Below are 115,343 nucleotides of genomic sequence, written 5' to 3'. Positions count from 1 at the left end.
GTGAGCCGCGTCTCGGCGGGGCGCCGAAAGTCCGGAACAAAATTTCGGTGACGACGTTCGATGTCGCGGACAGCCAATGGCGATGGCTGCCGATCTTCGACATCGACATACGTTTCGAACGCGCATGGATGACTACAGCGATCTGGTGCTCGGCATGTTGGCCGTGGCGGTCGCTGCCCTCCGGGCGAGCTCTACCTCGTGACGCGGCCGGAGCCGCCGCAAACTCAGCCGCCAGCCCCACCGGTCGTTACATCCTCGGCCGAAACCATTTTTTGTCATGTCGATTTTGGAGCGTAAGCAGACAAACGCGAAGAGGTGGCAATGGGAAGCACTGCAACTGTTCCGATGCTGTCGCCTGAGGGCGGATTGACACATTACCTGGCGGAAATTCGCAAGTTTCCGATGCTGCGGCCCGACCAGGAAATGACCTATGCGAAGCGATGGCGCGAGCACGGCGACCGTGAGGCGGCCTATCATCTCGTCACAAGCCATCTGCGGCTCGTTGCCAGGATTGCGATGGGATATCGCGGCTACGGCCTGCCGGTTGCGGACATCATTTCCGAAGGAAACGTCGGCCTGATGCACGCCGTCAAGCGCTTCGAGCCGGAGCGGGGCTTTCGGCTTGCGACCTACGCCATGTGGTGGATCAAGGCGTCGATCCAGGAATACATCCTGCGGTCCTGGTCGCTGGTCAAGATTGCCAACAGCGGGGCGCAGAAGAAGCTGTTCTTCAAGCTTCGCCGGACCAAGGCGGAAATCTCCGCCCTTGAGGATGGTGATCTCCGCCCCGAGCACGCCAGCCAGATCGCGCGGCGGCTCGGCGTGCAGGAGAACGACGTGATCGAGATGAACCGGCGCCTCGGCGGCGACCTGTCGCTCAATGCTTTCGTGCGCGACGCCGACGGCGGCGAAGTCCAGGACTGGCTCGTCGACTCCTCGCCCAGCCCTGAAGCCGCGTATGCCGAGGAGGAAGAAGCCAAGCTGAGGCGTGAAGCCCTCGCCGGTGCGCTGGACGTCCTCAAGCCGCGCGAGCGCGACATTCTCGAGGCGCGCTGGCTCTCCGAGCCGCCGCTGAGACTCGAGCAGCTCGCGGCACGATATGGCGTTTCACGCGAGCGGGTGCGGCAGATCGAAATGCGCGCGTTCGAAAAGGTTCGGGCCGCCATCGGGGGGCGCTTGGCAACCGGCTCTTGAAACCAAATCGCCGCCTCCTAATTCTTTTGGCAACCGCATGCGAGTGCGGTGCCGGACGCCAAAGCAGGGTCCGGCGAGGCCATCGGGGCTCGCCCCGGTGATGCTCTTAATCCATGTTGCTCACAGGAGGATGTGGTTATGAGAAACGACGATATGTCTCCCCTCTGGCGTTCGATCATTGGTTTCGACCGCCGTTCCGCCGCGTCGCATCGCGAACGATGCTGCCGGCAACGCCGACCCGAAATTGTGCACAAGCAGGCGGCCTGACGAGCTGATCGTCCGGGCTGTGCAGCGCGTGCGTGGCCATCGCCGCGCGCTGAGCTGCGCCAATCGACCATCAAGACAGGAGATAAGGAGAAACGACAATGGCACTACGCGATCTGATTCCGTGGAACAACGGCTCACGCAACATGGCCGTTCAGCGCGGCGAACCCGGCAACCCGCTGCTTGCGCTTCATCGCGAGATGAACCGGCTGTTCGACGACGCCTTCCGCAGCTTCGATCTCGGCCCGTTCGGCTCCTCGACCGCGATGGGCTGGCCGAACGTCGAACTCGACGAGAGCGACAAGGAGGTCAAGGTTGTCGCCGAGCTTCCCGGTCTCGAGCAGAAAGACGTCGACGTCGAGCTTGCAAATGGCGTGCTGACGATCAGCGGCGAGAAGAAGAGCGAAACGGAAGACAAGGAACGTCTCTTCAGCGAGCGTTACTATGGCCGTTTCGAGCGGCGCATTCCGGTCGATGACGTCGACCAGGACAAGGTCGCCGCTTCCTTCAACAACGGCGTTCTCACCGTCACCCTGCCGAAGTCACCGGCGGCACAACAGAAGGTGAAGCGCATCGCGATCAACGGCAAGTAGGCGTGGAGTGTAAGCATGAAGCGGGCGGGAGCCACCGCTCTCGCCCGCTGCCGTTTCGTGGAGGCATTCGCGTCCGTCGGCTCGCTGCAAAATTTTCCGGAACGCTCGGAAACTTCAATTCCGGTCTGGCGTTTTGCGGTCGGTTTCCAAGTTCTGGGAGTCGCACATGAAGAAACTTGCTTTGGTCCTCACGTTGATCTCGGCCCTGTTCGTGGCGGCGGCCTCGCCGGCGGAAGCCCATGGCTGGCGCGGCCATTGGGGAGGCCCCGGTATCGGCTTCGGTCTTGTTGCCGGTGCGCTTACGGCTGGTCTGGCGGCCAACGCCTTTTATGGCCCGCGCTACTATGGTCCGCCCTACGGCTACTATGGGCCGCGCTTCGTGCGGCGGGCCTATTATGTACCTTACGCCTACGCTCCACCGCCCTATTGGGATCCCTGGTGGTGACGAGACAAGGCCCGGACCATCGTCCGGGCCATTTGCGTGAGCGCAATCGGTCAATCGTTCGCGGCGCGCCTATTTGCGGTTCGCTCCCGTGGAGCCGGAACCTGGCATGGCCTGCTGGCCGCCCTGGGTTTGCCTTGTATCGTTGTCGCCTGGCCGCGTCGTCGACGACTTCGCCGGTGCGTTCGCGCCGCCGCCATTGTTGTCCGATGAGGTGTTGAGGCTGGAGGCGCCCGCTCCCGTCGCGCCGCCGGTGCTGGAGGAGTCGATGCTCGACCCGGTCCTGGACGCACCCGCGCCGCCTTGCCCGAATGCGGAAGGGGAGAATGCGAGAGCCGCAACGAGCCCTGCGAGAACCAGCTTTTTCATGTCCGCTCTTTTGCTTGACGTCGTCACATGCCGTGCCGAGGCAAAGATTTGGGGACGCACCTGTTCCTGAGCAGGAGCGGAAATGCCGCACCACCGACGATTAAGTCATCCCGAGCTCATCGCGCGCGGGGCGATCCGTTGCTGCGCTTGCGGCGACAGCTCGTAGCGATCGCCGGCCTTCACCAGCCAGCCCGCCTCGATCATGCGTCGCGTCATGCCCGCGCTGCACAGCGGGTGGCTGCCGCCGGGATGAAACAGCGCGCCCTCGCGTTCGATCAGGTAGCCGTAGAGCCGCGCCTGTCGAAGCGGGTTTTGCATCCCTGGTGTGGGCGCCTCCATGGTCTCTCGCGCAGTCCTCCAAGACGGCCCTGAAATGCCGGGCTGAGATGCCGGGCCGATCTCCGTTAGGCGGCCCCGGCCTGTGACCCGGGGGCGGGGCTTCGAGCCGGGGCCGCCATTGCCGGAATCGCAAGGACCCGGCGCGGCCCAATACGCAACGGCCTCAGGTCGTTCCTACAAAGCCGTTGCTCTCTGCGGGTTGCTGCCGGCAAGGCAAAGTGCCTAGGCCGACCAACGATCCTGCTCTTCCTGGTGGGCATGCTCGTTCAGCCGTTCGGCGATCTGATCCGCGATCTTCTCCGACTCGGCCGAGGCGACCGGCTCGCCCTTGTGTGTTTTGAGCTTGTCCTTGTCGGCTTCGATGGGAAAGTCGTCGGGCTTCAGTCCGGGATCCCTGGTCATGGCGCGCCTCATTGTGTCTCGCATCCGGAAAACACGGATGCGGGCCGTTCGTTGCTGGAACAATGAAGCCGCGGTGGAGAGTCACAGCCCGGCTCAAGCGCCGCGCCATGCGCTCTGCTCAGGACCCGCCGACAGCCCGGATCACGGTCCCGCTGCCGCCGCACGTGGCGCAGGGAGCGCCGTCGATCCGCCCCTTGCCATGGCAATCGGGGCACACATCTTCGCCCGTGCCCGTCGTTCCCGGAGGGGCTTCATCCCCGGGGTTGAGCGCCGCCGAACCCGTCGGCGGATGTCCCGGTCTTTGCGCCCTGCGTGTCGGTCTTGGTCATCTGCACCTCCCTCGAAAAGACCGCAACGCGCCTTGCCGCAGGAAGTGCCAATCGAGGATGTCAGGTGCGGTGCTCTCGAGAAGCACTTTGCCGGCGGCGTCCGCGCGAATTAGCGCGGCGGGAAGGTCATCACCTCATCATCACCGCACGCCCGTGCCCTTGCAGCGCTGGCACTTCACCACCTTGTCGCCCTTCTTGAGCAGGCCTTTGCCTTCGCAGTTCTTGCATTTCTGCTTCTTCTTGATGTTCGGGCCTTTTTCACTGGTCATGGATGGCTCCTGCCGCGGGAGAGCGGTCTTGTGCGGTCGTTCAGCGATCAGCTGAGTGGTGCCAATAATCCCTACACTGATGCCGGCTTCGGCACCACCAGCACCGGCACGCTGCCGTCCACCAGGACCTCGGATGTCTGGCTGCCCAAAAACAGCTTCCTGAGGCCGCGTCGTCCATGAGAGGCCATCACGATCAGGTCGTATCCCCCAAGCTTGGCTGTTTCAATGATCGCAGTCGCCGGGTGCGCATTCGGAACGTGCAAGAATTCTGCAGGCGCGCCGATCTGCTCCGACATCGCGCGCGCTTGATCGAGCACCTTGCCCGCGCGGACCTTGCAGGCCGCGTCATAGCTATCGATCTCGTCCCGCGTCGGAATCCATCCCGAGTCGTGTCCGCCCCCATAGTCGATCGGCAGTGCTTCCGTCACGGTGATGATCGTCAGCCTGGCGTTCAAGGCCTTCGCCAGGGCAATGCCATGCTCAACGCCCTTCGTCGCGACGTCCGATCCGTCCGTGCTCAAGAGAATGTTGGCGTACATGCGGTGGCTCCCTTGCTCGTCGAACAAAGTGATGCCTGGGTAATATGGGCCGGTATGCGGCATGGGTCTATGTGCGTTTTCGACGATGGTCTCGCCGTCACAGCTTCGAAAAGGCAGCCGCGCAGTGTGAACACGTCTCGTCGTGCCGAGTATTTTTATTCACGTTTCTAATAAGGGATTACGGTCACAGTGCACTTAATTCAAAGTCTTCGTACCCCAAAAAGGGACGGGCTCACTGAGTGCACAATCACCATTTCGATGCCGTAGGCATAGCAGGCGGCGAAATTGGTATGCCATCCGGCTCGGCCGCCGAAGCTGCATGTGTGGGCCGAGAGCAAATGTCGCTGCAATGGACAACAGGCCGAGATTTCGTGAGAGCGGCACGGTCGCCCTCCAGCTCTCATTTCGCGCCCGTGAAAGCATCCGCTGCGTAGACGACCTTGCCGCCCACGACCGTCAGCAGAGACGCCGTGGCGCCAATTTGCTCGACGGGGACGGACATGAAATCCCGATCGAGAACCGCGAAGTCGGCGAGCTTGCCGGTCTCTAACGTGCCGCGCCGCGTCTCGTCGAAGCAGAACCACGCGCTTCCCACGGTGTAGAGGCGCAAGGCATCTTCGCGGCTGGGTGTTTCGTCCGGGCCGCGCGTCGAGTGTCCGCCGACGGTCCTGCCGTCGAGCATCCACTGCAGCGCTACGAACGGATTGTAGGATGCGACCCGATGCGCATCCGTGCCGGCGCCGACATGGACCCCGGTGCGCAACGCCGTGACGATGGGCGGCATGCTGCGCGCGGCTTCGCCGACCTGCGCCACGATACGGTCGCCTCCGAGATACATCGCGTCCTGCATGGTCCAGCCGATACCGAGGGCTTTCATGCGCAGAAGCGTCTCTGGCGAGGTGTTGTCGAGATGGGCGATGGACCAGCGCAACGGCGCGAGCGGCGTCTCCTTGTTGACCTCGTCATAGAGGTCCAGGAGGTGATGCACGGATTTGTCTTCCTGCCAGTGGATGGTGACTGTCAGCCCTTGTTTGGCCGCCCAGCGAATGATTTCGCGGAACTTGTCCTTGGCGGCCGCGTCGGGCGCATTGTTGTTGTACATGGCGCCGGTGATCCGCTCGCCTAGTCCGTTGAACCGCAGCATGTCGTCGCCGAATCCCATCGGCAGGAACGGCGTGAGAGTCTTGTACTCCTCGAATTCCGCGCCGACATTCTGGGCGAACAGGCTGAAGGCAACCCGAACCGACAATGATTTGTCACGCCAGAGCTTTTGCAGGGCGGCGTAATGGCTGGGATAAATGCTGAAGCCGCCGGGATCCACGATCCCGGTCACGCCAAGACGATTGAGCTCGGTGAAGAACTGCCGGGTGCCGGCGACATTCTCTTCGAAATTCGGCCTCGGCAGCCGATCGAACAGCGCGGAGATACTGACAATGGAGCCGTTGAGCCAGCCCGTGGCGTCGCCCGATGCGGCTGTGATACCGGCCGGCAACTGATCCGCGGAAATCCCGAGCGCTTGCTGCGCTTTTGGCGTCATCAGCACCGCCGAATAGAACAGCTGGATGTAAGCCGGATTGTCGGGAACGGCCGACATCACCTCGGCGAGGGTTGGCCGCCGCCTCTCCGCAAATTGCAATTCGCTCCAGCCACCGGCCACGATGATCCAGGACGCCGGCCGCGCTTTTGCCGCCTGGCGCAAGCGTTCCATGGCCTCGGGAATCGTCTTTGCGCCGATCCAGTTGACCTCGGTTGCGTAGGTGAGACCGGCGCGCACGGCGTGAATATGGGAATCGATCAATCCCGGAATGATGGTGCGTCCACCTGCGTCGATACGGCGCGTCGCGGGCCCGATCAGGCCTTCCATGGCATCGTTGCCGCCAACTGCGACGATCTTGCCGTCGCGGACTGCGAGAGCCTGCGCGATCGTCGATGCGGGATCCAGCGTCACGAGCTTTGCGTTCGTGACAATGAGGTCGGCCTTTTGTGCGCAAGCCAAACTGGCCCAGCACGAGATCACCAAGATCGCCAGAAGCTTTCGCATCATCAGTCCCGAAATGAGAGAGGCCGAAGCGCGCCACACATCCGCCGCCGGATGCGCTCGCGGACATTGCGTGTCGCAACGGGGAGTGTCGCGATCCTGACCATGTCTGGCACCATCAAAATCAGCCGATCCACCGGAAAATTTGGTGAAGGCGCAAGTATTACGGTGCACTAAATTCGTGAGCCATCGAATCCGCGAAAGCGGTGGGACTCATGAGTGCACTGTCACCGTAATCCTGCGAAATGTGCTGGATCAGGAACTCGAACGCCTCCTCTAATTGGATCTCCAACTCCTTCTGCTCCTCGCGTCGACGCGCGAACGACCGTATCAGGATGCGCAAAGCTGAAGCCCTTAGGGCGGGCGCCCGCTCTCTTGGCCTATCAATTGGTCTCACATGAAGAGGCGATACGGATACACATTTCTCGGCAAGTCTGCGACGTTCGCAATCGTCCTTGCCAGCTTTTGGGAGTAGCGGATGCTCACTGGTACGGGGTCGTAGAGCGCATCGTTGTTCCAATCCATCTTGGTCAACGCCAACGCCTCATGAGCGCTTAGCTCAAGAGGGCCACTGCCGGCATGACGGATGAGCTGCAGCGGGCGCGGAATGCTCTTCTTTCCCTGATAATAGTCGCCCTTGGTCGAGACCTCGGGAGCATTTCCCGCCACCCATATGAGCGCGGAGTTGCCCGATCTCACTACCATCGTTCCGCGCGGCACGGGATAGCCGGACGGCCTTGTGGGAGGGGTCTGCTGGCCAGATTTGATCAACCAAACTCCACGCCAGCAGGATGCCGAACTGATCTCGATGCACTCGATCTCCGGTACGCCGGATAAGGCATCGAACGCCCCTTCGATTTCGCCGTCCTTAAAGGCGGTAGTCTTGTGGATGACCATCCGCTTAGGAAGGTTGCCGCCATTGCGGCCTTGATAAAGCTCGAGACTGCGGGCGAGTACCGCTCGCATGTCGTCACGGCTCAGAAACGGATTTCTACGAGCCTCGGCAACGTCGGCGACCGGATCGCGCGCCTCGAAGGCGACAAACTGCATGCCGCCGCCGTCCATGTCGAAAACTTGTGAGCAGCACGTCACATAGTGTGCGTCTCGCTGATCGCCGCGGAGCGCATAAGCGAGCCCGATATAGGCGGTATCTGTTGGTACACCTTTTAGCGGTGCCAGTTTCCAGGGTGTGCCCGCGGCCTTCACATACAAGGCAGTCGCCAGGCGCCACGCAAGGGAGGCCTTATGGGCGAAGGTGAACGCTCGATCGTTGAGCACCTGAGTGGGGATATTGTATTTCGCGCCAAGAGCCTTGAGCGCATCATGCGCATCGAAGAACTTGCCGCGCGTAGCAGGATTCCAGCTGTCGGGAAAATGGACGAGCACGACGTCAAACGCGCTTCGCACCGTATCAAGCCGTCGGAGCGCGGCCTCCATTGCAAGAAAAAGCCGTGCTTGCGGGTCGCCCTCGCCTGGCAGCAGGTGCAGAAGATCGGGCCATTTGATGTGCGCGTCGCGCGGCGCGGCCTCAAGTGCGACCTGGAAAAGCGTCTCGAAGCCTGGATACTCCGGAACATATTCAGAACGATCTGAAGGGTGGTGGGTTTCACGAAGCGACAGCATGAGCTCGCCTCGACGCTTGAAAGCACTCTCCGGACCTACCGTCGCGATTCGTACGCGCGACGTGTATCCTCCGAACGATCCTTTCGAATAAGGACCGAAATTTACTAGGCCTCTGAGCGGGTGGACATCGACCTGCGCGGGGTCGGAGGGCGAGAATGCCAGAAGAGGTTCGTCCAGAAGCGTGAACGGCGGGAGCTTCGTCACAAAGGCAGGATTGCTCATTCACTTCGTCCTATCGAAATAGACGTGGTGATGGCCCGGCCGGCTCCAGCCGGTGATCGGTGCGACTTCGAACACCGCGTCGATCCCTGTGCCGTCCGCGAGCCCGAAGGCACGCTTCTTCTTGTCGCTGGCATTGGTAAGAAGCTGCGCCCAGGCATCTATGATGCCCGCCCAGTTTCTGTTGTAGCACTGTGCCCACCGTTCTCGGCGCCAGTCGCCTACCGGATCGCCTCTGCGATCCGGCGGAGCGCCGATTGGATCTGGGTCGAGCGCGCTCGGATCGCCCGGATCGTCGCTTAGGCGAAGATTTTGCTTCGGAATCTGCACGAAAGTGAAAGGTTCGAAACCGCACCACCAGCGCCCGTCGACTTGGTCTAACTTCAGGAAGACGCCTTCCTGGTAGGGAAATCCGAGCTTCGGTACGGTCCCGGTCAATGCACTTCCGTAGGCGTTTCGCAGCCTCTTGAGCACCAGCCCGTTTTGGCGTGCGCTCTCTGGATCCTCACCATCGCGAGGCGCCGCAACAACTATTGAATGACCAGAGCGCCTGTATCTGGGAATAAGCGGCCGCCGTCGCGCCAGGCCTTTTACGAGCGCGTCGTAGAGGAGCCCCAGTGCCCAGCTATCGTCGACAGGGTCCAGTGCCACCTCTCCCCCTAACTTCGCGCCGAGCGATGCCAGAGCTTCCAAGACATCCTGATCTCTACCGAAGACAGCTAGCTCGCGGCCGTTCGCTGCTATAGTCGCCTTGCAGCTTTTTTCCTTGAGCAACTCCCTAACCGCGCCAGACGTGGTGGGTGTCCCGAGCGTCATTCGCCTGGCACTGCGCGGCATTGCTTCGATCAGAAGAGCAGAATACCTTAGGACAGGGAAAGAACGTGCTTCTGCAGTCGGTAGCTTCACGGGCACTAGCCGCGGCGCAGCACGGCCGAGCATCACCCGATCGAGCAATATCGTCGGAAGGGCGACCGTTTTAACTACTTCTGCGGACAACTCGTCAAAGGTGGCACACTCGACGATCGCAACGTCGACGCCTGCAAGCTTCGCCTTTTCAAGGAATTCCGTCGCTCCCGACAACAGCCGCGACGCTGAGGAGGTGACCCAATACAAACCGTTCGGAAACGGCGATTGATCGGTGAGTATGGAGTTCAGCGCCTCCATGATCGAGGCATCTCGTCCGCTATACCCGACAAATATCATACCAAAGCGCTTGCCGGCTTCTACCAGCACGCGCTGCATTCGGATGTCCTGCTGCTCGAGTTCTGATCCCGTATTCTTGATGGAGACCGACTGGTAATCCCCGTGAAGCTTTGCGACCAGTGGCCAGTCGGATTCGTTCAGACAACGCATCGCCCGGTCGGAAGAATCTATCGCAGCAACGGTTGGACGAACTTGGTCGGTGACTGCCAAAGTAACATTTGCAGACAGAGCGGACTCTTCAATCAGCGGGTCGAAATTTGTGGTGAAAACGCAATTGACATTCCCGTTCGCTATAAGGCTTCCGAGAACCTTGTGCCCGAAGCAGGGCTTGCCCTTAGAAATCGCGTCATCAATATACTGCCGGCGATGTCGAGGTTGCGGGTAAACCGCTTCGAAGGCGGCTGCATATTCGGTCGGATCGCCATTTGGCGGTAGGATCGATGTCCGCTGGAAGAATGCGTCGATTCTTTCGATCCACACCGGATCGGCAATGTCGATTTCTCGTTTCGAGATGCCGTTCTGGCGACAAAAGATCTGCGCCTTGAAATCGCGGATCATCGCGTAGCCGGTCGGTATTCCTGATGCGGCCGATGCGCCGGCGCCGAGAAACCACGCCACAAGGTTTGGCCTGAGAGCGAAGGCGGTCGCGAACTGCGCGGCGGACATAATCGGAATAGAGCTGATGGTGTTGTTCCTTTGACAGACACTGAGAAGGCAATATTTGGGCGCGGTCTCGTCCCGTAAAGTCGGGGACCGTAGCCAGAGCATTCCGGCTCATTCTATTGGTTTAGAGAGAAAAAAGAGGCGTCACCAGCCGTCGACCTTACGTTGCATTGCACAATAACGACTCTCAATCAGAGCAATATAGCAGAAAATGACGGTGAAGAACTCGTCGGGTTGTCAGGGGGCCTGTATGGCGATGTTCTCGCTAAGCCGCGTGTTTGCTATTTTCAGTGCAGGCGTCAATCAGGGGTCTGGTGTTGAGCGCTTGCAGCGGCGCTTCCTTCCGTGACGTTCAAATGGAGACTCGTTAGAGTACCTCCCCTATGCAGTACGACTTTCAGCAACTATCGCCTCACGACCTTGAAATCTTAGTTCGGGATCTCCTCCAGGCGGACTGGGGCGTTGTTCTTGAGAGTTTCAAGACCGGCCGCGATGGCGGTATTGACCTGCGATATGCCCGTGGGGGGCATAATCTTGTGGTTCAGGTGAAGCACTATGTCCGGACGGGACTGGCCGGCCTCCTACGCGATCTCAAGGTCGAGGCAGGCAAGATCCCAGCGCTAAAGCCGACTCGCTATGTACTCGTAACCTCTGTGCCCCTCTCGCCTGCCAACAAGCAAGCAATCGCCGCGGTCCTTGGCGGCGGACTGGCCAGTAGCGACGTACTCGGTCGGGACGAGTTGAACAACTTGCTCGGGAGGCATCGCGAGGTTGAGCAGAGGCACTACAAGCTTTGGCTCGCTAGCCGTGCGGTCCTCGACCGTGTGCTGCACAGCGATATCCTTACTCAGACTGAGTTTCAGGTCGAAAAGGTTCACGCCACCATCCGGCGCAACGTGCAGAGTGACGCGTATCCGAACGCTCTCGATATCCTCGACCGGAGCAGAGTGGTTATCATCTCTGGGGCGCCGGGCGTTGGAAAGACGACTCTGGCTAACATGCTGCTTTACAAGCACCTTGAACGTGGTTGGGAGCCGGTGGTGATCCGCCGCGATCTTGCCGAAGGACAGAAACTCTTTCAGCGCGGTAAGTCACAAATCTTCTATTTTGACGATTTTATGGGCGCAACCTTCCTCGGCGATCGCGCATCCGGTTTGCTTCGCAACGAAGACCGCGCCATTTCCGACTTCATCGAAATGGTTAGGGCCTCACCGAACGCCCGCCTGGTGCTAACCACTCGCGAGCACATCTTTGGGCAAGCCGTCGCCGCGTCGGAACGACTCCGTCAAGTCGGCCTCAACGGCCACAAGATCGTCCTGCGGATTGGAGACTACAGCTTCGCCCAGAAGGCTCAAATCCTGTACAATCACCTCTATTTCAGCGACCTGCCTGGCGCTTACAAGGATGCTCTATTACGATCCGACTTTTATCTCGAAGTCGTCCGGCACCCAAAGTTTAATCCGCGTTTGATCGAATGGCTGTCGAGCTTCAGCCGAGTTCAGGCTATTTCGCCGAGCGAGTACCGAGATTTTGTTCGCAATTTGCTCAAGGACCCCTCTGAGGTCTGGTTGCATGCCTACGACCATCAACTTAGCGACGCTGGTCGCTCCCTGTTGCTGACACTTTACAGCCTCGGCGGCAAGGCGGAGGGCGTAGTCCTCCAGCCGACCTTCAAAAAGCTCCACGACGCACGTGCAAAGCGGTGGGGCTTCCAACGAAAGCCGGAAGACTGGGCTACCGCGATGGCCGAACTCGCTAACGCGTTCCTCCGGCCGACGGGTGGTAACGCCTTCGAAGTTCTTGATCCCTCGGTCATCGACTTGGTCAACGCAGTCGTTCGCAGGGCGCCGGAAAACGCAGTCGACCTAGTCGTTGGCGCCGTAGATTTCAGCCAAATCGAACGAGTCTGGAATATAAGCAAAAGTGGCGTCAAAGGGGTTAGAGCAGCCCTCGTCCAAGGCGGCGAATCCATTGCCGCTGCTATACGAAGCGCCACATCGAGATCGCATCGGCTGGTCGAATTGCAGAATGGGACCTTCCTGATAGAGTGGACCGAAGAAACGCGCTTCGCCGCAATCGTCCCTCTCGCAGATGCGATGAAGACTAAGGATATGCTAGATCTCGCCAAGTCGCTTGGGGGTGATATGTCCTCAAGTTGGCGCGACCGTGAAATTTCGATCATCGATGGTGTCGAAGCTCTCCGCGCACTTGAGCGCGTCTCGTGGGAACCACTACAATCTCCAACGTTGGAGCACGAGCTAATTGAACAGCTCTTAAAGCAGGCGCAGGTTTCCTGCAGGTCTGTTGAGCTCAGTGAAATTGTCAGCGTGCTCGACCTCGAAGAACCTAGAAACGCGGCGAACCTAGCTGCGCTACGGGCAGCGTTCGAGAACTCAAGATACGAGATCGCCTCTGATATCGACGAATGCCGCAAAGAGGACGACTTCAACGGCCTTCGAGGTGCCTATGAGCTATTCGCGTCGACCCTTGGCGTGGACGTTAGTCCGGAATTGGAGAGGCTGGAAGAGGTATACGCTGAGTACACGGATTACGAAGAGCAGCGAGCTGACCAGATGATGGACGAGTATCGTGATCGCCAGAGAGAGTCCGGCCATTCCGAGGACAGCGTCCGCGACATGTTTGGTTCGCTCCGAAGCGACAGCGCAGACTAGATTCTCACCACGCGTGGTCGGAAGCCACATCCGGCTCACATGAATAATGTTTCGTCGACGGATGCGTGAAATCGAGCTGCAACGCCGCTGTTATGGGCGGCTAGTTCTAACCATAAACGCACGAGTGGAGGCAGGGTATTTGCTCCACCAGTCCAGACATACATGGCGCGGAGTCCAGCCTGGGTGGCGCAAGTCCAAACTTCCATGGCGTCCAACATTTGCTGGTGGGCCCGGCAGGACTCGAACCTGCAACCAGACCGTTATGAGCGGCCGGCTCTAACCATTGAGCTACAGGCCCCGCCGCGAGACGGCCCGCGGGACGCGCGGCCGGCAACGGTGCGCGGTTCGTTTACAGGGACGGAGGCGGGGGTGCAATGCTGGCACCGGCGGATGGAAACGCCGGTGCGGCAAGGTCTGGTATTTTTGAATAACCGAAATTCGCGATAATGCCCTTATAGTCCTGTTTTGCCCGACGGCGCAAGCCCACCTCGCCGAGCCTTCGCCCCGCCGCGGGCAATCGCGCCAGGGAGCTCGTTTTTTCGATTCTGTAACCCCTTGTAGTTGCGCGTTATTTCTACTATGCATGGGGTTGTTTTCGCACATTTTGTTGGGAGGGGGTCTTCCGATCCCCTCCGATGTCGCGTTGGCGCGCTGCAGGCGCGCGGCAGTTCCGCGACGTTAGTCCACCGACACGCCGGCGAACTCCACCACCTTGCGCCACTTCTCGGTCTCGCCGGTGACCAGCTTGCCGAACTCGGCCGGCGTCATCGGCTTGGGGATGCCGCCGGTCTCGGTGAGGCGCGCGACCAGCTTCGGGTCCTTCAGCGCCTCGTTGACGGCCTTGTTGAGGGTCTCGATCACGTCCTGCGGCGTGCCCTTCGGCGCGGAGATGCCGTAGAAGCCGACCGATTCGAATCCGGGCAACGTCTCGGCGATCGCGGGCACGTCGGGCACGCTCGGCCAGCGCTGCGGCGAGGTGACGCCGAGCGCGCGGACATTGCCGCCCTTGGCCTGCTCCATCGCGGAGGGGAGGTTGTCGAAGATCAGCTGCACCTTGTTGGAGATGATGTCGGGGAACGCGATCGCAGATCCCCGATAGGGCACGTGCACCATGTCGCACTTGGACATCACCTTGAACAGCTCCGCCGACATGTGCACCGAGGTGCCGTTGCCGGAGGAGGCAAAGGAGATCTTGCCGGGATTGGCCTTGCAGTAGTCGATGAACTCCTGAACCGTCTTGGCGGGAAACGCGTTGGAGACGACCAGCATGTTGGTGAGCTGCATGATGCTCGCGACCGGCACGGTGTCGCGCAAAAAGTCGAACGGCAGCTTCTTGTAGAGCGAGGTCGAGATCGCGTTGTTGGGCGCGACGAACAGCAGCGTGTAGCCGTCCGGCGGTGAGGCGATCGCGGCAGCGGCCGCGATGTTGCCGCCCGAGCCGGTGCGGTTCTCGACGATGAATTGCTGGCCGAGGCGGTCGGTCAGCCACTGCGCCATGATCCGCGCCACGATGTCGACCGGGCCGCCGGCGGAAAAGCCGATCAGCCAGTGCACGGGACGGTCGGGATAAGCGGCGGAGGCGGGAGGTGCGGCGCCCAACAGCGTTGAAAGGAAAACCAGCCCGAAAACACTGTTACGCAAAATTCGCAACATGACGCCTCCCATTGTTCTATTGTCGTTGGGCTGCATGCTTTCACAAAATCGGGGCGCTGCCTACATCGTCGCAAGTCGATGTTGACGCGCCCCCTCCGGGACCGACCATGAGATTCGCGATCACCCTTGTTCTCGGCGCGGCGCTGCTTTCAAGCCCCGCCGCCGCTCAAACCGGAGGCAACGCCATTCCGACCACGACACCCAGCCTGACGATCAGCTTGGGCACCGCGACGCCCGGCGGCGGCTTTCCGCTCTATGGCAACGCCTTTGCGCAGGCGATGAACGCGGCCGATCCGCAAGTGATCATCGCCCCGCGCAACACCAAGGGCAGCAACGAGAACATTCCGCTCTTGGAGAAGGGCGAGCTCGATCTCGCGTTGGTGGCGGGCGAGCCGGCCTATGAAGCCTTCGCCGGCATCGGCCGCGCGCCGGTGCGGCTGAAAATTCTCACGGCGATCTATTCCAATCCCGGCATGTTCGTGGTGCGCGCGGACAGTCCCTACAAGACCATCCGCGATCTGGTCGGTCAGCCGGTCGCGTTCGGCGCCAAGGGCTCCGGCCTGCCGATCCTGGCGCGCTATGTGCTGGATGGTCTGGGTTTGAAGCAGGACGAGGACTTCAAGGCCGTCTATCTCGACCGCGCCGGCGACGGCCCCGCGATGGTCGAGGATGGCCGCGTCGCAGCACTCTGAGGCGCCGGCATCGGCTGGCCCGGCTTCGCCGCGGTCGCCTCGAGCGCGTCAGGCGCGCGCTTCATCGCGCCTGACACCGAGGAGATCGCGCGCATCCGCGCCAAGCACGCGTTCCTGAAGCCGCTCACCGTGCCCGCCGGCAGCTACCCGAACCAATCCGAGCCGATCGCCTCGCTCGGCTCCTGGAGCTTTGTGCTGACGCGCGAAGATCTGCCCGACGATGTCGCCTATCGGCTGGCGAAGACGCTCCACAGTGTCGAGCCGACATTCTGCAAGCAGCTCGCCCAGGCCTGCGAGACCACGGCCGCGAACACCGTCGCCGCCGCGCCGAAGCCGGAGTTGATCCATCCCGGCGCCGCAAAATACTTCCGCGAAATCGGAGTGCTGAAGTAGCGAGCGGCTGTACCCACAATCGTCATGCCCGGGCTTGTCCCGGGCATCCACGTTCTTGGCCGCACGGAGATCGTGGATGGCCGGGACAAGCCCGGCCATGACGACTTCTCTCGCGCGTCGCTACGCGGTCATTTCTTCACCATCGCGCATGCCGGGTCCGGCGGACCGAACGCCTTGTCGCCCGAGATCGTCGTGAGGATCTTGTAATAGTCCCACGGATATTTGCTTTCCTCCGGCGTCTTCACCTGCACCAGCCAGAGGTCGTGCACCATCAGATTGTCATCGCGTAAGCGGCCGTTGCGGGCGAAGAAATCCTCGATCGGCTTTTCCCGCATCTTGGCGGCGACCTTGAGCGGATCGTCGGTGCCGGTGTCCTTGATGGCGTTGAGATAGTGCATCACGCTCGAATAGACGCCGGCCTGCCACATCGACGGCATCTTGTTCATCTTGGCGAAGTAGCGCTTCGACCATTCGCGGGTCTTGTCGTCCAGGTCCCAATAGAACGAGGTCGTCAGCAACAGCCCTTGGGCGGCCTGCAGGCCGAGGCCATGAATGTCGGTGATCAGCGCCAGCAGTGCCGCCATCTGCTGGCCGCCCTTGAACACGCCGAATTCGGAGCCGGTCTTGATCTCGTTCATGTTGTTGGGCGGACCCGCCGCGATGCCGATGATCTTGGCCTTCGAGGCCTGCGCCTGCAGCACGAACGAGGAGAGGTCGGGGGTTGCCAGCGGCGGCTTCACCGAGCCCAGCACCTTGCCGCCATTGGCGGTCACCACCGCCGAGGCGTCGCGCTCCAGCGAATGGCCGAAGGCATAGTCGTCGGTGATGAAGAACCAGCTGTCGCCGCCGCGCTTGACCACCGCGTCCGCGGTGCCGACCGCGAGCGCGCGGGTGTCGAACACCCACTGGATCGCGTAAGGCGAACAGAACTTGCCGTGGAAGTCCGCGGTGCCGGTGGAGTGGGTGATGAACAGCCGCTTCTTCTCGTTGGCCATGTTCTGCACCGCGAGTCCGACCGCGGAGACAGGCACGTCGACGATCAGATCGACCTGGTCGACGTCGTACCAGCGCCGTGCAATCGCGCCGCCGATATCGGCCTTGAGCTGGTGGTCGCCGACGACGATGCTGATCGGCTTGCCGAGCACGGTGCCGCCGAAATCGTCGATCGCCATCTGCGCCGCCGTCACCGAGCCCTGGCCGGTCGGCGCCGAGGCCGGACCGTTCATGTCGGTGAGCACGCCGATCTTGACGACGTCGTCGGACACCTGCGCCAATGCGGCGCCCGGCAGCAGTGTTGCTGCCACGAACGTCGCTGCAAAGCCGGCAGCGACCGGCAGTCCAAATCTCGTTGGCTTCACGTTTGTCCTCCCCTGATCCGGCGCGTTGGCCGGTGTGCCCCGGGTATGCCCGGCTGAATTGGTTTCTTTTGCAACTATTTGGGGGCGGGCGTCAACGTCAGCCGGCGAAGCGGATCTGTCCGGCCGGCGAGGGATCGTAGCCGGTCAGCTCCTCGGCGCGCTGGAGCAACCGCTTTTCGCTGAGGAACCGGATCAGGCCCTGCATGGCGGGGCGGAAGTAGCTGCGCTGCCGCATCGCGAGGTCGAAGTTCTCCCAGACCAGCGGCACGAAATCGAGGCCGGCCGAGCGCGCCGACGCACGCGTCGCGATTCCGCAATCGGCTTGTCCCGCGCGGACGATCTCCGCGAGATCCGGCCCGGTCAGGGCCGGCGTCTCGATCCGGCGCAAATCGCGCGTCGAAGCGCCGGCGCGCTTCAGCAGCACATCCAGTAGCATTTGCGCGCCCGTGCCCTGTTGCCGCATCGCCATCCTGGCCCCGAGCGCGAGTACGTCGGACAGGCCGCGCAGCCGCTTGGGATTGCCCGGCGGCAGCACGAGACCCTGCTCGCGGCGCACGAACGCGACCAGCAATGCATCATGCAGGTCCGGAGCATCTCGCAGGACCGTCGCATTGGCGTCGGCGGCGAGATTGCCGCCGGCATCGAGGCTGTGGAAGTGCATTGCCACGGCCATCACCTCGTCCCGCTGCAGTCGCTTGAGCCCGCGCGCGCTGCCCTCGCTCATCGATCCCAGCCCCGAGCCGGATTCGCGCAGACCCCAATCCAGAAGCTCGTCCTGGCTGCCGCCGACGACCGGCGGCGGCTCGGCGATCAGCATGCCGGCCGGACGCGCCAGTCCGGACAGCACCCAGAGGTCGAGCTCGTGCCGCGGGAAGAGCCACTTTCCGGTCACCTTGGTGCAGGGGATCGCACCGGTGGTGACGAGTTCGTATAGCTTGCGTTCGCCGAGCCGAAGATAGTCGGCGGCTTCGCTGGTCGTCAGGAATTCCATCCTGCATTCCTATGCAAATTCTTGCTTCTTTTTGACGTTCGACGCAGGTGGAATTCTGCATTTCAAGTTTTGTCCGCCACGACCATGCCCGATCATCTCGCTGCTTTGCAACACATCCTCACGCGCGATCCCTGCTTTGGTGAACGATCCTGAATCGCTCGCGTGGTGCGGATTGTGCGGCTGTCGCGTGCGCAACTGCAATCGGCATGCCGCTCCGCCGTTGCCGAGATTTCCCGAATTGTCGGCGCGCGGTGCGCAGGGTAAGTCTGTCGCCGGTAGTGGTTTGATCCGCGCTCTATCTTTTGTTGTTCGTATCCGGCGCTGCAACGAGCAACCGCGTCACGAGTGCGGCGCAATCGATCATCATCATGATCGCGTCATAGCCAGTGGGAACCCGATCATGGCCGTCCGCCGCCTCTCTGTTGCATTCGCGCTTGTCTGCGGCCTCGCCGCAGGCGTTGCGGCGTCATCCGCGGAGGACCGCGCGATCGTGCTCGCCACGACCTCAGCGACGCAGGAGTCCGGCCTGCTCGACTATCTGCTGCCGATATTCCGTGACAAGACCGGCATCGAGGTGACGGTGATCGCGCGGCGCGCCGACGAGGTGCTCGAGGGGGCACGAAGGGGCGAAGTCGACGTCGTGCTGATGCATGCGCGGCCGCAGGAGGAGAAATTCGTTGCCGACGGTTTTGCGGTGAAGCGCTTTGACGTGATGTACAACGACTATGTACTGATCGGTCCGAAGAGCGACCCCGCCGGCGTCAAGGGCAAGGACATCGCGACCGCGCTGAAGGCGATCGAGGCCAAGGGCGTGCCGTTCGTGACGCGCGGGGACCGCTCGGGCACGCATGCCGCGGAGCTCGCGCTCTGGATCGTTGCCGGCATCGACATCGCCCGCACCAAGGGTGCCTGGTATCGCGAAGCCAAGCAGGACATGGCCTCAGCCCTCGACGCAGCGCGCGCGGCGAACGCCTATGTGCTGTCCGACCGTGGCAGCTGGATCGCTTTTCGGGAACGCGGCGATCTCGACATCGTCGTCGAAGGCGACAAGCGGCTGCTCAATCAGTACGGCGTGATGCTGGTGAACCCCGCGAAGTTTCCGAACGTCAAGAAGGAGCTGGGGCAAGACTTCGTCGACTGGCTGATCTCGCCCGACGGACAGGCGACGATCGCCGGATACAAGGTCGACGGACAACAACTATTCTTCCCCAATGCGGACAAGTCGGGCGGCTGACGTTCGTATCGCCAGCGGTTGCCAAACCGGGCGATGCGTGGTCCACCATGCGCATGACCCAGCGCCTGCCGCAATCGCTGACGCCGCTCGACGCCGCGCTCGCTGCGTTGCTGACAGGGCTTGATCCGCTCGCGCCGGTGGAGTTGCCGCTGAGTGAAGCGGCCGGCTGTATCGCGGCCGGCAATCCGCTGCTCGCAGCCCGACCGCCTCGCGACGTCGCTGCCGCGGACGGCTGGGCGTTATGCGCCAATGATCTGGTCGGTGCGTCCTCCTATTCACCGCTGCCTCTCGCAACGGCGCCCGCCTGGGTCGATGCCGGCGACGCGATGCCCGCGGGATGCGACTGCGTGCTCGATGCCGACGCAGTCGAGCTGTCTGGTCCGCTCGCCCAGGTGCTGGCGGAGGGCGTGCCGGGGCAGGGCGTCAGGCGTGCGGGAAGCGACATTGACGGACGAACGCCTGCCGCGGCAGAGGGGAATCCGATCTGTCCTGCCGCTCTGTTGCTCGCGCGTGCTGCCGGACTGGACCGGCTGAGCGTGCGCCGCCCGCGACTGGGCATTGCCAATGTATCAGGTGCAACAGTGACCATGCATTTGATTGCGGACATCGCACGCGCCGCAGGACTGGATGTGCAAACGAGCGAGGCCGGCGCGCGCGATGCGGGATCGATCGCGGCGGCATTCGGTGCGCCCACCTGCGATCTCCTGCTGACGATCGGCGGCAGCGGTGTCGGTCGCAAGGATGCAGCGGCCACGGCGCTGGCCCAGCATGGTGACGTGATCGCCCATGGTCTTGCGCTCCAGCCCGGACGCACCGCCGCGGTCGGGCGGCTCGGAACCATTCCTGTCGTCGCCTTGCCCGGATCGCCGGATCATGCGCTCGCGGTCTGGCTCGCGCTCGTGCGGCCGCTCGTAGACCGGCTATCGGCGCGGCTGCCGCGCCGACAGATGAACTTGCCGCTCGCGCGAAAAATTGCATCCAGCGTCGGCATCGCCGAAATGGTCCTGCTGGCCGAGGAACATCGTGCGTGGGTGCCGCTTGCGGTAGGAGAATGGCCGCTCCAGGCAATTGCCCGTGCGGATGCATGGCTGCTCGTTCCCGCCAGTCACGAGGGATTTGCAGCGGGCGCGCCGGTCGATGCCTATCTAATGCGGGAATGATATGGGTTTAGCATGACCGTGATCCCGCAATCGCAAGTCCGCAGCGCGCTCGAACAGGAACAGTTCCTCAAAATCCTTTCCCGCGAGGAGGCCCTGGCTCGCTTCGAGGCCGCGCTGTTCCCGCGCGCTCTTTTGAGCGAAACGCGCAAACTCGGTGCTGCGCTCGGTGCGTCGCTCGCTGACGACATCACTGCGCCGATCGACGTGCCGCCGTTCGACCGTTCCAATGTCGACGGCTTTGCGGTGCGCTCGGCGGACCTTGCGACAGCCGGCGAAGGCGCGCCGGTTCGCCTCGGGTTGAATGGCGAGACCATTCACTGCGGCACCGTCCCGGCGCTGCAAGTGGCGGCGGGAACGGCAACGGCGATTGCCACCGGCGGTCCGCTGCCGCGCGGTGCCGATGCCGTGGTCATGGTCGAGCATACCCAGCCGGCCGGATCGGGTGCGATCGAGGTCCGTCGCGCGGCCTCGCCCGGGCAATTCATATCCTACGCAGGATCCGATATCGCGCGCGGCGAGGCGCTGCTGCGCGCCGGCACGATCATCGGCTCGCGCGAGGTCGGCATGCTGGCGGCTTGCGGTATTGCCGAAGTGCGCGTCGTGCGCAAACCTCGTGTGGCCGTGATCTCCACCGGCGACGAACTGGTTCAGCCGGGCGAGGTGCTCGCGCCTGCTGCGATCTACGACACCAACGGCGCGATCGTCACTGCTGCGATCGACGAGAACGGCGGTGAAGCGGTGTTCCTCGGCGCCATTCCCGACGACGAAGCCCAGCTCGAAGCCGCCATGCGGCGTGCGCTTGCGGACGCCGACATGCTGGTGCTCTCCGGCGGCACGTCGAAAGGCGCGGGCGATCTCTCCCATCGCATCATCGGCCGGCTCGGCCAGCCCGGCATCATCGCGCATGGCATCGCGCTCAAGCCCGGCAAGCCGCTGTGTCTTGCGGTGTGCGACGGCAAGCCGGTGGTGATCCTGCCGGGTTTTCCGACCTCGGCGATGTTCACCTTCCACGACATGATCGTGCCCGTGCTGCGCAAGATTGCGGGATTGCCCCCACGCGCCGATGCCAGGGTGAGCGCGACCGTGCCGGTGCGCATTGCGTCCGAGCTCGGCCGCACCGAATTCGTCATGGTCTCGCTGGTGGAAGGCAAGGACGGCTTGATCGCCTATCCCTCCGGCAAGGGATCCGGTGCGATCACGTCGTTCGCGCAGGCCGACGGTTTTCTGCGCATCGACGCGCTCGCCGACCAGATGCCGGCCGGAACCGAGGCCGAGGTGACGCTCTTCACGCCGCACGTGCGGGTGCCCGATCTCGTCATCGTCGGCAGCCATTGTACCGGACTCGATCTCGTCACGGCGCAACTCGCGCATGCCGGCCTGACCGTGCGTTCGATCGCGGTCGGCAGTCTCGGCGGACTTGCGGCGGCACGGCGCGGCGAATGCGATCTGGCGCCGATCCATCTATTCGACGACAGGACCGAGACCTACAATACGCCTTACCTCGTCGAAGGACTCGAGCTCGTGCCAGGCTGGCGAAGGATGCAGGGCATCGTGTTCCGCAAGGGAGACAAGCGTTTCGAAGGCCACAGCGCGAAGGACGCCGTCGTCGCGGCGCTCGCTGATCCCTCCTGCATCATGGTCAACCGCAACCAGGGCGCCGGCACGCGCATCCTGATCGATCGCTTGCTCGGTGGTGCGCGCCCGGAAGGCTATTGGAACCAGCCACGCTCGCACAATGCGGTGGCCGCGGCGGTCGCACAGCACCGCGCCGACTGGGGCATGACCATTGCGCCAGTCGCCCATGCGGTCGGCCTCGGTTTCATTCCCCTCGCGGAGGAACATTACGACTTCGCGCTGGTCACAGCGCGCAAGCAGCGTCCTGCGGTGCAGGCCTTTCTCGCCGCACTCAGCTCGGACGAGGCGCGTGCGGCACTGGAGCGCGCCGGCTTCCGGCCGGCGTAGAGCTTGATTAAGACGCCGCATCCAGTGCGGCCAGCCGCTCGGCTTCCGCGATATCCTCGACCGTGTTGGCATTGAAGAACGCATCGAGCGGCTCGGTCTGCCACGTCACCGTCGCGAGCGGGTAGCGCGCGGTCCAGCGGTCGATCTTGCGGAGATCCTCGACCACCAGCGCGTGACGCAGTTCGTCGCGCAAGCCAACGCGCCACAAGCCTATCACCGGATGCGACTGGCCGCCTGATGCCGCGACGGCGAGCTCGGCATTCGCGGCGAGGCGTTCTTCATGCAAGCGCGCGACCAGATTGCGCGGCAGGAACGGGCAATCGCCGGCGGCACTGAGCACCCACTCTACCTCAGGCCGGTTCGCCGCGGTCCAGTCGAGCGCGGCCAGGATGCCGGCGAGCGGACCGGGAAAGCCGGGCACGTCGTCGGCGACGACCTGCAAACCGAACGCGGCGAAGCGGGCGGGATCGCCGTTGGCATTGAGGATCAGCCCGCTGCATTGGGGCGATAGGCGCGCGATCACGCGTTCCAGGATGGTGCGGCCACCGATGGTGCGCATCGGCTTGTCGCCGCCGCCCATGCGCCGCGCGAGGCCGCCGGCGAGCAGCACGCCTTGCGTGGTCGGAAAGCTAATCGTCACCACCTTCACCCTTGCGCTTGTGCTTGGCCGATTCCTCCTCGACATAAGCGAGGTTCTGGTCGTAGACGATGCGCTCTTGCCCCGACAACGCGATGAACCGTTTGCCGCGTGCGCGGCCGACCAGCGTCAAGCCCACCTGCCGGGCGAGATCGACGCCCCAGGCGGTGAAGCCGGAGCGCGATACCAAAATTGGAATTCCCATGCGGACCGTCTTGATCACCATCTCGGAGGTGAGCCGTCCCGTGGTGTAGAGGATCTTGTCGGACGCATCGACGCCGTGGCGGTACATCCAGCCCGCGATCTTGTCGACGGCGTTGTGACGGCCGACATCCTCGGTGTAGCAGAGCGGCTCGCCCTCCCTGCAGAGCACGCAGCCGTGGATCGCACCGGCCTCCAGATAGAGCGAGGGCATCGTGTTGATGGTCTGAGTCATCTGGTAGAGCCAGGAGGTACGCAGCTCCGCCTTCGGCAACGCGACGCTCTCGACCGCCTCTAGCAGATCGCCGAAGGCGGTGCCCTGCGCGCAGCCCGAAGTCTGCGTGCGCTTCTTCAGCTTGGCTTCGAAATTGGTGTGGTGCTCGGTGCGCACCACCACCACCTGGAGGTCGTCGTCGTATTCGACCTCGGTGACCGCGTCGTTATATTTCAGCATGTTCTGGTTGAGCAAATAGCCCAGCGCCAGATATTCCGGATAGTCGCCGATCGTCATCATGGTGACGATCTCCTGCGAATTCAGGTAGAGCGTCAGCGGGCGCTCCACCGGCACCTTGATCTCGATCCTGGCTCCGGACTGGTCGGTCCCGGTCACGCTCTCGGTGAGGCGCGGGTCCTCGGTGTCGGGGACGATCAGGGGCGCTGGGGCTTTGTCGATCTTCATCATGGCCGCGACGTTAGCATGACATTCGGGTCAAGCCGATATAAGCATGCTAGCGAGAGAACGAAATGCCGCCTATTCGTCATTGCGAGCGAAGCGAAGCAATCCAGGCTGCCGCCGTGGATGCATTCCTGGATTGCTTCGCTGCGCTCGCAATGACGGAGGAGAGAGTGGTTCCATCAAGGACCGGGTCGCTCGCGGAGACGGAGCTGGAATGAAAGTCATCGGCCTTGCAGGCTGGAGCGGTGCGGGCAAGACCACGCTGTTGACGCGGCTGATCCCGCATTTCAATGCGCTTGGCTTGCGCGTCTCGGTCATCAAGCATGCGCATCACCAGTTCGACGTCGACGTTCCCGGCAAGGATTCCTGGCGCCATCGCGAGGCCGGCGCGGCCGAGGTGCTGGTTGCTTCGTCAAATCGCTGGGCCCTGATGCACGAATTGCGCGGGGCGATGGAGCCGCGTCTGCCGGAACTGTTGAGCAAATTGTCGGCCGTCGATCTCGTCGTGGTCGAGGGTTTCAAGCGCGAGCCGCATCGCAAGATCGAAGTGCATCGCGCCGCCAACGACAAGCCGTTGCTGTTTCCCGATGATCCCGGAATTTTCGGGATCGCGGCTGACGTTGCCATTGAAACCCGACTGCCGACCGTCCATCTCGACGATATCGCCGCAGCCGCGGAATTGCTGCTTCGCGCGGCGATGCCGGTCGAGGAAGCGGTCGCGAAAAGCGCCGCGATGCGCTGACGAGGCACCATGGCACAACTGTCGGACGATTGTTTTGCCTCCGGCGGACCGATGATGTCGGTCGACGAGGCCGTTGGTCTGATCACGACGCGCGTCAACGCCATAGTCGATCTCGAAACCGTGGCGCTTGTCGATGCTGATGGTCGTGTGCTGGCCCGCGATATCGCGGCGCCGCTGCCGTTGCCGCCGTTCACCAACTCCGCCGTCGATGGCTACGCCGTGCGCAACGCAGATATTCCGGACGGCGTTGAACGGGCACTCCCGCTCGACGGCCGCATCCAGGCCGGAGGTCTGGCACTGGCGCCGATCAAGGCCGGCCACACCGCGCGCATCTTCACCGGCGCGCCGATGCCGCCGGATGCCGAAACCGTCTTCATGCAGGAAGATGTCCGCGTCGATGACGCCGGCCGAATTGTGCTGCCGCCGGGGCTGAAGCCAGGCGCGAACGTCCGCCCTGCGGGAGAGGACATTCCCCAGGGCCACATCGCGCTGCGCGCAGGCCAGCGCTTGCTGCCGCAACATGTCGCGCTTGCGGCGGCGTTCGGCCTTGTCAGGCTCGACGTCGTCAGGCGCATCCGCGTCGCAGTATTCTCGACCGGTGACGAACTGGCCTCGCCCGGCGAGCCGCGCGCGGCCTCGCAGCTGTTCGATTCCAATCGCTTCATGCTGATGGCGATGCTGCGCCGGCTCGGCTGCGACGTCAGCGATCTCGGCATCTTGCGCGACGAGCGGGCGTTGCTCGCGAATGGCTTGAAGCAAGTCGCTGGTACGCACGATCTGATCCTCACCACTGGCGGCGTCTCGACGGGGGAAGAGGATCACGTCAAGGCGGCGGTCGAGAGCATCGGCTCGCTGGTGTTTTGGAGGATGGCGATCAAGCCGGGACGGCCCGTGGCGATGGGCATCATCGAGGGCACGCCGCTGATCGGATTGCCGGGCAATCCCGTCGCGAGTTTCGTCACCTTCGTGCATGTGGTGCGGCCGACGGTGCTGGCGCTTGCGGGCAGCCTGCCGGCGCCGCTGTTGCCGATCCCGGTGCGCGCGGCATTCACCTACAAGAAGAAGGTGGGGCGTCGCGAATATGTTCGCGCCTCCTTGCGGCGCACGCAGGACGGCGCACTCGAGGCCATCAAGTTTCCACGCGAGGGGGCAGGGCTGTTGTCCTCGCTGGTCGACACCGACGGCCTCATCGAGCTCGATGAGGAGGTCACGCGTGTCGAGCCCGGGCAGAGCGTGGGTTTCTTGTCCTATGCCGATCTGCTCTGAGTCCGGAGTTGTGTTCGCGTTGACGCCATCGACCCCTCCCGCCATGTTGCGCCCATGACCAGAACGACGCTCGATCTCACCGGACTGAAATGCCCGCTGCCCGCCCTGAAGACGCGCAAAGCGCTGAAGCCGCTGCAGCCGGGCGATCAGCTCGAAGTGTACTGCACCGATCCGCTGTCGGTGATTGACATTCCGAACCTGATCCGAGAGACCGGCGACACGGTGGAGATCACCGAGCGCAACGACGCGCGCATCGTGTTCTTGATAGAGAAGGCCGATCGCTCGATAGAAAATATCAATGGTGCGCTGCCCACTTAGCCGGCAGTCACTCGGTTGATACCTACCTTTTGTCTATCGACATCGATCATCACTTCTGCCCCAATTGACGTTCTCCGCCGAGATGCGGAGGTCGAGTCTTGCCTGCGATACGCGGAGCAAATGGGCCGTCGAAAGAAGCCCGGCCGTGGCGTCGGGCATAGTCCCCATGGTTAGGGGTTAAACGTCTCGGATGCGCGTGATGATCCTGGCGCGCGTCGATCATTATGCGGGGCAGCAGGGACAAAGGCTGCGCTGCAGGGCTGAGGAACAGGACCGTCGTGGCAGGCCGTTCAGAAGGGCGGCTTTAGGGGAGGAATGCATGTCTACCATCGAGAGCGCTGGAACACTTTCGGGTGCCGGCGCAGGTTTTCTGGATCGCGAGCGGACCATCGCAACCGCCGGGTTCAATCGCTGGCTGGTGCCGCCGGCTGCGCTGTGCATCCATCTCTGCATCGGCATGGCCTACGGCTTCTCGGTGTTCTGGCTGCCGCTGTCGCGTGCGATCGGAGTGACCGCGCCGAAGGCGTGCGCAGAGATGTCGCTGTTTCAGGAGCTGTTCACGACCAGCTGCGACTGGAAGGTCGCCAGCATGGGGTGGATGTACACGCTCTTTTTCGTGCTGCTCGGTATCGCGGCTGCGGTCTGGGGCGGCTGGCTGGAGCGCGTAGGCCCGCGCAAGGCCGGCTTCGTCTCGGCGCTGTGCTGGTGCGGCGGCCTCTTCCTCGGTGCGATCGGCATTTACACCCATCAGCTCTGGCTGTTGTGGCTGGGTTCCGGCGTGATCGGCGGCATCGGTCTCGGCCTTGGCTATATCTCGCCGGTGTCGACACTGGTGAAGTGGTTCCCGGATCGCCGCGGCATGGCGACCGGCATGGCCATCATGGGCTTCGGCGGCGGCGCCATGATCGGCGCGCCGCTGGCGAACCTCTTGATGAACTACTTCAAGACCCCGACCTCGGTCGGCGTCTGGGAGACCTTCGTCACGATGGGCGTCATCTACTTCGTGTTCATGATGATCGGCGCGTTCCGCTATCGCTTGCCGCCGCCCGGCTGGCAGCCCGAGGGCTGGACCGCGCCGTCCAAGGCCAACGCGATGATCTCGAAGGCCAACGTCCATCTCAACGACGCGCACAAGACGCCGCAATTCTGGCTGATCTGGTGGGTGCTCTGCCTGAACGTTTCGGCCGGCATTGGCGTGATCGGCATGGCCTCGCCGATGCTCCAGGAGATCTTCGCAGGCAAGCTGATTGGCCTGCCGGAGGTGGGCTTCAACGCGCTCGATGCGGGGCAGAAGGCGCAGATCGCCGCGATCGCCGCGGGCTTCGCCGGATTACTGTCGCTGTTCAACATCGGCGGCCGCTTCTTCTGGGCATCGCTGTCGGACAAGATCGGTCGCAAGAACACCTACTATACGTTCTTCATCCTCGGCATCGTGCTTTACGCGCTGGCGCCGACTTTTGCGGCGATGGGTTCGAAGCTCCTGTTCGTGCTCGGCTTCGGCATCATCCTGTCGATGTATGGCGGCGGCTTCGCCACCGTGCCGGCCTACCTCGCCGACATGTTCGGAACCCAGTTCGTCGGCGCCATCCATGGCCGGCTGCTGACGGCGTGGTCCACAGCGGGCATCATCGGCCCCGTCGTCGTCAACTACATCCGCGAGTTCCAGCTCGCGGCAGGCGTGCCGCGCGATCAGCTCTACAACACGACCATGTACATCCTCTGTGCGATGCTGATCGCGGGTTTGATCTGCAACTATCTGATCAAGCCGGTCGATTCGAAATGGCACATGAAGGAGGCCGATGTCGCCAAGTTGCAGGCTGCAAGCGCCAACGCCGCCGCCGCTGGGCCGCACGGCTCCTACGGCATCGGATTTGGCGGGCTTGACGCCAAGGCGGCGCTGTTCTGGGCCTTCGTCGGCGTTCCCCTACTTTGGGGTGTCTGGAAGACATTGGAGAGCGCGGTCAAAATCTTCTGACCGCCGTCGAGACAGCTGCGGGACGCTGATCATCAGCGTCCCGAGGCGTTTGCCTTTTAGACATCAATGGGACTTAGGGGGATTGAAATGCTTCGCACTCGAATTTGCCTTGCGGCCGTGCTGCTCGTCGCTGGCCTTCATGCCGCATCCGCGCAGACGGCGACGCCGCCGCCTGCTGCAACGACTGAAGCCAAGCCTGGCAAGATGAAGCTCACCATGCAGAAGCTGAAAGACATGAAGGCGAAATGGGCAGCCAACAAGCCGAAGCTCAAGGCCTGCCGCGCCGACGTGAAAGCCAAGGGCCTCGCCGGCGATGACCGCTGGTTCTACATCGAAGAGTGCATGAGCAAGACCTGAGATCGGGTTCCGTCCGACGCTTGCGTAAAGGGACATGGCGGGCGACCGCCTGCCTCCTAAATCATTCTAGAGACGCTCTAAATTGTCTTGCATCTGGCATACCAGAGACTAGAGTTGCGTCGAATTTGGCTTGGTCGGCGGGGCGCAGGAACTGCTGGTTCCGTTGATCGAGTCGAGAAATGAAGACGGATCGCTGTGGCGATCCGGCCTAAACTCATCACGCATTTCGCATTTGAAGAGAACGCGACGTCTCCATGAGCAGCAACGACGACGTTCACAAGGTTCGCGAGTTCGAACATCCCGGCCAGGGACGGAAGCGCGCCAAATCTACGCCCAAGGGACGGCAGGTCGATCCCACCGCCGCGCACGAGATCGGGCAGCTGCTCGGCGACAGGCCGCGGCGTCGCGACCTGTTGATCGAATATCTGCATCTGATCCAGGACAAGTATCGCCAGATCTCGGCCGCGCACCTCGCCGCGCTCGCAGATGAGATGAAGCTCGCGTTCGCCGAGGTGTTCGAGACAGCGACCTTCTATGCGCATTTGGACGTGGTGAAGGAAGGCGAGCCCGATATCGCGCCGCTGACGATCCGCGTCTGCGACTCGCTGACCTGCGCGATGCTCGGCGGAGAGAAGCTGCTCGCCGATTTGCAGGATGCGTCCGGTCCCGGCATCCGCGTGGTGCGCGCGCCCTGCGTCGGCCGCTGCGACACGGCGCCTGCCGCGGAAGTCGGACACAACTTCGTCGATCACGCGACGGTCGCCAATGTCATGGCGGCGGCGAAGGCTGGCGACACCCACGCGCATCTACCCAAATATATCGGCTATGAGGCCTATGTCGCCGGCGGCGGCTACAAGCTGCTCAATCGCCTGCGCTCGGGCGAGCTACCGACGGACGACCTGCTGAAGGCACTCGACGACGCCTCGTTGCGCGGTCTCGGCGGCGCCGGATTCCCGACGGGACGCAAATGGCGCGCGGTGCTTGGTGAACCCGGCCCGCGGCTGATGGCGATTAACGGCGACGAGGGCGAGCCCGGCACGTTCAAGGATCGCGTCTATCTCGAGAGCGACCCGCACCGCTTCCTCGAGGGCATGCTGATCGGCGCCCATGTGGTGCAGGCCTCGGACATCTACATCTACCTCCGCGACGAATATCCGGCGTCGCGCGAAATCCTTGAACGCGAGATTGCAAAGCTCCCGCCGGGCGGTCCGACGCTGCACATGCGCCGCGGCGCCGGCGCCTATATCTGCGGTGAGGAATCCTCGCTGCTGGAAAGCATCGAGGGCAAGCGCGGTCTGCCCAGGCACAAGCCGCCATATCCATTCCAGGTCGGCCTGTTCGGCCTGCCGACGTTGATCAACAACATTGAGACGTTGTGGTGGGTGCGCGACATCGTCGAGAAGGGCGCCGACTGGTGGAAGGGCAACGGCCGTCATGAGCGGCACGGCCTGCGCAGCTTCTCGGTCTCCGGTCGCGTCAAGAATCCCGGCATGAAGCTCGCGCCTGCTGGCATCACCGTGCGCGAGCTGATCGAGGAATATTGCGGCGGCATGGCCGACGGTCATCAGTTCTACGCGTACCTGCCGGGTGGTGCGTCCGGCGGCATCCTGCCGGCGGCGATGGACGACATCCCGCTCGATTTCGGCACGCTTGAAAAATACGGCTGCTTCATCGGCTCTGCCGCGATCGTGATCCTGTCGCAGAAAGACAGCGTGCGCGCGGCCGCGTTGAACCTGATGAAGTTCTTCGAGGACGAGAGCTGCGGCCAGTGCACGCCGTGTCGCGTCGGAACCCAGAAGGCCGCGCTGCTGATGCAGCAACCGGTCTGGAACCGCGCTCTCCTGGACGAATTGAGCCAGGCGATGCGCGATGCCTCGATCTGCGGGCTTGGACAGGCGGCATCTAACCCTCTCTCCACCGTGATCAAATATTTCCCTGACGAGTTCAAGGAAGCGGCCGAATGACGAAGATTACGTTCGAGCTCGACGGCAAGCAGGTCGAGGCCAATGCAGGCGAGACGATCTGGCAAGTCGCAAAACGCGGGGGACGCGAGATTCCGCATCTGTGCTATTCGCCCGCGCCGGACTATCGCCCCGACGGCAATTGCCGCGCCTGCATGGTCGAGATCGAGGGCGAGCGCGTGCTCGCGGCGTCCTGCAAGCGCACGCCATCGGTCGGAATGAAGGTGAAGACCGAGAGCGCGCGCGCGGTTTCCGCGCAAAAAATGGTCATGGAGCTGCTTGTCGCCGATCAACCGGCGCGCGAGACCTCGCACGACCCGGACTCAAAATTCTGGCACTGGGCCGAAACCACTGGGGTCACTGAGAGCCGCTTCCCCGCGGCAGAGCGTTGGGCGACCGACGCCAGTCATCCGGCGATGCGTGTCAATCTCGATGCCTGCATCCAGTGCGGCCTGTGCGTGCGCGCCTGCCGCGAGGTCCAGGTCAATGACGTCATCGGCATGGCCTATCGAAGCCACGGCTCGAAGATCGTGTTCGACTTCGACGATCCCATGGGCGAGTCCACCTGCGTTGCCTGCGGCGAATGTGTGCAGGCCTGTCCGACCGGAGCGCTGATGCCGGCCGTGATGCTCGACGAGGCGCAGACCCGTGTCGTCTATGCCGACAAGAAGGTGGATTCGCTCTGTCCGTTCTGCGGCGTCGGCTGCCAGGTGACCTATGAGGTCAAGGACGAGAAGGTGATCTATGCCGAGGGCCGCGACGGTCCCGCCAACCGCAACCGTCTCTGCGTGAAGGGCCGCTTCGGCTTCGACTACATCCACCATCCGCATCGCCTGACCAAGCCGCTGGTGCGGCTGCCGAATGCGAAGAAGGATTCCAACGACCAGGTCGATCCCGCCAATCCGTTCACGCATTTCCGCGAAGCTAGCTGGGAAGAAGCGCTCGACATCGCGGCCAAGGGCCTCGTCAAGATCCGCGACGAGAACGGCGTGAAGGCGCTGGCGGGCTTCGGCTCGGCGAAGGGCTCCAACGAGGAGGCCTATCTGTTCCAGAAGCTGGTGCGCACCGGCTTCGGGTCGAACAATGTCGACCATTGCACCCGTCTGTGCCACGCCTCGTCGGTTGCGGCGCTGTTCGAAGGCCTGAGCTCGGGCGCGGTGTCCGCGCCGTTCTCGGCTGCGATGGACGCCGAGGTCATCATCGTGATCGGCGCCAACCCGACCGTGAACCATCCGGTAGCCGCGACCTTCATCAAGAATGCGGTCAAGCAGAACGGCGCCAAGCTGTTCGTGATGGACCCGCGCCGGCAGACGCTGTCGCGCCATGCGACCAAGCATCTGCAGTTCAAGCCAGGCTCCGACGTCGCCATGCTGAACGCGATGATCCACACGATCATCACCGAAGGGCTGACCGATGACCAGTACATCGCCGGCTACACCGAGGGGTTCGAAGACCTCAAGGAGAAGATCAAAGAGTTCACGCCGGAAAAGATGGAGCCAATCTGCGGCGTCCCGGCGCAGACCCTGCGTGAGGTCGCGCGAACCTATGCGCGGGCAAAATCGTCGATCATCTTCTGGGGCATGGGCATCAGCCAGCATGTCCACGGCACCGACAATGCGCGCTGCCTGATTGCGCTGGCGCTGATCACCGGACAGGTTGGCCGTCCCGGCACCGGCCTGCATCCGTTGCGCGGCCAGAACAACGTGCAGGGTGCTTCCGATGCCGGTCTGATCCCGATGTTTCTGCCGGACTATCAGCCGGTCGGCCGCGACGACATGCGCGGTGCCTTCGAGAAGCTGTGGCACCAGGATCTCGATCCCGTGCGTGGCCTGACCGTGGTCGAGATCATGAACGCGATCCACGCCGGCGGGATCAAGGGCATGTATATCGAGGGCGAGAACCCCGCGATGTCCGACCCCGATCTCCAGCATGCGCGCCAGGCGCTTGCCATGCTCGACCATCTCGTGGTGCAGGATCTCTTCGTCACGGAGACCGCGTTCCACGCCGACGTCATCCTGCCGGCCTCAGCGTTTGCCGAAAAGGAAGGCTCCTTCACCAACACCGATCGCCGCGTGCAGCTCGCGCGCCAAGTGATCAAGCCGCCGGGCGATGCGCGGCAGGATCTCTGGATCATCCAGGAGATCGGCAAGCGGATGGGGCTGCCGTGGAATTATGCCGGTCCCGGCGAGGTCTTCACCGAGATGGCGGAGCTGATGCCGTCGCTGAAGAACATCACCTGGGAGCGGCTGGTGCGCGAGGGCGCGGTCACCTATCCCGTCGACGGTCCCGACGTGCCCGGCAACGAGATCATCTTCACCACAGGCTTCCCGACCGCGAGCGGCCGCGGCAAGATCGTGCCGGCTCACGTCATCCCGCCGGACGAGATCCCCGACGCCGAATATCCGATGGTGCTCTCGACCGGCCGCGTGCTCGAGCATTGGCACACCGGCTCGATGACCCGCCGCGCGCAGGTGCTCGACCAGATCGAGCCCGAGGCGGTTGCGTTCATGTCGCCAAAGGACATGCACAGGAAGAAGCTCGCGCCCGGCGATTTCATCCGGCTCGAGACCCGCCGCGGCGCGGTCGAGGTCAAGGTCCGCTCCGACCGCGACGTTCCCGAGAACATGGTGTTCATGCCGTTCTGCTACGCGGAGGCGGCGGCGAATCTCCTGACCAACCCAGCGCTCGATCCGTTCGGCAAGATCCCGGAGTTCAAGTTCTGCGCGGCGAGAGCCGAGCGCGCCGAGTTGCGGGACGCGGCGGAGTAGGGCGCGCCGTCATTGCGAGCGAAGCGAAGCAATCCAGACTGCCTCCGCGGCAAGATTCTGGATTGCTTCGTCGCTTCGCTCCTCGCAATGACGGTGATAAACCTGATCCATGTCCAAAGCCACCCCAGCCACACGCGCGCTCACAGCCGCCAGTGTTCCCTTCACCGTTCACGCTTACGATTACGATCCCGATGCCGAGAGCATCGGCCTGCAGGCGGCTGCCGCACTCGGCGAGGATCCCGCGCGCGTGTTGAAGACGCTGATGGTGCTCGTCGACGGCAAGCCGGTCTGCGTCATCGTCCCGTCCGACCAGGAAGTCTCGATGAAGAAGCTGGCCGCTGCTGTTAGCGGCAAGTCGGCGCAGATGATGAAGCCGCCGGAGGCCGAGCGCCTCACCGGCTACAAGGTTGGCGGCATCAGCCCATTCGGGCAGCGGAAGCCCGTGCGCACCGTGATCGAGCAGAGCGCGCTCGCGCATGATTACGTGTATGTGAATGGCGGTCAGCGAGGACTACAGGTGCGGCTCAGTCCGAGCGATGTGCGGGACGTGTTGAAGGCGATCGTCGCGGAACTGGTCGCCTGAACGCCGCGCTCTGCTACTGCTTTTGCAACAGCTTCAGCCGACAGCGCAGCGCTTCGCGGATGTGTGTGCGCGCGAGCTGCTCCGCTTTGCTGCCGTCGCGAACCGCGATGGCGTCGATGATGGCCTGGTGCTCGCGGTGGCTGGTCGAGGGGCGGCCCGAGACGGTGAACGTGGTTGGACCGAGCAGGGCGATCCAGTCCTGCAATTCCCGCGAAGCGTTGTCGAGATAGCGGTTGCGCGCGGCGCGGCAGATCGCCTCGTGGAAGGCGCGGTTGAGCCTTGCCATTTCTCCTGCCATCTCGGCCGCGTCGGTCTCGGACGCTTCGACGAAAGCCTGCTCGATATCCCTGAGTGCATCGATCTCGGGCGCCGAGGCGTGCTCGGCGGCAAGTCGGGCAGCGGCGCCCTCCATGATCTCGCGCATGGCGTAGAGTTCGAGCACCTCCGAGATGTCGAGGTTGCGCACGATCAGGCCGCGGCCGCCGGCAGGTTCGACGAACCCGCGTGCCGCGAGCCGCCCCAGAGCCTCCCGCACCGGCGTGCGGCTGACCTTCAGCCGCTGGGCGACCTCTTCCTCGCGCAGGCGGTCGCCGGCGCGGTAGCTGCCGGCCTGCAGCGCCTCGCAGAGCGAGCGGAACACGGCTTCGCCGAGCGCCAAGCCGCCGCCGCGCGCGATCGAGCCGCCTGCCTTTGTCGGGCGTCTTGCCATGCATCCCCGTGGGCTCGCGCATCCTGCGCAGGCAGCGATCGCGCTTGCTGGACGTTTGTATATCTTTGTATACAATGGTGCGCAATAGCCAGCCGGATTGACCGGGGCCGCCGGCGGGCAGAATGTCTCCAACTTCGTCGCATCGGGCAGACGGCATGAGCAGCAAATACGATGTGCTGGTGATCGGCGGCGGCAATGCGGCGCTGTGTGCGGCGATCAGCGCGCGACGCGGTGGGGCGTCGGTGCTGGTGCTCGAAGGCGCGCCGAAATTCTATCGTGGCGGCAACACGCGCCACACCCGCAACATGCGCTGCGCCCATGACGACGCGACCGAAATCCTCACCGGCCCCTACACCGAGGAGGAGTTTTGGGAGGATCTCCTGCGCGTCACGGGCGGGCAGACCGACGAGGTGCTGGCCCGGCACATGATCCGTGAGTCCAAGGACATTTTGAACTGGATCGTGGAGCAGGGCGTGCGCTGGCAGCCCTCGCTCGGCGGCACGCTGAGCCTCGGTCGCACCAACTCCTTCTTTCTCGGTGGCGGCCGCGCGATGCTGAACGCACTTTATCTCACCGCTGAGAAGCTCGGCGTCAAAGTCGAATACGACGCCGAGGTCAGCGACCTCGTGATCGAGGACGGCATGTTTCTCGCCGCCCGCCTTAAGCGACCGATCAAGGGTGACACCGAGATCCGCGCGACATCGCTGGTCGCCGCCGCCGGCGGGTTCGAGGCCAACATCGAATGGCTGAAGCAATATTGGGGCGAAGCCGCTGACAATTTCCTGATCCGCGGCACGCCCTATAATCGCGGCTCGATTTTGAAGATGCTGCTCGCCAAGGGCGTGCAGGAGGTCGGCGATCCCACCCAGTGCCATGCGGTCGCGATCGATGCCCGCGCGCCGAAGTTCGACGGCGGCATCATCACAAGGCACGATTCGGTCGTGTTCGGCATCGTCGTCAACAAGCATGCGCAGCGCTTTTATGACGAGGGTGAGGACATCTGGCCGAAGCGCTACGCGATCTGGGGCCGGCTGGTGGCCGCGCAGCCCGATCAGATCGCCTACATCATCTTCGATTCCGCCGTGGTCACGAGCTTCATGCCGACGCTGTTCCCGCCGATCGCCGGGCAGACCATGGCTGAGCTCGCCGGCAAGCTCGAGCTCTATCCGGCCGCGCTGGAAAAGACCATCACCGAATTCAACGCCGCGGTGCGGCCCGGCACTTTCGATCACACCATCCTGGACGATTGCCGCACCGAAGGCATCACGCCGCAGAAGTCGCATTGGGCGCGGCGGATCGAGGCGCCGCCCTATCTTGCTTATCCGGTGCGGCCCGGCATCACCTTCACCTATCTCGGCACGCGTGTGACCAGGGAAGCGCGGATGCTGATGGCTGACGGCAAGCCGTCGGCCAACATGTTCGCGGCCGGCGAGATCATGGCCGGCAATGTGCTCGGCAAGGGTTATGCCGCCGGCATGGGCATGACCATCGGCAGCGTGTTCGGACGGATCGCGGGACGGGAAGCGGCGAAACATGCACGGAACTAGGATTCTCGACGAAGCGGACCGCCTGATGACGGTCTGCAATTCCTGCCGTTACTGCGAAGGCCTTTGCGCGGTATTTCCCGCCATGGAGATGCGGCGCGCCTTCTCCGACGGCGACCTCAATTATCTCGCCAATCTCTGCCATGGCTGCGGCGCATGCTACGTCGACTGCCAATTCTCGCCGCCGCATGAATTCAACGTCAACGTCCCGCAGACGCTGGCGGTCGCGCGCGCGGAATCCTACGCGGCCTATGCCTGGCCGCAGGCGCTGTCCGGGGTCTTCGCGCGCAATGGCCTCGTCATCAGCATCGTCGCCGCGCTCAGCATGGCTGCCTTCATCTTCGGCTTCGCGGCCCTGAACGACCGCAGCGTGCTGTTCGGCGTGCACACCGGCCCCGGCGCGTTCTACAGGTTGATGCCGCACAACGCGATGGCGGCGTTGTTCAGCGCTGCCTTCCTTTATGCGATCTTCGCGCTGGTGATGAGCGTGCGTGCGTTCTGGCGAGACATCGGCCCGCCGATCGGCGGCCGTGCGGACGGCGACTCGATCTTCCAGGCGATGCGCGACGCTGGTGAGCTGCGCTATCTCCATGGTGGCGGCGTCGGCTGCTACAACGAGGACGACAAGCCGACCGACCGGCGCAAGCTGTATCATCACCTGACCTTCTATGGCTTCCTGCTCTGCTTCGCCGCGACCTCGGTCGCCACGCTGTATCACTATCTGCTCGGCCGCGAGGCGCCGTATCCGTGGTGGGATCTGCCCGTGGTGCTCGGCACGCTCGGTGGAGTCGGCCTGATCATCGGGCCAATCGGCCTGTTCGTCGCCAAGATGCGGCGCGATCCGGCACTGCTCGACGAGCAGCGTTACGGCATGGATGTCGGCTTCATCGCCATGCTGTTCCTGGCCGGCTTCACCGGCATGCTGCTTCTGCTCTTGCGGGAGACCGCCGCCATGGGCCCGCTGCTGGCGCTGCATTTGGGTGCAGTGTTCGCGCTGTTCATCACAATGCCCTCCGGCAAATTCGTGCACGGCATCTATCGCTTCGCGGCGCTGGTGCGGTATGCGCAGGAGCGGCGCGGAGAAGCCGGGTCTTAAGAGTCAGACGGTGCGGAAGCGGCCGTCGCGCAGGAAAGCGATCGTCTGTTCGATCGCGGCGGCGTGACGCGGAAGTCCGGTATGGGACGCCTTCACGACGATATGGTCGGCCATGCCGGCTACCATCGTGCTTTGCACTGAGACCCGTCCGTCATTTGGCTTCGGCAGAACGATGAGACCGGCGATGGGATCGATGAAGCGGTTTCCCGCGATCACACCGACTGGATAGTCCACGGCGGGCAGGGCGTCGGTCCGGGGGGTGGACGTGGTGGTGAGCTCGAGTCCGGCGGGTCCGTAGAATGTGCTGTAGAGGCGATATCCGCTCAGGAGATCGGCGACCTCGCTGCCGCCGTTCGGCGTGCCCAGCATCACCACTCCGGCAAGCTGGTCCGGACGGTATTTTGCGATGTAGGCGCGCACCACCAGACCGCCCATCGAATGCGCAACGAAGTGGAGCGGCGCATCACGTTCGGCGAAGCGGGCGACTTCTGGGTGAATATCGTCCGCGAGCGCGGTGATCGGCTTGCGGCGACTGGCATAGTCGATGTTGCGCGTTGCGAAGCCGCTGGCCCGGAGCGCCCGTTGCAGCCTGGTCAGGGACGCCGAGGTTCGCGCGATGCCGTGAAGCAGAACCACTCCCGGGCATCGCGCCTCGCCTGATTGAGGCGCTTCGTGCATCTCGCTTATGCCACCTCGCGCTCTGGCCCAGACGCCTGCTCGCGGGCCATCGTCGTCGCGGTGACGTAGTCGGTCTTGCCGGTGCCGAGCAGTGGCACCTTGTCCACCACCATGATCGCCGCGGGAACGGTCAGCTCGGACGCGCCGATCGCCTTGGCCTGGCCCTGCATCGCACTGCGCTCTGCAACCTTCTCCGTCGTCAGGAGGACGATGCGCTCGCCCTTGCGCGGGTCCGGGATCGACACCGCGACCGATGCAGCCTGCGGCCACAGCGTCGTCGCGATGTTCTCGACCGCGGACAGCGAGACCATTTCGCCGGCGATCTTGGCAAAGCGCTTGGCACGACCCTTGATGGTGATGAAGCCGGCCGGGTCGATCGCGACGATGTCGCCAGTGTCGTGCCAGCCCTCGGCGAGCGGTTCGAGCACGCCGGGGTTTTCGGCCCTGAGGTAACCGAGCATCACGTTCGGTCCGCGCACCGAGAGGCGTCCGCCGTGCTCGATGCCGGGGACTGGGTCGAGGCGGCTTTCCATCAGTGGCGACAGGCGACCGACCGTGCCGGGGCGATTGGCCATCGGCGTGTTCATCGCTAGCACCGGCGCCGTCTCGGTGACGCCATAGCCTTCGAGGATGCGGATGCCGTAACGCTCCATAAAGACCTGCCGGGTGCGATCCTTGACCGCCTCGGCGCCGGCGATCACCAGGCGCAGGGTGCGGAAGTCATAGGCATGCGCCGAGCGGGCGTAGCCGGTGAGGAAGGTGTCGGTGCCGAACAGGATCGTGGCGCCGGTCTGGTAGATCAGCTCGGGCACGATCCGGTAGTGCAGCGGCGAGGGGTACATGTAGATCGGAATGCCCGCGAGCAGCGGCATCATCATTCCGCCAGTCAGCCCGAAGGAGTGGAACACCGGCAGCACATTGAACACCTTGTCATTGGCGTTGGCATCGACCCGCGCCAGCGCCTGTGCGGCGTTGGCAAGGATATTGCGGTGGGACAGCACAACGCCCTTGGGTGTGCCTTCCGAGCCCGACGTGAACAGCACGACGGCCGGATCGCTCGCCTGGCGGACAACGCGCGGCGTAGTACCGGCGAGCAAGCCCTTGATCTTGTCGGCCGTGCCGATCGAGGCGCGGACATCCTCGAGATAGACGACGCGAACTTCCGCGGAGATCGCGGCCATCAACTTGTCGAGCTTGCCCTTCTCGATGAAGGCCTTCGACGTCAGCACGGTCTTGACCTGTGCGGCTTTCATGGCGGCGAGCACGTTGACCGGGCCGGCCGAGAAGTTGAGCATCGCCGGCACCCGGCCGATGTTTTGCAGCGCCATGAAGACGACGGCGACACCTGCGGAATTCGGCAGCAGCACGCCGACATTCTCAGCGATTGCGGTGCCGTTCTCCAGCTTCCGGCTCAAGACCTGCGCGCCCAGGATGAGCTTGCGATAGGTCAGCTTGGTGCCGAGCGCGTCCTCGACGATGACCTTGCCGGTGTCGCGGTCGCGATAGGCGTGTCCGAGCGCCTCGAACAGGGTGTGATCGAGCATGGCGTTTTTCACCATGGCGTCGATCATCACGTCCTGAAGTGCTGCGCCCGCGGCGTTGCGGCGCGCCTTGCCCTTGAGCGACGGATCGACCGGAAGCTTGACCGGCGGCAGGATAGTGACGGTCACCCGCGGAAACCACGAGCGCTTGATCTGGCTGCCGTTGAGATAGCTGAGATGCGAACGCTGGGCGCCTTCGATGCGGACCGGGACGACGACCGCGTCGGCCTTGTCCGCGATCATCGCGGTGCCATCATAGACCTTCATCAGCGAGCCGGAGACGGTGATGCGTCCCTCCGGAAAGATCACCACCGGCTCTCCGGCGCCGACGAGCTTGATGAGGTCGCGCGCAGCCAGCGGCTTGGTGGGGTCCATGGTGTAATGCTTGACCACTCGCAGGAACGGCTTGGCCCACCAGGCCTTGGCGATGCCGGTATCGACCGCGAAGCTCGCGTCGATCGGCAGCACGGCGTGCAGCAGCGGGCCGTCGATCAGGCTGACATGGTTGGGCGCGATCAGCATGCGCGTGCCAGCGGGCGGCAGGTTCTCCAGTCCGCGGACCTCCGTGCGGAACAGCGCGCGGAACAGCAGCCCGCCGAAGTCGCGCACGCCTTCCTTGCCCCACTTCGTCAGCACGAACCAGACCGCGCCGAAGCTGGCGACGCCGAGGCCGAAGAAGATCCAGCCTATGTGCAATCCGCCGGCCTGCAGCAGTGCGACGAACAGCGAGCCGGCCACCATGAAGGCGGCCTGCAGCACGTTGCCTGCAGCGATGATGCGAGCGCGCTCGGAGGGAGCCGACCAGGCCTGGACAGCGGCGAAGGACGGAACGACGAACAGTCCGCCGCCGAATGCGAAGGCGACGAAGTCGACCAACATGCGCAGGCCCGCGAACGAGGTTGCGAAGTCGCCCGCGGTGATGTCCTGGCCCTTGGCGGTCACGCCGATCGCCCAGGCGAGGTCGATGCCGGCAAACCCCATCATGATGGCGCCGATCGGCACCAGCGCGAGGTTCGGGCGAACGTGGCTCAGATTCGCGGCGAACAGCGAGCCGATGGCAATGCCGATTGCGAAGATGGCGAGACACAACGTCACGACGCCCTCGGTGCCACCGATGACCTCCTTGACCAGCGCCGGCAGCAGCGAGAGCACGATGGCGCCCACCAGCCAGAACCAGGAGACGATCACGGTGCCGTCCCACAGCCGGTGGTCGGCGTGCAAGGTCTTCAACAGGCCGAGCGTCGAGGTCCAGGGATTGGCGTTGACCGGCAGATCGGGTGCAGACGGGGTCGTCGCGGGAATGCGGGAGGCGAAGGCCCAGGACAGCAGGGCCAGCACGACGACGGCCGATGCGACCCAGCCCATATGCGCGGAGCCGGCCACGAACTGGCCGCCGGCAACGGTGCCGAGCAGGATAGCCATGAAGGTCGCGCCTTCGACTAGCGCGTTGCCGGTCGCGAGCTCGCCGAGCTCGAGCTGATCCGGCAGCATCGCGTATTTCACGGGACCGAACAGCGCGGCGATGACGCCGAACAGTGCGAGTGCTGCAAACAGCAACGGCACCGAGTGCAGGAAGAAGCCGGCCGCGGCAAAGCCCGCCGCAAAGATCTCGGCGAATTTGAGCCGCCTTGCGACGACGGATTTGACGTATTTGTCGGCGAGCTGGCCGCCGAGCCCGGACAGGATGAAATAGGGGAAGATGAAGACGGCGCCCGCGACCGTCACCAGCGCATCTCCGTGGCCGGTCGCGGCACTGTAAAGCAGGATGATGACAAGTGCGTTCTTGAGCACGTTGTCGTTCAGCGCCGAGAAGAATTGCGCCCAGAACAGCGGCGCGAAGCGGCGTGACGACATCAAATCCCTGATCATGACTAGTCCGGTTTTGGAAAGGCTGCCTGAAGTTTCATTGTCGGATGGACGTTGGGTCCAGAGGATATGCGACGGGCTATTGTGGGTTGACGACAGTCGCCCCGGCCTGCTCTGCGCGCTTACCTTCCGATCCTGTTGGTCTCCGCGTGGCGTGGTTTGGTTCGCAATGGTTCGGTTGCGGCCTTATCCAGGCAGGCCGCGCCTGCCAGGATATTGCCCCGGGCGATGAGCGAAACCTGAACCGCATCGTCGAAGGCCGCGGCATCGGCTCGAATGTCGAGACATGGTAAGTCCTTCCTTGCGGCTTGATATTGCATTCGGGGCGACCCGAACGTGGCGGCTGCGCTCGCCTCAGGTGAGATGGGCGAGGCGGCGAAAGGGCGAGAGGCGGCCGAGCAGGCTAAGGCGGCGGCCCTCATGACGGGCACGGCCGCGGTTGGCCCGCCACATGCGGAAGGTCGCGCGGCGCTCGGTCAGGACGCCGGCAATATCGCAGGCATTTGCGATGCGATCGATTGGCCCCATCGCGAACCGCAGGAGGCCGCGGCCAAATCCGGTCACGAGAGCTGTGGCGTCATCGACGAAGGTGGAGGCGATATCAACAGTGAGGGTTTGCATTTTGCAAGTCTCCGGGTTAACTTGAACATTGTTCAAATGAGTATCCTGAAAATGAACAATGTTCAAGACGAATCATTGCGGGACCGAAAAAAATCTCGACGGCGGCAGCAGATCGTGGAGATCGCTCGCAGCATTATTGCAACTAAGGGCCTGAAATCATTGAAAGTCCGGGATGTCGCGGACGCCGCCAGCTGCTCGGTTGGGAGTGTCTATAATGAGTTCGGCGACTTCGACGGGGTGATCCTGACCGTGAATCGGGAGACGGTTGAGGCGCTGACGGTGCGGCTCGGCCAGGTTCCTGCCGAGGATCCCGTTCGCCAGCTCTACGGGCTGGCTGCGACCTACCTCGAATTCTTCGCGGGGCACGCCAATCTGCTGCGCTCGCTGTTCGAACATCGGATGGAGGACGACCGCCCTTACCCCGATGACATCCTTCAGATGGTGATGGACGCCTTCGCGTTGATGCACGCGCCCCTGGTGCGGCTGCTTCCGAATGCAGACGACGTGCAGATCGCGCTGCTGTCACGCACCCTGTTTTCCGCCGTGCACGGGATCATCTCGCTCGGCCTCGAAGAGCGCATGCTGGCCGTGCCACCGCAGATGCTGCGCCAGCAGGTCGAGCAATTTCTGGATGCGCATCTCGCGGGGCTCGGGATTCTGCCACTACGATAAAGCGCTGAGCGCTGCTAAGCGCTGGCGGCCTTGCGCTGCCGCGAGGTGACGACGACGACGTCCGTCGTCCCGTTGTCGACCTGAACACGGTTGCGTCCGTTCTCCTTGGCGCGATAGCAGGCGGCGTCCGCGCGCCGCATCGCGTCCTCGAGCGTGGTGTTGCCGTCGGTGATGCAGGTAACGCCGATACTGGCCGTCACTGCAAAGCAACGATCATCCCACGCGAAGACGGATAGCTCGAGCGACCGGCGCAGCCGTTCGGCGATATCCACGGCGTCGTACGGCGTGCATTGCGGAAGGATTAGGCCGAATTCGTCACCGCCGAGCCGGGCAACCAGGTCATGCGGCCGCCGCTCCTGTTGCAGGAGACGCGAGATCTGGCAGAGCAGGCGGTCGCCGGCGAGGTGACCGCAGCTGTCGTTGACGTCCTTGAACTGGTCGAGATCGAGCAGGATCAGGCCCAGCGAACCCGCCGCGGTGTCGTCCAACTCGCTTTGCAGGCGGGCCTCGAATGCGCGGCGGTTGGACAAGCCGGTCAGCCAGTCGTGCGACGCCTGCCAGGCCAGGCGCTCCTTCTCGGCCTGCAGGGCGTCCTCGAAAGCCTCTCGTTGCAGCACCAATCGCCGCGTGTGCCAGATCAAGAGCAGGATCAGCGTCATCGCTGTGACGATATTGACGCCAGTCAGCGTCATCTTGATGGCGCGCGAGCCTTCGCCGAGAACGGTGGAGAACCGCTTGGCGTGCACCGTGAACTGAGTGTTGAGCTCCGAAAGCCGCGACGACAATAATTGCAGGCGCTTGCTGTCCTGGACGGGCCCGTTCTTCAGCTCTGACCGGATGACCTCGCCGAACACGCTCAGCTCCAGCAGCATGGGGTCGGTGGCAGCCCACTCGCGGATCGCTTCCTTGAGAAAGCTGACCTGTTTGAAGTAGCGAAACAGCCAGATCAATCCCGGAACGTCATCGGGATGGTTGCCGCCCTGCAGGAAGCCGATGCGGGCAGCCTCGACGTCGACCGGATCGCGCTCGAGCGCCCAGCGCGCGAACTCGTCGCCGATGGGAACGGCCAGCGAGGCCTGATATTGCGCAAACTGGCTGGCGTCGCCCGAATGCAGATAGAGATTGAGGAAATAGACGGCGTTCTTCTGCGAGCGCGACCACAGCGCTTCGCCCGCGACATAGGCGCGGACCGAGGACATCACCTCCAGGCTGAAGCCGGCGATCGCAGCCTGCAGCAGAACGACCGTGACGAAAGGCGAGACGAGCTTGATGACATGAAGGAAGCTGCGTCCCTTCGTTGACGGCGCTGTTCTGCGAAACACTTTGCGTTCCCCAAGTCGCTCAACGACCCCAGCGGAGCGATCCGCTCATAACGCGGATTACCCACGAAAGGTGCTTAACTCGACTTGAAAATGCCGGGAGACTGCGTCGCAGGGTGAAGGCGCTGTGAAGTGGATGCTTGCAGATCGTTGCAAATGCCGTCGAACCGGAACTTACGCGGCATCGGAGAGCCGCCCCAAATGGTTTACCTGATGGAGAGAGATTGGTCTGGCGCTAGACCAGGACCGGCTTGCGCACGCGGCCGGCGTCGCCGAAGACGCGCAAATAACGTTCGATCTCCGAAGGCAGGCCGGTGGCCTTCTCGGGATTGTCGGAGAGCTTGACGGCCGGATGTCCATCGACCGACGACACCTTGCACACCAGCGAAATCGGATCGAGATTGAACGAGCCGTCCGGCGTGCAGCCGACGAAATCATTGGTGAGATTGGTGCCCCAGCCGAACGAGAGCCGCACGCGCCCGGTGAAGTGATGGTAGGTCTCCTCGATCGAGCCCACGTCCATCGCGTCGGAGAAGACCAGCAGCTTGTCCCTGGGATTGCGGCCCTTCTGCTCCCACCATTTGATGATCTCCTCGCCGGCCTGGATCGGCGGCGCGCTGTCGGGACGGAAGCCGGTCCAGTCGGCGACCCATTCCGGCGCATCGCGCAGGAAAGCCTTGGTGCCGAAAGCGTCGGGCAGCGCGATCAGGAGGTTTCCGCCATAGGTCTGGCGCCATTGGTCGAGGATGCGGTAGGGCGCCCAACGCAATTCCTCGTCGTCGCTGGCCAGCGCGGCCGCAACCATCGGCAGTTCATGGGCGTTGGTGCCGATGGCTTCGAGATCATTGTCCATCGCGAGCAGCACGTTGGAGGTGCCGATGAAGGACGGGCCGAGGCCCTCCTTTACGGCCTCCACGCACCAGCGCTGCCAGAGGAAGCCATGGCGGCGACGGGTGCCGAAATCGGAGAGCCGCAAGCCATCCAGCTTGCGCAGGCGTTCCACCTTGGTCCACAGCTTGGCTTTGGCGCGAGCATAGAGCACGTCGAGCTCGAAGCGGCCGCGGCCCTTCATCGCTGCGCGCGAGCGCAATTCGTTGAGGATGGCGAGCGCAGGAATCTCCCACATCGTGGTATGGCTCCACGGCCCGTGGAAGTGCAGCTCGTACTGGCCTTCGACCTTGCGAAGCTCGTATTCGGGCAGCCGGAATTCGGCGAGCCAGCGGATGAAGTCCGCCGAGAACATGTGGGTCTTGCCGTAGAAAGTATTACCGGCAAGCCAGATCAGCTCTTTCTTGGTGAAGCGGATGGTGCGGGCGTGGTCGAGCTGAGCGCGCAGTTCGCCCTCGTCGATGATTTCGGCGAGCCGGACATGGCGCGACCGGTTGATGACCGAGAACGTCACCTGCTGATCCGGGTAATATTCCCGAATCATTTGCAACATCAATAGCTTGTAGAAGTCGGTATCAAGCAGGCTGCGGATGATGGGATCCAGCCGCCAGCTGTGATTGTAGGTCCGGCTCGCAATGTCGGTCACTGTCATGGGGGAATTCTAGCGTGGCGGCCCCGGCGCAACCAGTGGGTTTGACGGGGATCAGGTTTTCGCGGGGGCGGGGTGCGAGGCCTTTGCCGCCACGGTCTCGAGCTGGCTTCTGATCCAGCGATGCGCCGGATCTTTCTGATAGCGCTGGTGCCAGACCATGAACATCGGCAGCTCGGCCAGGGTTCGCGTGCGCGAGGCCAGCGGAATCCGCACCTGCGCGAAGCCGTGCATCACGCCGGGCGCCAGCAGGCTCGGCATGCTCGCCAGCATCTGCGAGCCACGCAGGAAGGACGGCACGCCGGAGAAGCTCGGCACCGAGATCGCGATGTCGCGGTGGAAGCCGTTGGCCGCAAGCCGGCGATCGAAGTCGAGCCGCTCATTGTCAGTGTAGACCACCGTGATGTGACGCGCCGCGAGATAGGCGCCGCGCGTAGCCGGCGCGGCACGCGCTTTGGGGTCGTAGTAACAGACATAATGGTCTTGCAGCAGACGCTTCTGCACGATGTCGACGCCGGACGGCGGCAGCGGCGTGATCAGCAGGTCGCAGCGGTTTTCGCGCAGCATCGCCGGCGAGGGCGACTGCGAGGGGATCACGCGCAGGTTCAGGCTCGTCACTTGCGCGGCGACGTGATCGAAGAACCGCGGCAGCAGCAGGTCGCGCTGAAAGTCGTTCGCGGCGATTGTCAGCGAAAGCTGCGCGCTCGCCGGCGCGAACGTGACGCCGCCGGCAAAGCTCCGCATCTCGTCGATCAGCGCCCGCGCCTTTGCCGCGAGTGCCTGGGCGTGCGCCGTGGCCACAATGCCGCGGCCGGATTTGGCAAACAGCGGATCGCCGACGATCCGCCGCAGCTTGTTCAGGGCGTGGCTGACCGCCGATTGCGTCAGGCCGAGCCGCGTTGCGGCCGCCGTCACCGAGCCTTCTTCCAGCACCGCCAGAAACAGCTCCAGCCCGTGGCCATCGAGCGCCAAATGATCGATTTGTTTCATGGAATTCATTATAATCGATCTATTTATCTTGAGAATAGCCCGGGTCATCATCTCCCGATAAGCCGTGCGCCCAAACGGGCGCCAGAGGGAGAGACAACGCCGATGCATGCCCAGGCGCCAGCCTTGCGGGATCCCCGCCTCAACCGCCCCGAGCCGTTCACGCCGCCGCTCGGTGACGGCGACTTCTTCCAGCGCGACCGTTCCATGCATCCGCCGGCGCACGCGCCAGGCTACAAATCCTCAGTGCTGCGCTCGCCGCGCCAGGCGCTGCTGTCGCTTGAGAACTCGGTCTCGGAGATCACGGGGCCGGTGTTCGGGCACAACGACCTCGGCCCGTTCGACAATGATTTGATCCGCAACTACGCCAAGGACGGCGATCCCGTCGGCGAACGCATCATCGTCCACGGCCGCGTGCTGAACGAGACCGGCCGCGGCGTACCGAATACGCTGGTCGAGTTCTGGCAAGCCAATGCCGGCGGCCGCTACCGGCACAAGAAGGACACGTATCTGGCGCCGATCGATCCGAATTTCGGCGGTTGCGGTCGCGCGCTGACCGACGACACCGGCTACTATTATTTCCGCACCGTGAAGCCTGGACCCTATCCCTGGCGCAATTACGTCAACAGCTGGCGTCCCGCTCACATCCATTTCTCGGTGTTCGGCTCGGGCTTCGCACAACGTCTGATCACCCAGATGTACTTTGAGGGCGATCCCCTGATCCCGGTCTGCCCGATCCTGACGACGATCCCGGACAAGGATGCGCTGGAGCGCCTCGTCGCGCCGCTCGACCTCAACGCATCGACTCCGTTCGACTCGCTCGCCTACCGCTTTGACATCGTCTTGCGCGGCCAGCGCTCCACTTACTTTGAAAATCGCACCGCAGGGAACTAGGTCCATGCCGCAGCCGCTCAACTACCTCAAGGAAACCGCCTCGCAGACGGCCGGGCCCTACGTCCATATCGGCCTGATCCCGGCCATGGCCGGCTTCGACATTTTCGAGAAGAATTTTTGCAACGTGCTGGTGACGCCGAACACGCAAGGCGAACGCATCACGCTGGAGGGCAGGGTGATCGACGGCAGCGGCACGCCATTGCGCGACGTGCTGCTGGAGATCTGGCAGGCGAACGCGGCCGGCCGCTACAACCATCCGGCCGATCGGTCGACCGGCGCGCTTGACGAGGAATTTCGTGGCTGGGGCCGCGCCGGCTCCGACTTCGAGAGCGGTCTTGTCACCTTCGAGACCATCAAGCCGGGCGCGATCATCGACAAGACGGGCCGCAAAGGCGCGCCGCACATCAATGTCTGGATCGTCGCGCGCGGTATCAACATCGGTCTGAATACGCGCCTCTATTTCTCGGACGAAGCGGCCGCCAACGCCGCCGACCCCGTGCTCAACCTGATCGAGCAGCCGGTCCGGCGCTCGACGCTGATCGCAAAGCGCAGCGAACGCGCCGGCAAGATCGTGTATTCCTTCACGATCCATTTGCAGGGGCCGGAAGAGACGGTGTTCTTCGACGTGTGATCGTCTCAGGTCTCGTCGCCGTGGAGCTGCGCGCGAAAGGCGCGCGGTGACACGCCCGTGGCGGCGGCGTAGACCCGGCTGAAATAGGCGGGGTCTTCGAAGCCAAGCGCATAGGCGATCGTCGAGACCGGCAAATTGGTGTAGACGAGGTTGCGCCGCGCCTCGCGGATCAACCGGTTGAGGATCAGGTGCGAGGCGGTGTCGCCGGTTGCTGCCCGTGCCACCCGGTTGAGATGGGTCGGCGTGATCGACAGCGCGCCCGCATAGTCCGCAACGCTCCAGCGTTTCAGATGATGCTGTTCCAGCAGCGCCTCGAAGCGGCGGAATAGTCCGCTTTCAGCCGTGCCGTTGCCACCGCTCTCGCCGGTGAGCGCGCGGGCCACCAGCCCGATCATGGCCGCCGACAGTGCACGCAGCACATGCGCCCGGCCGAAATCGCGCGCGGCGTGTTCGGCAAAGATCTGCTTCATGGTGGTCCGGATCTGTGGCGTGCCGCGTATCACGGCCGAGCGCGACAAGGCACCGCGCAGTCCTTCGGAGGCGAGCAGCGCTTCGTCCAATATTTCCGCGGCGATGGTCAGCACCCAACCCTGGGTATCAGGCACGAAACGGAAGCCATGGACGTGGCCGACAGGCACGTTGACGATTTGCATCGGCTTCAGCTGCACCACGCGCCCGTCGAGCGTGGCTTCGCCGCCGCCGCGCTCGATCAGCAGCACCTGGTGCAGCCGGGCATGGCGGTGCACAGCCAGGGTCCAGTCGTGTAGCACCGAGCGCGACGCTATCGTCTCGCAATGCACGACATCGGGCAGATCGCCGGACTCGCCGAACAAATTGTAGACCCGGATGGCCGGGGCGGGGGCTGCGCTTCTCATGTTCGAATAGTACAAGACAAAGACGAAAGCCTCCATCGGTCAGTGGTGCTGAATCTGCAAGAAAGTGCCGAGGAGGACGCAAAAATGAAAGTTCAGGTCTGTATCATCGGCGGCGGGCCGTCCGGGTTGCTGTTGTCCCAGCTCCTGCACCTCAAGGGCATCGACACGGTCGTGCTGGAAAAATACAGCCGCGACCACGTGCTTGCCCGGATCCGTGCCGGCGTGCTCGAGCACGGCTTCGCCAGGCTGATGCGCGAGGCTCAGTGCGGCGAGCGGATGGACCGCGAGGGCGAAATCCACAAGGGATTCGAGATTGCCCATGACGGCGTGCTCTCCCAGATCGACCTCCACAAGCATTCCGGCGGCAATTCGGTGCTGGTCTACGGCCAGACCGAGCTGACGCGCGACCTCTACGAGGCGCGCGACCGCCTCGGCGGCAACGTCGTGCACAATGCCGAGGACGTGATGCCGCATGACCTGACCTCGGACCGGCCTTACGTGACCTATCGTTCGAATGACGAGACGGTCCGGGTCGATTGCGACTATATCGTCGGCGCCGACGGCTTTCACGGTGTCAGCCGCAAGTCGATCCCGAAGGACGCGCTGCGGGAATACGAGAAGATCTATCCGTTCGGCTGGCTGGGCGTGCTGTCACGCACGAAACCGGTGTCGCCGGAGCTGATCTATGTGAAGCACGAGCGCGGCTTCGCGCTGTGTTCCTTGCGGTCGCAAGTACTGAGCCGCTACTACGTCCAGGTGCCGCTCACCGACAAGGTGGAAGACTGGAGCGACGATGCGTTCTGGGCCGAGCTGAAGCGTCGTTTGCCGGAAGAGGTCGGCGGTCGCCTGATCACGGGACCGTCCATCGAAAAGAGCATCGCGCCGTTGCGCAGCTTCGTGGCCGAGCCGATGAGCTACGGCCGCCTGTTTCTCGCCGGCGATGCCGCCCACATCGTGCCGCCGACCGGCGCACGCGGGCTGAACAGCGCCGCCTCCGACATCTATTATCTCTACCACGCCATGCTCGCGCACTATCAGAACGGCGATGATTCCGGGCTCCAGGGCTATTCCGCCAAGGCGCTGGCGCGGATCTGGAAGGCGCAACGCTTCTCGTGGTGGATGACGATGCTGCTGCATCGCTTCCCCGACCGGCTCGACTACGAGGACCGGCTCCAGCAGACCGAACTGGAATATCTTCTCTCGTCCGAGACGGCACAGCGCCTGCTCGCGGAGAATTATGTGGGGCTGCCGTTTTAAGGATACGAACGCGGATGCTCCCTCTCCCGCTAGCGGTGAATACCTTTATTTCCCTTCCAGCGTATTGACCGGCGTCCATTCTGGCAGGGGAGGATTTTCGATGAGCACTCTCGCGCGTTTCGCGAACTTTGACGATGGTGGATCAGTCTTGGCTACGCCCTCGAACGCGTCAGCCGCCTTCGCGAACTCCCGCGCCCGCCAGCAGGCGAGCCCCTCCGCGTAAGCCGCAGCCACTTTTTTCTGCCCGGCGCTCTCCGCGCCTTTGTCCGCGAGCGGCTCGAACACCCTGATCGCCTCGCCACGCCCCTGCACCCGGATCGCATCGAGTTCACGCCAGGCGAAGCCGTCGCCGGTCTGGGCCATCGTCGATTCCGAGGCCATGATTGCGGTGCCGTAGTATTTGTTGGCGCCTTCGAGCCGCGAGGCGACGTTCACGGTGTCGCTCATCACGGTGTAGTTGAAGCGGCGGCGGGAGCCGATATTGCCGACCACGGCCTCGCCGCTGTTGAGCCCAATGCGGTGCGACAGGCCGTGGCCGGCGAAAGCGGCGCTGCCCGCGTTGAGCTCTGCCAGCTTTTCGTGACATTTCAGCGCGGCATGGACGGCGTGGCGCGCATGCGCGGGATCGTCGGCGGGCGCGCCGAACATAGCGACGATGGAATCGCCGATATATTTGTCGACATAGCCGCCATGGCTCTCGATGATGTCGGTCATGGCCGACAGATATTCGTTCATCAGCGTCACCAGTTCGCCCGGCGTCATCGTCTCGGCGATGGAGGAGAAGCCGCTCAGGTCGGAGAAGAACATGGTGACGTTGCGCATTTCGCCGCCGAGCGCCGGCATCTTGCCGGAGGCAACCATGGTGTCGATCACTTCGGGGGCGAGATAGAACGCAAAGCTCTTGCGCAGGAAACGCTCGTCACGATCGGCCAGCACGAAACGGTAGCCGATCGTCATCGCGAGCGCGGCAAGGCTTGCGAGTGCCGGCTCTGTCAGCGGCAGCGCCAAGGCATGGACGAATGCACCAACGGCCACAGCGGCGTAAACGGCGATGAGGCCGAACCAGGCGATCAGTGCGCCACCCGGTGCGAGCACGCAGGCCGCGCAGGCCACGATCGCTGCGAACACGATGGTAAGAATGCTCCGCAATGGAAAGCCGAGCTCGGTCACCGCATCGCGTTCGATCAGATTTCGTACCGCGTTGGCATGCACGAAGACACCGGCGATGTCGCTGCGGGCCTTTTGTGCGGTGCTTGCCGGGGCGGGCTGGGCGCATCGTGGTGCCGGCGTTCCGTCATATCCGCCGGACAGTCGCACCGAGGTGAGCTTGCGATCATCGAAATTCAGGGCGGAGCCTAGCAGCACGACTTTGCCGCCGAAGGCGCGGCGAAAGAAATCGCGATCGCCCTTTTCGACGCAGGCCCGAAGATCGGCGAAGGAGAAAGTCGGGATGTCGCGGCCCAGTCCTCGAAAATTGAGCGTCAGTGTGTTTGGTACCGCGCTCGGAATTGCATAACCGGACAATTCGGTCGCTCCGGACGGTCCAATCTCGGGCCTTCCAGCGAGCGCGCGCGCGGCGAGCTCGACCGCCATCGCGGCGACCGGCTTGCCGTCGATCGAGAAGCTCAGCGGCATCCGCCGGATCACGTCGTCGGTGTCGGTATGGACGTTGAGGGCGCGGATATTGTTTCTCACCGCCAGTTGCTGCGCGCGGTCTGGCCTTTCCTGATGGTCGTTGCTCAGGATCTCGCCGAGCACCAGCTTGCCGCTGTCGGAAAGCTTCCGCAGGGCGATGAGATAGTCCCGATCGAAGCCTCTCATGCGGCTGCCCAGCGACGCGTCGCCGAAGGGAATCTCCGACTGCTCGATCGAGCTCGGGAAGATGACGTCGAAGCCGATCGCCCGGGCGCCGCCGTCGTCGATGCTGCCGAGAACCCTGCCGATCTCGCGCGTCCAGGTCTGCGTTGGCGATCCCTTGAACGGCGGAGTGTCGTAGGTCTCGCCGTCGATGGCCACGACGACGACCGGTGATGTCGCGGGATCGCGGCGGTCGCCGACGAGTTTGCCGCGCAGTGCCGTGAGGATGTCGAGCGACAGGCCCTGCAGCGTCTGCAACGGCGGAGACGTGACGACGGCGCCTGCAAGAAGCGCAATCAGGATCGCTGCAACGATGTCCCGTCTGCCGATCCGCCGCATCGCCCCGTCGCTAGCCGCCTATTCGAGCCGCAGCAGGCGTCCGACGATCGGCGTCGGCGACGACGTGGCGCTGGGATCGACCTGGAAGGCGTAACGCTTGGTGCCGAGGATGGCGAGATAGCTGCCGCCCGGCGTCAGCGACTTTCCGGCCTTGGCGAAGTCATAGAACTTGCCTCCGACCATGGTCTCGCTCTTGAGCGGCACGCTGATCGTGGGCTCCTTGCCATCGGTGCGTTCGATCACCAGGGTGCTGCCGCTCTTGGCCTGCACCAACGGTGCGACTCCGTAGAGCGTCGGCAGCTTGGCCGGAGCGCCACCCTTGGCGTCCGACCGCATGGTGCGGAAGGTCGTCGCGGCACTCTGGTTCGCCTCGCGCTCCGACAGTTTTGCCGCGTTGGTATCGCAGGGCACCTTTTCCCGCTTGACCTCGCCGAGCTGCACGGTGCTCTGCTCGGTGCCGACCATGACGACGCCTTCGCTGATGGTCTCGCGCTGGCACGATTTGAGATAGCTGAGCGTAATGGTTGCCTTGGGCCCCAGCTTGATGATCTTGCCCGGCGCCACATAATCCATGAACGCGACGCCGTCGACCTTGCCTTGCACGTCCTCGACGATGGCGGCCGGGCTCTCCGCCAAAGCCGGGGCAGCAAGACAGCACGCGCCGACAACAGCGCCGATCAGGCTTTTCATGGGAATTCTCATCCAATTCGACCGATACTTGCCCGGTCCCCGTCCAGCCCCGATGCTTAGCAGCGAAACGCCCAGGCAAGTGTGACCGGAATCACTCTCAGATATTGGTGCACTCTATCAGGAAGAGGTTCAAATCAGCGACCGGAGAAAACAGTGCGCCGGGAAGCTGTTGGCCGGATGGATAATTTCATTCGGCTGGGACGGCCTCGACCGGGTGGCCCTCCGCTGCACTCTCTATATCCACAATGGGCGGGAGCGTAGCCTCGGTCTTCTGATATGGCGTCGCCTGCTGACCGGCTGCAATCTCGACCACTTCCTCCCAGCGCGACAGGAAGGCTAGCTGTCACGAACTGGCTGAGTTGATAGCGGTTATATGCAAGCTGCCAAACGAGGTCGGCAAGCCGATCTTTTTAGCGCGGTATGCAACGAGGTCCAGCTTTCTTGCCCGCTGCGCGGGGGAGCGTGCGCTCGCCCGCGTCGCTGCGCGTCGGCAGCAATTTGACTGGCTCGCTTTGCTGGGCGTTAACCGTGGCGGAATGCTCTCCGCGCGGATCATTGTCGCGCCCTAGTGTTGGTTGCAAATACGTTTGAGTTTTTACGGTGGATGTTTTCATGCTGAGAGACGGCAAATATGCTGCCTGGTTCAGGACCCCGCGCGGTCAGGGCACGGGCGTCGTGCATCTGGCGGAGGGACGAATCTCCGGCAGCGACAGCTTCTTCACGTATGGCGGCTCTTACCGAATCGACGAGCAGCGCTTCACGGCGGTTCTGACCACGCGGCGACATGCCGAGGGGCCGCCGACTGTGTTCGGGCTCGATGAAGTCGAGGTCAAGCTCTCGGGCGTGTGCAGCGGCGCGATGGCGACTTGTTCCGGGACGGCCGAGCAGGCGCCCGATGTGACCTTCGAGGCGACGCTCATCTACAGCCGGGACGAGGCGCCGGCCGTTGACGCCAGAGGTGCGGTCGTGAAGCTCAATGCCGACAAGCTGCCGAAGGGGCTCGACGGCCGTTCGCGATCGCGCCATCCGTTTGCGCCGGGATCGCTCGGGTCAGAACGGAATAGACCATAAGGCCAGTCTTATCCCGCCTGATCGACTTCGACGATGTTGTCAGGGCTGCTTAAGCGGATGAGCCCTCTGGTGCCAGGCCCAGGCGGTGCGGATCACGGTCGGCAGATCCGAATGTCGCGGCACGAAATTCAGCACTTTTCGCGCTGCGGAGGGATCGGCGACCAGATAGGTGGGGTCGCCGGCGCGGCGCGGTTTGACGGTGTGGGGCACCTCGCGCCCGGTCTCCTGCCTGATGGCGGTCAGGATTTCCCGCACCGAAAAGCCGGAGCCGGTGCCCAGATTGAAGCTGCCGCCGGCGTGCCCTTGTTCCAGCAGTTTCAGCGCCGCGACATGCGCCGCGGCGAGGTCGGTGACATGGATGTAGTCGCGGATCGCGGTGCCGTCGGGCGTGTCGTAGTCCTCACCGAACACGGCAAAATCGACATGGCCCTGTAACGCCATCATGGCGCGCGGAATGAGATGAGTTTCATTATCACGCAATTCGCCGATGCCGCCGGCAGGATCGGCGCCGCTGGCGTTGAAATAGCGCAGGCAGAACGCGCCGAAGCCGTAAGCCGACCGGTAATCGGCCAGCATGCGCTCGATCATCCATTTCGATGCGCCATAGGGGTTGATTGGCGCGCAGGGGAAGTCTTCCGGCAGTTCCTTGGAGTCTGCATTGCCGTAGACAGCGCCGGTCGAGGAGAACACGATACGATGGCAACCCGCATTGCGCATCGCCTGCAATAGCGACAGCGTGCCCTGCACATTGTTGATGTAGTACTTTTGCGGGTCGGTCATGGATTCGCCGACGAGGCTCGCCGCCGCGAAATGCATGACCGCCGTGATTTTGTGCTCGGCGAAGGCGCGCGCCAGCGCGGCGCCGTCGACCAGATCGCCCGTTACCAGCGGGCCGGCGACGAAGCCGCGATGACCTGTCGACAGATTGTCATATACGACGGGCTGATAGCCGGCCGCGGTCAGTGCGCGGCTGGCATGCGAGCCGATATAGCCCGCGCCTCCCGTAACGAGGACAGTCGGTCGGTCGGTCATGTGTGCTTACCTCAAAGCGAAATCAACGATCATCCATGCAGCCGCCGCCAGCACCAAATCGGCACACGGCACGAGCACCGCAAGCGTCAACCATTCGAAACGCCTGCCGAAGGCGGGGACATGCCGAGTGGCGCCACGGGACACGACATCACGCAAGGAGAGGGCTTCCGAAGTGATCTGTCCCAATGTGATTGCCTCAGTTCGACAGTTGATCGATCGGGGGAGCATAGATCGATCTTCGCTGTATGCAACCCACCGGGGGCTCGGCAGGATTGTCCTTCCTCGTTTAGCTCGCATTGACCCTATCACCGCGAAACGGTGGGCGCGCACATCGCGGCAACCGAAGCTTTAAGCAGGAAAAATAAGCTGATGCCGAGTAAAGGAGTGACGGAAACATGGCACAGATCTGGATGACTTATGACGAACTCGCGGGGCTTAGTGGCTGCACGCCTGCCGAGGCCAGAATGCGGGCGATCCATTTGTCACTTGACCGCCGGAAAAGCCGCGATGGCGCAACCCGCGTTAAGCTCGATTTGGCGCTGACGGCTAAATTTTTCGCATCTGTCCGGGACGCCGGTTTTGATCTGGACGGCGCCATCGAGGCGCTCCAGGCCACCCATCGCCAGATGGCAGAACTCCTGACGCCGAACCGGTTCCAGGGCCGGCGCCGCTCGGCTTAGCCCCCCGCATGCTCCGAACAACTCGCCTGGAACGGGCAAGGCCGAGGCGACCAACGATACCGAAGCGAAAACCCTGACATGTACGGTCAGCTTTGCCGGCTCGACCGGGCCAGCCATGGGGCACATTTCCATGGCGCCGTGGAGCCCGGCAAGAACGCCGGCAGCGTGCTGCCGTTCAAGACGGTGCAAAGCCCGATTCAGGGGAGCGCAACGCTCACTGAAGCTCAGGCCGCGGATCTGCTTGCCGGGAAATGGTACGCGAACATTCATACGGCCGCGAACCCGGGCGGTGAACTACGCGGGCAAATGATGAAATAACGACGGCAACTTCCGATGCGGACGTGCTGCTCAGGCGGGCGGTCTCGGTAAGAAGGCCAGGATTGTTTGAGCGAGGAGGACCCCGACGGTCCCGCCTGCTGCTTTTTGCAGCACGTCCAGGAAACCCGGATCACGATCGGGTGTCATTGCTTGCAGGATTTCGAGCCCCATTGCGACGGCCACGACAAGGGAGCATGCGAGCGTGAGCCGACCGGGCAACAGGAAGGATAAGAGAAATCCCAGCAACCCGTAGGCGCTGAAGCGCTCGATCACGACGACCCAATAGGCCTCGTGATGACCGAAAAGCACGGGTCTTCCCGCCAGTCTCGCAAGCGTGGCATAGACGATGAGCGCGAAGCAGATTCCTGCGGCTGCGATAAGGTGGTTGCGGCGCATTGGACGACCATAGCGGGATGGGAGCCAAGCCGCGTTGAAAGATGAGAGTATCGTTAAGGCTGACCAACTCGTTGAATCTCGGGAACGGCAGTGGGGGCGGAGACCCTTACTTCTCCGCTCTCAAGTTCTAGCGGCCCATTCGATGGCGGAGGGAAGCGGGTGCGGGATTGTAGGGCGCAATGGGAGCCTGCCGGGTGCTGCCACCATGCTGTGGCCGGGTGGCTCGCAAACGCAAGACCACGAAGGCGATATTGATAGCCAACCAGACCAGGATGACGGAAATGGCTAGATGTGCCACGGCCAGACCTCGCGATGAAGTTGAGATCAACGCAAATTTGCGCGTTCGGTTCCCTGGCGAATAGGGCTAAAGCGCCTAATTCAGCCGCTGGAATTCAGGCCTCCCGCGCCAGCGGCCTCATTCCTGCAAGGCCATATGGTTTACCAGCAAGGTTCAACGAAGGAGAATTGTCTGATGGTCCGGGAATTGCCGACGATCCTAAAGACCGAGCATATGGTGGTCTCCCCCTGGCTCGAGGTCGTGGCCCGGGATGTGAGGTTCTCCGCGGAGTCTGCCGTTGAAACCTATTATGCAGTTGCGCAACCTGACTATGTAGTCATTCTGGCGATGACGCCGGACTCGCGCGTTCTCCTGGTGCGTCAGTATCGTCCGGCGATCGAGCGCTTCTCGCTGGAAATGCCAGCGGGCGTGGTGGATCCTAACGAAGACCCGCCGGAAACCGCCACGCGCGAACTCCTGGAGGAGACTGGCTATCCCACGATGAGCGTCGAGCTCATCGGCAGATGCGCGACCTGCTCCAGCCGGATCAGCAATACGACTCATTCGTTCTTCGTCAGAACCGGCGGTCGCGCGCCCGGATTTGTGGAAGAGCCAGGTGTCGAGGTCAGCTCCGCTTCGCCGGATGAACTTCGCAGCCTCATCCTGTCGGGCGAATTCGGCGAGCAGACCCATTTGGGGGTGCTGGCTCAGGCATCTGCGAGAGGGCTTCTGGTCCTCTAGCCGGTTTGGCGGCCTCGCAGTCATCGAGAGATCGTTGGTCGCTCGTCGCGCGGTTGAGCTGCGCCCGAGCGGAGATGGAACGCTGCGCGCTCGACGCAACGCTTTCGCTCTAGCCCTTCTTACCTGTCTTTGGTTTCAGCGAAAGACCAAGGCGCAAGGCCATGCGCTTGATCGCATCGGGCGAGCGTCCGAGCTGTTTCGCCGCCTCCTCCAATGAAGCCGAAGACTTGGCCAACTCCATCAGCCGGCGGTCTTCCTTGAACGACCAGGGCTTGCGCGCCATAACCGAAATCATCCTCTCGTCGCGACAAAGACAAAGCCGCCAAGCGGACCCATATCGCTCGACGGCTTTGCTTGGGTGGGGCCGAGCTTGGGGGAGCCCGGTGCGACGATGGGATAAGCGATCGGTGAGAGTTCGCAACAAACAACGCGGATTAAGCTAACCGCTCAACCTTACCGGGACAAATCGGGGACCCGTATGAGCACGGAGGTTTCGTTCAGCAGAGCTGCGGCAAGCATCCTTTGTAAATACATCGAGGCTGATGCACAGCAACGTGCGTCGGCTGCACGAACCCGGAAGCCTGATGGCCAAGCGATCAGTCCACCATTGGTCGCTTGATCACGACTAAGTCGTGACGGCATAAACGCGACGGGGCACAGGTTCTTCGCCTACAAAGCCAAGCATGTCGGTTACGCCATCGCAGCCTGCAGAATGGACCGGGTCTAATTGCCCGGCACTGCCCAGCGGCGACTCATTGTTGCCGCCCGATCCCAAGTTCGCGTTGCAGTTGCGGTGTGAGCCCCATAGCGCCTTCAGTTCGTCCTTGGCCCGTCCCCAGATTTCTTGGTGTAGGTGCGGGACTGGAAGGCGAGACTGCAGATGTTGTTGTCGAGATCGTCGAACGTGGTGCGCTGCCGGCATATCCGTTGCGACTGCCGTTTGAGTAGGTCCCCTGAGCATGAGCGGATGCGGACGTGCCGAGGAGCGCGGCCCCCGCCAGAAGCACTGCGAAACGGTTCATTGAGTTTTCCATCTGGTTGATGCGCCACCACTATGAACCCAGAGCGCGGCGATGCCAAACCATACCTGGGCCTGTTGTGGAGGGGCACCACGGCGCTGAGAGCGCGACTGCGGTGAACAAAGCTACGGTTGATTGAGCAAGTAGAAATGAGGGATCATGCTTGGTGCCCGCCTGGCAACGGCCGCCGGAATGCGCAATCCCAGAATATCCCAGCGAAACGAACGACAATAAAGCCCACCAGCCTACGCGTTGAAGCGCTCAATGCAAACAGCCACCAACTCAGCTGCCGCGACGACCACCGGACGCAAGTCTTTGGAGCGGTGGAGAGTTGCGATTGTCTGAACGCACCAAAAACGACGGAGGCTTCGATGGTCGTGACGGCCGAACGTAAGGTTCCAACTTGAGATAGTTCGCTCGCCGCCGCCGCGAGATCGCTGAACGGGTGACGTACCCCGCCGCAAATGAGGTCATCGCAATCAGAAATAAGAGCAGAAGACCCAGCATTGAGGGAAACCCCGTGAACGAGTTACCGACCATTGTACGCACGCGGGTCAGCCGAGATAAGGCAATTTCGCGGAATCCTTGTGACGTTTTTCGCCACAAAGAGAGCCAGCCGATAGGAGGGGGCTCTCCACTGTTCAACAACGTGATGGAGGCGCAAGTGGATCCATGTTCGCGGGACGGCGCCGCCTCCGGTTCGCGTAAAACCGCCCCGTCTGCTCTCTCGTTAGAAATCTGGGTTGAGCAAAGGCCAACTTGCTTCGTGGCGAGGAGAGGCGCGTTGATCGAATGAAGTCGGTGGCTTTGAAGGATTTCTCCGCAGCGTGGTTTTCTGGAGTGTGTATCTTCGGAACCTCGTTGCGCGCAGGGCTAAACACGACTCGTCTAAGATCGTTCGGGAAGGTCGCATTCACACCGAGATTCTTGCTTCGTGTCTTTCGTGTCATGAGATCGCCGAATTCAATTTGATATGCTTGAGACTGGAGAGTGCAAGCACCGACATGCTACAAGAAACACAGACAATATCGTCGTTCGCAAGGCTTCGAGACCGTATGTTCGAGGTCGGATTTTTCAGCCTTGCGATGATCGCGATGGCAGGCTGGCTGTATTTCATCACGCTGTTGCTCGTGAGGCTGTCTCTATGGTGCTTCGGTTGAAGTGCGCGCGATCAGTTTCTAAGCACTGTGCTGCCCAAGATATTATCGCCGAGATGAGAAAATCAGCGACACTTATCACGATGTCGACACAACTGCGCGACCACAATGCTAGAAGTTGGAAACGTCTTGCATATGGAAAGATTGCCCAATGGTGCTAGTTGCGGTTTTGGCTTCGATCTTCTTTGCCGGTTTCGGCGGAGGCTACGCAACCCGGGCCTGGCGATCGCGCAAACGCAACGAGCGCCGCCGGCTGTACTCGCACTATCGTTCCGCGACAGCCGGAGAGGCTACATCATTCGTCCGAGCGCGGCGTGCATTCTGAATCTTTGCAACTTGGGATAGGCTGTTCTGTTTTCGTGACACGTGCGAGCAGAGCAAAAATAGGCTCGGTGACCTCTCACGTAACCACATTCGGTTACGTTAACGCCCGCGTTCTGTTGTTCGTGCGGTTCGCGGTCGGTACTGCATGTGGAAGCATATCGTTGCTCCGTACCCTTGAATTTGGACATTGATCGATGGCCCGTTGGGGGACACATGGGATAATGCCGACGTTCTCGAGGCCCGACCGGTCCGTGGATCACTAAAGGGGGAGCGCCATGACGAGCCTGAGAAACAACGCCCCGCGGCGGTATCTGCCTGATGCTGCGGGCCAGCGCGTCTTGATTGGCTTGACGGTTGAGGAAACCTTCGAATTCGAGCGCCTCGAGGGCCGGGCCGAGTTCGGTCAGGCTAAAGGTCAGGCGCTTGACGACGGCGTGCTTTGGGCGGCCACGGTGCAGGAGCGCTGGCTCGAATTGTATCAGAAGCATGAGAGTGCCTGGAAGGCCTGGATGGCACGAAGCCGGGCCGAGCAACCCAGAAGCTTTAAGGTTTATTAACCATCGCCGACCCATTTTCCAATCTGGCTTTGAACCGGAAAACGCACGCATGTTCCAGCTGTTCCTGCGGGCCCGCACGCACAATTTCCTGAAAGACCGTTTCAGCGGCGAACGGGGATTCCGCGCGCGTTCGCCTGAACGAGATGCTGAGACCGACCGGACCCGCATAGAGCCTATCCTGGTCGCGATCGAGGAAGCGCTGCACGCGGCCGAGCGGGAGCAATCGGGCCTGAACCGTCGGGTCGAAGATGTCTTGGCCCGGGCCGCGGTGACCTTCGGCAACGGTGATGATGAATATCTCGAACGCGAGGCGTTGGATAACCATCATCAGGATCTGTTCGATCGGGAGATCCAGAGCGGCCAGCGCCGGTTGAAAGAACTCTGTTCTTCCATTGCGCACTACAAATTCATGAAGGCAGCCGTGCTGAGCAGGTTTCCGAATTCCCGGCCAGCGAACGAAGGGCGTTTGGCTGGAAACGTGCAGCGCTAGGCCTTCAGAACTCGTCACCCCATTGCATCAAGCAATGCCGCAGCAACGCGTAACTGCCGAATGTAACGACCGCGCCCAGCACGAAGGCGCACGACAGCAACTGGATGGCGAACATCGAACCTAGCCCCGTTCGATGAACGAGGCTATACCGCCGCAGTTAAACGGAGCTTAAGGCTGCGTGGCAAACTAGTAGGTCAAGACCCGCTCAGGATCCAAGGGGTTCACGTAACGCACATAAGTGCGGACCGGCCCATAGTAATAGTGAGGCTCATCCCTCGTGCGCGGATCAAATGTGGCGGGGTAGGCCTGTTGCAGCGACCTGTGCCGAACCTGCGCCACCGTGGGACATCCGCAGCGGGGCCCGCAGTACGGATTGGGACCTCGGTCAATGTACGGAATACGCGCCGCTGTCCTTTGCGTAGGCACGGCGTAGTCTGCGGCGTAGGACGGTGTCACCAAGGTCCACATGCCCAGGGTGAGCGTAAGTAATCCGAGAATTGATCGCATTTGGAGGCCCCCAGTTGTCTTAATCTTAGACGCTTCGCGAGGAACGGGCAATATGCTCTAAACTGGGTCGGCTGGCCAAACTCCTCCGCCCGCAGCAGGCCCGCTCGACTAGCCCCCGAGCACGTTGAGAAGCGCGGGATCGATAGCCCGGATCGCATCTTTCAGGAATTCTTTGCCCCGGGCTGAGGCTTGCCGATATGCGAACACCAGGGCTCGCGTTTGTTTCGGCTCTCGCGTCAACATCAGGCGGACGTCACCTTGGACTAGCTCCCTCACATCGGGGCTGGCGAGGGCATCGAATCGGGTTGCAGAAGCAAGCCTCAGAGGCATCAATCGGCCTTCGCTCGGTGCCGTGAGATAGACCATCTTCAAGGATTCGATCGCTGCTGGACTGTCCGGATCCTGCCGGGCTTCCAGCACTGCCAAGGCGAGCCATAGCTCAGCATCGTATGGCGATATGGAGACAACATGCTTCAGACGCGACCGGGCAAGTTCGCTCTGGGCCCGAACCCTGTCATCACCTCTTGGCAGTTGCATTACTTGGAGCGCAAGAAATAGAGCCTGATGGCCTTCGAGGTCAGAGCGCAAGGGAGAAATCAATCCAACCCATTCGGGTGGAGCGTTCGAGCTGAGACTGGCCTTGGTTGGGTCCTCTGGAAAATCCGGCCGCTTGGAGGTGATCAGTTCTGCGGCCGCTGATACGATCCCAAAACAGCCGACGGCTGCCGCAAGGCCCAACAGGAGGACGCGAACTAGGGTCGTTGAATGCATCAAATCTCCAAAGCAAAAACGACGTGTCATTGATTTACAAGGCAATCATACTGTCGTCCTGAAGTGTTAACAGGGTCAAATTTCCGGTCGCATAGGCGCCCGTATCGATATTGACCCGATTCGGTCTTATGTCGGGCTGCTGGACGGGGGTGTGGCCGTGGACGATGTATTTCCCGAAATTCTTGTTGCTCTCCAGGAATTCGTCTCGAATCCAGAGCATGTCCTGTTCTTGTTGGTTCGCCAGGGCGACACCAGGCTTTACTCCAGCATGGACAAAAAAGAAATCTCCGCACACAAAGCGCGCACGCAGGTTGTTGAAGAAGTGCAACTGATGAGGCGGAATTGCCTGCGATAATCGTCGAATGAGTTCGTCTTGTTCTGCCGGATCAGGATTGAGGGAAGGTCTAAGTCCATACGAGGCTAAGGTTTGGAGGCCGCCATATTGTTTCCAATCCTGAAGCTGCGAAGGGGCATGCAGAACGTCTAACAGGAAGGCTTCATGATTGCCTTTCAGGAAGATCGATTCATGCTTCATGCCACGTTCCATCAGCAATTCGATGGTCCGATTCGAGTCAGGCCCTCGATCGATGTAGTCTCCGAGGAAAACGTGGATTGCGCGCCTTGAACCTATTGTGGTGAGATCGCGGTCGATGACGGCAAACATCTGCTGAAGCAGATCGGCGCATCCATGAATGTCGCTTATCGCATAGATGCGAATGCCCTCGGGCACCGTCGGCATTCGGCTTTTGTTTCTCGATCTCGACAATCTGAGCATTTGCCGAACTTGTCGCCTTTGCAGTCTTTGGGGCTAACGCCCGAATGATTCAGGTCAGCTCACATGGTTAACGGGATCGCAATGTCCTGCTTGGCTTTTGTTTCTAATTGAATGGCGGGATGCCGCAAAATTTCAAACCCTTCGCGTTAGCTTCCTAGCCAATAAGCATGCGGGGAGCAACTAATGCGCAGAATCATCACTATCGCCCTCGGGGTCATCGCAGCCGGCTCCATGTGGCTTGAGCCGGTCCAGGCCGGACTTGTGGGAATGCCAATGGGGCTTCAATCCGCAATCCAGCGCATCAAGCTCGAAACTCCCACTCTTCCGCCGATGGCGTTTACCCAATTTTGTCTTCGATACCGAGGCGAGTGCCGCACGCGGCCGATGTTTCGGGGCGGGCCGGTCCGGCTGACCAACGAGCGATGGGCAGATCTCAAGGAGATCAATCAGGTGGTTAACCGCGGAATTGCCCCGGAGAGGAATGAACTCGGCGTGGCTGGCGAGCAATGGCTGATCAATCCAGCGCGGGGCGATTGCAACGACTATGCGGTCAGCAAGCGGCATGAATTGCTGGAGCGCGGTTGGCCGGCTCGCGCCTTGCTGTTGAGCGAGGTCATGGTCAATTCCGGTGAGCATCACCTGATTCTCGTGGTCCGGACCAATAGCGGAGACTTGGTGCTAGATAACATGACGCCGCAGATCAAGCCGTGGTCGCGTGTTCCTTATCGCTGGGTGCGGATGCAGATGCCCAACTCCAAGCTCTGGGCGACGATCTCGAGCGCCAGGGTCTGAGGTCGCGCTTACAGGGCGCTGGTCCGCCCGGTGCTTTGCGCCAAGCCGAGCCCGATCAATCCTGCAAGAATGATCTGCACCGCCGGGTTCAACATGCTCGTGTCGACAAAGCTCTCGCAAATTGCGACAAGCACAAGGGCGCAAGTTGTGCTGGCAAAGAACGAGTCCCGTCCGCGTCCAACGGCTCCGCGCAAGACGAAAAAGAAGACCTGAAGCCCAAATAACGCCAGGATTGGCAGGGCTAAGCGACCCCATTCGATTGCAACCAGCGCTGCAGTTGAAGGAGCGCGCGGCGCAATACCAACAGCATAGTCCTGATAGATGCGGGCAACCTGGGCGAATGTTCCGACGCCATTGCCGGTCCACGAGCTGTCCGATATGGCACGCCGTGTGATCGCTACAGATTCTTGATTCTCGATTCGGCTCCGAGCTAGCAGATCCGCCCATGTCGCGGGTCGTTCCAGGGATAGCGTCGCTGCACCAGCCATCATAATGAGGAGGCCGGCTAGGAGCGCCGACGGCCAAGACCGATATCCGAGACGACGGACGGCGGCAATGAACAGCATGATTGCAAATCCCAGCGCCGTTAGCATGTGGACTATTCGTTCGAGCGTTGCCAGGTAAGCAAGAGACATCATGAGACCGGCAATGCCCGGGACAATGCGCAGCAGGAATGGGCCATTCAGTGGAAAGAGAGTGCCGGCGCGACCAAGCTGGCGCTCCGCTGCCATTGCAATCGTTGCCGTGTTTGCGAGCGCTGCAATGACCCCAACGAGGGCAAGCGAATTGTTTTCTGCCAGACCGAGATCTAGCAAGGCTGTTCGGGCAAGCACGATCTGACTCAAACTCGCGAGCACGATAAACGTCGCGACGCCAGTCAGAACGACCAGCAAGACTTCCGCCCTTTTGCGATCTTTTGCCAGCAGGATGGTGGAGAGCAGCAGTGACAGGAGGGCCGAATACCACATCAAGCCGCGCAAAGTATTTCCCAGGTCGACCGTGATTCGCCCCGCCAACGACGGTTCATTTAACGCGACGGCTGTTGTGGGCCAGATGGGATTCACGAGGGAGAATGGAAGGGGAGCAATTTGCGTCACCATCCAGAGCATCGGGAAAAGCGCCGCCAGCATAAACCTGCGGAGCGGAGTGAGTGCAGTAAGATCGGCCAAGCTCGCCGCAGCGGCCGCGGACAGCAGCATGAGCGGGGCCAGCAGATACACCGTATGCTGGACGAAAATGCCATCGGTGAATGGCGTTGCGGCAGCTGCAGCCAACAGGATGATCAGAAGGGAAAACGCGAGCGGCAATGGAGAACTTCAAGGGGGATGAGGAAAGTGAAGAAAGCTGATGGCCGGGGGCGATGCTTCACTATCGCATGGGGGGTCCGCGTCGCCAAACTCTGTTTTGGGCGGGACCCCTGTCAGATATGCCGGTCGTCGTGAGCCGATGTCTGCCGATAAAGCGCGGCCACCGACGCTTTCCGAGAAACAGTTTGACGGGGTGAATAGCGAGCCATCAATGTGCCTCGTGCCAGCAGGCCGAAGGCATAGCCAAATTGTGGCGCGCAGCCCGCCAAAAGTGCGGATCCGACTGCGGTTGCAAATCCCTGATCTTGAGCAAGTTGAATCGAGAGCGTGGCAACGATCGCGATTAGGCAGAAGGGCACAAGAATCCAGACGCGAAAGCGCCACGCGAGGACCGCGCCCGTAAGAAATAGCAAGATGGCGACCGGGGTCATTGTCTGTCTCCATCGCCACCATTCCACCCATCTTCTTAAGGAATCGTCACTCGTTCCCCCCGGATTCAGCGCTAGCGGCCTGCACAGCTTTCCATCAAGGTGCGGACCGCGGCAGCCAGTCCGGTAACGGGAATGACCCCCCGGATCCGACCAGCCTTGCCGTCGATTTCGACGTTAAGCTCCGTTGCGGATTGCCAATCATTCTGCACGAGCTCTGATGCGCTCTTCGGGAGTAACAGAGCCTCGCCGGCCTGGGTGACGGATGCCTCAAATTCAGCAGCTCGGCCGCTCGCGGAGGTGAGGACGATCTTGGGACGATCCGTGCGCGACCAACGGTCCAGAAGAATCACAATCACGTCGATCCTCTGGCGCTCTTGACCACACTGAAGGCTCAGGCCAGCGAGGCCGATGTCCGACTTCCCCGAATCGGCAACGTGCATGACCGAGATGGCATCCTGTCCCCCTGTCGGGCTTTTGGTTTTCACCAGCTGCCAGCCTTGGGCGAGTGTCACAATGCCGCTGCGGCTGCGCAGCTGCTCGGAAAATTGCTTATCGCAATTTCTCTGTTCTTCGGAGCCAAGTCCTGGACCGCACTCTCGCGTCCCGCGAGGATGTTGACCGAAACTTTCGCTGGTTGTGGCCAGAAGGATTAACGTGAATGCCGACGCGACAGTCAGCCGGTCCAGAATGATGATGGAAAACAATGGCTTGACTCTGAGCTCATCATGTTGGCAGTAAGGGACGATTATACAGCCTTTGATGTTAGTTTTCTGCATAATTCTGCTGCATTGCAGCGGCTAGAGTGATTCTTGGCGGCGGTGGCCTGTTTGTTTTCGTAGGAGGCGATTTTTGATCCCGCGAACTTCACTCTCAAAACGAGGCGACGCGACGTCCTCCAAGCTCCCTGACCTCGGTCCGGCGACCGGCGGTGCATTAGACGGCCGCTGGTTTGGCTTGAAAATACCCTACTCAAGCCTCGCGTACTTCTTGGCAGTCCTGGACGCTGCCGTGATCGTATTGTCGAGCCTTGTGGGCGCCGGAATCTATCAAACGCTCGCAAACGCCGAACTTAACCTGGAGCCGGTCGTGGCTCAGGGGATTGTCGCAGCGATGCTTTATGTGATCATCGGACAGGCCACCGGTCTGTATGATCTTCGGGCGGCTCTTGCAAAGAAGCGGAGGGATATAGGGCGGATCCTTGGCCAGTGGACCCTGGTGTGCCTGCTGCTGACCTCCTTGGTGTTTTTGATGAAAAGCGGCGCGGTTTACTCGCGCGGCTCCATGATCTGCTTTGGCCTGCTTGCCCCGCTGCTGCTGGTGGTCTGCCGCCGAATGTCCAGACGGCTGGTTTTGAGTGTGGTTGCGGATGGGCAGGTCCGGGGGCGCCGTATCGTGTTGCTCGGGACCCGCGAGGAACTGGCGTCGATAGGCCTTGAAGCGCTGTTGGAAAACTTTGGTCTGACCGAAATGGAGCGTGTGATGCTCCCCACCGCCACAGGCGGCTTTGCCCTAAGCCAAGACGAGCTCGCGGCGCTAGAGCGCGCCATTGCCGCGGCACGCGCGCAAGGCGCTGAGGGTATCGTTTTGGCCTTTCCTTGGAGCGATACCCGCAAGATTGAGCTGATGCGGGATGGGCTTCGGATTTCGCCGCTGCCGGTGCAGCTGTTGCCGGATCGGCGGGTGCGCTCCCTTACTCAGAACCCGTCGTTCCGGGTAAAAAACTCGCTCTCGATCGAACTTCAGCGCGGCCCGCTCTCCCGCGCCGAGCAGCTGGGCAAACGCGTGCTGGACATTGTGGGGGCGTCGATCGGGTTGATCCTTCTCGCCCCGCTGATGGCTCTCAGCGCGGTAGCGATCAAGCTGGATTCGCCTGGCCCTGTATTTTTTCGGCAGCGGCGGAACGGGTTCAATGAGAATCAATTTTCGATCGTCAAGTTCAGGACAATGACCGTCATGGAGGATGGTCCCAACGTGGTGCAGGCGAAGCGATTCGATACCCGCGTCACCCGGACCGGACGAATGCTCCGCAAGACGAGCATCGATGAAGTTCCGCAACTTTTGAACGTATTGAAAGGGGAAATGTCCTTGGTGGGTCCGCGGCCGCATGCGTTGGCGCATGACGGGCATTACGGCCAGCTGCTCTGCGACTATGCGTTCCGGCACCATGTCAAACCGGGTATTACGGGCTGGGCGCAGGTCAAAGGCTATCGCGGCGAAACCGCGTTTGTCGAACAGATGAAGGGCCGGGTGGATTGCGACCTCTGGTATATTAACAACTGGAGCTTGGCGCTCGACCTGAAAATCCTCCTGCTCACGTGCTTGGAACTTACCCGCCGCAGAAACGCCTATTAGCCCCTATCGGGTTGTCTCCACCCGGTGCTCGCCTGTAACCGCATTGCAACAACCTCCAGCTTATTCTCCCGAGGAGCCGGGTTATCAGGCGCGATTCATTGACTCCTCTCGGGAATTCGCGGAATTTGAGGTTCGTTGCAGTGGGGAACTCGGGTGGAATTTAAACGGGGCTTCGTTCTTGTAGGGGTGCTTTCCGCTGTGCTGCTCGGTTCTGCGGGCTGTGCAATCATGCCGATGTCGGGTCCTGAGGACCACGTCATCAAGAGCGAGCACACCAAGAATGGCCCGGAATATGGGTTGGTGACGCTCACGCCCACAGTGGTCGATATCCTCAAAGAATACGGGCCCGGTGCCATCGCGGGCTCGTTCCCTGACAATCGACCGCCGCCCTCCATCAAGTTTGGCATTGGCGACGTGGTTGCGGTGTCGATCTTCGAGGCGGCGGCGGGTGGTCTTTTCATACCGGCCGAAGCAGGCGTGCGCCCAGGCAATTTCGTTGCCCTGCCGAACCAAAACGTCGACTCGGCCGGTTTCATCACCGTTCCGTATGCGGGCGCGGTCAAAGCCGCGGGCCGCACGCCCAGTGAAATCCAGCAGGACATCGTCAAGGCGATCGGCAACCGCGCGATCGAACCGCAGGTGGTGGTCTCGCTAGTCACCCAGAACACCTCGCTGATCAGCGTCCTTGGTGAGGTCAATCAGCCTACCCGTCTCACAGCCAATGCGGCTGGTGAGCGGGTCCTCGACGTGATCTCGCGGGCTGGTGGTCCAAAGGGGCAGGGCTGGGAAACCTGGGTCACGCTTGAGCGTCACGGCAAGCGCGCGACGGTTCCGTTCGGTGCTCTGGTTTATACTCCCGCCAACAATGTCTGGGTCCATCCCGGCGATACCATCTATGTCTACCGTGAACCGCAGATCTTCCTGGCATTCGGTGCGTCGGGACAGCAGGGACAATTCCCGTTCGACATGTGGAAGATCAACATGGCGCAGGCGATGGCGAAGGCGGGGGGCCTCCTGGATGGCCAAGCGGAGCCGAGCGGCGTGTACCTCTATCGCCGTGAGCCGCGCGAGCTCGCAGAACGGCTAGGCGTGGATTGCTCCAAGTTCGTCGGGCCAACGGTGCCGGTGGTCTACAATGCAGACTTCCGCGATCCGGCCGCATACTTCCTGGCGACTAAACTTGATATGCGCGACAAGGACGTTCTGTTTGCCGCTAACGCAGCCACCGTCGATACCGCCAAGTTCCTGCAGTTCGTTCGTGTCGTGATCGCGACAGCCAATGATACGGTCGTGACCGCCAACAACGCACAGATCCTACGCATCACCTCGCGGCAGTGATCGCCGTCCGCCGGAGGTTGGTGAGGCAGTAATGTCTTCTAACGCGCCCGGCGGATTGCCAAGCCACCAAAATCTCCTTGCACGCGACCTAAGTGCAGAGGAAGCCGACCATTCAGAGATCGTCCGTCCAAAAATTTAGACGCGGTGCGATCGTAACTATCGTCAACAACGTGACGCCGATCATTACAAAGCAAACGGATAGGATTATCAGCCTCCTCGCGTTCGCGTTTCCGTGAGCCCGCGTCCGAACAGCGTGTTGTCGAAGAGGGTTTGGAACGACTAATTCGGCGTTTAGGTCAGAATCGCCAATCATAAACGCGTTTGACTGATCGCGGAGATCCCCGCGTACGAGAATTGGATCGTTGCCAACGAGAACTCTGACGCTTAGTTCTTCCTTAGGGTGGCTTTGAGCCGACGAATATCCACGCGCGTTAGGATCACCCGCTGCTCGGTAGGCCCGTTAAAGCTCGCAAAGTAGAACCGCCCCTGCGCGTCCCAGCTATCATATCCAGTATGGATGTTGAGGCTTCTGAGAGACGGGTCTAGCTCAGCCACCTCGCATATGCGTTCCGTTGTTCCTGCTCGCAGGTCGAACTCGAATAGCGCAGTTGGCTTGCCCTCAGAAGGAATGCTGGTTCCAAGGTAGGCGTGTCGTCCCTCCGAATCGACGTTGAACAACCAAACATAAGCTTTCGCGGCGGTGTGTAGTTGTCCGAGATATGACCAGGATGGGCCCTCGTCAGCAAATCTGTATATGTGGCCTTGATCATCCGAAAAGAAGCATTGCTTGCCATCTTGGATGCACTGCCCCGCCTCAAGGGCCTGCGCAGCTTGCAGTGGCCAGTCCTTGTGCTCCCCAAACCCAGTTTCGGGGTCGAAATAATAAACGTGGGCATAGACGGACGGAGACCCGGAGTTGCTGGCGGTAAAATAAAGCCGGCCCCGGCTGTCGGTCCACATCACCCGGCCAGAATAGACAAACTGCTGGTCGTATGCCGCTGGCCTGCCTAAGCGAGATGTTCGGCCGCTTCCAACGTCGTACCGAAAAATCTCGCCGGTCGGCACCCCGGCCGCATAAATGAGGTTTCGGCGGCGATCAGAGGCGAGCGTGACCACATTCCCATGGTCGACGGCTGTGCCGCCCGGCTCTGCGACACTCAGATCGGCAAAGCTTTCCTGCGCAGGATCGTAGCTGTACCAGTGAAACCCTCTCTCCTTCATATAACCCTCGTCGAGGGTCGAGCGGTTCATGGTGGCGACATAGATCTTGCCGTTGTGCCAGAGCGGGCGCGTATGGAATTTCTGTACTGTCTCTCCGGGCAGCCAGTTCGAAACTTTCTCTGACGCTGAGCGCGCATCTCCAACGACTCTGAGGGTCCCAACGGTCGAGTCGAGCCGATACAAGGCGGAGTTCGTTTTGTGATCCATTCCCCCGACGTAGATGTCGCCGCTTGGAGACGAACCGGTAGCATGCCAACTTTGGGTGGGGCGGAGTCCGTTTGCCGTATCAGGTAAGGTCCACAGCCACGTGCCGCCGAGCGCCCCCGGGTGGCCCGTCACCTCGTCAGGCTTTGCGGACGAAGTCATTTCAGCTAGAGAAGGAGAAGCTAAGTAGACCACTACGGCTGCTAAAGAAAGCCCCATGAGCGCGCGCCTGAGCATCGAAAGCTCCTTCTCGGTAAGCTCAAAATCTCACGATCCATCGCCCAATCGCAAAGTCTCGCGCTCCACGATCTAAGCCGCCACTCGCGAACGGCCGAGCGGAACAGATCATGCCGCTCGCCTCCTTGTAATCTATGGGAACGTGATAGGAGAATTGAGACCTCGAACCCAATGACGAATTCAGAACTAATACCTCCAAGGTCTAAACTCTTGGGGCTCGACCCCTGGAACGTCCGCTGTTACGCTTTCGGCGCGCAATGCGCGGGCTAGTTGGAGACGAAAATCAAAGCTCACGGTTCCAAGTTCGGCCAAGAGGAGTTGGTGATGCCTCCACCCCGCTCCTTTGAGAATCTTCACGGCGTCGCGGATCCAGCCCGTTTTAACAATGGACGCGAACTCCTTTCGGGCGCTTTCCTGAAGGTCCGGCGTAAGCGTGTCATAAATTGCAAGGACGTAGGGGCTACGAAGAGCAATCCAGCCCTCGAAGGGTGCCAACCGATAGGACAGCCGCAATGCTTCAAGGTGATCGCTTACATGACCGCCTTGATTGATGGCGCTCCAGTATTCGATGAACCACAATAGCCCATCAGTTGGAACGCACCGGAGGGCTTCTCTAACCGACAAGCGCAGCGCGGTCAGTTGCTGATTGGCAAGCCGCATGTCGAGAGAATCGACAGCGGTCTCATAGAGGCGCAGGCGGATGATCGCAGCCGCTCTGATTTCGCGTGGATTGCAGATCTTGCGAGTCTCAGCGGCTGACAATGCTGCTTCGGAAACGGAATTTCGCTTAAATCCGCTCCCGGACAACACGGCGTTGGCTACATTATTCAGTGCGACTCCCTCATCCAAATTAGAGAGGAAGGAGACCGCCCAGCTTGCCGAGCTCAAGGCGATGAGAACGGTTGTCAATCTGCCAAAAGCATTTATGACGGCCGTCATCGTTAGCTGACTAGTCAACGTATCCGTAGCGTTTGTAGTATCGGTTGCGGTAGTAGCCTCCGCTATAGGAATCGTAGCGGTTCATCGCGGCTAAGTTCACCTTGTTAAGAACGGCGCCCAGCATGTGCTCGCGAACAAGCGGGTTTTCCCGCAAGACACGCTCGACCACGTCGACGTTCGCTTTGGCCCACTCGACAATGAGAATGTAGGAGTCGACGAGACCGCCTGTGGCCCGAACGTCGATCACAGGGGCCATGGGGCTCAAGTCCAAAATGATCCGGTCGTACTGTTCACGAAGATGCTGAAAAAGCTTCCCCATTTGCGGAGACGCCAGCAGATCACTCGAGTTCGAAAATCGAGACGCCGCCACGCAAGGAAGAAAATGCAGATTGGTTTGCGGATCGACCCAGATCAGGTCCTTCAGGTCGGCCTTCCCAAACACGGCTTCAATCAATCCAGCACCGGCCGACCGTGCAAGCCGGTCGGTGAGGCTTGGGTTACGGAGGTCTCCGTCAATCAGAAGCGTACGTAGGCCACTTTGTGCCGTGGTCTGAGCCAAAGCTTCGCTAACGGTGGATTTTCCTTCATTCGGAAGAGCGGATGTGATGCCTAAGACTTTGTGTGGCGTCCCGAAGTTGCTCAAGTCGGCCGCCAATTTGATCGACCGGAGCGCCTCGGCAAATCGGGAAAAGGGCGAGTTGATCGCGAACCGTCCGACGCTGTTATCGATGGTCAGCAGCCGGTCAGAGCTGGATTGTGAATGAGTTCTCCCTACATCCGCGCGGAGCGACTTACCCGCTGCTTCACTGGATCGCGACCATTCCTCCGCTCTGCTCCTGGACAACGGGGACCAGCGTTTGACGAGCTTCAGGGGCAGGCCCATTCCAGCTTCTGCCTCCGACCCGATCACCGGAATGGATGCCAAACAGTTGGTCTGAAGCAAGCGTTCGACCTGATGGACGGTGCGGAAGACGCGGTCCAGCATTTCGAGGAAGATCGCCACCAAGCCCGAGAGGATGCATCCGCCGACGATACCCGCGAGGAGAACCAAAGCAGTCTTGGGGGAAGTCTTAGGCGTCGACAATTGTGAGGCCTGGGTGATGACCCTTGCTTCGGTAATCGGGAATGACTGCTGCTGGACTGATACCATGTAAAGCTGGAGGAAGTTCTCTGACAGCGCGCGCGCACTCTGCGCATTGCTTTCGAGGTCCTTCAAAGCGATCTGGGCTTGGCTTGTATCATTGGAAACGGCGATGGTCTCGTTCAGGCTTTTCTGGCTGGATTCCTCGCGCGCCTTGGCGATCGCCAGGTCGCTCTTGTAGCCTTCTGCAGTGCGTCGGAGCTCATCGATAATGGAGTGCCGAATTTCGCGCATTTGATTGCGCAAATTGACCACGGCCAAATGAGTTGGACCATACCTGTTAGACCAATCCGCGGCGCGGCCGGCATAATCGAGATAGGTTTGCCTCAACTTGGTGATGACGGGGTTAGCCATTGAGTCGTTGACGGCGCCCAAGTCGTTTAAGATTACTCGCGAATCATTGTCGTCCGCGTTCAAGATCGACGTAATGCGCTCGAGCTTGGCCTGAGCCTCCGCACGCTTTGCTCTAGCCTCGGTCAACGCGCTGTTGATCTCGGCCAGTTGTTGCTCGGTCAGCAGACGTCCGCCTGCGTCAACGATATTGTTCTTTGCCTTGTAATCAGCCACCGCCCGTTCGGCGGAGGAAGCCTGGGCACGAAGCTCCTTCAGGCGATCTTGGAGCCAAACGGCGGCGCGCCGCGAGGCTTGGTATTTCGATTCAAGGGAGTCGGTAATGTAATTTTCTGCAACCGCGTTTGCGATCTGTGCTGCCAGCTCAGGCGAGAGCGATTGATATGATATTTCGATCACGTAGCTTTGGGCGACGCGCTTGATGGTCAGCCCGTTCACAATGCGCCCGATGGCCGTCCGCATGAGGCCCTCATCCGAGGGCTTCTCTTCGGGGAAGAAGCTTTCGAAGAGCTGGTTCAGCGCGGCTAAAAAACCCGCGTCATCGTGCATGAATAAGGGAGAATCCAGCAGCCGCAAGTCCTTGATGACCGCTGAAGCAATGGTCTCGGATTTCAGGACTTCAACCTGACTATCGACCATGGCTGTGTCGATCGGATTGTCCCCTGCGGCTCCGACTTGCGTTTGTAGCCCCTGCATCTTGCGACTGTCCATTAGAAGGACGGCGGTGCCGGTGAAACGCTTAGGTGCGGTCAATAAGTAAACGCCCGCCATGCCAAGGCACAGAAGTACCGTGATGATGATTACCGGGTATTGCCGACGGATCAGGCCCAGGGCAGCCGAAACGGTGTGCTCAAACGATGCGGTGTCGTTGCCTTGAACTTGCGTCGGGGCGTGAGGATCTGGAATTCGTGTTTGAAGCATTCCGGCCCGTCTACCTAGCTGATGTTCGTGCGGCTACTCAAAAGCAAAATCAAAGCGCCCCATCCGAACGCCGAGAATCCGGATGGATCGTGGGGAGACCCCAAAGCCCTCAGCACGAACCTGACACTGTGCAGACGATCGCCGTGGTCGTTCCGCTCGCTGAGCTTGCGCCGCCAACACTTGAACTGAAATAATTTGTTGGATTGTTGGACACGCTGTTGGCCACAAAACTTTGAAAGGACGAGCCGCTATCCGATGTTCCGCCCGTCGCGGACGTTTGGCCGCCGACGCCCCCCGACGAGCCGGTTGTGGCGCCGGAGAGAGCTACGCTTCGGGTCGGATCGTTTCCTGTAAGGGCAGCGTATTGCGCGTTGGCATCTGCCGAGCCTGTGGCACCCAAGTCGCTCTGGATCTCCAGGGAAAACGTCAGATCGGTCGTCCTGCAGACGTTAGCTGCCTTTCCGAGACCTGTCCCGATAGCTTTTTGAAGGGCGGAGGTGGAGTCCCCTTTGTTGGTAAGATCCTTCAAAATGGCCAGCACCGCGGGAAGCGCTTGGGAATAGGACGCCACGAAGGTTTGTACATCGGCGGCCACCTCGTCCGAGCTTCGAGTTCCATTCGGCCCTTCGAGTAGCGAAGACGGATTGGTCGTGAAGGCAGCTGCTTTCTGTGCCGTATCGGAATCGTTCACGCAAGCGGCGAGCGCTCCTTCGGATAGGGAAAACGCAAACGCACAAAAAATCGCTGAAAAGATCAGCTTTGACGACAAGCGCCCTCTCGAATTGCTCACAACTCAGACCTCTCCCACTTGCTTAATTCTGTGTTTTTAAAGAAAAATTAGCCGAATGTACAGTGGCGCCAGAGTTATCGAGACAGTAGGTTAACCCCTACTCTGCTCGAAAAGGATTGGGCCATTCCCATGCCCAAGATGGGGCAGACCGCGAGAGCAAAGCCCGAGATTTGCAACGGAAAATCAACTTGAGAGTGGAGGATGACCAATAGTCCGATCCAGAAGGCTGCGGTCGGCAGGATCGCGTCGCGTTTGCGTCTTAACATTCCCCGGAACAGCACAACCAGGCAAGCGAACCAGCCGATCCCCAAGCAAAAAGCGAACGGAATACCCATCTCGGCCGCTGCTTCGAGGATTGAGTTATGCGCCTGTTCCCATATTCCATAAGACGGAATATCGCGGCTTCGATATTCTGGAAAGACCCAACGGAAGGTACCCAGGCCGGAACCGAGCCAGGGAAAGTCGCCGATTATTTTCATCGTCGATCGGTAGGCCTGCCAGCGTCCCGCGTCGAAGAACCCTTGCAGCCCGAATCTTTGGTTGACCAAGGGCGCAAGAGTCGAAATGGCCCCCACAATCAAAAGCGGGGCCGCGATCGGAAAACCCCAGAAAAGCCCGCGCTGCTTTAGCGCTCGTCGAAAGTACGTGGCAAGGGCGCCAGCGAAGCAAAGTAGGGACAAGACGGATCCTGCGCGGGATCCTGTTAGCATTGTCGTGGAAAGCATTGCAAAGCACGCAAGCAGAGTAAGGGTTCTCAGCGGCGAAAAGTGCAGGCGAGACCTGAGCCGCTCGCGCCACGGGAGCGGCGGTTCGTTGGGGCGATCTCTTCCCATTGCTGCGAAGACCAGGACCCATCCAATGGATCCTGCCCCGAAATAGCAAGCTGCAACATTCGGATTGATGAAGGTTGCAGTAACCGAACCCAAATAATTGTACTTCCGGTGCCACAGCAAATAATCCGGCCAGAAACTGTGGGCGATCAGTCCATAGACGCCGTAGGCCAACGTCGAGCCCAAAAATGACATCAGCAAGAAGCGCGCGGCATTCCGGTTGCGGCCAACAAAATACCCGCACAGCATGGACAGCAGGCAGGCAATCTGTGATCCGGCCGAGAAAAAGGGCTCATTGAGAGCTACGGAGATGGATCCGTTCAATTGCTCGCTGAGGATTGCAGACGTCTGCTCCCAAATCGGGGCTATCAGTCGCTTTGACAACACCGAAGTCTGGCTCAATTGTTCGCTGACAACAAATGCCCAAAATAAAGAAACCGCTGTAAATCCGAACAAGAAAGCTAAGTCTCGCAAGCTAATCTGCTGGGAGACGGCCAGCAAAAGCACCCCGGAAAGCAGCAAGACCCAAACTGCGACAATCCGCATGTCCATGGAGGCGAAGGGAAGCGGTGCCAGAGCAACCAGGGAACAGAGACCCAAGGTTGCCAGCATCGCCGGATAGCTGGGCTTCTTCTCTTCGTCGCTTGTTCTTACATCTGCCCTGCTCTTGATCCAAGATCGTTGATCGCGATCAATAAAAGCCATCAGTCAAAGTCCTTCAGAGCCGACTCGCGCCTCCATTCGACGAGCGAGCTTTCCAAGTCATATGAAAATCTGAAACCGCTTGTGACAAGTCGTTTAGGCAGAATGTTTGTCGAGAACCATAACTTCCTTACGCGATCTCGATTGATACCCGTCTTGAGGCCGGCCGACTGCAGGGCTTCAAAGGGGAGTACGGCGAGATTTATGAACCAGATGGGAATTGTCAGCCGCGGCTGTCTGTATGCGGCGACGCGCGAAAACGTAGCGCAAATCTCGCTGATTGTGTAACGGTGCTCGAACGAGAAATTATAGATCGACACCCCCTCGTTTTGGTTCGACATGTGCATCATTGACGAGACGAGATCTTTCACGTAGCCGCACGATTTGATTGTATCTTTCCGTCCCGGATAGACGAAGGCATTCCGTTCCATCATCCGCGAAAGCCGTGTGAAATTTCCGCGCTCATGAAGTCCGTAGATGACTGCGGGGCGAACGACCGTGAGCTTCCGACCCGTGGCTTCGGACTGCCAGAGCAGATGGATTTTCTCGGCCGCAAGTTTTGAGCGTCCGTATGCGCTCACGGGTGCCGGCGTGGCCTCTTCATCAAGCGCAGCTTCGCTCGGCCCGTAGATTGAGATAGAACTTGTGAACACTATATTTCGGCAGCCGATTGTGTTGGCGAATTTGCAGACGTTCACGGCTCCCAGGACGTTTGTATAATAGTAATCACCGTCTGGGTGCCCAGGCGTGACATGGACCGCCGCAAGGTTGAAAATGTCGGCAGGGCCCCCATCGGAAATGCCGGAACCGATGGCTTCCCGCACGTCATGCTGAAGATATTCAACGCCGGCCACGTTCGCTCTTGGCGGGGCGACGTCGACCGACACGACACGCGTATACTTTTGCGATGCCACGAGGCTTGTCGCTAAATGCGTTCCGATAAAGCCTGCGCCGCCAAAAATAATTGCTTGAGTGCTGTTGGACATCTGCTCTGGGCTCATTCCGATTTCGCCTCGCTACGGTAAGCCGCTTTCAGGACGTCGTAGTTGACGGCGCGGGTCAGATCAACCGATTCTTGCAGGATTCGTCGCTGCAAGAGTTGTGTCTGAAGGGTGCGGATACGCCGCTCGTCCAGCTCACCAAACCTCGTCCCATAAGGGCGCAAGTAAACGCGCTGTGCATCCATGAGCCTAGCAATCAGCGAGCGCGAAAGAGGCGCATCGATGGAGTTGGCAATGATGGGAATTGTTCGGTCGTAGTTGGCGTATGCCGCGTTCCAACCCTGAGCGGCGGCAATGACGAACTTTTCTAAATTTCGCCGATCACCAAGAGCCTGTTCCTGGACGAAGTACACTGCGCCCGCGGCGTGCACGCCATAGGAGGCGGGGCTTAGCGTCTTGTACTCGATGTTTCTCCGCGCCAACTCCAGCCCTTCGATATCGAGATGACCGAGAATCACGTCTATCTTTCGGTCCAAGAGGTCTTGCAGGGGCTCGTCGCTTTTGACCGGAAGGAGCTTGCTTTGCGCTAACGAATTTTTGCTAACAAACTCAAAGAAAACGGCGGAGAGTTCGGGGCCTCTGATGTAGCCTATCCTCTTACCTTCTAGGTCCGACGGCAGCATGAGTTTGGTGTCGGGCAGCGCAAAAAACTCGACCGGGCTCGCCGCAGAACAGCCGGCGAAGGCGACGATCGCGACACCTTCTGATCGCGCTTTGAGGAACCCTGCCATTGAAGCGACCCCGATAGTATGTTCGTCAGCGGCAACTGCAGCGATTGCATCTCCGTCTCCTGAGCCGGCGACAACATGCATGCGGAGCCCTGCGCGCGTGAACAGACCGTCGGACTCAGCCACGATCGCTCCAGCCGCTGCGGGAGATATGTCGCGATTGAGCTTGAGTGTGTATTGAGCTGCACGAGGGAGCTGAGCTCCTTCGCTTGGAGAGGATCTCGGCCAAGCAAAAATGAACGTCGCCAACGCGCAGGCAAAGCTGAATCCTGCCAGGACGCCAAATCGAGCCGTGTGGCTTTTGCGCCGCGATGTGTGCATCAGTATCTTGGTGCTCGGGGAGCTAAGTCTTAAGTGTCACCTTGAACAGGCAGGGATCGAATAGAGCGACCGCGGAAATTCAGTAAAGCTCCCGATACTCATATCTAAAGAAAGTCGAGCCAATTCCAAGTGTCCTTTGCAACCTTTGATATCCGCCCAAAGGGACGATTATGCAATCACTGCTGCTGACATAACAAATTTGGACTTTGATTGCCTCGCCGCATATGTTGTTGACAATGACGATCTGATCCATGATTTTCGGATGGATGATCTGCGCGCGCGTCATGGGATGGATCGCAATGCAGGGGCGGCCATCCGGGGTCTTGTGCGCTGGTGCGTACGTTCCAGCCATTCCCCGAAAATTATTCCCTAGCTCGGATGAAATCCCGGTACCCCCGGAAATTGGTGCGGTCGTTTTGCCGGCAAATTGGGCTTGTGCGAGTTGGGTGAGGGCGAGGAGTATCAAACATGTAGACACAATCAATGGATTGAGCGACATCTGATCAGGTCCGCGAAAATGATGCATCAGCATTATCGGACTTCCTCCACGTGGACATTACTTGGTCTCAGCAGTTGATGCAAAGTCTCGACGAGCATGAGCATATCGGGCCATTGATTACCTAAAGTGCGGCGAGGGCCACGCCACGCACTCTCCGGCCATACGACAGCTTGGAAAACATGACCAATATACGACTGACTTCTGGCACATCGTCCATTCTTGACTTATGTAGGGCCGCTGCGGCAAGCGAGGTCGTTGTTGCGCATAGCTCGCATATTCTGGGTGCGGATCGTGTAAAGATATCAGGTGGTTTCGGTGTAACAATTTTCTTTCTATTGAGCGGTTATTTGATCTCACTTTCGATATCTAACCGTTTATATACTCATTTGCCTCAGTTCTCGTCCTTCATCGCTGATCGGATTAGCCGGATTTACACCCCACTTATCCCGGCGCTTATTTTCGTCGTGATAGTGAACCAGTTTTGGGTGAGCGGACACTGGGGACTTCCAGGAATTAGTACTGGGCCAGTATCTTTTTTAGCCACGCTGACTCTCCTAAGCGACTATCCCGCTATCCAAGCCATTCACCACTTTCGCGATCTGAGCGCGGTCTATCCTCGGCCTTACAATACCGCCGAACCATTTTGGACTGTAGCTATAGAATTCTGGATATATATCTTTGTGGGTCTATCTGTGTTTTGGTTGTTTAAGGGCGAGCGCGTACGGAAATGGCTCGCAGTCGCTATGCTTCTAATCTCAGCTCCCGTCGTTATTTGGAATTCATTTGCAGGTGGGGGCGAGTGTCTGAGTCTTGTATGGGGGCTCGGTTGTTTGTTCTTCCTTTTACATCGGAGTATCCATCGTTTCACGAGCGCGAACGCTCCTCTCATTGGAGGCATTATGGCTTGTTATGGGCTTGCTTGCCTCCTTGCTCGCGCATTCTCCGGGTCGCTTCATCCGTATGATCTGGCAACCGCGTTTTTCATTGGATGCAGTCTATTCGGCATCGCGCTGGTAGTCGAGAATTGGCGATTTCCGCCATGGTTGATCACTATCGTTGGCCTGCTCGCGGCCTATTCGTACAGTTTATACCTCGTTCACAATACGGTTCTGATATTGATCAAGGAGCATTCCGGCCTCAGTGAACAAGCGAACGTGATCCTTGCGCTTGCGCTTTCGCACATAGTCGCTTGCTTATTTTATATGCTGTTCGAACGGCATTATAGACAAGTTGCAATGCTGCTTCGACCGCGCATTGCAAGACTTATAGCTCCATCGTTGGAACAGCAGGAACTTGCCCCAACCTTGAAAGGCGCTAAGAGGGTGCCGAACTTGGGAGAGTGAAACGCAGGAGCCATGTGCCCGATCTTTTGTTCGAAGCCAGGTTTTGGTCAATGCGATCCGGATCAAAGTCGGCTCGCGGCATAATGAAACTTTGATCGCGCCAAACTCAATGTCCATCGAGCGAATGGTTCACTGGAGGCAGGGCACGGGGCACCGGCTCCTGTTAGGAGGCGGAGCGAATTATCGCGAAGTTCTAGAGAAAGCTTGTCGTCTCGTCCGCTATACCGTTGGCTCACTTCGGAACACGCCGCTATATTTAACCTCAGTGTCCATTGATCTTCATATTTCGTGGCTGCCGACGGAAACACAGTGGTTGCCGCTGTCACCTTTGACGGATTCGCGCGATTTTCGCCAAAGAGCTGGGAGATTGTGACTAACGAATTCGCTATCGGTCATTATTCCGAACCACTACTAGGGATCTGCCGTCCAGAGTTCACTCGATATTCATTGGGTCTTTGGTCGAGGTGATCGTGGTCGATAAGGGGTCGACGCGTATTCGCTTCAGGTCCTCACGGATGGCCTGATCAGCCAAGCAAATGCTGAGCAAATGACATCTCGCGTGAATCGTTCCGGCGACGTTCCGACAAAGTGTGATTCTTCTGATGACGCTCTGCATCCAGACGTGATGACTGAAATTGCCAAGGTCTGGTCAGTAAAGGCCAGCGAATATCAATTCTAATCGCGGGTGGTCGATGCACGACACTCCGAGAAGGGGGTATTCTGCCGCATATTGGTGCCTCCAGCTCTGAGGGCGTCCGCACTTGGGTCACTACGCCGGGTGCCAATCTGACTCCCGCCGGGCTCCGAGAACGCTAATTCGCGACGGGTGGTTGACCGAATCTTCAGCTTCAACTCTTACTTAGTGAACAAAGCGTCGGACAGCTACATTCTTGACGCGGCGCCCGCCTAGGGCGAATGTCCCAGTCAATACCCAAATCAATACCCAACTTGTGGCCTTTACCCTAAGAAGGCAACACCCAACCGGCTAGCGCTAGCCCCACGATGAAAAATCCAGGGATTTCGAAGTGAAAAATGGAGCTGAGAGCGCAATTTGCAAGCTGACCTAAAACAGCACATGCTTGCGTAGCATCGTTGCTTGGTCTCGATAACTTTGCCACAATCTTGCATTTGAACCTCGCTGGATTGTGGCATCTAGTCTATCGATTCCGTTCTTCGGAACGGTTGATGGAGACAGGGAAGGTGCATTGATCTATGTGAGGTCATCAGCACGCCATAGATACGCGAACGCTAGTCGAACCGGAATTGTTGATGTCACCGCGCCTCACCATCAGCGTCATTATCACCAACTACAACTACGCGCGCTACGTAGGGGAAACCATCGAGAGCGTCCTCTGCCAAACTCGGCTTCCCGATGAAATCATAGTGATCGACGACGGTTCGACGGACAATTCGCGCCAGGTAATTGAGCGGTATCAGGACCGAATCACAGCGGTGTTCCAGCCCAATGAAGGTATGAATCCCGTCAAGAACAGCGGCTATGCCCGTTCGCGCGGCGACCTTGTTATGTTTCTTGATTCGGACGACATCATCTATCCTACTGCGATCGAGGCGGTTGAGCGAGCGTTTGGCCCGGGCATCGCGAAGGTTCAGTTCGAACTCGATATTATCGACTCGGATGGCGTGTACCTGGGACGCCGGTTCTGCGGATATTCGAGACGGCTGAGCGTTGAGGACACAACACGCCAGTTTGAGCAGACCGGTACCTATATCTGGCCGGTCACTTCGGGGAACGTGTACGCGCGTTCCTTTCTGCAGCAGGTCATGCCGCTCACGCCAGCAGTAGGCCATGACGGCGATTTGTGCACCATTGCGCCGCTCTATGGCGGCATTGCCACAATTATCGAGCCGCATGGCGCCTATCGCGTTCACTCGCTGAACATCAGCCGGGTGGACGACGCCGGTCGCATCAATGTGGTGCCTGATTTTGCGTCGCGGATTCGCTTCAGAAAGCAGGAATTCGCGACGCTGCGGGCGCACGCGAAGCGCTTGGGGAAAACCCTCCCGGAAGGAGATCTGCTAGACCAAGAGTTGGTTTTCATCAATTATCGGCTGATGGCGCGCAAGATTGGTCATGAGGATTCCGGTGACGAGAAGCGTTTGGTCCTGGATCTCTGGTTGAAGGGAATTCTAGCGGCCGCAGGCGGGTCGTTCGGGATTGCAACAGCATTCAAGCATATCGCATGGTTGTGTTGCCTCACTGCCGCGCCTCGCCCGTTGGCACACGCACTCGTTGAGCTCAGGTATGCCCGGACCCATTGGCGTGCCTCGCTGAGAAGGCTGATCCGCTTGCGCCCAGTGGCTTCGCCGGGACGCTGAGTCAATGACGGGCGCTTTTCCCAAACAGGCCGGCGAGCTGAAGCTTTCGATCGTCATCCTTAACTACAACTATGCCGACTATGTGGGCGCTGCGATCCAGAGCGCACTGGACGTGAGATGGCCAAACATGGAAGTGGTTGTAGTCGATGACGGATCGACGGACGATTCGCCCAAGGTGATCGAGGCATTCGGCGATCGTATCAAGCTCATCAGCCAACCGAATGCTGGCCAGAAGCAGGCGTCGATCAACGGGTTCCGCAGATCCTCTGGCGACCTCATCATATTCCTCGATTCGGACGATGCCCTTCATCCTGATGTGATGACTGAGATCGCCAAGGTGTGGTCGGCTTCCGCCAGCAAGTTTCAGTTCCAGATGCGGACCGTTGACGCGGATGGAAAGCCGAAGGGCACGATCCTGCCGCAGTACTTCGTGGTGCCAACATCGAAGGACATCCGGAATTGGATGACGACGACCGGTGCCTATCCGACTCCGCCGGGATCGGGCAATGCGTATCCGCGCTGGGTCGTGGAGAAGGTCTTCAATTTTAAAACCGATTTCGTTCACCGGGCGCCGGACAGCTATCTGCTTGCTGCATCGGCGGCGTTTGGAGAGATCGTCACCATTCCCAAGCCGCTGGCGGACTATCGCGTCCACGGGCAAAATCACGGCGCTTTTTCGCAAGTTGAGGAGACCAGGTTTGCGAGAGAGGTCGAACTTACCCGCGATCGATACGAGTACTTCTGCAAGGTTGCCGCCAGCAACGGGATTCACGCCGCGCCCGACGCCTTGAGTCGCAACATGGCGTTCGTGTGCTTGCGGGCGGCATCCTACGTTTTGCGGCCTGATCTTCACCCTATCGAAGGTGACAGGCGATGGCGGATTGCCTGGGACGGCGCTCGCTCGGTGTTCTATCCCCAGGGCTTCTCCCGCGCGCAGCGCGTGTCACTGGCGGCGTTCACCTTCGGCATCCTGTTCGGTCCGCCTAGCGTATCTCGTTCGCTTGCGGGTTGGCGATATGCGTCGACCAACCGGCCAGCCTGGGTGAAGAAGGTGCTGAACCTGATGCGGATCGTTCGTTAGGTCTGGGGCGCGATATGAGCAAAACGTCGGGTGAGATAAAGCGCAATCGATATCAATCACTCGACGCAATGAGGGGACTGGCGTCAATCGCCGTTGCTGCTGGCCACTTCAACAGCGGCTATGTGCACTCCTCGTATCTTGCTGTTGATTTTTTCTTCATTCTTAGCGGCTTTGTGATCGATAACGCGTATGCGTCGAAACTTACCGGCGGCATGACGCCGGTGGCTTTCATGTGGGTAAGGCTTGTTCGTCTCTGGCCGCTTTTCGCAATCGGAACCGCCATTGGGCTCGCTCAGATCTTATACTTGGTCAATGCAGGACTGAGCCAAGCTTCAGGCGCTGATATCGTCATATCAAGCGCGCAAAATTTCTTATTCCTGCCAAGCGTCTCGGCCTTTTTTATGATGAAGCCGATGCAAGGACTCTTTCCGATCAATGGACCTGCATGGTCACTGTTCTGGGAATTGGTGATCAACTTGGCGTTTGCGGTCGTCTTGTTCAAATCAACAACCAGGGCGCTGTGCTTCGTCATCGTAACTGCGGCGGTCGGACTTGTGGCATTTGCCTTTGTTTGGAACGGCTTGAACATAGGTTGGAATTGGTCCTCATCGCCCGGTGGGCTCGTCAGGGTGACGTTCGGCTTTACTCTCGGGCTGGTGATCTCACGATGCCTTCGACCGTGCAGCGTGCGACGGGTAAGTTGGCTTTCATTGCTTCCGATGATCCTGCTCGTTGGGGGGCTAGTCTTCCCGATCGAAAAGAATGCGCAGGCAGTCTATGATCTCGTTTTTTGTCTCGTGGCGGCGCCGGGCATAGTGGTGTGCGGTATGCTCTTGGAGGTCCCTCGCCGCATTAGGAGAGTGGCATTTTGGCTGGGCTATCTCTCCTATCCGCTCTATGTCGTGCATCGCGGCTGCGTGGGTTTATTCAAGGCGATTCCGCCACAATATGGCCTAGACAGCGCGTTCGGATTTATCGTTTTCCTCGTTGGGACCGCCTCCCTTGCGATTTTGATTTCTCTCGCACTGGACAACGCGCAGAAACCCGACGTCGGTCACCAAGCTTCAGCGGGTTAATCGCTTAGCCATCTTGGTAGTGGCGATGCTGGCGATTGGATGTTTCTTCCTTTTCGCTCGCGCGAGGCGCAACTCTTGGTTGCGTTCCTACTAAGAATTTTGTGGCGTGTTGCGCGATACGTTTGATTGCAGCGCTGACGCTTCCGAGTATGCCGATCGGGCAAGTTGCCAACCGATTGTGCTTCTGCCGGTACTGACCTACATGACGGTCTTCTTGGGCCTCACTCCGGTTCTTCTGCCCTCTTTTCTGTGGTCTGGCGATTATTCGAATGGCGTTTATCTAGCCACGACCCGCTATATTGGAAACATCATAAGCCGTACGCCTCCGACGGGGGCCGTCTTGCGTGACGGGTGGTAATTCGCGAAGCGTGTGACCTTAAGTCTAGCTTTAAGGTCATTAGGCGATGCGGGTCGAGGTTTTGGGCGGGCTGGAGCGGCGGCGGCGTTGGTCGCAGGACGACAAGGCACGGATTGTCGAGGAGACGCTGGCATCGGGCGCGAAGGTAACTGAGGTTGCGCGGCGCAACGGAGTAGCGGCCAGCCTGGTATTTACCTGGCGTCGACAAGCACGGACATCGGAACAAGTTGTACCATCTTTTACGCCGATGCAGATCGCCGCCGTAGCGGCCTCGACTGAAGAAACTGCGAAGCTTTTGCCTACGGTTGATGGCCGAGTTCGCTCGGCGGCAGCCGCGCGTACTGGATTGATAGAGATCGATCTCGGCAACCGACGGTGCATCCGGGTGGATGCGCACGTCGATCCGGAGGCGCTGGCGCGGGTCCTCGATGTGCTTGGACGCCGATGATTGCTGTACCAGGGAATGTGCGAGTGTGGCTGGCGACAGGCTACACGGATATGCGCAGAGGCTTTCCGTCGCTGGCCCTCCAAGTGCAGGAGGTGCTGCACAAAGAACCGCTCAGCGGTCATTTGTTTGTCTTCCGCGGTCGCCGCAGCGATCTTGTGAAGGTGATCTGGCACGATGGTCAGGGAGCCTGCTTGTTCACAAAAAAACTCGAGAGAGGAAAGTTTATCTGGCCATCGGTTGCCGGTGAAGCGGTAACGATCTCGCTGGCGCAGTTGAGCTATCTGCTGTCCGGGATCGATTGGCGCAATCCGCAAGAAACCCAGCGGCCGACGCGGGTCGGATAATCGTTTTGGGTTTGAATCTGATGCTCGATCTGATTCAATGGCGTCATGACATCGAAGCCGGACGATCTTCCGTCGGATCTCGCGAGAGCCTACCTTGCTCTGCTGGCCGAGCGCGAGGCGTTGCAGGCTGAACGCGATGTGGCAGTCGCGGATGCCGCCAACGCTCGGGCGGAGCTGTCGGACAGCGAGGTGCTGATCGCTCATCTTGAGCTACGGATCGAGAAGCTCAAACGCGAACTGCACGGGCAGCGCTCCGAGCGCACGGCGCGGTTACTCGAGCAGTTGGAATTGGAGCTCGAAGAACTCGCCACCACGGCGACCGAGAATGAGCTTGCCGCGCAGGCCGCAGCAGCGAAGACGCAGAACGTTCGCCCCTTCATGCGCAAGCGGCCGGTTCGTCAGCCATGGCCGGACGACATCGAACACGAGCGCGTCGTCATTGAGGCTCCAACGAGCTGCGCCTGCTGCGGTGGATCTCGGCTGGCGAAGATCGGAGAGGATGTAACCAAGACGCTGGAGGAGATCCCGCGTCGCTTCAAGGTGATCGAGACGGTACGCGAGAAGTTCACTTGCCGCGATTGCGAGAAGATCAGCCAGCCGCCGGCACCGTTCCATGCCACGCCGCGCGGCTTCATCGGTCCGCAATTGCTGGCGACAATGCTGTTCGACAAGTTCGGCATGCATATCCCGCTCAATCGCCAGAGCGTGCGCTTCAAGGCTGAGCGGATCGACCTGCCGCTGTCGACGCTGGCCGACCAGGTCGGCCACGGAACCTTCGCCGTCATGCCGCTGTTCCAGCTGATCGAGCGTCATGTGCTCGCGGCCGAGCGCCTTCATGGCGACGACACCACCATCCGCGTCCTGGCGAAAGGCAGGTGCACGACCGGCCGGATATGGACCTATGTGCGGGATGACCGGCCGTTCGCCGGGCCTGCGCCGCCGGCGGCGGTCTATTATGCCTCGGGCAACCGACGGGGCGAACATCCTCAGAAGCATCTGGCCGCCTTCGCCGGCATTCTGCAGGCGGATTGCTATGGCGGCTTCGAGCCGTTGTTCGACCCAAAAAGGAAAGCAATGCCGATCACGCCGGCATTTTGCCTGGCCCATGCGCGGCGGGGATTCTTCGAGCTGGCTGACATCGAAAAAGCCGCCCGGGAAGGCCGCAAGGGCAAACCGGTCTCCCCGATCGCGCTGGACGCGGTCAGACGCCTGGATGCGTTGTTCGAGATCGAGCGCGCCATCAACGGCCGTAGTGCCGACGAGCGGCGGGCCGTGCGCCAGGAGCGGAGCAAGCCGCTGCTCGACGACATGCACGACTGGCTGCTCCGCGAGCGAGAAAGCCTCTCGCGCTCCGCTGAGGTCCTGAAGCCCATGAACTACATGCTCAATCGCTGGGACGACTTCGTCCGCTTCCTCGACGATGGCAGGATCTGCTTGACCAACAATTGCGCTGAGCGTGCATTGAGAGGCATTGCCTTGGGAAGGCGCAACTGGACCTTCGCTGGTAGCCAACGTGGCGCCGACCGTGCCGCGATCATGCTGACGATGATCACGACTTGCCGCCTCAACGACGTCGACCCAAAGGCCTGGCTCGCTGAAGTCCTCGCCCGGATCGCCGATCTTCCCGCGTCGCGGCTGCGCGAACTGCTGCCCTGGGAATGGAAGCTCCTGCACCAAGCCGGCAAGTCCGCCGATCAGCAAGCCGCCTGACCTTCCCGCAAGCCATCATATGGCTCGCCGTGCCCGCGCGCACGCGTCAATCAGGCGGTCTTCGTCGTATGCGTACCATAAGCCTGCCGACCATCGTTGTTTTCCCGAAGATGGGCGCACTGGTGCTAGCGCTTATGGGGCTGCCGGCCGTCGCTTTGCTCGCGGCGTTCTCTTGGCATCTCACCGAAAAACCGATCCTCGGTCTCCAGGAAAAACTTTCTTTTGTCGCGCAGGCGAGAGGATTTGATGGTCATTCAGGGCCCATGGTCACGAACATCCGGCGAAACTGGTTGCCCGGCAGCTTGTGCAATCTCAGGACTAAACCTGACCTCTGCACCGTCCGCGAATATTAAGGCGGAGACGCCCTGCGCGGCGCCGGGGTAAGTGTCACCAGCCACATTATAAGAAAGGTCGTCGCCTTCAGAACGGAAGGAAATACGAGCCAGCTGAACAGCATGAAATTGCACAGTTCGACGCGAAGAGAACTCGAGTAGAGCCGTATGATCACGATCAGGGTGACGAAAACGAAGCCCGCAAGTCCGTATTCATAGATCAGCTTGGCCCAGGTCGGGTCGCTGATCTCGTATCGGGACCTGAACTCGGCCAACATCCTGAAGAAGCTGCCCGGCCCATTGCCGAACCAAGTTGCGGCAATACCGTCGTTGAAGGTTCTCTGCACCATCTCCCAGGGTGCGACGAATCTCGCATAGGCGCTCGAGCCGGGCGTTCCGAATTCGGTAAGCCGTCCGAACCAGAGATTGAGAACAGGGTTGTCGAGGCTGTAGAGCGCATAAAGCAGAAGCAGAGCGCCGCAGGCCGTTGCCAGCGCGATTGGTATGCGACCCACCGATTTCGGGAGGAGGAAGCCCGCTGCCAGCGCAATCACTCCCGACCCGGAAATAGAAGCTGCCAGACCCATTGTCAGCAAGAAGAGTTGAAACGGCCGTCGCCTGGCAAAATATTCCGCCAAAAATGCCAATGCGGTCACGCTAGAAAGCTCGGCGGATTCGCGCAAGAAATATCCGTTCGCCTTGGCGAGCCCGCCTCCGGCTTCCCGCGCGAAGACGTATGTGCCGGCGCCACGGATTGCTTCAGGCAGCACAAAATAGATGTTTTGAAGTTCCTTCAGCCTGGTGGCATTCACCGCGATGATCTGGATTGTTCCCACAATGGCGATGAGACATGCGGCCGTCACATAGGAGTCGAGAATGTACTGCTGAACGGCCGGCAAACCTGGCCGAGGTGAAAGGCGCACTGCAAACGATGCATAGCCGGCTGCCAACAGAAGGAGCGAACTCCACGATGCTTGTGTCGTCGTCGGCAGCACAGGAATGCGGAAGGCGGCCATCGCGATGACCACCACGAATAGAAGAAGGATCGGCATGCTGACCTTCGCGTACCCCGACGCAAGGAGATACGCCGTGATGAGCGCATAACACGGCAGGTCCAGTGCGGCCGGAAACTGGCCGATATTGTACGCAATTTGGTTCACGAACAGCACGGACACGACGGACGCCCATACCAAGAACTTCGCCATGCGGGTCAGTTCGACATCCGAATCGCCGACTCCCGTAGATCGAATCGTCTGGTCCGCCATATCGGCCGGGATTGAGCTCATGTGGGGTCCTGCAGCATTCTGATCGTCTGCGCGCCTTATACCTGATGCATAGTGTGTGCTCGAGATTCGACGCGGCGACTGCCAAGTATGAATTCCTTGAGTGCGCTGATGCCTGCATCAAGGCCGAACCTTGCGGAGATTAGCTCAAATGCAGATTGCTGATGTCCGTTGAGGGCAACCAGATCGTCAATATTGTTAACGATCCTCTCCACGAGGCTGTCGAGGTCGTCCGCCAGGAACATTGCGGATTGTTCGTTTGGGCTCGTGCCGGCGACCGCCTGCCTGAGCGCGAAAATCGGAAGCCGCTGAAAGGCGTAGTCCAGTACCTTCAGCTTGAAACCCCCTCCCAACAGATCGGGCACGAGCCCTCCGCGACTTCCGGCCATAATTGTGGCGAGGTTGTCCACTTGTCCGTGAAAGCGCAGATGCTCAGTGTATCGGCCATATCGGTCGCGGACCGCTTGCGGGACGAAGCCGACAACATCGAGTGTGATACCCTTCTGTTGGAAACGTGGCAGCAAGGTCTCCACGATCAACTCCAGATTTTTCTGCTTGGCCACCCATTCGAACGAGCCGAGAAGCAGCAGCGATCTGGGACACTTCCTCTCGATCCGGCGCTCGGCGACAATCTTGCCAAGGTAAATTGGCGGAACGATGCAGACCCTGGGGGAGGACTGGCGGAAATAAGACGCATCGTCACCTGTGATGCACGTGATCGCATCGGCGGCTCGCACCAGCCGATGCTCCAGCCTGCGATATTTCTCGGCGTCAAGCTGCATGATGGTTCGTCGCAGCGGATTGCTGAAACTGCGTGCGATGGCCGGTCGAATGGCGCCCTCCGCATTGTGCGCAATGTACCAGACTGACGCGCGGCCGCGGTTCTTTAGGATAGTCGACAACAAACCCGCGGAATAAGCATGGTCGATAACGATCCAGTCCCATTCTTGCTGCAGCAATTTTTCGATCTGCAGCGCAAGCTCTGGCGTCGCCAGATTGTAGGCGTCACGCGGCAACGAAGATGCGAGACTCCGCAGTCCAGAGGCTTGGGCACTCGGCAGCATGATGGATGTCGTATTGGGTAGCGCTGCAAGATGTGCATCCTGGCCATGATTTGGCCGGCGTGTTCCGATTAAGGTGATAGCTGCGTCGTTGGTCATCGCGAGGGCTTTCAGCAACCCCGCGGAATAGAGAGCGTCGCCGCTGAGGAGCGGAGCAGGCAGGCGGCTGCAGATCCAAAGTACCTTCTTCATTCGCAGCTCTTTGTTTGACGAGGCTGATTTCTTGCGCACACTTGTGGCGAATTTTCAAAATCCACGGAACTGAAAGACGTGTTAGTGCGATAGATTAGAGTTCCGGTCATCTTCTCGTTGCCTTGGCAGCAGATTTCGAATTGCAAGCCGCACCAGAATTCATGAAATTGCCGGCGCAGGGTGCTTCCGTCTTGGCGAGCGGCTGGCGCAATGTATCATGAAGTTTGGGAAGGCGGCAAAGTCGGTTAACGGACAGCGCGGCGCAAGGAACATTGTCGTCGCCGCGTTAACAACGACTGGCCTCTTCGAAAGTCAGTCGGTTGCCCCTTTATGCAAGCGTTGACTATTGAAAGGGCAATTTGCTATTCGTGGTGAGCGGAGGTCACTCCAAGTCCGTTGTTGCATGGCTTTCTACGACGAAATAGTGGCAGCTGTTGTCATGGCAGCTGTTGTCATGGCAGCTGTTGTCATGGCAGGACGTCGACCCTGCATGCTTTTTGCGCTTGATTGTATTGCCAATCGCTGCAACACGTGGGTGTTTCAGAAGCTTGCGCGAATGGCGGGATAACGACATGAGCGTCTGGTACATCGCCTCGCTTAACTTTCAGGATCTGACAATTTTCGGTCCGAGAATACTCTGGCGCCATGTCGCTCGCCTTACAGGGGCGAAGACCGCGCGAGTCGCGATGTCAAAAATCGGAACGGTGGAGCTTCGGCCACGCGAAAGCGACATCTCGACGTTCAGGGATATCTTTGGATCGCGCGATTACGCCGCCTATTGTTACGACAGTGTGAAGGAAAGACTGCAGGCGGCATACAACACTATTCTCAAGGACGGCAAAACGCCCGTTCTGGTCGATGCCGGCGCGAATATCGGGGCGGCCTCTTTATGGTTCAGGCAAAAATTTCCCCAACTTGCGATCGTCGCGATCGAGCCGGACCCAGACAATATTGCGCTGCTTCGAAGCAATCTCGCTGGAAAAAAGGACGTCTATATCCTTGATGCCGCCATCGGGGCGACGCCCGGATATGCCGAACTGGCCCGCTCTCGGCTGTCATGGGCCACACAGACGGCTCGTGCCAGTTCAGGAACGGAAATCATTACTGTGGAAGATGCCGTTGCCCGAGTCCCGAAAGGTCGTCTCCTCGTCGCCAAGATCGATATAGAAGGCTTCGAGTCTGACCTGTTCTCGAGCAACACCAATTGGATCGATGCGGCGGCCATGCTAATCATTGAGCCGCATGATTGGCTATTGCCGCACGAAAGAACCAGTTCGTCCTTTCAAAAAGAAATGGGAGCTCGGCAGTTCGATATCTTTGTTGCGGGAGAAAACATCATCTACGTTCGTCGAGATCCTGCCAGTACCTGATAGTGACATTCTTATGCAGGCGCCAATTGATTCCGGATCCTACGACGCAACTTGCAAAGCTGGGAAAAACAGAACGTGAGTACCTCGAAACATGAATAGACGTCATCCGGCCCTCGGTAGTGTGCATGTCGCTCGTTCGTCCCTTGAGTCCAGGCCCGGGATCTCGGATGTCTCCGCAAGATGAAGCTGCATTTCTGGGACGAGAAGTACAAGAATTTTGGCGATGATCTGAACTCGTGGATTTGGAGCAAATACTTCGATTTCTCTTCCTCACCTGATGCGCCCATCTTCGTTGGCATCGGGACCATCATCGATGAGAGCATCCCGGTCGCCGAACGGATTATCGTTTTCGGATCGGGGGCCGGTTACGCGAAACCGCCGGCGCATATCGGCGAGGCAGGTTTCGATATCCGTTTCGTCCGCGGGCCGCTGTCGGCGCGCCTTTTGAACCTGGACGAGACCAAATCGATCACCGATCCAGCGATCCTAGTCGCGGACCAGTTTCAGCGAGTGCCGACGGGCGACAGAAAAGGCGTGGTCTTTGTACCGCATTTCAAGTCGCCGAAGAGTGCGCGGCTACGCGATGTGTGCGAACGCGCTGGAATTGAGTACGTGGATCCGCTGTCCGAAAGCAGATCGGTTGTCACGCGCATATCACGCGCTGAAAAGGTCATCGCGGAATCGATGCATGCGGCGATCGTAGCCGATGCCATGCGGGTGCCCTGGTTGCCGGTGGTGACGTCACCTGAAATCTCGACGTTCAAATGGTGTGATTTTTCATTCTCTCTGAGGCTGCCCTATTGCCCGCTCGTGCTGCCAGCCACCTGCTTCACCCATCAGACTCGCGACCTGCTGATTAGGCAGTCCGCCAACAACTTGTCCTTAGCAAGCCCGTGGGCGGACAACAGGTTCACACACGAGAGGAAGGGAATTGAGCAGCAGATGGAGTCCTTTCATGCCATCGTCGAAAGACAGCATGATCGCCTAAGGAAGATGTTTTCCTTAAGTGTCAGGATCTTCAACCGATCGGTCGGCCGATTGCCCGCCTTTTTTGCCGGCAGGAAAGGCGGCGATCTGTTTGAGGCGTCCGTCGCAGCAATGCATGAGTGCGCATTGCGGCCCGGAGTGCTGAGCGACGAGAAGATTCACGAAGCGGCACTTTCCGCAGTGCTGCGTGCAATCGAAGAGCTACAATCGGAGAAGTTTTAACGCTTCACTGCCTTGCAGCGTCACCACGGCAACGCCGGGTGGGTGACCGATTAAGCCGCCCCCGCGCCCTTAAGAACTCTTAGCAACCGAAAAACTCGGCCCGCGTTGATGAAGTGACCCATCTTGTCGCCAGGGCGGCCTGCATCACGCGTAATGGATTTCGGAGGGTTTTCCTGTTAGCTATGAATGTTCTGAACAGTCCACCAGATTTGCTGTGAGCTCCGGCGTGGCCGACTCTGTATACGGCGCCTGCAAAAGGTAGCGGTGAAAGGGGGGTGCCGCTATCGGCGAGTTTTTTCGCTATGGATATGTGGCTGCCAAGCATTAGCTTTACATAGTCGCTAGTTTCTGAGGCCCTCAGAGCTTCGTAGTCGAATAGGTCCGCTCGAACGATGTGCGATGTCCCGCACATCAGGAAGAACCTCTCTATTAAGATCACAATCGGGCTCTCTTCGCTCCAGACATAGCCTCGCTCAATATACCAACCATTATGAGTCGAATGCTTCTCGGCATGCTCGGCAAGCCTCGCGCTAACAAAATCGTCATCATCGACTATCATAAAGAAAGTCGTTTTTTGGGCGGCAAGTATTCCGGCTCTGACGCGTCTTCCCTTGTCAAGCCTGAAAAAATGATGAAGTTGTTCAACGTCTTCGCCGGCAATTCGATCGTGCTTTGGGTTCGGAGGGTAATCGACCCACTCGACCGAAAACCGTTCCGGCAATGGCGGCAGGTCGGACCCGATGTTCGCAATGATAATTGCCTGCCAATTATGCGTTGTCTGGTTCGCTATCGAGCTCATCGTTTGAGCTAGCCTATTTTTTAGTGCATCCCAGTTCCTTGCGTTTTTTGGATGGCGAACAGGAATGATAAAAGTCAGCATTCAGAAGCCTTTTACGTCTCTTCGGCGGCAGATATTAGCGCGCTTACGTGTGACAGATGATGGTGGCGATCGGAAGCGATTATGGAGTCCGCAGCCTCATTATCGGCACAATACTACAATGAAGCGATATCACAGTCTAGATATCCCAATGCAGCGCTTATAGCTGTCGCGCCGCTTTGTTTGAGCTGCAATCGTTGGGCGTGTGCGCCGCTTGAAGAAGGTTCATGACAATTGGCGAGAGGCGTTCCGCAAAATAGATCAAGCCGAGTGAATAGGGCGGACATCGCAAAGGCGGAACTCTCGTCAACTCCTGCCGATTGTTTCTTGATCCGTTTTCGCATGCGGCTTAATCATCCTGCTGAACGGCAACTGTCCTTGCGCGGCCGCGCCATGGAGGTGGTCGAGATCGAAGCATTCTCAGCGCATGCCTTCGACCAAACTCCGCGCTGAAAGGAAATGTCGGATGACCGATCTGAAGCCGCCCCCATCCGGCGGTCACGCTGCTCGCGCGATTAAAGGTGTGTTTTGGTCCACGATCACGGCTGTCGTCCCAAGCGGCACGAATTTTTTCGTTTTTTTGATGATTTCACGGTATGTCGGCCCGGTTGAATATGGGCTGGTGGCGCTCACTGTGGGAGTGGTCTCTCTTGCAGGAGTGCTGGTGCCTTATGGCTTTTCCGAAGCAATCGTTCAGAGGACTGCGATCGATCGGCGCCATCTGGATTCGGTATTCTGGATTTTGCTAGTTTGTGCGCTTTTGGCCTATTTAGCGCTGTTTGCAAGCAAGGACTTGGTAGCCAATCTCGCCGGTTCGGAACTAGTTTCCCATTTGCTGCCCATTGTCGGTCTGAAACTGTTTTGCGATGCAGCTGCCATGGTTCCGCAGGCGGTCATTACGCGGAGCATGTCGTTTGAATTGCTCACCTATCGTACGTTGCTAGCCACGCTGGTCTCTGCTGTTCTTACCATCTCGCTGCTGTTCGCTGGGTATAACATCTGGGCTCTTGTGATTGCTCAGCTGTCATCCTCAGCGACAGCGATGGTCGCTGCGATGTGGGGTGCAAGATATCGACCCGCGTGGTCTATCGATATTGGATCCCTACGCTCACTTGCTCGTTACGGCGCTTTTTCGTCCGGGACGCGCGCGATTCAAGCGCTGACCACTCAAGCCGATCCTGCAATCATCGGTTTCTCCCTCGGGCCTGCTCAGGCCGGCATATACGCGTTCTCGCGGAACATTTTCCAGATCATGGTGGGTGTCGTGGCGACGCCCCTCGGCGTCGTCGCTCATCCGATGTTTTCCTCGATTCAAACTGAACTGGATCGTATACGGAAAGGATTTTTGACTGCGACATTTCTTTCGTCAGCGATTTCCTTTCCGATGTTTGTCGGCTTCGCCATGGTAGCCGATCTCGCAGTGCCGATGATTTTCGGTCCGAAATGGATCGAGACTGTTTTGCCAATACGCATCTACTGTGCGCTCGGATTGATGGCCTGCATAGGTGTTATTCAAAGCAGTTTGATCAATAGCCGCGGTTTTCCAAATTGGTGGTTTTACTATCAATTGTTCGCGGGCGTGCTGACGCTGAGTATCCTGGCGCTGTCGTCTCAACTCGGCCTGACGATGGTCTTGGTTTTGCTATTTGCTTCCACGCTTGCGCGGTGGCCTTTTGCAGTTGTTAAGTCCGCGCGCCTCGCGTCGCTGAGTGTTATGGATTATTTGGCGGTGTTCGCGGGGCCAACTGCCGGCTGCATGACAATGGCATTCGTCGTGATCGGCGCTAAGCTGCTATGCAGCGCCTTTCCTCCGCCCTTCCAATTGGCGATTTCAGTGCTTGTCGGTGCCCCGACTTATGTCGCGACTGTAGTCCTTTGCTCTCGAAATTATGCGGAAGAGATCATGCGCCTCCTTATCCGAAGGTCTGTTCCGCCTGCAGAAACTACGCGCAATCAACTCACCGAGGACATCGCATCTTCGCGATGTGTGGGCAATTCGGACATGTGACCCTGTTTGTCCAGTCCCGATCGCGAAGTCCAATCGAGATCGCAATTTTTTGATCCGTTTGGCGGGAGCTCTTCTCACTTCTAATGGACAATTCTGGAATTTCGCGGCCTTATATTCGTCCCCGTCTCGTTACCAGCGAGACCTAACCCGATAGACATTTTCTTTAGAATCTATCTCACTCCGCCGATAGTTGCGGCCTAGCGCGCAGCAAAATATCAGCTTCGGCCCTGCGCGCCTACTCGGCGTACGGAGGCACTTAGATGCAGGGTTACAGGCTAATATAGCTTGTGCAGGGTGACGAGAAGGCATTGGAGTCTCAGAATGTGTGGTATTCGAAAAATCCTGCTCTGCGGCTCGCTAGTTGTCTCGGCGCTGCTGCCTATAAGGTCAGCGATGGCAGCGGGCTGGGAACTGGTGTTCTCCGACGAATTCATTGGCGATCAACTCGATCGGAATAAGTGGGCCACCCGTTTTCTCTATAGCAACGAGACGATGGATCATTTCAACGACGAGAAGCAACGCTACGGCGACAATCACGTGTTGTCGGACGGGGTATTAAGATTAGTTGCAAAAAAAAAGGAAGGTTCTGATCTGTTCGAGTCGGCAATGATCCGAAGTCACCGCACCTTCTACTACGGCTACTATGAAGCGCGGGTATTTCTGCCCAATGCTAACGGGGTTTGGCCGGCATTCTGGCTTGAGGCTGACTACGATCTTGATGGCAAGACCTGGCATCCGCCGGAAATCGATATTTTCGAATTTGTCATCAACGGTGTGGAAGATAAAGCCAATTCTCTGCACTCGAACGTGGTGGGACCATTTGACCCGAAACTCTACACTTACGTCGACCGGTCGTTCGACCTAAGGTTCAAGAACATGTATACCAGCTACGATCTGAATCTTGACTGGCATATCGCAGGTTTTGTTTGGTCCCCGGACAAAATCTCGCTGTTCTGGGACGGCAAGCTCATCTACACGCGGAAGTATCAGTGGCTGCGCAAGGATGGCCAGTTGGGACCGCCGGCTCACGTTGATCTTAACTTCGCTGTCGGCGGCGCCGGATGGGCGGGACGGCATGGGATCGATGACACGGCTTTTCCCCAGGCGTTCAAGATAGACTACGTCCGTGTTTGCCAGTTCACGGAATCGGACACGGGCGCGCGCCAGTGCGGTCCCGGTACAGTGACGCCGGACCCGAAGCAATTCGGATACACCACGACCATCAACGATATGGCGAAGCCGACATTTAGGGAGGTCGAAAACGTCGCGGGCCGACGACCAGCCGCGGGTGTAGCGATGCTCGGGAGAGGCGAGCCTGTGAGGATCGAAGTTCCAATCGAGCTTCCGCAGGATTATCCGTCGAACAGACTGCTCCACGTTTCTTTCTTTGATGAGACGACGAAAGCAAGCCTACCTTACACGCGTGTCAAACTAGATAGCGTGCTGAAGAAGCGTCCTGACGGCACGAGCGTTGCAGAATTGACGTTGCCATCGATTAGCCGGACGGGTTCATACACCTTGTCTGCGAGGCTGCTGTCGGAGGTACCTACCGACGCCGCTGGCAAGAAGGACTTGTTGCCCGCCCCTGTTGCATGCAGCACAGCCATCAACCAGCCGGAAAGAGCGCTGTCCTGCCGTCTCGTCTCACTGACAGTACATTGAGGCTGCGTGGTCGCTGCGGCTTAATCCAGAGGCTTCTTGCCGCAGCGTTTCTCTGCGGCAAGAAAAGATTGGCATTAGGCCGCGACCCGGTTCCGGTGCACCTGCCGCTCGATCCACTGATAGGTCTTCTCGAGGCCCGAGCGCAGCGTCGCTGAAGGTTTCCAGCCGAGCTTCTGCTCGATCAGCCGATTGTCCGAGTTGCGGCCGCGCACGCCGAGCGGTCCGGGGATGTGCTTCTTGTGAATTCGCTTCCCGGCGATATCGGCGACGATGTCCACGAGCTGATTGATGGTGACCATCTCCTCCGACCCGACATTGACCGGCCCTTCGAACTCCGACCGCGTCAGGCGGATCGAGCCCTCGAGGCATTCGTCGATGTAGAGGAAGGAGCGGGTCTGGGTGCCGTCGCCCCAGATCTCCACATCGCCGCCATTGGTGGCCTGCGCGACCTTGCGGCAGACCGCAGCGGGCGCCTTCTCCTTGCCGCCATCCCAAGTGCCCTCGGGGCCGAAGATGTTGTGATAGCGGGCGACGCGATTGCGCATGCCGTGATTGCGGTTATAGGCGAGATAGAGCCGTTCGGAGAACAGCTTTTCCCAACCATATTCGCTGTCTGGATTGGCGGGGTAGGCCGAATCCTCGGCGCAGTTTGGATTGTTGGGATCCGTCTGGTTGTGCTCCGGATACATGCAGGCGGAGGAGGAATAGAACACGCCGAGCATGTTCCGCTTCTGGCAGGCATCGAGCATGTTCAGGTTGATAGTTGCCGAGTTATGCATCACGTCGGCGTCATGCTCGCCGGTAAAAATGTAGCCGGCTCCGCCCATATCCGCGGCGAGCTGATAGACCTCGTCGAACCTGCGGTCCGTGATTTGGCGGCAGAAGGACTGGTCGCGGAGATCGCCGACGGCGAAATCGTCGGCTTCGGTCTCGGCAAATGGCGGGAATTTCAGATCCACACCGCGGACCCAGAAACCTTCGCGCTTGAGCCGTTTGACGAGGTGCCCGCCGATGAAACCACCTGCACCGCAAACCAGGGCAGTCTTAGTCATGAAGTTCCCTTTCTCGAGTTTCTAGCAAGATAAGCATATTCAAACACCTCTTCAAACTGATCAGTCACCCGCTTTATATCGTAATTGTTCAAAGCAAATTTCCTACCACGTTCCGCGGCTCCGCCGCGCAGAGCATCGTCTTTCATCAATTGCATCGCGCAATGCAAAAAACCTCCCTTGTCGGTTGGATCGACCACAAGTCCCGCTCCGTTCTTGCGCACCACTATGGAAGCGAGATTCTCGGCTGGGGCTGCCAACAATACCGCACGTTGGGCGCAGAAATATGACTGCACCTTCGAGGGAACAGAAAACATGCCGGCATCTGGTTCAATTGTCGCAACCGTCACGTCGGACGTTGCAAGAACTTTGGGCAGATCAGCGAACGATTGCAGCGGCAATAGGATCAGATTGTCGATCGATTGCTCGTTTTTTGCGCGCTCAAGCTCGGAGACGCCCACGCCTTGGCTCACGACGACAACATTTGCCTGGCCCTTTACCTGCTTGGCAAGTTCAATGAGTAGCTGAGGATTGTGTTTCAGCGCGAGCGTGCCCGAATAAAGGAAGTTGAATGTGTCGGAAAGGCCATGACGAAGTGCCCAATCATTGTCCTTTTTCAACGGAGAAATCTCGTCCAACGCGCCCCAGTTCTCGATCGTGAAGACCTTGTCCTTGGTTTTGACCCATTTCTTGACGATCTCAGCGAAGGGATCGGTGATGACAACGATCGCATCGGATTGGACAAACTGGCCGCGCTCGAGAAAAGAATAATATCCGCCAATTGCGGCGCCGACGGCACCCAACTTTCTTCGCAGCAGCTTGGAAACGGCAATGCTGTAGAAATCCTGAACCCAGAACACGAAGGATGCGCCGCTCTTTCGCGAGGCCTTCACCACCGACGATTGAGCTTCGGTGGGTGTATTTCCCGAGATGACGAGGTCGGGCTTAAGTGACAGAATCACTTTTGCAATGGCTTTGCCATAGGCTACGTCGTCAAACCTCCGCTTGACGAACGAGGCTTTGTCGTACGGGCGCGATAAGGTCACCCCGTTGAAAGATAGACCGACGGGGTCACAGGAGGACCGATGAAGGCGCCCCTTCGGGCCATGGTCGCCCTGGAAATAGGTATGTGTAACCTGATGGCCTCGTGCAGCGAGCTCGCGGCTCAGGTCGACTTGGAAAGGATGGCCGGCATAGTCGTGAACCAGAATTTTCAAGAGGCACCTGCCGGGTATTTGGAATGAACTGCTTCTTCGGAAGTACATGACGCGTCATGCAGCGAATGTCCACTCGTCATTCCTTTACCGCTAATTCGGCGGAATTTTGATTGGAGTAGCAAGCCCGATCTCGCGTTCGACAAACGTCGGGACACTTGTTTTCAGGTGCTGCTTGACACTAGCGAATTTTCAGAATGATGACAAAGGTTTGTACAACATACTGGCGACATGGTTTCGGCCTCGGCGCTTGAGTGGTGACTGCCGCGTTAAGTGGGCGGAGCACGCGATGGTCTTGAGTATTTCGGGTGGTTTGTTGCATCGTTAGCTGCGCTGTCTCCGGCGCTGGCCGATCCGAGGACGATCGCGTGGTTGGCGGGGGGCGAAGGCTGCATTATTCTCTCCCAAATCCCGAATTCGCCGCGAGGTCGGGGTCTTGGAGATGCGGGAAACATAAGCTCCACAGAAATCCACAAACCACACCGGCTTCATACAAAGGGCTTCTCAGCTTCGCGTCGGGCGATGTCATGGCGTCTCACGGTGGAGTCGGAGACGAGATGCAAATGGAAATAATTGTTCGAGATCGGCACGACTGCGGTTGGTCTTTGATGCAGGGACTCGGCGATGTGAAGCCAGGTGCTTTCTATGCCTGCAAAGGGGATCGTGCCTTCAGGAACTATTCGAACGTTCGCTCCTTTCCGGCCGGACGTTTATCTCCGGGCCGCCGTAGCGAAATCGGCTGGCGGAAGAGTGATTGCTGAAGCCCGTCGGACCGTTTCTACCTGACCGATAAACTCGCGCCGGAACGGTCGTAACAAGCAGGTCAACATTAGATGGTGCCCGCCCGAACCGCTCGCTCGGATGTCCATCTAATTATACGGTCTGGCGTATGGAAACTTGTCAGCGGAGTCTGAAGAATTCGGAAGAAATTTAGCAGTCGCTGAATGATCGTGTCTTCCCAGCCACCGGATTGCACGTCGGATAGAACCGGCCATCAGCCACATGAGCGATGCGAAGCCGGCTATGAATCTTCCCCGTGAGTGATTTGTCAGCAAGCCGATCGCGTCGAAAATCTGGCCGCGATCGATGGCGCGAACAGCAAGCGACCGCGCGAGTATAGCCTCGCCGTGCGCAAAATGGACGGCTAACTCAGGATGAGAGGAGGTGAACTCGGTTTCAACCAGGCGCCTTGATCGCATCATCTGTTCAAAATCGTCCGACATTGAACCTGGTTGGACGCGATATCCAATCAGATACTCAGGTACCATTGCTATTTCATATCGCTCCGCGACTTGCATGTAGAGCTTCCAGTCTTCACAGCCCTGACCTCCGCGGGAGCGGAGCGATTCGTCGAAGCCACCGACAGCGATTATTACATTTCGTCTTATGAGGGCATTGCTGCCGCTGATAACGACGTTGCCGAGACACATTTCCGCGACGATGTTGCCTTCCAGGCGGGTTGGCGGAGCAGACCCCGTGACGTTGCCCGCGGAGTCGATCCAGCAACACCACGCGTATACGAGTGCGGTGTTTGGACCCCCCAGTGCGAATCGTTCCATCTGTCGCGCTAACTTCGTTGGATACCAGAGGTCATCTGCGTCTAGCGTGGCGACGAAATCTCCCTTAGCCTCGGCAATTCCTCGATTGCGAGCCGACGCCACGCCACCATTCTGTTTATGGATGTAGCGAACTCTCGCATCGCTCTGGATGAGCTCTGCCGCGATCGCTTTTGTGTCGTCTGATGATCCGTCGTCGACGATGAGGACTTCGATATTCCGGTAGGTCTGGTTTAGTGCGCTCTTCACAGTTTCGCGAATGGTGCTAGCGGCGTTAAACGCCGGCACGATTACCGAAACGACCTTGTCGGTTACAGGATACGAGGAATGCACGACACTATCTTAATAGTTAACTTGAATTGAACTGTACTATGAGCGGCAATCTCTTAGAGTTTTATCGGTTGACGGATCGCATTGCGACAAGACTAAGACAATAGGGTAAACGTGTTACCATTTCAAAGGGTTAGATTTAGTGGAACGCCATGCTAAGAATATTTTGGTCACCGGCGGCGCGGGATTTCTCGGCTCCCATTTGTGCGAAAAATTAATCCAGGCCGGAAACGATGTTATTTGCGTCGATAATCTCTATACCGGCTCGAAGGAGAACATCCGGGAACTGTTAACCTCATCTCGTTTCGAGTTCTTGAGGCACGATATTACCTTCCTTCTCTACGTTGAGGTGGACCAGATTTTCAATTTGGCGTGCCCTGCCAGTCCGATTCACTACCAACACGATCCCGTCCAGACGACGAAGACGAGCGTTCACGGTTCAATCAACATGCTTGGTCTGGCCAAACGGGTAAACGCGAAAATCCTGCAGGCGTCAACATCGGAAGTCTACGGCGATCCTGAAGTGCACCCCCAAGAAGAATCGTATTGGGGTAGAGTGAACCCGATCGGCCCGCGATCTTGCTACGACGAAGGCAAGCGTTGTGCTGAGACACTGTTCTTTGACTACAGACGTCAGCACAACCTTTCAATTAAGGTGGCACGCATATTCAACACTTATGGTCCGAGAATGCGGCCCAGCGACGGGCGCGTCGTTTCGAACTTCATCGTACAGGCGCTGACGAACCAGCCGATTACGATCTATGGAGATGGCACTCAGACGCGATCATTCTGCTATGTTGATGATCTGATCGATGGGCTTTTGCGCCTGATGGATACGGGGGACGACGTAACCGGGCCGTTTAATTTAGGCAATCCGACTGAGTCCAGTATGATCGAACTCGCTCAACTAGTGATCGAGCTTGTCGGATCGAGTTCCTCCATTGATTTCAAACCGCTTCCAATCGACGATCCGCGACAGCGGCAGCCCAATATCGATCGCGCGCGCCGAACGCTGGGATGGTCTCCCTCCGTCCAACTGCGCGACGGCCTAGCGAAGACGATTGCATATTTCGATGGTTTACTGCGTTCTGAAGGACTCGTGCAGTGAGATGACAAAAACAGTGATTGTTACGGGTGGCGCGGGTTACGTGGGCGCACACTGCGCCAAGGTCTTCGCAAACGCGGGCTGGAATGTAGTAACGATCGACAATCTGTCGCGCGGCTGGCGCGATGCGGTCCGATGGGGCCCTTTGGTCGAATGCGATATTCGCGATTCAAGCACGGTGCGCGGCGCACTGGCGACCTACAAACCCGACCTGGTTGCGCACTTCGCCGCGTTTGCATACGTTGGCGAGTCAGTAACAGAGCCGGCAATTTACTATGAGAATAATGTGGCCGGTACACTCGCCTTGCTTGGATCGATGCGCGAGACCGGATGCTCTCGCATTTTGTTTTCCAGCACATGCGCGAGCTATGGCATTCCCGAGGTTGTGCCGATCGACGAGAACCATCCGCAAGTGCCAATCAACCCCTACGGCTGGAGTAAGATGATCATTGAGCGCATGCTGGAGAACTACAGTAGGGCCTACGGCTTGTCCTCTGTTTGCTTAAGGTACTTTAACGCGGCGGGCTGCGATCCGGACGGTGAAATCGGTGAACACCATGAACCCGAGACGCATGCCATTCCGCTGGTGATCGAAGCTGCCCGAGATCCGGAGCGTCCGTTCACGGTTTTCGGAACAGATTTCCCTACTCCTGATGGAAGCGCGATCAGGGACTATATTCATGTGGTCGATCTCGCAAAGGCACATTTGCTCGCTGGTGAGATGTTGATGAGGCGGGACGGAGCTTTCGTTTACAATCTCGGTACAGGCGTGGGCACCAGCGTGTTTGAGTTAGTGGACACGGTAGCTCGCGTCACCGGCACTGCGCCGGCCCTGCGGTATGGGCCACGCCGAGAAGGGGATCCGCCGAAGCTCGTTGCATCATTCGCAAAGGCTGCGGGAGAGTTGGGTTGGCAGCCGACCAACTCGGATATCAGTTTCATTGTGAAGACCGCGTTGAGGTGGCGCGATCATCATTTTGCCACTCAAAGCGCAACCTTTCGATGAATTGGTTCACCGACCCGACAATGCTCAAGCAGCGGGAGTTTTTGCCGGAGCTTGGCGGAGCATGAGGAGCATACTCTGCCATGTTTCTTGATAGCCTTCGCTCCCTGTTCGGACGCGTAAACAAGATCGATGCCATCCAATTCGGATTGAGGGGGCTGCTATTGCCGTTCCGCGTCCGGCATCTTAGCGGGCCTGCCGATGTTCATTCTGAGCCTCGCGACGTAACAATTATCAGCGTATTGCGAAACGGCGAGCCATGGCTAGAGTCTTTTTTGGCTCATCACAGAGCGATGGGCGTTAAACATTTCGTCATTCTCGACAATGGATCGAGTGATCGTTCGATCGAAGTGCTTGCCAGCCAGGTCGACGTCACGCTGCTGGCGAGCTCTGTTCCCTACCACGCTTATGAAAACACAATGAAGCGCTATCTGGCGGACACTTACTGCCGGGATCGGTGGTGCCTGTGCGTGGACGTGGACGAGCAATTCGACTTCCCTGGGTCTACTAAACTGTGTTTGCCGGCTTTGATAGACTACCTCGACGGACGAGGTTTCAATGCTGTGATCACCCAGATGCTCGATATGTTCAGTGACAGGTCAATCTCTAAGGCGAGCATCCAGCGAGGGATCGATCTACGTTTACAATATCCGTTTTACGACGTGTCAACGATCGATAAGTCGCCTTATACGTTCGGAGAAGTCAGCAACCCCGCGATCATGACCCACTATGGGGGTATCAGGAAGAAAGTCTTCGGAACGAATAATGGTCTAACGAAGGTTTCGTTGTTTCGAATGGACGGAAAGATAAAGCCGTTCGTCGCCTGGCACCATGCGGTGAATGCTAGATTGGCCGACTTTTCCTGCGTTCTTCTCCACTTTCCGTTCATCGACTCCTTTTATGCAAAAGTCGCTGAAGCCGTCACAAGTGGACGATATGGCTATCTGACGAGTGATGAGTATTCAGGTTATTGGGCCGGACTGCAGAGGCTGCCGGGTCTCTGCCTGAAGTTCGAGTCGGCAAGGATGCTGTCGACGGTCGATGAGTTGCTGGAGAATGGTTTCTTGGCTGCGTCGAATGACTATCGGAGTTGGCTGGTCAAGAACACGCCTGCATCGCGTGAGCAAGTACAATAGATGGATACCGTAATGAGCCGCTTGGACCGCCGGTGCATGTTCGAAGACCTCGCTGCGCCAGACGCGCGCCTCGACTTGGGTGGTTGCGTATGACCGCTTTTTTTCCGTTCCGTCGCTTGGGGAGATTTGGTCGCCTACAGCTGCTGCGGCTTGTCGCCCAGACCCCCGCTCCGATCGGGCGGCTGATGCCCCGTCGCTTTTGGACGCCTCCGCCTGGCGGCATTGATTTCGGCGATTTCGGACGGACGGAACCGATCAGCGTCGACTTCGGTTTCGACCGGGGGCTGCCGATCGATCGATACTTTATCGAGCGCTTCCTCGAGCGCAATTCCTCAACTGTCCGCGGCAGGGTGCTCGAAATTGGCGACAATGAATATACGGTTCGGTTCGGCGGCACGCAGGTGGAGAAAAGTGATGTTCTCCATGTCGACGCGACGCATCCGGTCGCTACCATCGTGGGGGATATCTCCGTCCCCGGTACTTTGCCGGATCGAGCGTTCGATTGTATCATCCTCACACAAACGCTGCATCTCATCTTCGACATGCGCGGGGCGCTGGCCGAGCTTGCCAGGGCTCTGAAGCCGGGCGGAACGCTCCTTGTTACGGTGCCAGGAATTTCTCCGGTCGATCGGGGGGCATGGCGACATACCTGGTATTGGTCCTTAACGGAGAATGCACTTGAGCGACTGCTAGCCTCTGTGCTCGCGAAAGAAGATACTGAAGTCGAGACGTTCGGGAACGTATTTGCGGCGACGTGCTTCTTGCAAGGATTATCGCTGCATGAAGTGTCGCCAGCCAAGCTTGACGTGCTCGACAAGTCGTTTCCCGTTATTGTCGCTGCCGCAGCAAAAAGGCCGCTGGAATGACGCTGCAGCCGCTGCGAAAGCTAAAGCAATCGATTGAGCGGCGGATCTTTGGCGCTGATCCGATCATACTGATGTATCACCGTGTCGCGGATATTCCGGTAGACCCTTGGGGGCTGGCGGTGCATCCCGCAAACTTTGAGCAGCAGATCGCGCGACTTAAGCGCTTTCGACGTGTCGTACATCTCTACGAATTGCTTGATCTGGAACGGAGCCGTGCGCCATCGGACAGGCCTCTTGCAGCAGTGACTTTCGACGACGGCTATCATGATGTCTATTCAAACGCCTGGCCGATATTGCAGCGGCTAGATTGCCCGATGACGCTGTTCGTGACGACCGGGATTATCGGTACTGCCAGGGAATTCTGGTGGGATGCTCTTGCGCGAGTCTTTCTTGAACTAGAATATTTGCCGAATAGCCTCACACTTGACGTCGACGGCAAAGAGTGCCACTGGGCGGTGCCGCTGTTCTCAGATTCCGAAGCGCGCAATCGCATCTTCAATGAGGTGTGGGGAGCTTTGCGAGTGCTTCATCACGATGCTCAGTCGCAGCTCCTCGCGAAAATCGGCTCATGGTCGTCCTGCGATCTCACGGTTCGTGAGATGCATCGGGCCATGACGGCTCAAGAGGTTCGCAATATCTCGGGCGATTTGATCACGATTGGGGCCCACACGGTGACGCATCCGAGTTTGCCGCGGCACAGCGCGGACTTTCAGTTCAGGGAGATTGCCGAAAGTCGGCGGGCCTGCGAAGAACTCGCAGGCACTGCGGTGCGGACTTTTGCCTATCCGTTCGGTGATCATAGTGACGCGACGGTGCGAGCGGTTAGACAGGCCGGTTTCGATCTTGCCTGCACGGTGGACGCTCGCTCTGTCGGCCGCAATGCCGCTCCCCTTGCGCTTCCGCGGATCTACGTGGGAAATTGGGAGGCCGACGAGTTTCAGATGAGGATTGAGGATCGCTCGCTATGACGGGAAGTCTAAAGCGAATCACGATCGTCAGGCGTCGGAGCAGCTGGTTCGACCTCGACCTGCGGCGCGCATGGGGACACAGAGATCTTTTATTTCTGTTTGCCCTGCGCGACATCAAGGTTCGGCATAAGCAAACCCTACTTGGCCCCGGCTGGCTGGTCCTTCAGCCTCTCGTGTGGACGGCTGTGTTCACCATCACGGTCAGCGGTGTCGCGGGGGTGTCGACAGCAAATCAGCCCGCACCACTATTCTATCTCTCGGGGCTGATCGTGTGGTCCTATTTCTCTCAGGTCATCTACACTGCGAGCCAGGTCTTCATCCAAAACGAACACCTCTTCAGCAAGGTCTACTTTCCCCGGATCATTGTCCCATTGTCGTCACTGATCTCCAATGCGGTGGCACTCTTGATTCAGTTCTTCGTCGTGCTTGCGTTCCTCATCGTCTTCCAACGACTCGGAAAGGCCGACGGTCTCTCATGGCGCATTGTCGCATTTCCAATGGTCGTGCTGCACCTTGCGGCCTTTTCTCTTGCGATAGGTCTCCTCCTTGGCGCGTCAACCGCCAAGTACCGCGATCTAGCTTTGATGACGCCGTTTTTAGTCCAGGTCTCGATGTTTGTAACCCCGGTACTCTATCCTTTCTCTGCTATTCCAGAGCAGTTTAGGGTACTGGCGAGCTTTGCTAACCCGTTGACAACCATCGTCGAGGAAAGCCGTTGGTGCCTCCTCGGTGACTCGATGCTTACGCCGGGCCAGCTCCTGGCCTCCCTTTTCACGACGTCTGTTGCTCTGGGATGTGGTGTTCTGCTTTACCAGCGCGTTGAGCGCACAGTCATGGATACGATCTGAGATGCAGCATCAGCTAGCAATTGAGGTCGAAGGTCTCTCGAAGCGATATCGGCGAGGGGCTATAGGCGTGACTTCTCTGAAAGAGGAAGTCCTTCGGTTTCTTGATCGCTTTGGAGAGGAGCGGCCAGCACGACCGAGCGGTGAGTTTTACGCGCTCAACAATGTGACGTTCACGGTTCCGGTCGGGAGTGTTTGCGGAATTATCGGGCGCAATGGCTCGGGCAAGACGACGCTTCTGAAGGTGCTGACCTCGATCACGGAGCCCGACCAGGGAGAGGCTCGGCTCAGGGGGCGAGTAGGCAGTCTGCTAGAGGTAGGTGCGGGTTTTCATCCTGAGCTGGACGGAATTGAGAATATCTATCTGAACGGCGCGATCCTCGGAATGAGCAAGTCTGAGATTACATCAAAGCTAGATCGCATCATCCAATTCGCTGACATTGGAGCCGTCATGGAAACGCCCGTCAAGCGCTATTCGTCGGGAATGTATGTCCGCCTCGCCTTCGCGATTGCCGCGTATCTCGAGCCCGATATCCTATTGGTCGATGAAGTTTTGGCGGTCGGTGATGCAGATTTCCAGCGAAAATCGCTTGCCAAGATGAAAGACGCTGCAGGGGAGGGCCGAACTGTTCTGTTTGTCAGTCATAACATGGCAATGGTCCGCCAGCTCTGCGATATGGCCGTCTTTCTGGAGGGCGGACATGTAAAACAAATTGGTCCCTCCTCAGCGGCCATCGATTGCTACCTGAAAGCCTCCACGCCACAATCGGTTCAGGGCGAACGAACTGAGACGGATCATCTTTGGGGAGAGCTCCGTATTGTCGAACCATCGTCCGAGACGGTATGTGCTCATCTCAAGTTCGGAGGAGACTACGATTTTGTGCTTCGGTTAGGGGCTAAGCGACCGTTCAAACGTGGCGTCGCGCAGGTCCGCATATTTGATCAGGAGGGAGTGCTGATCTCATCTCTTGAAAGCCTTGCGGAAGGCGTCGACCAGTTCGACATCTCGGAGACCGTCGAAGTTGTGTTCAACGTACGTTCCCTAGGCTTATTGCCAGGGACATATCTCGCTGGTTATTCACTCTTTGCCTGGGGAGAAGAAGAGCCAAGATTGTCCACGGAAACGTGCCTAAGCTTCGAAGTCATCCCAACAACAGTTAATGATGCATCTTGGCCTTACCTCAGAGAGCATGGCATCGTACGGCTATCTCATTCGGCCAATCTGCGGGCGCCCGGTCCGTAGCTGCGCAAGGCTCAGACGCGACCAGACTGGTTAGTTGGCCTGAAGGGCGTACGGCGATGGAGCAGATGATGTTTCCCGAGGCGCCTAAGGATCCGCTCAAGCAATTCGTAAGGGAACGTGAGAAAGCTGTAGATCACTGGGTGCGCATAACGCCACATCGAGCGATCGATGGCTTCATCGATGCGGGGCTCCGTCACCCCCTTGGATTTCAAGTAGCGTTTGAGCCATGACAGATAGTACAGCCGCACAACTCCGTACTGCCCCTCGCGGCGCACCGTTGTGAGACAGGAGGCTCTGTGCTGTCGGTACATCAGCCAGACCTCGCTGGAGAAGAAAACGGATGCTTCCAAGTAGAGCTTGGAGAAGCATCCCTGGTCTTCATAGGCTTGTTTTTCGCCCGTAAAGTGCTCCTCAAATCCCCCGATGCGCGCGAGGACGTCGGCCCGGATCATGACGTCGGAGGGACATGGTGCGTCTGCCTTCCCGAGTGGGTAAAGCGCAAGCAGGGCCTCCGGCTGCGGAACCGGGCGGTCGAAAACGTGTCCTGTCGGGATCAGGAAATCGTGGTCTCCCGTCCAGCTGCCCCAATAAAGTACCGCGCCGCACACCATACCAAGCTCGGGATGCTTCCGCATGATCCCCACTTGATCGACCAGCTTGTTAGGCTTCCAAACGTCGTCCGAATCGATGAACGAGATCAATTCTCCACGGGCTATCCCGATTCCGAGGTTCCTGGTCGCGCTCATTCCACGATTTACGTGCCCGGCGTGTTCCAGATATCGAATCTTCCGGGGAAATCGGTTCGCGTAGTCCAAGGCCATTCCTGTGCTCTTGTCGGTTGACCCGTCGTCAACGAGCAAAAGCTCCCAGTTGGAATAGGTTTGAGCTATGACGCTTTCAACCGCCTCCGCCATGAAAGTCTCGGCGTTTAGGAAAATCATAATAACAGAGACGAGGGGATCAGGTCGCTCTGCTGTCTCGCTGGTTGGATGCCCCGAACTCATCTCGTGCCGAATGCCATTGGAAATGGAAAGCATACACCGATCGAAGCCTCATAATACGATTTGCAACGGCAATTAGCCTGTGCTTGGTAAATTTTGTGCACCGCAAGGACTTCCCGACGCAGCGAATCTATCCGCTTAGGTTGCAAATTGGGCACTGCTCGTCCGGGTCAACCACCCCAAAGGGGCGACCATGCCGTGAGACGCTCGCGTCTAGGTGGCGGCCCCGCCGCGGCGTCCTAAGAAGCCGGCGGGCCATATCGCTCAATGAGTTGAACCTTGGCTGTCCCTTCTGTGAACCACGCGCCATTGCCGCAAGCGTCTGATGGATCGCGTTCGCCCCGCCGGTCGCGTGACGCATGCCGGAGATGTAGATATCGAAATCGCGGCGGGATTGCGCAAATAGACCTTGGGGGGCAGTGGGGCGGCTTGTCCGGGCATAACTCATCGTCAGCTCGTACGACCGCGTCATTTGCCGCACGTTTCTAGACATCGCCCGGGGGAGCTGACGGTATCCGACCAAGAAGGCCGGTGATAGCACGGCGCGCGCGCGCTCGGCGATCTGCAGGTACAGGAGCCAATCCTCGCATCCTTGAGCATCGGCTGCGCGTAGGCGAGGGTCCCAACCGCCGATCTGTTCAAGGAGTGCCCTTCGTATGAGCGGAACGCTAGAATTGCCGATGAAGTTGCCAAGGACCAGGGGATGGTAAATATCGCCTTCGAAGCGGCTTGCGTAGCAGCGGGTGATGATCGAGTCCGCGTCTACGTCGACAAACCAGCAATAGTCGAATCCGACGTCAACGGGCGCTTTGCGCAGATTGGCGACTTGTCGTTCGATTTTGTACGGATGCCAAAGATCGTCGGCGTCCAGCGGGGCGATCAGGGAGCCTTTGGAACTCGCAAGAGCCGTATTTCGAGCAACTGCAACGCCGGCATTCGACTGACGTATCAGGAGTATCCGGGGATCTTGACGACCGAACTGAGACACAATGTCTGCGGTGTCGTCGGTGGATCCGTCGTCGACCACGATGATCTCGAGGTCGCCGTAGGTCTGCTGCTGCACAGTCCTGAGCGTTTCGGCAATCGTTTGCCGTGCATTGTATGCAGGAATAAGAACGCTGACCAGTGCCATCGTGGCAGCCCTTTTAGCAGATCCCGTCGGGAACATCCAAATTATCCAAAACGTCCCCGTACCGTCCTGCCCAGGTGCCGTTAAGCTAACGGGCGAAGCCAAGTGGTCAGGTCCCGGTTTTCCAGCTATGTGTAGCCAGGAAACGCATCCAATATTAATTTTATTTCGGGAACTGGCCGCTGAGAGATGCTGGCTCGTGAACCCAATCGACCCAGCCCTTGAAGAGTTCTATGACAGGTTCAATCGCACTCGTAATCAATACGTATCAGCAGGCTCATTTTCTCTCCGCGTCAATCGAAAGCGGATTTGCCCAGACCGTGCCATTTGATGAGATCATCGTCGTGGACGACGGATCAACGGACAATCCGGCGTCAGTTGTGGCCCGTTACCCAGGCGTTAGGTTAGTCACACAACCCAATGCTGGACTTGGGGCGGCGCGCAACACTGGGCTCAAGGCGTGTTCATCGTCGTACATCGTCTTCCTGGATGCGGATGATCTGTTGATGCCGAATGCGGCTCGCGCCGGCCTGACCTGCCATGCTCTTAACCCGCCCGCAGGTCTAGTCTATGGCGCGCACCGCCGCATCGGAACTCAAGGAGAGCCGCTCGGGGGAGACGTTTACTCGGAAATGGGGATCGACTCCTTCCGCACCTTTTTGACGGGTAATGTCATAGGGATGCATGCAACTGTAGTTTACGACCGGCTGAAATTGTGTGACATCGGGGCGTTTGATGCGTCCTTGCCGCGTTGTGAGGATTATGACGTCTATTTCCGCATGGCTAGGAAGCATCCGGTTCGTTCTCACTCCGAGGTCGTTGCACTCTATCGTTGGCACGGGCAGAACATGTCCGCAGATCCGTCCGTCATGCTGAAATGGGTGCTCTGTATTAATGATCGCCAAAGAGCCCTCACGGCCGGCACCGTGCTGGAGGATGAACGTCTCCTCGGACGGCGAGTGTGGGTCAGATATTACAAGGATGAGATGGTGAGTGACCTCGTACGCGATTATCAAGCGCAAAAAGCGCTTGTCTCCGTCACGCGGAACCTGCGCTTCGCTATGATCGCCACGTTCGAAGTCGGACGATGGTTTATCCATCGGCTCGAACGCGTATACCGGCGCCGGGCAAAATCGCCTCCCTGCAATTGACGCGCTGCGGACGGGCATCCCACATGGCAACCTTGGTGACTGGGGGGGCAGGCTATATCGGCAGCCAAACGGTCCTTGACCTGGTTGACGCCGGCGAAACCGTTGTTGTTCTCGACGATCTCTCCACCGGGTTCGAAGCCGCCGTTTCATCAAGTTCTGAGCTGGTTATTGGAGATGTGGGCGACGCGTCTCTGGTATCCCGCCTCATCGTCGAGCACAACATCGATGCAATCATCCACTTCGCCGGATCGATAGTCGTTCCCGAATCGATGGCGAATCCGCTTCGTTATTATTTGAACAATGCAAGCAAGACGCGAACCCTGATCGAGGCCGCCGTCGCGTGCCGTGTACCGCATTTTATCTTTTCTTCGACCGCGGCGGTTTATAGCTCGGAGGGATCGCTCCCCGTCAAGGAAGGCGATCCACGTCTGCCGCAGTCACCTTATGGACGATCCAAGCTGATGTCGGAGTGGATGCTGGAAGATGTTTCCAGAGTGCATCCAATCAGCTACGCGGTCCTGCGATACTTCAATGTAGCGGGAGCCGATCCGCAGAGAGGCATCGGACAGTCGACGCGAGGCGCTAGTCACCTGATCAAGGCGGCAAGCGAGGCAGCGATTGGTAAAAGGCCGTTCGTCGAGGTATTCGGGACTGACTATCCCACTTCAGATGGGACCTGCGTCCGGGACTATATCCATGTTAAGGATCTAGCTGACGCTCACCGACTTGCGTTGGCACGTCTAAGAAATGGTGGAGGAAATATAATTGCGAATTGCGGCTATGGCCGCGGCTATTCTGTGCTGGAGGTCCTAAACGCCGTTGAACAGATATCAGGTAAGAAGTTCGACATTCGCAAGGCGGCACGGCGGCCAGGTGATCCGGCTAGAGTCATCGCAGATCCCAGCGTGGCAATCTCGCAACTAGACTGGAGACCAAAGTTCGACAGTCTGGAGGCGATCATCGGGAGTGCATTGGAGTGGGAGCTTGCACGATCATACTAATCACCAGGAGTATTTTTGACAGACGAAGCGTGGCCGAGGTGATGCAGTTCCAGATCCGACCACGTCATCCATCGCGCAGTGGACCGGTGCAGATCAGCCCAAGAAGCATTTCATGACCCCACTTATCCGATTGAGAGTAGGTGTGTTTCTAATCCAGACAATGATGGGGGCGCCGACCGAAGTCTCTGCAGGGGGCGTGTGCATCCTCCACCCGCAGCCATTCAAGCTGCGATCTGACACTGTGCGCTGGTCAATGACGTTGAAATCCGGCGCCCAATGCATCCAAGGGCTGCGCTGGTCGACATTGATGATCGACAAGATAGCAATCGTCGAAGTGCCGAAATCGGGTCGTTTAGTTCTGGGTGGCCCATCGTTCCGCTATATCGCCGACCTAATTGAAAAAGGCTCCGATCATTTCGCCTTATCGATCAGCGGCAGCTCGCTTGGCGCTAATGGAACGTCCGTGATCGAAGTGGAAGTCAAGCTGGAGTGAAGTTGGCCCAGACCACCATTCACGATCTCTGAGCTATCTAGCGCGGCACGTTGGTTCGGTTGCTGTTGGCGTTGGGATTCGACGAAGCCGCGGGCGGCACTCCCTGGCCAATCGGGTTCTGAAACGGATTGTTGCTGGGCTGCGTCGCCACCGGCGGTCGGGTTCCAGCTGTAGAGCCTTGTGTTCGGACTGACGTGTTCTTCTGCTGCGTCCCTTGGGCAAAGGCCGGTGCGGCGAGAGATAAAATAAGCGGCAAGATCGCAAATAGTTTCGGTTTCATCGGAACCTCCCTCGTTTGGGCCGTAAATCGTCCCACACAGAGCTAGGCATCGGCGGGCATATTTGAAAGAGCTACGGCTTCTTGCAAGCCGAATAAAAGGTGCCGTTTGTAGTGACAACCCGCTCTATGCACTGCCTGGAATCGGCAATCTCGCCAGCGACGCTGAAGTAGTAGGCCTGGTTCTTGAGGATAAGCGCGTAATTGCCCGGAGGGAGCTCCAGCCCCGGATCCTCACTGTGGACCTCGTACATCTCGGAGTTCTCAGGCACCGGAGAAACCCGGTATGAATACGAGAAATTTCTGATGACCCAGACATCATCTTCGCCGGGCCGTTTTCCAGCAGCTTCGCTGGAAAATTCGCGTGTGATCTTTGCGATCACGCGCACCTCGGCTCGCTCGAATATATTCGTCGCCACATCGCGCCGAAACACCAGGAACTTGGGGTGTCCATTCGGGAGGCTTGCACTCCTGGGAAGCTTGAACGCAGCCGAAACAGCGATCCGGATGTCAGGCGGGCGTCCGGGCAGCAGCTGCAATTCAGTTAATGAGCTATCGCCAACCGCGTAGATGCCGTACTCTCTCGGCAGCAGCGAACCTGGTTGCGGCGTAGGCGGGTTCGGCGGTAAGTTCGCGCTCGGCGAGGGCCCAGGTTGTTCCGGCGACGTCGATTTTCCATAGCTGTGAACGGCCTTTCCAAGCGAGTCCAACCGCTCGCGTTGAGAGACTACCGCAACAAACAATGCAGCAATCAAAAGTACGCCCCCGGAGCGCTTGGCGGCGGTCCAGAAAAGGCGATGCCGGCGTTCAGCAACGGATTCGAGCCCGACCCCGGCGGCCAAAGGGGTGGGGCGAGGGGAATACGGG

100 protein-coding genes, 1 tRNA gene and 2 pseudogenes (1 of these 103 running past the window's edge) are annotated in these 115,343 nt (G+C 59.8%); 54 read left to right on the top strand and 49 right to left on the bottom strand.

The features are described from left to right. The 4 genes from GWG67_RS25565 to GWG67_RS25550 all read left to right on the top strand — a co-directional run. Positions 1-4, top strand: the end of a protein-coding gene (locus GWG67_RS25565; protein WP_275172137.1) for a TetR/AcrR family transcriptional regulator. Its footprint begins 548 nt before the window's first position; 4 of the gene's 552 nt are visible here — the last part of the coding sequence; its start codon lies beyond the left edge, outside the window; it ends in the stop codon at positions 2-4. Positions 5-321: 317 nt separating this feature from the next. Further along, the gene (gene rpoH / locus GWG67_RS25560) at positions 322-1,194 is read left to right on the top strand and encodes an RNA polymerase sigma factor RpoH (protein ID WP_275172136.1); all 873 of its coding nucleotides are present in this window, start codon (positions 322-324) and stop codon (positions 1,192-1,194) included. Between the two features lie 365 nt (positions 1,195-1,559). Next, positions 1,560-2,051, top strand: a complete 492-nt coding sequence (locus tag GWG67_RS25555; RefSeq protein WP_275172135.1) for an Hsp20/alpha crystallin family protein — start codon at positions 1,560-1,562, stop codon at positions 2,049-2,051. A gap of 166 nt (positions 2,052-2,217) precedes the next feature. Beyond that, a complete protein-coding gene (locus GWG67_RS25550; RefSeq protein WP_275172134.1) occupies positions 2,218-2,496 on the top strand; it encodes a hypothetical protein in 279 nt (92 codons plus the stop codon). Positions 2,497-2,565: 69 nt separating this feature from the next. Here GWG67_RS25550 and GWG67_RS25545 read toward each other — a convergent pair whose 3' ends face one another. The 8 genes from GWG67_RS25545 to GWG67_RS25510 all read right to left on the bottom strand — a co-directional run bounded on the left by GWG67_RS25545 (position 2,566) and on the right by GWG67_RS25510 (position 10,489). Continuing rightward, positions 2,566-2,862, bottom strand: coding sequence for a hypothetical protein (locus GWG67_RS25545; RefSeq protein WP_275172133.1), 297 nt, complete (start codon positions 2,860-2,862; stop codon positions 2,566-2,568). A 105-nt stretch (positions 2,863-2,967) separates the two neighbouring features. Beyond that, the gene (locus tag GWG67_RS25540; RefSeq protein ID WP_275172132.1) at positions 2,968-3,180 is read right to left on the bottom strand and encodes a hypothetical protein; all 213 of its coding nucleotides are present in this window, start codon (positions 3,178-3,180) and stop codon (positions 2,968-2,970) included. 243 nt (positions 3,181-3,423) lie between these two features. Continuing rightward, positions 3,424-3,603, bottom strand: a complete 180-nt coding sequence (locus GWG67_RS25535) for a hypothetical protein (RefSeq protein ID WP_275172131.1) — start codon at positions 3,601-3,603, stop codon at positions 3,424-3,426. Between the two features lie 469 nt (positions 3,604-4,072). Then, positions 4,073-4,201 (bottom strand): hypothetical protein, encoded by a 129-nt coding sequence (locus GWG67_RS25530; protein WP_007600646.1) that lies wholly within the window; start codon positions 4,199-4,201, stop codon positions 4,073-4,075. A 71-nt stretch (positions 4,202-4,272) separates the two neighbouring features. Beyond that, positions 4,273-4,740 carry a universal stress protein gene (locus GWG67_RS25525; RefSeq protein ID WP_275172130.1) on the bottom strand — a complete coding sequence of 156 codons (468 nt, stop codon included), beginning with the start codon at positions 4,738-4,740 and terminating at the stop codon, positions 4,273-4,275. A 400-nt stretch (positions 4,741-5,140) separates the two neighbouring features. After that, positions 5,141-6,784 carry an amidohydrolase gene (locus GWG67_RS25520; RefSeq protein ID WP_275172128.1) on the bottom strand — a complete coding sequence of 548 codons (1,644 nt, stop codon included), beginning with the start codon at positions 6,782-6,784 and terminating at the stop codon, positions 5,141-5,143. 387 nt (positions 6,785-7,171) lie between these two features. Beyond that, positions 7,172-8,623, bottom strand: a complete 1,452-nt coding sequence (locus tag GWG67_RS25515) for a nuclease PIN (protein ID WP_275172127.1) — start codon at positions 8,621-8,623, stop codon at positions 7,172-7,174. Next, complete coding sequence (locus GWG67_RS25510) at positions 8,624-10,489, bottom strand: SIR2 family protein (protein ID WP_275172125.1); 1,866 nt, start codon at positions 10,487-10,489, stop codon at positions 8,624-8,626. It lies immediately after the preceding gene. Positions 10,490-10,869: 380 nt separating this feature from the next. Between GWG67_RS25510 and GWG67_RS25505 the strand changes: the two genes are divergently transcribed. Continuing rightward, positions 10,870-13,158: a restriction endonuclease gene (locus GWG67_RS25505; protein ID WP_275172123.1), complete on the top strand. Its 2,289-nt coding sequence runs from the start codon at positions 10,870-10,872 to the stop codon at positions 13,156-13,158. Positions 13,159-13,380: 222 nt separating this feature from the next. On the opposite strand, the gene GWG67_RS25500 is transcribed toward GWG67_RS25505, so the two are convergent. Together GWG67_RS25500 and GWG67_RS25495 are read right to left on the bottom strand one after the other, a co-directional pair. Next, positions 13,381-13,456: transfer RNA gene (locus GWG67_RS25500), tRNA-Ile, on the bottom strand. Between the two features lie 380 nt (positions 13,457-13,836). Further along, a complete protein-coding gene (locus tag GWG67_RS25495; RefSeq protein WP_275172121.1) occupies positions 13,837-14,811 on the bottom strand; it encodes a tripartite tricarboxylate transporter substrate binding protein in 975 nt (324 codons plus the stop codon). A 107-nt stretch (positions 14,812-14,918) separates the two neighbouring features. Here GWG67_RS25495 and GWG67_RS25490 point away from each other — a divergent pair. After that, positions 14,919-15,896, top strand: a pseudogene (locus GWG67_RS25490) (TAXI family TRAP transporter solute-binding subunit). 128 nt (positions 15,897-16,024) lie between these two features. On the opposite strand, the gene GWG67_RS25485 reads toward GWG67_RS25490, so the two are convergent. Further along, the gene (locus tag GWG67_RS25485; protein WP_275172119.1) at positions 16,025-17,254 is read right to left on the bottom strand and encodes an ABC transporter substrate-binding protein; all 1,230 of its coding nucleotides are present in this window, start codon (positions 17,252-17,254) and stop codon (positions 16,025-16,027) included. Positions 17,255-17,351: 97 nt separating this feature from the next. Continuing rightward, positions 17,352-18,245 (bottom strand): helix-turn-helix transcriptional regulator, encoded by an 894-nt coding sequence (locus tag GWG67_RS25480; protein WP_275172117.1) that lies wholly within the window; start codon positions 18,243-18,245, stop codon positions 17,352-17,354. A gap of 400 nt (positions 18,246-18,645) precedes the next feature. Here GWG67_RS25480 and GWG67_RS25475 point away from each other — a divergent pair, with 400 nt between their 5' ends. Genes GWG67_RS25475 through GWG67_RS25465 form a run of 3 tightly spaced genes read left to right on the top strand, consistent with a single transcriptional unit; the run spans position 18,646 to position 22,601 of the window. Beyond that, a complete protein-coding gene (locus tag GWG67_RS25475; protein ID WP_275172116.1) occupies positions 18,646-19,479 on the top strand; it encodes a substrate-binding domain-containing protein in 834 nt (277 codons plus the stop codon). 53 nt (positions 19,480-19,532) lie between these two features. After that, on the top strand, positions 19,533-20,639 hold the full coding sequence (locus GWG67_RS25470) for a molybdopterin-binding protein (RefSeq protein WP_275172224.1): 1,107 nt from the start codon (positions 19,533-19,535) through the stop codon (positions 20,637-20,639). 12 nt (positions 20,640-20,651) lie between these two features. Next, on the top strand, positions 20,652-22,601 hold the full coding sequence (locus GWG67_RS25465; RefSeq protein WP_275172114.1) for a molybdopterin biosynthesis protein: 1,950 nt from the start codon (positions 20,652-20,654) through the stop codon (positions 22,599-22,601). A gap of 7 nt (positions 22,602-22,608) precedes the next feature. Here GWG67_RS25465 and mobA read toward each other — a convergent pair whose 3' ends face one another. Both mobA and fdhD read right to left on the bottom strand, forming a co-directional pair. Continuing rightward, positions 22,609-23,286: a molybdenum cofactor guanylyltransferase MobA gene (gene mobA, locus GWG67_RS25460; protein ID WP_275172113.1), complete on the bottom strand. Its 678-nt coding sequence runs from the start codon at positions 23,284-23,286 to the stop codon at positions 22,609-22,611. Further along, positions 23,231-24,121 (bottom strand): formate dehydrogenase accessory sulfurtransferase FdhD, encoded by an 891-nt coding sequence (gene fdhD, locus GWG67_RS25455; protein ID WP_275172111.1) that lies wholly within the window; start codon positions 24,119-24,121, stop codon positions 23,231-23,233. Before fdhD ends, mobA begins: the two co-directional genes overlap by 56 nt. Before the next feature lie 208 nt (positions 24,122-24,329). Here fdhD and mobB point away from each other — a divergent pair, with 208 nt between their 5' ends. The 8 genes from mobB (at position 24,330) to ybaK (ending at position 34,085) form a co-directional block, all read left to right on the top strand. Further along, the gene (gene mobB / locus GWG67_RS25450) at positions 24,330-24,857 is read left to right on the top strand and encodes a molybdopterin-guanine dinucleotide biosynthesis protein B (protein ID WP_275172110.1); all 528 of its coding nucleotides are present in this window, start codon (positions 24,330-24,332) and stop codon (positions 24,855-24,857) included. A 9-nt stretch (positions 24,858-24,866) separates the two neighbouring features. Then, a complete protein-coding gene (gene glp, locus GWG67_RS25445) occupies positions 24,867-26,123 on the top strand; it encodes a gephyrin-like molybdotransferase Glp (RefSeq protein WP_275172109.1) in 1,257 nt (418 codons plus the stop codon). A gap of 54 nt (positions 26,124-26,177) precedes the next feature. Continuing rightward, positions 26,178-26,441, top strand: coding sequence for a sulfurtransferase TusA family protein (locus GWG67_RS25440; protein WP_007606513.1), 264 nt, complete (start codon positions 26,178-26,180; stop codon positions 26,439-26,441). A gap of 319 nt (positions 26,442-26,760) precedes the next feature. After that, positions 26,761-28,416, top strand: coding sequence for an OFA family MFS transporter (locus tag GWG67_RS25435; protein ID WP_275172108.1), 1,656 nt, complete (start codon positions 26,761-26,763; stop codon positions 28,414-28,416). Between the two features lie 87 nt (positions 28,417-28,503). After that, on the top strand, positions 28,504-28,773 hold the full coding sequence (locus GWG67_RS25430; RefSeq protein WP_275172107.1) for a hypothetical protein: 270 nt from the start codon (positions 28,504-28,506) through the stop codon (positions 28,771-28,773). 254 nt (positions 28,774-29,027) lie between these two features. Next, positions 29,028-30,737: an NADH-ubiquinone oxidoreductase-F iron-sulfur binding region domain-containing protein gene (locus tag GWG67_RS25425; RefSeq protein ID WP_275172106.1), complete on the top strand. Its 1,710-nt coding sequence runs from the start codon at positions 29,028-29,030 to the stop codon at positions 30,735-30,737. Next, on the top strand, positions 30,734-33,502 hold the full coding sequence (gene fdhF / locus GWG67_RS25420; protein ID WP_275172105.1) for a formate dehydrogenase subunit alpha: 2,769 nt from the start codon (positions 30,734-30,736) through the stop codon (positions 33,500-33,502). The genes GWG67_RS25425 and fdhF overlap by 4 nt, the downstream gene beginning before the upstream one ends. Before the next feature lie 109 nt (positions 33,503-33,611). After that, positions 33,612-34,085 carry a Cys-tRNA(Pro) deacylase gene (ybaK, locus tag GWG67_RS25415; RefSeq protein WP_275172103.1) on the top strand — a complete coding sequence of 158 codons (474 nt, stop codon included), beginning with the start codon at positions 33,612-33,614 and terminating at the stop codon, positions 34,083-34,085. A 13-nt stretch (positions 34,086-34,098) separates the two neighbouring features. On the opposite strand, the gene GWG67_RS25410 is transcribed toward ybaK, so the two are convergent. Further along, complete coding sequence (locus GWG67_RS25410; protein WP_275172101.1) at positions 34,099-34,794, bottom strand: GntR family transcriptional regulator; 696 nt, start codon at positions 34,792-34,794, stop codon at positions 34,099-34,101. 155 nt (positions 34,795-34,949) lie between these two features. On the opposite strand from GWG67_RS25410, the gene tcuA reads away from it, so the two are divergent. Both tcuA and tcuB read left to right on the top strand, forming a co-directional pair. Continuing rightward, the gene (gene tcuA, locus GWG67_RS25405; RefSeq protein ID WP_275172100.1) at positions 34,950-36,341 is read left to right on the top strand and encodes an FAD-dependent tricarballylate dehydrogenase TcuA; all 1,392 of its coding nucleotides are present in this window, start codon (positions 34,950-34,952) and stop codon (positions 36,339-36,341) included. Next, positions 36,328-37,434 (top strand): tricarballylate utilization 4Fe-4S protein TcuB, encoded by a 1,107-nt coding sequence (gene tcuB, locus GWG67_RS25400; RefSeq protein ID WP_275172098.1) that lies wholly within the window; start codon positions 36,328-36,330, stop codon positions 37,432-37,434. Before tcuA ends, tcuB begins: the two co-directional genes overlap by 14 nt. Positions 37,435-37,437: 3 nt before the next feature. Here the strand turns inward: tcuB and GWG67_RS25395 are convergent, their stop codons facing one another. Together GWG67_RS25395 and GWG67_RS25390 are read right to left on the bottom strand one after the other, a co-directional pair. After that, a complete protein-coding gene (locus GWG67_RS25395; RefSeq protein ID WP_275172096.1) occupies positions 37,438-38,112 on the bottom strand; it encodes a triacylglycerol lipase in 675 nt (224 codons plus the stop codon). A gap of 5 nt (positions 38,113-38,117) precedes the next feature. After that, the gene (locus GWG67_RS25390) at positions 38,118-41,522 is read right to left on the bottom strand and encodes an acyl-[ACP]--phospholipid O-acyltransferase (RefSeq protein ID WP_275172095.1); all 3,405 of its coding nucleotides are present in this window, start codon (positions 41,520-41,522) and stop codon (positions 38,118-38,120) included. Between the two features lie 669 nt (positions 41,523-42,191). Here GWG67_RS25390 and GWG67_RS25385 point away from each other — a divergent pair. Next, a complete protein-coding gene (locus tag GWG67_RS25385; RefSeq protein WP_275172223.1) occupies positions 42,192-42,812 on the top strand; it encodes a TetR/AcrR family transcriptional regulator in 621 nt (206 codons plus the stop codon). Between the two features lie 14 nt (positions 42,813-42,826). Here the strand turns inward: GWG67_RS25385 and GWG67_RS25380 are convergent, their stop codons facing one another. From GWG67_RS25380 to GWG67_RS25370, 3 genes are all read right to left on the bottom strand, one after another. Further along, positions 42,827-44,134, bottom strand: coding sequence for a GGDEF domain-containing protein (locus tag GWG67_RS25380; protein WP_275172093.1), 1,308 nt, complete (start codon positions 44,132-44,134; stop codon positions 42,827-42,829). A gap of 232 nt (positions 44,135-44,366) precedes the next feature. Beyond that, positions 44,367-45,671: a nicotinate phosphoribosyltransferase gene (pncB, locus tag GWG67_RS25375; RefSeq protein WP_275172091.1), complete on the bottom strand. Its 1,305-nt coding sequence runs from the start codon at positions 45,669-45,671 to the stop codon at positions 44,367-44,369. 51 nt (positions 45,672-45,722) lie between these two features. Next, positions 45,723-46,667 carry a LysR family transcriptional regulator gene (locus GWG67_RS25370; protein ID WP_275172089.1) on the bottom strand — a complete coding sequence of 315 codons (945 nt, stop codon included), beginning with the start codon at positions 46,665-46,667 and terminating at the stop codon, positions 45,723-45,725. A gap of 93 nt (positions 46,668-46,760) precedes the next feature. On the opposite strand from GWG67_RS25370, the gene pcaH reads away from it, so the two are divergent. Further along, positions 46,761-47,549, top strand: coding sequence for a protocatechuate 3,4-dioxygenase subunit beta (gene pcaH, locus GWG67_RS25365; RefSeq protein ID WP_275172088.1), 789 nt, complete (start codon positions 46,761-46,763; stop codon positions 47,547-47,549). A gap of 4 nt (positions 47,550-47,553) precedes the next feature. Continuing rightward, on the top strand, positions 47,554-48,180 hold the full coding sequence (gene pcaG, locus GWG67_RS25360) for a protocatechuate 3,4-dioxygenase subunit alpha (RefSeq protein WP_275172087.1): 627 nt from the start codon (positions 47,554-47,556) through the stop codon (positions 48,178-48,180). A 5-nt stretch (positions 48,181-48,185) separates the two neighbouring features. Here pcaG and GWG67_RS25355 read toward each other — a convergent pair whose 3' ends face one another. Next, positions 48,186-49,091 (bottom strand): helix-turn-helix domain-containing protein, encoded by a 906-nt coding sequence (locus GWG67_RS25355; RefSeq protein ID WP_275172085.1) that lies wholly within the window; start codon positions 49,089-49,091, stop codon positions 48,186-48,188. 48 nt (positions 49,092-49,139) lie between these two features. On the opposite strand from GWG67_RS25355, the gene pobA reads away from it, so the two are divergent. Next, positions 49,140-50,312, top strand: coding sequence for a 4-hydroxybenzoate 3-monooxygenase (gene pobA / locus GWG67_RS25350; protein ID WP_275172083.1), 1,173 nt, complete (start codon positions 49,140-49,142; stop codon positions 50,310-50,312). 45 nt (positions 50,313-50,357) lie between these two features. Here the strand turns inward: pobA and GWG67_RS25345 are convergent, their stop codons facing one another. Both GWG67_RS25345 and GWG67_RS25340 read right to left on the bottom strand, forming a co-directional pair. Further along, positions 50,358-52,508, bottom strand: coding sequence for an adenylate/guanylate cyclase domain-containing protein (locus tag GWG67_RS25345; protein WP_275172082.1), 2,151 nt, complete (start codon positions 52,506-52,508; stop codon positions 50,358-50,360). Positions 52,509-52,526: 18 nt separating this feature from the next. Further along, positions 52,527-53,198 carry a hypothetical protein gene (locus GWG67_RS25340; protein ID WP_275172081.1) on the bottom strand — a complete coding sequence of 224 codons (672 nt, stop codon included), beginning with the start codon at positions 53,196-53,198 and terminating at the stop codon, positions 52,527-52,529. Positions 53,199-53,810: 612 nt separating this feature from the next. Here GWG67_RS25340 and GWG67_RS25335 point away from each other — a divergent pair. After that, positions 53,811-54,269: a hypothetical protein gene (locus GWG67_RS25335; RefSeq protein ID WP_275172079.1), complete on the top strand. Its 459-nt coding sequence runs from the start codon at positions 53,811-53,813 to the stop codon at positions 54,267-54,269. A gap of 39 nt (positions 54,270-54,308) precedes the next feature. Here GWG67_RS25335 and galE (GWG67_RS25330) read toward each other — a convergent pair whose 3' ends face one another. Beyond that, the gene (galE, locus tag GWG67_RS25330) at positions 54,309-55,301 is read right to left on the bottom strand and encodes a UDP-glucose 4-epimerase GalE (RefSeq protein ID WP_275172078.1); all 993 of its coding nucleotides are present in this window, start codon (positions 55,299-55,301) and stop codon (positions 54,309-54,311) included. Between the two features lie 395 nt (positions 55,302-55,696). Between galE (GWG67_RS25330) and GWG67_RS25325 the strand changes: the two genes are divergently transcribed. Together GWG67_RS25325 and GWG67_RS25320 are read left to right on the top strand one after the other, a co-directional pair. Continuing rightward, positions 55,697-55,981, top strand: coding sequence for a hypothetical protein (locus tag GWG67_RS25325; protein ID WP_275172077.1), 285 nt, complete (start codon positions 55,697-55,699; stop codon positions 55,979-55,981). A 13-nt stretch (positions 55,982-55,994) separates the two neighbouring features. Then, positions 55,995-56,299 (top strand): annotated as a pseudogene (locus GWG67_RS25320) (CHRD domain-containing protein); the annotation flags it as partial. 30 nt (positions 56,300-56,329) lie between these two features. Here the strand turns inward: GWG67_RS25320 and GWG67_RS25315 are convergent. Continuing rightward, complete coding sequence (locus GWG67_RS25315; protein WP_275172075.1) at positions 56,330-56,695, bottom strand: VanZ family protein; 366 nt, start codon at positions 56,693-56,695, stop codon at positions 56,330-56,332. Between the two features lie 472 nt (positions 56,696-57,167). Here GWG67_RS25315 and GWG67_RS25310 point away from each other — a divergent pair, with 472 nt between their 5' ends. After that, positions 57,168-57,713: an NUDIX hydrolase gene (locus GWG67_RS25310; protein ID WP_275172074.1), complete on the top strand. Its 546-nt coding sequence runs from the start codon at positions 57,168-57,170 to the stop codon at positions 57,711-57,713. Between the two features lie 109 nt (positions 57,714-57,822). On the opposite strand, the gene GWG67_RS25305 is transcribed toward GWG67_RS25310, so the two are convergent. After that, on the bottom strand, positions 57,823-57,996 hold the full coding sequence (locus tag GWG67_RS25305; protein ID WP_275172072.1) for a hypothetical protein: 174 nt from the start codon (positions 57,994-57,996) through the stop codon (positions 57,823-57,825). Between the two features lie 2,492 nt (positions 57,997-60,488). On the opposite strand from GWG67_RS25305, the gene GWG67_RS25300 reads away from it, so the two are divergent. Together GWG67_RS25300 and GWG67_RS25295 are read left to right on the top strand one after the other, a co-directional pair. Continuing rightward, on the top strand, positions 60,489-60,770 hold the full coding sequence (locus GWG67_RS25300) for a hypothetical protein (protein ID WP_275172070.1): 282 nt from the start codon (positions 60,489-60,491) through the stop codon (positions 60,768-60,770). Between the two features lie 49 nt (positions 60,771-60,819). Further along, complete coding sequence (locus tag GWG67_RS25295; RefSeq protein ID WP_275172068.1) at positions 60,820-61,260, top strand: hypothetical protein; 441 nt, start codon at positions 60,820-60,822, stop codon at positions 61,258-61,260. A 615-nt stretch (positions 61,261-61,875) separates the two neighbouring features. Here GWG67_RS25295 and GWG67_RS25290 read toward each other — a convergent pair. Together GWG67_RS25290 and GWG67_RS25285 are read right to left on the bottom strand one after the other, a co-directional pair. Continuing rightward, on the bottom strand, positions 61,876-62,538 hold the full coding sequence (locus GWG67_RS25290) for a hypothetical protein (RefSeq protein WP_275172066.1): 663 nt from the start codon (positions 62,536-62,538) through the stop codon (positions 61,876-61,878). Between the two features lie 34 nt (positions 62,539-62,572). Beyond that, complete coding sequence (locus GWG67_RS25285; protein WP_275172064.1) at positions 62,573-63,277, bottom strand: metallophosphoesterase family protein; 705 nt, start codon at positions 63,275-63,277, stop codon at positions 62,573-62,575. A gap of 219 nt (positions 63,278-63,496) precedes the next feature. Here GWG67_RS25285 and GWG67_RS25280 point away from each other — a divergent pair, with 219 nt between their 5' ends. Continuing rightward, positions 63,497-64,105: a transglutaminase-like cysteine peptidase gene (locus tag GWG67_RS25280; RefSeq protein WP_275172062.1), complete on the top strand. Its 609-nt coding sequence runs from the start codon at positions 63,497-63,499 to the stop codon at positions 64,103-64,105. A gap of 8 nt (positions 64,106-64,113) precedes the next feature. On the opposite strand, the gene GWG67_RS25275 is transcribed toward GWG67_RS25280, so the two are convergent. From GWG67_RS25275 to GWG67_RS25265, 3 genes are all read right to left on the bottom strand, one after another. Beyond that, positions 64,114-65,412, bottom strand: coding sequence for a hypothetical protein (locus GWG67_RS25275; RefSeq protein WP_275172061.1), 1,299 nt, complete (start codon positions 65,410-65,412; stop codon positions 64,114-64,116). A gap of 113 nt (positions 65,413-65,525) precedes the next feature. Continuing rightward, positions 65,526-65,843, bottom strand: a complete 318-nt coding sequence (locus tag GWG67_RS25270; protein WP_275172060.1) for a hypothetical protein — start codon at positions 65,841-65,843, stop codon at positions 65,526-65,528. A gap of 71 nt (positions 65,844-65,914) precedes the next feature. Beyond that, the gene (locus tag GWG67_RS25265) at positions 65,915-66,547 is read right to left on the bottom strand and encodes a hypothetical protein (protein ID WP_275172059.1); all 633 of its coding nucleotides are present in this window, start codon (positions 66,545-66,547) and stop codon (positions 65,915-65,917) included. A gap of 145 nt (positions 66,548-66,692) precedes the next feature. Here GWG67_RS25265 and GWG67_RS25260 point away from each other — a divergent pair, with 145 nt between their 5' ends. Both GWG67_RS25260 and GWG67_RS25255 read left to right on the top strand, forming a co-directional pair. After that, a complete protein-coding gene (locus tag GWG67_RS25260) occupies positions 66,693-68,195 on the top strand; it encodes an undecaprenyl-phosphate glucose phosphotransferase (RefSeq protein WP_275172058.1) in 1,503 nt (500 codons plus the stop codon). Between the two features lie 153 nt (positions 68,196-68,348). Continuing rightward, positions 68,349-69,533 (top strand): polysaccharide biosynthesis/export family protein, encoded by a 1,185-nt coding sequence (locus tag GWG67_RS25255; RefSeq protein ID WP_342761059.1) that lies wholly within the window; start codon positions 68,349-68,351, stop codon positions 69,531-69,533. A 384-nt stretch (positions 69,534-69,917) separates the two neighbouring features. On the opposite strand, the gene GWG67_RS25250 is transcribed toward GWG67_RS25255, so the two are convergent. The 8 genes from GWG67_RS25250 to GWG67_RS25215 form a co-directional block, all read right to left on the bottom strand. Then, positions 69,918-71,195, bottom strand: coding sequence for a hypothetical protein (locus GWG67_RS25250; RefSeq protein WP_275172057.1), 1,278 nt, complete (start codon positions 71,193-71,195; stop codon positions 69,918-69,920). A gap of 186 nt (positions 71,196-71,381) precedes the next feature. Beyond that, positions 71,382-72,134, bottom strand: a complete 753-nt coding sequence (locus tag GWG67_RS25245; protein ID WP_275172056.1) for a hypothetical protein — start codon at positions 72,132-72,134, stop codon at positions 71,382-71,384. A 10-nt stretch (positions 72,135-72,144) separates the two neighbouring features. Next, positions 72,145-74,547 carry a polysaccharide biosynthesis tyrosine autokinase gene (locus GWG67_RS25240; RefSeq protein ID WP_275172055.1) on the bottom strand — a complete coding sequence of 801 codons (2,403 nt, stop codon included), beginning with the start codon at positions 74,545-74,547 and terminating at the stop codon, positions 72,145-72,147. A gap of 109 nt (positions 74,548-74,656) precedes the next feature. After that, the gene (locus GWG67_RS25235) at positions 74,657-75,316 is read right to left on the bottom strand and encodes a hypothetical protein (protein ID WP_275172054.1); all 660 of its coding nucleotides are present in this window, start codon (positions 75,314-75,316) and stop codon (positions 74,657-74,659) included. A 95-nt stretch (positions 75,317-75,411) separates the two neighbouring features. Then, positions 75,412-76,872 (bottom strand): O-antigen ligase, encoded by a 1,461-nt coding sequence (locus GWG67_RS25230; protein WP_275172053.1) that lies wholly within the window; start codon positions 76,870-76,872, stop codon positions 75,412-75,414. Continuing rightward, positions 76,872-77,870 (bottom strand): NAD(P)-dependent oxidoreductase, encoded by a 999-nt coding sequence (locus GWG67_RS25225; RefSeq protein ID WP_275172052.1) that lies wholly within the window; start codon positions 77,868-77,870, stop codon positions 76,872-76,874. The genes GWG67_RS25230 and GWG67_RS25225 overlap by 1 nt, the downstream gene beginning before the upstream one ends. Further along, entirely contained in the window at positions 77,867-78,919 is a 1,053-nt protein-coding gene (locus GWG67_RS25220) for an ABC transporter substrate-binding protein (protein ID WP_275172051.1), read from the bottom strand. Before GWG67_RS25220 ends, GWG67_RS25225 begins: the two co-directional genes overlap by 4 nt. A gap of 79 nt (positions 78,920-78,998) precedes the next feature. Next, positions 78,999-79,451 carry a hypothetical protein gene (locus GWG67_RS25215; RefSeq protein ID WP_275172050.1) on the bottom strand — a complete coding sequence of 151 codons (453 nt, stop codon included), beginning with the start codon at positions 79,449-79,451 and terminating at the stop codon, positions 78,999-79,001. 146 nt (positions 79,452-79,597) lie between these two features. Here GWG67_RS25215 and GWG67_RS25210 point away from each other — a divergent pair, with 146 nt between their 5' ends. The 8 genes from GWG67_RS25210 (at position 79,598) to GWG67_RS25175 (ending at position 88,468) form a co-directional block, all read left to right on the top strand. Next, complete coding sequence (locus GWG67_RS25210; protein ID WP_275172049.1) at positions 79,598-80,761, top strand: acyltransferase; 1,164 nt, start codon at positions 79,598-79,600, stop codon at positions 80,759-80,761. Between the two features lie 1,269 nt (positions 80,762-82,030). Further along, on the top strand, positions 82,031-83,098 hold the full coding sequence (locus GWG67_RS25205) for a glycosyltransferase (RefSeq protein WP_275172048.1): 1,068 nt from the start codon (positions 82,031-82,033) through the stop codon (positions 83,096-83,098). Between the two features lie 4 nt (positions 83,099-83,102). Then, positions 83,103-84,179, top strand: a complete 1,077-nt coding sequence (locus tag GWG67_RS25200) for a glycosyltransferase family 2 protein (protein WP_275172047.1) — start codon at positions 83,103-83,105, stop codon at positions 84,177-84,179. Positions 84,180-84,193: 14 nt separating this feature from the next. Next, entirely contained in the window at positions 84,194-85,255 is a 1,062-nt protein-coding gene (locus tag GWG67_RS25195) for an acyltransferase (protein WP_275172046.1), read from the top strand. A gap of 404 nt (positions 85,256-85,659) precedes the next feature. Beyond that, positions 85,660-86,061, top strand: a complete 402-nt coding sequence (locus tag GWG67_RS25190) for a transposase (RefSeq protein WP_275172045.1) — start codon at positions 85,660-85,662, stop codon at positions 86,059-86,061. After that, a complete protein-coding gene (gene tnpB, locus GWG67_RS25185; protein ID WP_085357271.1) occupies positions 86,058-86,405 on the top strand; it encodes an IS66 family insertion sequence element accessory protein TnpB in 348 nt (115 codons plus the stop codon). Before GWG67_RS25190 ends, tnpB begins: the two co-directional genes overlap by 4 nt. A 45-nt stretch (positions 86,406-86,450) precedes the next feature. Then, positions 86,451-88,115, top strand: a complete 1,665-nt coding sequence (locus GWG67_RS25180; RefSeq protein WP_275172044.1) for an IS66 family transposase — start codon at positions 86,451-86,453, stop codon at positions 88,113-88,115. A 68-nt stretch (positions 88,116-88,183) separates the two neighbouring features. Next, complete coding sequence (locus GWG67_RS25175) at positions 88,184-88,468, top strand: hypothetical protein (RefSeq protein WP_275172043.1); 285 nt, start codon at positions 88,184-88,186, stop codon at positions 88,466-88,468. Here GWG67_RS25175 and GWG67_RS25170 read toward each other — a convergent pair. Continuing rightward, on the bottom strand, positions 88,465-89,733 hold the full coding sequence (locus GWG67_RS25170) for a hypothetical protein (RefSeq protein WP_275172042.1): 1,269 nt from the start codon (positions 89,731-89,733) through the stop codon (positions 88,465-88,467). The genes GWG67_RS25175 and GWG67_RS25170 overlap by 4 nt on opposite strands. Before the next feature lie 35 nt (positions 89,734-89,768). Continuing rightward, positions 89,769-90,983, bottom strand: coding sequence for a glycosyltransferase (locus tag GWG67_RS25165; protein ID WP_275172041.1), 1,215 nt, complete (start codon positions 90,981-90,983; stop codon positions 89,769-89,771). Between the two features lie 572 nt (positions 90,984-91,555). Here GWG67_RS25165 and GWG67_RS25160 point away from each other — a divergent pair. Next, the gene (locus tag GWG67_RS25160; protein WP_275172040.1) at positions 91,556-92,353 is read left to right on the top strand and encodes an FkbM family methyltransferase; all 798 of its coding nucleotides are present in this window, start codon (positions 91,556-91,558) and stop codon (positions 92,351-92,353) included. A gap of 180 nt (positions 92,354-92,533) precedes the next feature. Next, entirely contained in the window at positions 92,534-93,562 is a 1,029-nt protein-coding gene (locus GWG67_RS25155) for a polysaccharide pyruvyl transferase family protein (protein WP_275172039.1), read from the top strand. A 79-nt stretch (positions 93,563-93,641) separates the two neighbouring features. Here the strand turns inward: GWG67_RS25155 and GWG67_RS25150 are convergent, their stop codons facing one another. Further along, positions 93,642-94,442, bottom strand: a complete 801-nt coding sequence (locus tag GWG67_RS25150; protein WP_275172038.1) for a galactosyl transferase — start codon at positions 94,440-94,442, stop codon at positions 93,642-93,644. Between the two features lie 463 nt (positions 94,443-94,905). On the opposite strand from GWG67_RS25150, the gene GWG67_RS25145 reads away from it, so the two are divergent. Further along, entirely contained in the window at positions 94,906-96,447 is a 1,542-nt protein-coding gene (locus tag GWG67_RS25145) for a lipopolysaccharide biosynthesis protein (RefSeq protein WP_275172037.1), read from the top strand. Positions 96,448-96,768: 321 nt separating this feature from the next. Beyond that, positions 96,769-98,109, top strand: coding sequence for a glycoside hydrolase family 16 protein (locus GWG67_RS25140; protein WP_275172036.1), 1,341 nt, complete (start codon positions 96,769-96,771; stop codon positions 98,107-98,109). A 74-nt stretch (positions 98,110-98,183) separates the two neighbouring features. On the opposite strand, the gene GWG67_RS25135 is transcribed toward GWG67_RS25140, so the two are convergent. From GWG67_RS25135 to GWG67_RS25125, 3 genes are all read right to left on the bottom strand, one after another. Next, on the bottom strand, positions 98,184-99,161 hold the full coding sequence (locus tag GWG67_RS25135) for an NAD-dependent epimerase/dehydratase family protein (RefSeq protein WP_275172035.1): 978 nt from the start codon (positions 99,159-99,161) through the stop codon (positions 98,184-98,186). Further along, the gene (locus GWG67_RS25130; RefSeq protein ID WP_275172034.1) at positions 99,158-100,375 is read right to left on the bottom strand and encodes a glycosyltransferase family 4 protein; all 1,218 of its coding nucleotides are present in this window, start codon (positions 100,373-100,375) and stop codon (positions 99,158-99,160) included. The genes GWG67_RS25135 and GWG67_RS25130 overlap by 4 nt, the downstream gene beginning before the upstream one ends. Positions 100,376-101,241: 866 nt before the next feature. Further along, positions 101,242-102,261, bottom strand: a complete 1,020-nt coding sequence (locus GWG67_RS25125; protein ID WP_275172033.1) for a glycosyltransferase family 2 protein — start codon at positions 102,259-102,261, stop codon at positions 101,242-101,244. 139 nt (positions 102,262-102,400) lie between these two features. Between GWG67_RS25125 and GWG67_RS25120 the strand changes: the two genes are divergently transcribed. The 7 genes from GWG67_RS25120 to GWG67_RS25090 all read left to right on the top strand — a co-directional run bounded on the left by GWG67_RS25120 (position 102,401) and on the right by GWG67_RS25090 (position 109,424). Further along, positions 102,401-103,366, top strand: coding sequence for a UDP-glucuronic acid decarboxylase family protein (locus GWG67_RS25120; RefSeq protein WP_275172032.1), 966 nt, complete (start codon positions 102,401-102,403; stop codon positions 103,364-103,366). Between the two features lies 1 nt (position 103,367). Beyond that, entirely contained in the window at positions 103,368-104,369 is a 1,002-nt protein-coding gene (gene galE / locus GWG67_RS25115; RefSeq protein ID WP_275172031.1) for a UDP-glucose 4-epimerase GalE, read from the top strand. Positions 104,370-104,449: 80 nt separating this feature from the next. Next, positions 104,450-105,502: a glycosyltransferase family 2 protein gene (locus GWG67_RS25110; RefSeq protein WP_275172030.1), complete on the top strand. Its 1,053-nt coding sequence runs from the start codon at positions 104,450-104,452 to the stop codon at positions 105,500-105,502. An 89-nt stretch (positions 105,503-105,591) separates the two neighbouring features. Continuing rightward, positions 105,592-106,368: a methyltransferase domain-containing protein gene (locus GWG67_RS25105; protein ID WP_275172029.1), complete on the top strand. Its 777-nt coding sequence runs from the start codon at positions 105,592-105,594 to the stop codon at positions 106,366-106,368. Further along, positions 106,365-107,336 carry a polysaccharide deacetylase family protein gene (locus GWG67_RS25100; RefSeq protein WP_275172028.1) on the top strand — a complete coding sequence of 324 codons (972 nt, stop codon included), beginning with the start codon at positions 106,365-106,367 and terminating at the stop codon, positions 107,334-107,336. The genes GWG67_RS25105 and GWG67_RS25100 overlap by 4 nt, the downstream gene beginning before the upstream one ends. Next, positions 107,333-108,184 carry an ABC transporter permease gene (locus GWG67_RS25095; RefSeq protein WP_275172027.1) on the top strand — a complete coding sequence of 284 codons (852 nt, stop codon included), beginning with the start codon at positions 107,333-107,335 and terminating at the stop codon, positions 108,182-108,184. Before GWG67_RS25100 ends, GWG67_RS25095 begins: the two co-directional genes overlap by 4 nt. Before the next feature lie 67 nt (positions 108,185-108,251). Beyond that, complete coding sequence (locus GWG67_RS25090; protein WP_275172026.1) at positions 108,252-109,424, top strand: polysaccharide ABC transporter ATP-binding protein; 1,173 nt, start codon at positions 108,252-108,254, stop codon at positions 109,422-109,424. 11 nt (positions 109,425-109,435) lie between these two features. Here the strand turns inward: GWG67_RS25090 and GWG67_RS25085 are convergent, their stop codons facing one another. Beyond that, positions 109,436-110,461, bottom strand: coding sequence for a glycosyltransferase family 2 protein (locus GWG67_RS25085; RefSeq protein WP_275172025.1), 1,026 nt, complete (start codon positions 110,459-110,461; stop codon positions 109,436-109,438). Between the two features lie 94 nt (positions 110,462-110,555). Then, positions 110,556-111,557 (bottom strand): glycosyltransferase family A protein, encoded by a 1,002-nt coding sequence (locus GWG67_RS25080; protein ID WP_275172024.1) that lies wholly within the window; start codon positions 111,555-111,557, stop codon positions 110,556-110,558. Between the two features lie 230 nt (positions 111,558-111,787). On the opposite strand from GWG67_RS25080, the gene GWG67_RS25075 reads away from it, so the two are divergent. The 3 genes from GWG67_RS25075 to GWG67_RS25065 all read left to right on the top strand — a co-directional run bounded on the left by GWG67_RS25075 (position 111,788) and on the right by GWG67_RS25065 (position 114,199). Then, positions 111,788-112,705 carry a glycosyltransferase gene (locus GWG67_RS25075; protein WP_275172023.1) on the top strand — a complete coding sequence of 306 codons (918 nt, stop codon included), beginning with the start codon at positions 111,788-111,790 and terminating at the stop codon, positions 112,703-112,705. Positions 112,706-112,728: 23 nt separating this feature from the next. Then, complete coding sequence (galE, locus tag GWG67_RS25070) at positions 112,729-113,706, top strand: UDP-glucose 4-epimerase GalE (protein WP_275172022.1); 978 nt, start codon at positions 112,729-112,731, stop codon at positions 113,704-113,706. A gap of 112 nt (positions 113,707-113,818) precedes the next feature. Continuing rightward, entirely contained in the window at positions 113,819-114,199 is a 381-nt protein-coding gene (locus GWG67_RS25065; protein ID WP_275172021.1) for a hypothetical protein, read from the top strand. Positions 114,200-114,236: 37 nt separating this feature from the next. Here the strand turns inward: GWG67_RS25065 and GWG67_RS25060 are convergent, their stop codons facing one another. Both GWG67_RS25060 and GWG67_RS25055 read right to left on the bottom strand, forming a co-directional pair. Continuing rightward, complete coding sequence (locus tag GWG67_RS25060; RefSeq protein WP_275172020.1) at positions 114,237-114,479, bottom strand: hypothetical protein; 243 nt, start codon at positions 114,477-114,479, stop codon at positions 114,237-114,239. Positions 114,480-114,550: 71 nt separating this feature from the next. Further along, positions 114,551-115,343: hypothetical protein (locus GWG67_RS25055; protein WP_275172019.1), on the bottom strand; the 793-nt coding region annotated here is incomplete at its 5' end.

Origin of the sequence: Bradyrhizobium sp. CSS354 (genome assembly GCF_029051725.1) — a bacterium.
GTDB lineage: Bacteria > Pseudomonadota > Alphaproteobacteria > Rhizobiales > Xanthobacteraceae > Bradyrhizobium.
Note: the sequence above shows the minus strand (reverse complement) of the source record. Positions and strands in the feature narration are given on the sequence as shown.

Excerpts from the sequence above, each read along its gene's own strand:
- GWG67_RS25540 (WP_275172132.1), bottom strand. The coding sequence starts at position 3,180 with ATGCAAAACCCGCTTCGACAGGCGCGGCTCTACGGCTACCTGATCGAA.
- GWG67_RS25545 (WP_275172133.1), bottom strand. The coding sequence starts at position 2,862 with ATGAAAAAGCTGGTTCTCGCAGGGCTCGTTGCGGCTCTCGCATTCTCC.
- GWG67_RS25135 (WP_275172035.1), bottom strand. The coding sequence starts at position 99,161 with ATGACTAAGACTGCCCTGGTTTGCGGTGCAGGTGGTTTCATCGGCGGG.
- GWG67_RS25410 (WP_275172101.1), bottom strand. The coding sequence starts at position 34,794 with ATGGCAAGACGCCCGACAAAGGCAGGCGGCTCGATCGCGCGCGGCGGC.
- GWG67_RS25170 (WP_275172042.1), bottom strand. The coding sequence starts at position 89,733 with ATGAGCTCAATCCCGGCCGATATGGCGGACCAGACGATTCGATCTACG.
- GWG67_RS25140 (WP_275172036.1), top strand. The coding sequence starts at position 96,769 with ATGTGTGGTATTCGAAAAATCCTGCTCTGCGGCTCGCTAGTTGTCTCG.
- GWG67_RS25535 (WP_275172131.1), bottom strand. The coding sequence starts at position 3,603 with ATGACCAGGGATCCCGGACTGAAGCCCGACGACTTTCCCATCGAAGCC.
- GWG67_RS25475 (WP_275172116.1), top strand. The coding sequence starts at position 18,646 with ATGGCCGTCCGCCGCCTCTCTGTTGCATTCGCGCTTGTCTGCGGCCTC.
- tcuB (WP_275172098.1), top strand. The coding sequence starts at position 36,328 with ATGCACGGAACTAGGATTCTCGACGAAGCGGACCGCCTGATGACGGTC.
- glp (WP_275172109.1), top strand. The coding sequence starts at position 24,867 with ATGGCACAACTGTCGGACGATTGTTTTGCCTCCGGCGGACCGATGATG.
- rpoH (WP_275172136.1), top strand. The coding sequence starts at position 322 with ATGGGAAGCACTGCAACTGTTCCGATGCTGTCGCCTGAGGGCGGATTG.
- GWG67_RS25530 (WP_007600646.1), bottom strand. The coding sequence starts at position 4,201 with ATGACCAGTGAAAAAGGCCCGAACATCAAGAAGAAGCAGAAATGCAAG.
- GWG67_RS25310 (WP_275172074.1), top strand. The coding sequence starts at position 57,168 with ATGGTCCGGGAATTGCCGACGATCCTAAAGACCGAGCATATGGTGGTC.
- GWG67_RS25200 (WP_275172047.1), top strand. The coding sequence starts at position 83,103 with ATGACGGGCGCTTTTCCCAAACAGGCCGGCGAGCTGAAGCTTTCGATC.
- fdhD (WP_275172111.1), bottom strand. The coding sequence starts at position 24,121 with ATGATGAAGATCGACAAAGCCCCAGCGCCCCTGATCGTCCCCGACACC.
- GWG67_RS25395 (WP_275172096.1), bottom strand. The coding sequence starts at position 38,112 with ATGCACGAAGCGCCTCAATCAGGCGAGGCGCGATGCCCGGGAGTGGTT.
- GWG67_RS25220 (WP_275172051.1), bottom strand. The coding sequence starts at position 78,919 with ATGCACACATCGCGGCGCAAAAGCCACACGGCTCGATTTGGCGTCCTG.
- GWG67_RS25305 (WP_275172072.1), bottom strand. The coding sequence starts at position 57,996 with ATGGCGCGCAAGCCCTGGTCGTTCAAGGAAGACCGCCGGCTGATGGAG.
- GWG67_RS25355 (WP_275172085.1), bottom strand. The coding sequence starts at position 49,091 with ATGGAGGCTTTCGTCTTTGTCTTGTACTATTCGAACATGAGAAGCGCA.
- GWG67_RS25180 (WP_275172044.1), top strand. The coding sequence starts at position 86,451 with ATGACATCGAAGCCGGACGATCTTCCGTCGGATCTCGCGAGAGCCTAC.
- GWG67_RS25210 (WP_275172049.1), top strand. The coding sequence starts at position 79,598 with ATGACCAATATACGACTGACTTCTGGCACATCGTCCATTCTTGACTTA.
- GWG67_RS25515 (WP_275172127.1), bottom strand. The coding sequence starts at position 8,623 with ATGAGCAATCCTGCCTTTGTGACGAAGCTCCCGCCGTTCACGCTTCTG.
- GWG67_RS25075 (WP_275172023.1), top strand. The coding sequence starts at position 111,788 with ATGACAGGTTCAATCGCACTCGTAATCAATACGTATCAGCAGGCTCAT.
- GWG67_RS25145 (WP_275172037.1), top strand. The coding sequence starts at position 94,906 with ATGACCGATCTGAAGCCGCCCCCATCCGGCGGTCACGCTGCTCGCGCG.
- galE (WP_275172031.1), top strand. The coding sequence starts at position 103,368 with ATGACAAAAACAGTGATTGTTACGGGTGGCGCGGGTTACGTGGGCGCA.
- GWG67_RS25205 (WP_275172048.1), top strand. The coding sequence starts at position 82,031 with ATGTCACCGCGCCTCACCATCAGCGTCATTATCACCAACTACAACTAC.
- GWG67_RS25370 (WP_275172089.1), bottom strand. The coding sequence starts at position 46,667 with ATGAATTCCATGAAACAAATCGATCATTTGGCGCTCGATGGCCACGGG.
- GWG67_RS25465 (WP_275172114.1), top strand. The coding sequence starts at position 20,652 with ATGACCGTGATCCCGCAATCGCAAGTCCGCAGCGCGCTCGAACAGGAA.
- GWG67_RS25470 (WP_275172224.1), top strand. The coding sequence starts at position 19,533 with ATGACCCAGCGCCTGCCGCAATCGCTGACGCCGCTCGACGCCGCGCTC.
- pcaG (WP_275172087.1), top strand. The coding sequence starts at position 47,554 with ATGCCGCAGCCGCTCAACTACCTCAAGGAAACCGCCTCGCAGACGGCC.
- GWG67_RS25440 (WP_007606513.1), top strand. The coding sequence starts at position 26,178 with ATGACCAGAACGACGCTCGATCTCACCGGACTGAAATGCCCGCTGCCC.
- GWG67_RS25390 (WP_275172095.1), bottom strand. The coding sequence starts at position 41,522 with ATGATCAGGGATTTGATGTCGTCACGCCGCTTCGCGCCGCTGTTCTGG.
- GWG67_RS25425 (WP_275172106.1), top strand. The coding sequence starts at position 29,028 with ATGAGCAGCAACGACGACGTTCACAAGGTTCGCGAGTTCGAACATCCC.
- GWG67_RS25100 (WP_275172028.1), top strand. The coding sequence starts at position 106,365 with ATGACGCTGCAGCCGCTGCGAAAGCTAAAGCAATCGATTGAGCGGCGG.
- GWG67_RS25280 (WP_275172062.1), top strand. The coding sequence starts at position 63,497 with ATGCGCAGAATCATCACTATCGCCCTCGGGGTCATCGCAGCCGGCTCC.
- tcuA (WP_275172100.1), top strand. The coding sequence starts at position 34,950 with ATGAGCAGCAAATACGATGTGCTGGTGATCGGCGGCGGCAATGCGGCG.
- GWG67_RS25315 (WP_275172075.1), bottom strand. The coding sequence starts at position 56,695 with ATGCGCCGCAACCACCTTATCGCAGCCGCAGGAATCTGCTTCGCGCTC.
- GWG67_RS25160 (WP_275172040.1), top strand. The coding sequence starts at position 91,556 with ATGAGCGTCTGGTACATCGCCTCGCTTAACTTTCAGGATCTGACAATT.
- mobB (WP_275172110.1), top strand. The coding sequence starts at position 24,330 with ATGAAAGTCATCGGCCTTGCAGGCTGGAGCGGTGCGGGCAAGACCACG.
- GWG67_RS25480 (WP_275172117.1), bottom strand. The coding sequence starts at position 18,245 with ATGGAATTCCTGACGACCAGCGAAGCCGCCGACTATCTTCGGCTCGGC.
- GWG67_RS25230 (WP_275172053.1), bottom strand. The coding sequence starts at position 76,872 with ATGGCTTTTATTGATCGCGATCAACGATCTTGGATCAAGAGCAGGGCA.
- GWG67_RS25335 (WP_275172079.1), top strand. The coding sequence starts at position 53,811 with ATGCTGAGAGACGGCAAATATGCTGCCTGGTTCAGGACCCCGCGCGGT.
- GWG67_RS25510 (WP_275172125.1), bottom strand. The coding sequence starts at position 10,489 with ATGTCCGCCGCGCAGTTCGCGACCGCCTTCGCTCTCAGGCCAAACCTT.
- GWG67_RS25435 (WP_275172108.1), top strand. The coding sequence starts at position 26,761 with ATGTCTACCATCGAGAGCGCTGGAACACTTTCGGGTGCCGGCGCAGGT.
- pobA (WP_275172083.1), top strand. The coding sequence starts at position 49,140 with ATGAAAGTTCAGGTCTGTATCATCGGCGGCGGGCCGTCCGGGTTGCTG.
- mobA (WP_275172113.1), bottom strand. The coding sequence starts at position 23,286 with ATGTCGAGGAGGAATCGGCCAAGCACAAGCGCAAGGGTGAAGGTGGTG.
- GWG67_RS25215 (WP_275172050.1), bottom strand. The coding sequence starts at position 79,451 with ATGCTGATGCATCATTTTCGCGGACCTGATCAGATGTCGCTCAATCCA.
- GWG67_RS25155 (WP_275172039.1), top strand. The coding sequence starts at position 92,534 with ATGAAGCTGCATTTCTGGGACGAGAAGTACAAGAATTTTGGCGATGAT.
- GWG67_RS25325 (WP_275172077.1), top strand. The coding sequence starts at position 55,697 with ATGGCACAGATCTGGATGACTTATGACGAACTCGCGGGGCTTAGTGGC.
- GWG67_RS25195 (WP_275172046.1), top strand. The coding sequence starts at position 84,194 with ATGAGCAAAACGTCGGGTGAGATAAAGCGCAATCGATATCAATCACTC.
- GWG67_RS25505 (WP_275172123.1), top strand. The coding sequence starts at position 10,870 with ATGCAGTACGACTTTCAGCAACTATCGCCTCACGACCTTGAAATCTTA.
- GWG67_RS25060 (WP_275172020.1), bottom strand. The coding sequence starts at position 114,479 with ATGAAACCGAAACTATTTGCGATCTTGCCGCTTATTTTATCTCTCGCC.
- GWG67_RS25340 (WP_275172081.1), bottom strand. The coding sequence starts at position 53,198 with ATGAAAAGCCTGATCGGCGCTGTTGTCGGCGCGTGCTGTCTTGCTGCC.
- GWG67_RS25245 (WP_275172056.1), bottom strand. The coding sequence starts at position 72,134 with ATGACGGCCGTCATAAATGCTTTTGGCAGATTGACAACCGTTCTCATC.
- fdhF (WP_275172105.1), top strand. The coding sequence starts at position 30,734 with ATGACGAAGATTACGTTCGAGCTCGACGGCAAGCAGGTCGAGGCCAAT.
- galE (WP_275172022.1), top strand. The coding sequence starts at position 112,729 with ATGGCAACCTTGGTGACTGGGGGGGCAGGCTATATCGGCAGCCAAACG.
- GWG67_RS25290 (WP_275172066.1), bottom strand. The coding sequence starts at position 62,538 with ATGCATTCAACGACCCTAGTTCGCGTCCTCCTGTTGGGCCTTGCGGCA.
- GWG67_RS25225 (WP_275172052.1), bottom strand. The coding sequence starts at position 77,870 with ATGAGCCCAGAGCAGATGTCCAACAGCACTCAAGCAATTATTTTTGGC.
- GWG67_RS25270 (WP_275172060.1), bottom strand. The coding sequence starts at position 65,843 with ATGACCCCGGTCGCCATCTTGCTATTTCTTACGGGCGCGGTCCTCGCG.
- GWG67_RS25550 (WP_275172134.1), top strand. The coding sequence starts at position 2,218 with ATGAAGAAACTTGCTTTGGTCCTCACGTTGATCTCGGCCCTGTTCGTG.
- GWG67_RS25175 (WP_275172043.1), top strand. The coding sequence starts at position 88,184 with ATGCGTACCATAAGCCTGCCGACCATCGTTGTTTTCCCGAAGATGGGC.
- GWG67_RS25150 (WP_275172038.1), bottom strand. The coding sequence starts at position 94,442 with ATGCTGACTTTTATCATTCCTGTTCGCCATCCAAAAAACGCAAGGAAC.
- GWG67_RS25110 (WP_275172030.1), top strand. The coding sequence starts at position 104,450 with ATGTTTCTTGATAGCCTTCGCTCCCTGTTCGGACGCGTAAACAAGATC.
- GWG67_RS25295 (WP_275172068.1), top strand. The coding sequence starts at position 60,820 with ATGTTCCAGCTGTTCCTGCGGGCCCGCACGCACAATTTCCTGAAAGAC.
- GWG67_RS25085 (WP_275172025.1), bottom strand. The coding sequence starts at position 110,461 with ATGCTTTCCATTTCCAATGGCATTCGGCACGAGATGAGTTCGGGGCAT.
- GWG67_RS25555 (WP_275172135.1), top strand. The coding sequence starts at position 1,560 with ATGGCACTACGCGATCTGATTCCGTGGAACAACGGCTCACGCAACATG.
- GWG67_RS25240 (WP_275172055.1), bottom strand. The coding sequence starts at position 74,547 with ATGCTTCAAACACGAATTCCAGATCCTCACGCCCCGACGCAAGTTCAA.
- pncB (WP_275172091.1), bottom strand. The coding sequence starts at position 45,671 with ATGACAGTGACCGACATTGCGAGCCGGACCTACAATCACAGCTGGCGG.
- GWG67_RS25250 (WP_275172057.1), bottom strand. The coding sequence starts at position 71,195 with ATGCTCAGGCGCGCGCTCATGGGGCTTTCTTTAGCAGCCGTAGTGGTC.
- galE (WP_275172078.1), bottom strand. The coding sequence starts at position 55,301 with ATGACCGACCGACCGACTGTCCTCGTTACGGGAGGCGCGGGCTATATC.
- GWG67_RS25065 (WP_275172021.1), top strand. The coding sequence starts at position 113,819 with ATGACCCCACTTATCCGATTGAGAGTAGGTGTGTTTCTAATCCAGACA.
- GWG67_RS25385 (WP_275172223.1), top strand. The coding sequence starts at position 42,192 with ATGAACAATGTTCAAGACGAATCATTGCGGGACCGAAAAAAATCTCGA.
- GWG67_RS25345 (WP_275172082.1), bottom strand. The coding sequence starts at position 52,508 with ATGCGGCGGATCGGCAGACGGGACATCGTTGCAGCGATCCTGATTGCG.
- GWG67_RS25495 (WP_275172121.1), bottom strand. The coding sequence starts at position 14,811 with ATGTTGCGAATTTTGCGTAACAGTGTTTTCGGGCTGGTTTTCCTTTCA.
- GWG67_RS25190 (WP_275172045.1), top strand. The coding sequence starts at position 85,660 with ATGCGGGTCGAGGTTTTGGGCGGGCTGGAGCGGCGGCGGCGTTGGTCG.
- GWG67_RS25300 (WP_275172070.1), top strand. The coding sequence starts at position 60,489 with ATGACGAGCCTGAGAAACAACGCCCCGCGGCGGTATCTGCCTGATGCT.
- GWG67_RS25095 (WP_275172027.1), top strand. The coding sequence starts at position 107,333 with ATGACGGGAAGTCTAAAGCGAATCACGATCGTCAGGCGTCGGAGCAGC.
- GWG67_RS25165 (WP_275172041.1), bottom strand. The coding sequence starts at position 90,983 with ATGAAGAAGGTACTTTGGATCTGCAGCCGCCTGCCTGCTCCGCTCCTC.
- GWG67_RS25430 (WP_275172107.1), top strand. The coding sequence starts at position 28,504 with ATGCTTCGCACTCGAATTTGCCTTGCGGCCGTGCTGCTCGTCGCTGGC.
- ybaK (WP_275172103.1), top strand. The coding sequence starts at position 33,612 with ATGTCCAAAGCCACCCCAGCCACACGCGCGCTCACAGCCGCCAGTGTT.
- tnpB (WP_085357271.1), top strand. The coding sequence starts at position 86,058 with ATGATTGCTGTACCAGGGAATGTGCGAGTGTGGCTGGCGACAGGCTAC.
- GWG67_RS25285 (WP_275172064.1), bottom strand. The coding sequence starts at position 63,277 with ATGCCGACGGTGCCCGAGGGCATTCGCATCTATGCGATAAGCGACATT.
- GWG67_RS25105 (WP_275172029.1), top strand. The coding sequence starts at position 105,592 with ATGACCGCTTTTTTTCCGTTCCGTCGCTTGGGGAGATTTGGTCGCCTA.
- GWG67_RS25520 (WP_275172128.1), bottom strand. The coding sequence starts at position 6,784 with ATGATGCGAAAGCTTCTGGCGATCTTGGTGATCTCGTGCTGGGCCAGT.
- GWG67_RS25525 (WP_275172130.1), bottom strand. The coding sequence starts at position 4,740 with ATGTACGCCAACATTCTCTTGAGCACGGACGGATCGGACGTCGCGACG.
- GWG67_RS25080 (WP_275172024.1), bottom strand. The coding sequence starts at position 111,557 with ATGGCACTGGTCAGCGTTCTTATTCCTGCATACAATGCACGGCAAACG.
- pcaH (WP_275172088.1), top strand. The coding sequence starts at position 46,761 with ATGCATGCCCAGGCGCCAGCCTTGCGGGATCCCCGCCTCAACCGCCCC.